109 protein-coding genes and 3 tRNA genes (1 of these 112 cut by a window edge) are annotated in these 112,078 nt (G+C 63.3%); 56 read left to right on the forward strand and 56 right to left on the reverse strand.

From position 1 onward, the window contains the following. Positions 1–224 precede the first annotated feature (224 nt). A complete protein-coding gene (gene recA / locus EOD29_RS26300) occupies positions 225–1,325 on the reverse strand; it encodes a recombinase RecA (protein WP_127248391.1) in 1,101 nt (366 codons plus the stop codon). Between the two features lie 280 nt (positions 1,326–1,605). Here recA and EOD29_RS26305 point away from each other — a divergent pair, with 280 nt between their 5' ends. Further along, a complete protein-coding gene (locus EOD29_RS26305) occupies positions 1,606–2,544 on the forward strand; it encodes a carbohydrate kinase family protein (RefSeq protein ID WP_127248392.1) in 939 nt (312 codons plus the stop codon). Positions 2,545–2,593: 49 nt separating this feature from the next. Beyond that, positions 2,594–3,511, forward strand: coding sequence for a pseudouridine-5'-phosphate glycosidase (locus tag EOD29_RS26310; protein ID WP_127248393.1), 918 nt, complete (start codon positions 2,594–2,596; stop codon positions 3,509–3,511). Between the two features lie 3 nt (positions 3,512–3,514). Here EOD29_RS26310 and EOD29_RS26315 read toward each other — a convergent pair whose 3' ends face one another. Next, positions 3,515–3,838 (reverse strand): TfoX/Sxy family protein, encoded by a 324-nt coding sequence (locus EOD29_RS26315; RefSeq protein WP_127248394.1) that lies wholly within the window; start codon positions 3,836–3,838, stop codon positions 3,515–3,517. A gap of 89 nt (positions 3,839–3,927) precedes the next feature. Between EOD29_RS26315 and EOD29_RS26320 the strand changes: the two genes are divergently transcribed. Next, the gene (locus tag EOD29_RS26320; protein WP_095800892.1) at positions 3,928–4,425 is read left to right on the forward strand and encodes a GFA family protein; all 498 of its coding nucleotides are present in this window, start codon (positions 3,928–3,930) and stop codon (positions 4,423–4,425) included. Positions 4,426–4,433: 8 nt separating this feature from the next. On the opposite strand, the gene EOD29_RS26325 is transcribed toward EOD29_RS26320, so the two are convergent. The 9 genes from EOD29_RS26325 to EOD29_RS26365 all read right to left on the reverse strand — a co-directional run bounded on the left by EOD29_RS26325 (position 4,434) and on the right by EOD29_RS26365 (position 12,449). Then, entirely contained in the window at positions 4,434–4,952 is a 519-nt protein-coding gene (locus EOD29_RS26325) for a DUF2199 domain-containing protein (RefSeq protein ID WP_127248395.1), read from the reverse strand. Next, a complete protein-coding gene (gene sufA, locus EOD29_RS26330) occupies positions 4,953–5,339 on the reverse strand; it encodes a Fe-S cluster assembly scaffold SufA (protein ID WP_127248396.1) in 387 nt (128 codons plus the stop codon). A 108-nt stretch (positions 5,340–5,447) separates the two neighbouring features. Then, on the reverse strand, positions 5,448–5,840 hold the full coding sequence (locus EOD29_RS26335; RefSeq protein ID WP_127248397.1) for an SUF system Fe-S cluster assembly protein: 393 nt from the start codon (positions 5,838–5,840) through the stop codon (positions 5,448–5,450). A 5-nt stretch (positions 5,841–5,845) separates the two neighbouring features. Then, a complete protein-coding gene (locus EOD29_RS26340; RefSeq protein WP_127248398.1) occupies positions 5,846–7,087 on the reverse strand; it encodes a cysteine desulfurase in 1,242 nt (413 codons plus the stop codon). 103 nt (positions 7,088–7,190) lie between these two features. After that, the gene (gene sufD / locus EOD29_RS26345) at positions 7,191–8,465 is read right to left on the reverse strand and encodes a Fe-S cluster assembly protein SufD (protein WP_127248399.1); all 1,275 of its coding nucleotides are present in this window, start codon (positions 8,463–8,465) and stop codon (positions 7,191–7,193) included. Positions 8,466–8,490: 25 nt separating this feature from the next. Next, positions 8,491–9,246 (reverse strand): Fe-S cluster assembly ATPase SufC, encoded by a 756-nt coding sequence (gene sufC / locus EOD29_RS26350; RefSeq protein WP_066995090.1) that lies wholly within the window; start codon positions 9,244–9,246, stop codon positions 8,491–8,493. Beyond that, on the reverse strand, positions 9,239–9,529 hold the full coding sequence (locus tag EOD29_RS26355) for a hypothetical protein (protein ID WP_095829960.1): 291 nt from the start codon (positions 9,527–9,529) through the stop codon (positions 9,239–9,241). The genes sufC and EOD29_RS26355 overlap by 8 nt, the downstream gene beginning before the upstream one ends. 4 nt (positions 9,530–9,533) lie before the next feature. Beyond that, on the reverse strand, positions 9,534–11,051 hold the full coding sequence (sufB, locus tag EOD29_RS26360; protein ID WP_067328280.1) for a Fe-S cluster assembly protein SufB: 1,518 nt from the start codon (positions 11,049–11,051) through the stop codon (positions 9,534–9,536). Between the two features lie 237 nt (positions 11,052–11,288). Then, the gene (locus EOD29_RS26365) at positions 11,289–12,449 is read right to left on the reverse strand and encodes a cysteine desulfurase family protein (RefSeq protein WP_127248400.1); all 1,161 of its coding nucleotides are present in this window, start codon (positions 12,447–12,449) and stop codon (positions 11,289–11,291) included. Between the two features lie 247 nt (positions 12,450–12,696). On the opposite strand from EOD29_RS26365, the gene EOD29_RS26370 reads away from it, so the two are divergent. Further along, positions 12,697–13,371 (forward strand): alpha/beta hydrolase, encoded by a 675-nt coding sequence (locus tag EOD29_RS26370; protein ID WP_066995082.1) that lies wholly within the window; start codon positions 12,697–12,699, stop codon positions 13,369–13,371. Positions 13,372–13,400: 29 nt separating this feature from the next. Here the strand turns inward: EOD29_RS26370 and EOD29_RS26375 are convergent, their stop codons facing one another. Both EOD29_RS26375 and EOD29_RS26380 read right to left on the reverse strand, forming a co-directional pair. Further along, a complete protein-coding gene (locus EOD29_RS26375) occupies positions 13,401–14,282 on the reverse strand; it encodes a phosphatase PAP2 family protein (protein WP_206520502.1) in 882 nt (293 codons plus the stop codon). A 6-nt stretch (positions 14,283–14,288) separates the two neighbouring features. Then, entirely contained in the window at positions 14,289–15,932 is a 1,644-nt protein-coding gene (locus EOD29_RS26380; RefSeq protein WP_127248401.1) for a glycosyltransferase family 39 protein, read from the reverse strand. Positions 15,933–16,270: 338 nt separating this feature from the next. Here EOD29_RS26380 and tyrS point away from each other — a divergent pair, with 338 nt between their 5' ends. Next, a complete protein-coding gene (tyrS, locus tag EOD29_RS26385; protein WP_095800895.1) occupies positions 16,271–17,524 on the forward strand; it encodes a tyrosine--tRNA ligase in 1,254 nt (417 codons plus the stop codon). A 9-nt stretch (positions 17,525–17,533) separates the two neighbouring features. Here the strand turns inward: tyrS and EOD29_RS26390 are convergent, their stop codons facing one another. After that, positions 17,534–20,944: a DUF3971 domain-containing protein gene (locus EOD29_RS26390; protein ID WP_127248402.1), complete on the reverse strand. Its 3,411-nt coding sequence runs from the start codon at positions 20,942–20,944 to the stop codon at positions 17,534–17,536. Positions 20,945–21,041: 97 nt separating this feature from the next. Between EOD29_RS26390 and EOD29_RS26395 the strand changes: the two genes are divergently transcribed. From EOD29_RS26395 to EOD29_RS26455, 13 genes are all read left to right on the forward strand, one after another. Next, the gene (locus tag EOD29_RS26395; RefSeq protein ID WP_095779635.1) at positions 21,042–21,509 is read left to right on the forward strand and encodes a peroxiredoxin; all 468 of its coding nucleotides are present in this window, start codon (positions 21,042–21,044) and stop codon (positions 21,507–21,509) included. A gap of 165 nt (positions 21,510–21,674) precedes the next feature. After that, a complete protein-coding gene (locus EOD29_RS26400) occupies positions 21,675–22,958 on the forward strand; it encodes a M23 family metallopeptidase (protein ID WP_127248403.1) in 1,284 nt (427 codons plus the stop codon). 134 nt (positions 22,959–23,092) lie between these two features. Next, positions 23,093–24,475, forward strand: coding sequence for an FAD-binding oxidoreductase (locus EOD29_RS26405; protein WP_245475446.1), 1,383 nt, complete (start codon positions 23,093–23,095; stop codon positions 24,473–24,475). A 48-nt stretch (positions 24,476–24,523) separates the two neighbouring features. Continuing rightward, complete coding sequence (locus EOD29_RS26410; RefSeq protein WP_127248404.1) at positions 24,524–25,258, forward strand: FadR/GntR family transcriptional regulator; 735 nt, start codon at positions 24,524–24,526, stop codon at positions 25,256–25,258. Positions 25,259–25,260: 2 nt separating this feature from the next. Continuing rightward, the gene (locus tag EOD29_RS26415; RefSeq protein ID WP_206520503.1) at positions 25,261–25,695 is read left to right on the forward strand and encodes a VOC family protein; all 435 of its coding nucleotides are present in this window, start codon (positions 25,261–25,263) and stop codon (positions 25,693–25,695) included. A 65-nt stretch (positions 25,696–25,760) separates the two neighbouring features. Continuing rightward, positions 25,761–26,813: an ABC transporter substrate-binding protein gene (locus tag EOD29_RS26420; RefSeq protein ID WP_206520504.1), complete on the forward strand. Its 1,053-nt coding sequence runs from the start codon at positions 25,761–25,763 to the stop codon at positions 26,811–26,813. After that, the gene (locus EOD29_RS26425) at positions 26,813–27,586 is read left to right on the forward strand and encodes an ATP-binding cassette domain-containing protein (protein WP_095780639.1); all 774 of its coding nucleotides are present in this window, start codon (positions 26,813–26,815) and stop codon (positions 27,584–27,586) included. Before EOD29_RS26420 ends, EOD29_RS26425 begins: the two co-directional genes overlap by 1 nt. Beyond that, complete coding sequence (locus tag EOD29_RS26430; protein WP_067328257.1) at positions 27,583–28,338, forward strand: ABC transporter permease; 756 nt, start codon at positions 27,583–27,585, stop codon at positions 28,336–28,338. The genes EOD29_RS26425 and EOD29_RS26430 overlap by 4 nt, the downstream gene beginning before the upstream one ends. 141 nt (positions 28,339–28,479) lie before the next feature. Next, complete coding sequence (locus EOD29_RS26435; protein ID WP_127248406.1) at positions 28,480–29,646, forward strand: ROK family transcriptional regulator; 1,167 nt, start codon at positions 28,480–28,482, stop codon at positions 29,644–29,646. Then, a complete protein-coding gene (locus EOD29_RS26440) occupies positions 29,643–30,407 on the forward strand; it encodes an ATP-binding cassette domain-containing protein (protein WP_127248407.1) in 765 nt (254 codons plus the stop codon). The genes EOD29_RS26435 and EOD29_RS26440 overlap by 4 nt, the downstream gene beginning before the upstream one ends. Before the next feature lie 40 nt (positions 30,408–30,447). Continuing rightward, positions 30,448–31,488, forward strand: a complete 1,041-nt coding sequence (locus EOD29_RS26445) for a sugar ABC transporter substrate-binding protein (RefSeq protein WP_066995049.1) — start codon at positions 30,448–30,450, stop codon at positions 31,486–31,488. A 97-nt stretch (positions 31,489–31,585) separates the two neighbouring features. Then, positions 31,586–32,581, forward strand: a complete 996-nt coding sequence (locus EOD29_RS26450) for an ABC transporter permease (RefSeq protein ID WP_127248408.1) — start codon at positions 31,586–31,588, stop codon at positions 32,579–32,581. Between the two features lie 13 nt (positions 32,582–32,594). Further along, a complete protein-coding gene (locus EOD29_RS26455; protein ID WP_067328246.1) occupies positions 32,595–33,365 on the forward strand; it encodes an SDR family oxidoreductase in 771 nt (256 codons plus the stop codon). A gap of 22 nt (positions 33,366–33,387) precedes the next feature. Here EOD29_RS26455 and EOD29_RS26460 read toward each other — a convergent pair. Beyond that, positions 33,388–33,463, reverse strand: a tRNA-Val gene (locus EOD29_RS26460). A gap of 219 nt (positions 33,464–33,682) precedes the next feature. Between EOD29_RS26460 and EOD29_RS26465 the strand changes: the two genes are divergently transcribed. Both EOD29_RS26465 and EOD29_RS26470 read left to right on the forward strand, forming a co-directional pair. After that, positions 33,683–33,759: transfer RNA gene (locus EOD29_RS26465), tRNA-Asp, on the forward strand. Positions 33,760–33,988: 229 nt separating this feature from the next. Then, positions 33,989–35,335 carry an FAD-binding oxidoreductase gene (locus EOD29_RS26470; protein WP_127248409.1) on the forward strand — a complete coding sequence of 449 codons (1,347 nt, stop codon included), beginning with the start codon at positions 33,989–33,991 and terminating at the stop codon, positions 35,333–35,335. Positions 35,336–35,786: 451 nt separating this feature from the next. Here EOD29_RS26470 and EOD29_RS26475 read toward each other — a convergent pair whose 3' ends face one another. The 4 genes from EOD29_RS26475 to ugpC form a co-directional block, all read right to left on the reverse strand. Beyond that, complete coding sequence (locus tag EOD29_RS26475; RefSeq protein WP_245322422.1) at positions 35,787–36,038, reverse strand: hypothetical protein; 252 nt, start codon at positions 36,036–36,038, stop codon at positions 35,787–35,789. A 294-nt stretch (positions 36,039–36,332) separates the two neighbouring features. Beyond that, positions 36,333–37,262: a ribokinase gene (gene rbsK, locus EOD29_RS26480; protein ID WP_127248410.1), complete on the reverse strand. Its 930-nt coding sequence runs from the start codon at positions 37,260–37,262 to the stop codon at positions 36,333–36,335. 4 nt (positions 37,263–37,266) lie between these two features. Beyond that, on the reverse strand, positions 37,267–37,719 hold the full coding sequence (locus EOD29_RS26485) for an RbsD/FucU family protein (protein ID WP_066998829.1): 453 nt from the start codon (positions 37,717–37,719) through the stop codon (positions 37,267–37,269). A gap of 24 nt (positions 37,720–37,743) precedes the next feature. Continuing rightward, positions 37,744–38,802, reverse strand: a complete 1,059-nt coding sequence (gene ugpC / locus EOD29_RS26490; protein ID WP_067328236.1) for a sn-glycerol-3-phosphate ABC transporter ATP-binding protein UgpC — start codon at positions 38,800–38,802, stop codon at positions 37,744–37,746. A 278-nt stretch (positions 38,803–39,080) separates the two neighbouring features. Here ugpC and EOD29_RS26495 point away from each other — a divergent pair, with 278 nt between their 5' ends. The 3 genes from EOD29_RS26495 to EOD29_RS26505 all read left to right on the forward strand — a co-directional run bounded on the left by EOD29_RS26495 (position 39,081) and on the right by EOD29_RS26505 (position 42,946). Next, positions 39,081–40,745, forward strand: coding sequence for a sugar ABC transporter substrate-binding protein (locus tag EOD29_RS26495; protein ID WP_067328234.1), 1,665 nt, complete (start codon positions 39,081–39,083; stop codon positions 40,743–40,745). A 153-nt stretch (positions 40,746–40,898) separates the two neighbouring features. Further along, the gene (locus EOD29_RS26500; protein WP_095779633.1) at positions 40,899–42,020 is read left to right on the forward strand and encodes a sugar ABC transporter permease; all 1,122 of its coding nucleotides are present in this window, start codon (positions 40,899–40,901) and stop codon (positions 42,018–42,020) included. Positions 42,021–42,028: 8 nt separating this feature from the next. Beyond that, positions 42,029–42,946, forward strand: a complete 918-nt coding sequence (locus EOD29_RS26505; RefSeq protein ID WP_067328232.1) for a carbohydrate ABC transporter permease — start codon at positions 42,029–42,031, stop codon at positions 42,944–42,946. Positions 42,947–42,985: 39 nt separating this feature from the next. On the opposite strand, the gene EOD29_RS26510 is transcribed toward EOD29_RS26505, so the two are convergent. Both EOD29_RS26510 and hxlB read right to left on the reverse strand, forming a co-directional pair. Next, on the reverse strand, positions 42,986–43,729 hold the full coding sequence (locus tag EOD29_RS26510; protein WP_127248411.1) for a creatininase family protein: 744 nt from the start codon (positions 43,727–43,729) through the stop codon (positions 42,986–42,988). A 4-nt stretch (positions 43,730–43,733) separates the two neighbouring features. Then, entirely contained in the window at positions 43,734–44,300 is a 567-nt protein-coding gene (gene hxlB / locus EOD29_RS26515; protein ID WP_127248412.1) for a 6-phospho-3-hexuloisomerase, read from the reverse strand. A 188-nt stretch (positions 44,301–44,488) separates the two neighbouring features. On the opposite strand from hxlB, the gene EOD29_RS26520 reads away from it, so the two are divergent. Continuing rightward, positions 44,489–45,511 (forward strand): aldo/keto reductase, encoded by a 1,023-nt coding sequence (locus EOD29_RS26520; RefSeq protein WP_127248413.1) that lies wholly within the window; start codon positions 44,489–44,491, stop codon positions 45,509–45,511. Positions 45,512–45,594: 83 nt separating this feature from the next. On the opposite strand, the gene hupB is transcribed toward EOD29_RS26520, so the two are convergent. The 4 genes from hupB to clpP all read right to left on the reverse strand — a co-directional run bounded on the left by hupB (position 45,595) and on the right by clpP (position 50,948). Further along, positions 45,595–45,867: a DNA-binding protein HupB gene (hupB, locus tag EOD29_RS26525; RefSeq protein ID WP_027166452.1), complete on the reverse strand. Its 273-nt coding sequence runs from the start codon at positions 45,865–45,867 to the stop codon at positions 45,595–45,597. Positions 45,868–46,062: 195 nt separating this feature from the next. Further along, a complete protein-coding gene (lon, locus tag EOD29_RS26530; protein WP_066998851.1) occupies positions 46,063–48,474 on the reverse strand; it encodes an endopeptidase La in 2,412 nt (803 codons plus the stop codon). A gap of 273 nt (positions 48,475–48,747) precedes the next feature. Then, positions 48,748–50,022 (reverse strand): ATP-dependent Clp protease ATP-binding subunit ClpX, encoded by a 1,275-nt coding sequence (gene clpX, locus EOD29_RS26535; RefSeq protein WP_059185169.1) that lies wholly within the window; start codon positions 50,020–50,022, stop codon positions 48,748–48,750. A gap of 296 nt (positions 50,023–50,318) precedes the next feature. After that, positions 50,319–50,948 (reverse strand): ATP-dependent Clp endopeptidase proteolytic subunit ClpP, encoded by a 630-nt coding sequence (gene clpP / locus EOD29_RS26540; protein ID WP_066998854.1) that lies wholly within the window; start codon positions 50,946–50,948, stop codon positions 50,319–50,321. Positions 50,949–51,381: 433 nt separating this feature from the next. On the opposite strand from clpP, the gene EOD29_RS26545 reads away from it, so the two are divergent. Next, positions 51,382–51,930, forward strand: a complete 549-nt coding sequence (locus EOD29_RS26545) for a hypothetical protein (RefSeq protein ID WP_127248414.1) — start codon at positions 51,382–51,384, stop codon at positions 51,928–51,930. Positions 51,931–51,994: 64 nt separating this feature from the next. On the opposite strand, the gene EOD29_RS26550 is transcribed toward EOD29_RS26545, so the two are convergent. Together EOD29_RS26550 and cysE are read right to left on the reverse strand one after the other, a co-directional pair. Then, positions 51,995–52,198, reverse strand: coding sequence for a DUF3126 family protein (locus EOD29_RS26550; RefSeq protein ID WP_040969488.1), 204 nt, complete (start codon positions 52,196–52,198; stop codon positions 51,995–51,997). A gap of 138 nt (positions 52,199–52,336) precedes the next feature. Then, positions 52,337–53,185 (reverse strand): serine O-acetyltransferase, encoded by an 849-nt coding sequence (cysE, locus tag EOD29_RS26555; protein WP_127248415.1) that lies wholly within the window; start codon positions 53,183–53,185, stop codon positions 52,337–52,339. Positions 53,186–53,306: 121 nt separating this feature from the next. On the opposite strand from cysE, the gene EOD29_RS26560 reads away from it, so the two are divergent. Further along, positions 53,307–53,921, forward strand: coding sequence for a hypothetical protein (locus tag EOD29_RS26560; RefSeq protein ID WP_127248416.1), 615 nt, complete (start codon positions 53,307–53,309; stop codon positions 53,919–53,921). A 41-nt stretch (positions 53,922–53,962) separates the two neighbouring features. Then, positions 53,963–54,928: an agmatinase gene (speB, locus tag EOD29_RS26565; RefSeq protein WP_127248417.1), complete on the forward strand. Its 966-nt coding sequence runs from the start codon at positions 53,963–53,965 to the stop codon at positions 54,926–54,928. A 116-nt stretch (positions 54,929–55,044) separates the two neighbouring features. Here speB and EOD29_RS26570 read toward each other — a convergent pair whose 3' ends face one another. From EOD29_RS26570 to EOD29_RS26580, 3 genes are all read right to left on the reverse strand, one after another. Beyond that, the gene (locus EOD29_RS26570; protein WP_127248418.1) at positions 55,045–55,812 is read right to left on the reverse strand and encodes an alpha/beta fold hydrolase; all 768 of its coding nucleotides are present in this window, start codon (positions 55,810–55,812) and stop codon (positions 55,045–55,047) included. Between the two features lie 15 nt (positions 55,813–55,827). Then, on the reverse strand, positions 55,828–56,340 hold the full coding sequence (locus tag EOD29_RS26575) for a DUF192 domain-containing protein (RefSeq protein WP_067328216.1): 513 nt from the start codon (positions 56,338–56,340) through the stop codon (positions 55,828–55,830). A 195-nt stretch (positions 56,341–56,535) separates the two neighbouring features. Next, positions 56,536–57,129: a cold-shock protein gene (locus EOD29_RS26580; RefSeq protein ID WP_066998870.1), complete on the reverse strand. Its 594-nt coding sequence runs from the start codon at positions 57,127–57,129 to the stop codon at positions 56,536–56,538. 259 nt (positions 57,130–57,388) lie between these two features. Here EOD29_RS26580 and gloA point away from each other — a divergent pair, with 259 nt between their 5' ends. Together gloA and EOD29_RS26590 are read left to right on the forward strand one after the other, a co-directional pair. Beyond that, positions 57,389–57,829 (forward strand): lactoylglutathione lyase, encoded by a 441-nt coding sequence (gene gloA, locus EOD29_RS26585; RefSeq protein ID WP_066998873.1) that lies wholly within the window; start codon positions 57,389–57,391, stop codon positions 57,827–57,829. Positions 57,830–57,953: 124 nt separating this feature from the next. Further along, positions 57,954–58,241 (forward strand): DUF2218 domain-containing protein, encoded by a 288-nt coding sequence (locus EOD29_RS26590; RefSeq protein WP_067328442.1) that lies wholly within the window; start codon positions 57,954–57,956, stop codon positions 58,239–58,241. Between the two features lie 12 nt (positions 58,242–58,253). Here the strand turns inward: EOD29_RS26590 and EOD29_RS26595 are convergent, their stop codons facing one another. Together EOD29_RS26595 and ilvA are read right to left on the reverse strand one after the other, a co-directional pair. Beyond that, positions 58,254–58,826, reverse strand: a complete 573-nt coding sequence (locus tag EOD29_RS26595; RefSeq protein ID WP_127248419.1) for a DUF1697 domain-containing protein — start codon at positions 58,824–58,826, stop codon at positions 58,254–58,256. Beyond that, positions 58,823–60,079 (reverse strand): threonine ammonia-lyase IlvA, encoded by a 1,257-nt coding sequence (gene ilvA / locus EOD29_RS26600; protein ID WP_127248420.1) that lies wholly within the window; start codon positions 60,077–60,079, stop codon positions 58,823–58,825. Before ilvA ends, EOD29_RS26595 begins: the two co-directional genes overlap by 4 nt. Positions 60,080–60,294: 215 nt before the next feature. Here ilvA and EOD29_RS26605 point away from each other — a divergent pair, with 215 nt between their 5' ends. After that, positions 60,295–61,404 (forward strand): alpha/beta hydrolase, encoded by a 1,110-nt coding sequence (locus EOD29_RS26605; RefSeq protein WP_164763849.1) that lies wholly within the window; start codon positions 60,295–60,297, stop codon positions 61,402–61,404. Positions 61,405–61,510: 106 nt separating this feature from the next. Then, positions 61,511–62,674 (forward strand): alpha/beta hydrolase, encoded by a 1,164-nt coding sequence (locus EOD29_RS26610; protein WP_127248421.1) that lies wholly within the window; start codon positions 61,511–61,513, stop codon positions 62,672–62,674. Positions 62,675–62,734: 60 nt separating this feature from the next. On the opposite strand, the gene ade is transcribed toward EOD29_RS26610, so the two are convergent. Continuing rightward, a complete protein-coding gene (gene ade, locus EOD29_RS26615; protein ID WP_127248422.1) occupies positions 62,735–64,546 on the reverse strand; it encodes an adenine deaminase in 1,812 nt (603 codons plus the stop codon). Positions 64,547–64,708: 162 nt separating this feature from the next. Between ade and EOD29_RS26620 the strand changes: the two genes are divergently transcribed. Together EOD29_RS26620 and EOD29_RS26625 are read left to right on the forward strand one after the other, a co-directional pair. After that, entirely contained in the window at positions 64,709–64,921 is a 213-nt protein-coding gene (locus EOD29_RS26620; protein ID WP_095802230.1) for a hypothetical protein, read from the forward strand. 90 nt (positions 64,922–65,011) lie between these two features. Next, positions 65,012–65,680 carry an outer membrane protein gene (locus EOD29_RS26625; RefSeq protein ID WP_127248423.1) on the forward strand — a complete coding sequence of 223 codons (669 nt, stop codon included), beginning with the start codon at positions 65,012–65,014 and terminating at the stop codon, positions 65,678–65,680. 644 nt (positions 65,681–66,324) lie between these two features. Here the strand turns inward: EOD29_RS26625 and EOD29_RS26635 are convergent. The 5 genes from EOD29_RS26635 to EOD29_RS26655 form a co-directional block, all read right to left on the reverse strand. Next, positions 66,325–66,681 (reverse strand): hypothetical protein, encoded by a 357-nt coding sequence (locus EOD29_RS26635; protein WP_127248424.1) that lies wholly within the window; start codon positions 66,679–66,681, stop codon positions 66,325–66,327. A 47-nt stretch (positions 66,682–66,728) separates the two neighbouring features. Next, complete coding sequence (locus EOD29_RS26640; protein WP_127248425.1) at positions 66,729–67,172, reverse strand: hypothetical protein; 444 nt, start codon at positions 67,170–67,172, stop codon at positions 66,729–66,731. A gap of 77 nt (positions 67,173–67,249) precedes the next feature. Beyond that, complete coding sequence (locus EOD29_RS26645) at positions 67,250–67,519, reverse strand: hypothetical protein (protein WP_164763850.1); 270 nt, start codon at positions 67,517–67,519, stop codon at positions 67,250–67,252. Positions 67,520–67,729: 210 nt separating this feature from the next. Next, positions 67,730–67,814: transfer RNA gene (locus tag EOD29_RS26650), tRNA-Leu, on the reverse strand. A gap of 269 nt (positions 67,815–68,083) precedes the next feature. Then, entirely contained in the window at positions 68,084–68,662 is a 579-nt protein-coding gene (locus EOD29_RS26655; RefSeq protein WP_095802227.1) for an NUDIX domain-containing protein, read from the reverse strand. Between the two features lie 153 nt (positions 68,663–68,815). Here EOD29_RS26655 and EOD29_RS26660 point away from each other — a divergent pair, with 153 nt between their 5' ends. The 3 genes from EOD29_RS26660 (at position 68,816) to EOD29_RS26670 (ending at position 70,560) form a co-directional block, all read left to right on the forward strand. Then, complete coding sequence (locus EOD29_RS26660) at positions 68,816–69,919, forward strand: NADH:flavin oxidoreductase/NADH oxidase (protein ID WP_127248426.1); 1,104 nt, start codon at positions 68,816–68,818, stop codon at positions 69,917–69,919. A gap of 90 nt (positions 69,920–70,009) precedes the next feature. Beyond that, positions 70,010–70,288 (forward strand): DUF982 domain-containing protein, encoded by a 279-nt coding sequence (locus EOD29_RS26665; protein ID WP_066998903.1) that lies wholly within the window; start codon positions 70,010–70,012, stop codon positions 70,286–70,288. A gap of 32 nt (positions 70,289–70,320) precedes the next feature. After that, on the forward strand, positions 70,321–70,560 hold the full coding sequence (locus EOD29_RS26670; protein ID WP_067328195.1) for a DUF2188 domain-containing protein: 240 nt from the start codon (positions 70,321–70,323) through the stop codon (positions 70,558–70,560). A gap of 70 nt (positions 70,561–70,630) precedes the next feature. Here the strand turns inward: EOD29_RS26670 and EOD29_RS26675 are convergent, their stop codons facing one another. Further along, on the reverse strand, positions 70,631–70,912 hold the full coding sequence (locus tag EOD29_RS26675; RefSeq protein WP_095802225.1) for a hypothetical protein: 282 nt from the start codon (positions 70,910–70,912) through the stop codon (positions 70,631–70,633). Positions 70,913–71,105: 193 nt separating this feature from the next. Then, positions 71,106–72,074, reverse strand: coding sequence for an alpha/beta fold hydrolase (locus tag EOD29_RS26680; RefSeq protein WP_127248427.1), 969 nt, complete (start codon positions 72,072–72,074; stop codon positions 71,106–71,108). Positions 72,075–72,201: 127 nt separating this feature from the next. Here EOD29_RS26680 and EOD29_RS26685 point away from each other — a divergent pair, with 127 nt between their 5' ends. From EOD29_RS26685 to EOD29_RS26705, 5 genes are all read left to right on the forward strand, one after another. Next, on the forward strand, positions 72,202–72,942 hold the full coding sequence (locus EOD29_RS26685; protein WP_127248428.1) for a competence/damage-inducible protein A: 741 nt from the start codon (positions 72,202–72,204) through the stop codon (positions 72,940–72,942). A 103-nt stretch (positions 72,943–73,045) separates the two neighbouring features. Continuing rightward, the gene (locus EOD29_RS26690) at positions 73,046–73,879 is read left to right on the forward strand and encodes a universal stress protein (RefSeq protein ID WP_067328185.1); all 834 of its coding nucleotides are present in this window, start codon (positions 73,046–73,048) and stop codon (positions 73,877–73,879) included. Between the two features lie 211 nt (positions 73,880–74,090). Then, positions 74,091–74,591, forward strand: coding sequence for a xanthine phosphoribosyltransferase (gpt, locus tag EOD29_RS26695; protein WP_066998919.1), 501 nt, complete (start codon positions 74,091–74,093; stop codon positions 74,589–74,591). Between the two features lie 220 nt (positions 74,592–74,811). Further along, positions 74,812–75,300, forward strand: coding sequence for an NUDIX hydrolase (locus tag EOD29_RS26700; protein ID WP_127248429.1), 489 nt, complete (start codon positions 74,812–74,814; stop codon positions 75,298–75,300). 115 nt (positions 75,301–75,415) lie between these two features. Continuing rightward, positions 75,416–75,727 carry a PilZ domain-containing protein gene (locus EOD29_RS26705; protein ID WP_066998925.1) on the forward strand — a complete coding sequence of 104 codons (312 nt, stop codon included), beginning with the start codon at positions 75,416–75,418 and terminating at the stop codon, positions 75,725–75,727. Positions 75,728–75,778: 51 nt separating this feature from the next. On the opposite strand, the gene EOD29_RS26710 is transcribed toward EOD29_RS26705, so the two are convergent. From EOD29_RS26710 to EOD29_RS26720, 3 genes are all read right to left on the reverse strand, one after another. Then, positions 75,779–77,584: an ABC transporter ATP-binding protein gene (locus EOD29_RS26710; protein ID WP_127248430.1), complete on the reverse strand. Its 1,806-nt coding sequence runs from the start codon at positions 77,582–77,584 to the stop codon at positions 75,779–75,781. A 404-nt stretch (positions 77,585–77,988) separates the two neighbouring features. After that, positions 77,989–79,668 (reverse strand): NAD+ synthase, encoded by a 1,680-nt coding sequence (locus tag EOD29_RS26715; protein WP_127248431.1) that lies wholly within the window; start codon positions 79,666–79,668, stop codon positions 77,989–77,991. A gap of 104 nt (positions 79,669–79,772) precedes the next feature. Further along, entirely contained in the window at positions 79,773–80,492 is a 720-nt protein-coding gene (locus EOD29_RS26720; protein WP_127248432.1) for a DNA-3-methyladenine glycosylase I, read from the reverse strand. 197 nt (positions 80,493–80,689) lie between these two features. Here EOD29_RS26720 and EOD29_RS26725 point away from each other — a divergent pair, with 197 nt between their 5' ends. Together EOD29_RS26725 and EOD29_RS26730 are read left to right on the forward strand one after the other, a co-directional pair. After that, positions 80,690–81,250: a DUF1003 domain-containing protein gene (locus EOD29_RS26725; protein WP_066998934.1), complete on the forward strand. Its 561-nt coding sequence runs from the start codon at positions 80,690–80,692 to the stop codon at positions 81,248–81,250. Continuing rightward, positions 81,250–81,858: a DedA family protein gene (locus EOD29_RS26730; RefSeq protein ID WP_067328172.1), complete on the forward strand. Its 609-nt coding sequence runs from the start codon at positions 81,250–81,252 to the stop codon at positions 81,856–81,858. Before EOD29_RS26725 ends, EOD29_RS26730 begins: the two co-directional genes overlap by 1 nt. A gap of 23 nt (positions 81,859–81,881) precedes the next feature. Here EOD29_RS26730 and EOD29_RS26735 read toward each other — a convergent pair whose 3' ends face one another. Together EOD29_RS26735 and EOD29_RS26740 are read right to left on the reverse strand one after the other, a co-directional pair. After that, a complete protein-coding gene (locus EOD29_RS26735; RefSeq protein WP_067328170.1) occupies positions 81,882–82,241 on the reverse strand; it encodes a diacylglycerol kinase in 360 nt (119 codons plus the stop codon). A gap of 77 nt (positions 82,242–82,318) precedes the next feature. Continuing rightward, positions 82,319–82,738, reverse strand: a complete 420-nt coding sequence (locus EOD29_RS26740) for a GFA family protein (protein ID WP_067328168.1) — start codon at positions 82,736–82,738, stop codon at positions 82,319–82,321. 323 nt (positions 82,739–83,061) lie between these two features. Here EOD29_RS26740 and EOD29_RS26745 point away from each other — a divergent pair, with 323 nt between their 5' ends. The 3 genes from EOD29_RS26745 (at position 83,062) to EOD29_RS26755 (ending at position 85,309) form a co-directional block, all read left to right on the forward strand. Beyond that, positions 83,062–84,132, forward strand: a complete 1,071-nt coding sequence (locus tag EOD29_RS26745; protein ID WP_067328165.1) for a diguanylate cyclase — start codon at positions 83,062–83,064, stop codon at positions 84,130–84,132. 72 nt (positions 84,133–84,204) lie between these two features. Continuing rightward, entirely contained in the window at positions 84,205–84,582 is a 378-nt protein-coding gene (locus EOD29_RS26750; RefSeq protein ID WP_066998964.1) for an antitoxin Xre/MbcA/ParS toxin-binding domain-containing protein, read from the forward strand. Continuing rightward, positions 84,542–85,309, forward strand: coding sequence for an RES family NAD+ phosphorylase (locus tag EOD29_RS26755; RefSeq protein ID WP_066998946.1), 768 nt, complete (start codon positions 84,542–84,544; stop codon positions 85,307–85,309). Before EOD29_RS26750 ends, EOD29_RS26755 begins: the two co-directional genes overlap by 41 nt. On the opposite strand, the gene EOD29_RS26760 is transcribed toward EOD29_RS26755, so the two are convergent. The 4 genes from EOD29_RS26760 to EOD29_RS26775 all read right to left on the reverse strand — a co-directional run bounded on the left by EOD29_RS26760 (position 85,310) and on the right by EOD29_RS26775 (position 91,581). Then, entirely contained in the window at positions 85,310–86,014 is a 705-nt protein-coding gene (locus EOD29_RS26760) for a hypothetical protein (protein WP_095825335.1), read from the reverse strand. A gap of 189 nt (positions 86,015–86,203) precedes the next feature. Continuing rightward, entirely contained in the window at positions 86,204–87,577 is a 1,374-nt protein-coding gene (locus EOD29_RS26765) for a 3-deoxy-7-phosphoheptulonate synthase class II (protein ID WP_127248433.1), read from the reverse strand. A gap of 211 nt (positions 87,578–87,788) precedes the next feature. Next, positions 87,789–91,286, reverse strand: a complete 3,498-nt coding sequence (gene mfd / locus EOD29_RS26770; protein ID WP_127248434.1) for a transcription-repair coupling factor — start codon at positions 91,284–91,286, stop codon at positions 87,789–87,791. A gap of 7 nt (positions 91,287–91,293) precedes the next feature. Beyond that, on the reverse strand, positions 91,294–91,581 hold the full coding sequence (locus EOD29_RS26775; protein WP_127248435.1) for a succinate dehydrogenase assembly factor 2: 288 nt from the start codon (positions 91,579–91,581) through the stop codon (positions 91,294–91,296). Positions 91,582–91,674: 93 nt separating this feature from the next. On the opposite strand from EOD29_RS26775, the gene recG reads away from it, so the two are divergent. Next, positions 91,675–93,783: an ATP-dependent DNA helicase RecG gene (gene recG, locus EOD29_RS26780; RefSeq protein ID WP_127248436.1), complete on the forward strand. Its 2,109-nt coding sequence runs from the start codon at positions 91,675–91,677 to the stop codon at positions 93,781–93,783. Here the strand turns inward: recG and EOD29_RS26785 are convergent. The 4 genes from EOD29_RS26785 to EOD29_RS26800 form a co-directional block, all read right to left on the reverse strand. After that, the gene (locus EOD29_RS26785; protein ID WP_067000327.1) at positions 93,735–94,490 is read right to left on the reverse strand and encodes a DUF502 domain-containing protein; all 756 of its coding nucleotides are present in this window, start codon (positions 94,488–94,490) and stop codon (positions 93,735–93,737) included. The two genes, recG and EOD29_RS26785, sit on opposite strands and share 49 nt — an antisense overlap. A 292-nt stretch (positions 94,491–94,782) precedes the next feature. Next, a complete protein-coding gene (gene glmS, locus EOD29_RS26790) occupies positions 94,783–96,606 on the reverse strand; it encodes a glutamine--fructose-6-phosphate transaminase (isomerizing) (protein WP_127248437.1) in 1,824 nt (607 codons plus the stop codon). Positions 96,607–96,838: 232 nt separating this feature from the next. Next, positions 96,839–98,206 (reverse strand): bifunctional UDP-N-acetylglucosamine diphosphorylase/glucosamine-1-phosphate N-acetyltransferase GlmU, encoded by a 1,368-nt coding sequence (gene glmU / locus EOD29_RS26795; protein WP_127248438.1) that lies wholly within the window; start codon positions 98,204–98,206, stop codon positions 96,839–96,841. Positions 98,207–98,352: 146 nt separating this feature from the next. Then, positions 98,353–99,099: a cytochrome c biogenesis CcdA family protein gene (locus tag EOD29_RS26800; RefSeq protein WP_067000319.1), complete on the reverse strand. Its 747-nt coding sequence runs from the start codon at positions 99,097–99,099 to the stop codon at positions 98,353–98,355. A gap of 406 nt (positions 99,100–99,505) precedes the next feature. Here EOD29_RS26800 and topA point away from each other — a divergent pair, with 406 nt between their 5' ends. The 7 genes from topA to rpmG all read left to right on the forward strand — a co-directional run bounded on the left by topA (position 99,506) and on the right by rpmG (position 107,821). Next, a complete protein-coding gene (gene topA, locus EOD29_RS26805; protein ID WP_127248439.1) occupies positions 99,506–102,073 on the forward strand; it encodes a type I DNA topoisomerase in 2,568 nt (855 codons plus the stop codon). Positions 102,074–102,079: 6 nt separating this feature from the next. Beyond that, entirely contained in the window at positions 102,080–104,389 is a 2,310-nt protein-coding gene (gene rnr, locus EOD29_RS26810; RefSeq protein ID WP_127248440.1) for a ribonuclease R, read from the forward strand. Then, a complete protein-coding gene (locus tag EOD29_RS26815) occupies positions 104,389–104,829 on the forward strand; it encodes a DUF983 domain-containing protein (protein WP_127248441.1) in 441 nt (146 codons plus the stop codon). The genes rnr and EOD29_RS26815 overlap by 1 nt, the downstream gene beginning before the upstream one ends. 184 nt (positions 104,830–105,013) lie before the next feature. Further along, a complete protein-coding gene (locus tag EOD29_RS26820; protein ID WP_127248442.1) occupies positions 105,014–105,754 on the forward strand; it encodes an NUDIX domain-containing protein in 741 nt (246 codons plus the stop codon). A 19-nt stretch (positions 105,755–105,773) separates the two neighbouring features. Then, positions 105,774–106,949 (forward strand): MFS transporter, encoded by a 1,176-nt coding sequence (locus EOD29_RS26825; RefSeq protein WP_095825214.1) that lies wholly within the window; start codon positions 105,774–105,776, stop codon positions 106,947–106,949. Positions 106,950–107,047: 98 nt separating this feature from the next. Continuing rightward, a complete protein-coding gene (locus EOD29_RS26830) occupies positions 107,048–107,506 on the forward strand; it encodes a hypothetical protein (protein ID WP_067328140.1) in 459 nt (152 codons plus the stop codon). Between the two features lie 147 nt (positions 107,507–107,653). Continuing rightward, on the forward strand, positions 107,654–107,821 hold the full coding sequence (gene rpmG, locus EOD29_RS26835) for a 50S ribosomal protein L33 (RefSeq protein ID WP_040995604.1): 168 nt from the start codon (positions 107,654–107,656) through the stop codon (positions 107,819–107,821). A 509-nt stretch (positions 107,822–108,330) separates the two neighbouring features. Here the strand turns inward: rpmG and EOD29_RS26845 are convergent. Both EOD29_RS26845 and EOD29_RS26850 read right to left on the reverse strand, forming a co-directional pair. Further along, positions 108,331–109,704 (reverse strand): PleD family two-component system response regulator, encoded by a 1,374-nt coding sequence (locus EOD29_RS26845; RefSeq protein ID WP_095826084.1) that lies wholly within the window; start codon positions 109,702–109,704, stop codon positions 108,331–108,333. A 15-nt stretch (positions 109,705–109,719) separates the two neighbouring features. Continuing rightward, positions 109,720–110,091, reverse strand: a complete 372-nt coding sequence (locus EOD29_RS26850) for a response regulator (protein WP_027166515.1) — start codon at positions 110,089–110,091, stop codon at positions 109,720–109,722. Between the two features lie 238 nt (positions 110,092–110,329). Here EOD29_RS26850 and EOD29_RS26855 point away from each other — a divergent pair, with 238 nt between their 5' ends. Both EOD29_RS26855 and EOD29_RS26860 read left to right on the forward strand, forming a co-directional pair. Next, entirely contained in the window at positions 110,330–110,629 is a 300-nt protein-coding gene (locus EOD29_RS26855; RefSeq protein WP_127248455.1) for a DUF3572 domain-containing protein, read from the forward strand. Beyond that, positions 110,626–111,279 carry a hypothetical protein gene (locus tag EOD29_RS26860; protein ID WP_095802203.1) on the forward strand — a complete coding sequence of 218 codons (654 nt, stop codon included), beginning with the start codon at positions 110,626–110,628 and terminating at the stop codon, positions 111,277–111,279. The genes EOD29_RS26855 and EOD29_RS26860 overlap by 4 nt, the downstream gene beginning before the upstream one ends. A gap of 9 nt (positions 111,280–111,288) precedes the next feature. Here the strand turns inward: EOD29_RS26860 and EOD29_RS26865 are convergent, their stop codons facing one another. Beyond that, positions 111,289–112,078, reverse strand: the end of a protein-coding gene (locus EOD29_RS26865) for a hypothetical protein (RefSeq protein WP_095802202.1). 794 nt of this gene lie beyond the right edge of the window; only the last 790 of its 1,584 coding nucleotides appear in the window; its start codon lies off the right edge, out of view — the gene reads right to left on this strand; its stop codon occupies positions 111,289–111,291.

The following is a 112,078-nucleotide window of genomic DNA, read 5'->3' on the forward strand; positions in this document are numbered from 1 at the left end:
CGGATCACCCGCCTTACCCGGCAACAGCGCAGCGATGCGCGCCCACTGGACGTTCGTCAGTTCGTACCGTTTGGCCATCCGTCGCGCTCCGAATCAGAACCCTCGGAACGCAATGAATCAACGCCAAACCGCGTTGAGAATCCTGAATGTAGATTGGACCTAGGGAACTCGATTACATCAGCTTTAGATAATGGATCCGGATTATGGCCGAACTCCGGCAGTGCCTACATCGCGCCAGCCTCGTCCTCGAAGCTGTCGTCACCACCGCCTTCGGAGCCGCCGTTCTCGAGGAATTTTTCGGCGATCAGCCCGGCATTCTGCCTCAGCGCCAGCTCGATCTCGCGCGCCGTGTCCGGATTGTCGCGCAGGAAAAGCTTGGCGTTCTCACGGCCCTGACCGAGACGCTGCGAATTGTAGGAGAACCAGGCGCCCGACTTCTCGACCACGCCGGCCTTGACCCCGAGATCGACGAGCTCGCCGGTCTTCGACACGCCCTCGCCATACATGATGTCGAACTCGACCACCTTGAAGGGCGGAGCCAGCTTGTTCTTCACCACCTTGACGCGGGTCTGGTTGCCGACCACTTCGTCGCGATCCTTGACCGAGCCGATGCGGCGGATGTCGAGGCGCACCGAGGCATAGAATTTCAGCGCGTTGCCTCCGGTCGTGGTTTCCGGCGAGCCGAACATGACGCCGATCTTCATACGGATCTGGTTGATGAAGATGACCATGGTGTTGGAGCGCGAGATCGATGCGGTCAGCTTGCGCAGCGCCTGGCTCATCAGACGGGCCTGCAGGCCGGGCAGCGCATCGCCCATCTCGCCCTCGATTTCGGCGCGCGGCGTCAGTGCCGCCACCGAATCGACCACCAGAACGTCGATGGCGCCGGAGCGCACCAGCGTGTCGCAGATCTCCAGCGCCTGCTCACCCGTGTCGGGCTGCGAGATCAGGAGGTTTTCGAGGTCTACGCCGAGCTTGCGGGCATAGACCGGATCGAGCGCGTGCTCGGCATCGACGAAGGCGCAGATACCGCCCTTCTTCTGGGCTTCCGCAACCGTGTGCAGCGCCAGCGTCGTCTTGCCCGAGCTTTCCGGCCCGTAGATTTCGATGATGCGGCCGCGCGGCAACCCGCCGACGCCGAGCGCGATGTCGAGCCCGAGCGATCCCGTCGGCACGGTTTCGATCTCGACCACCTGCTCATTGGCGCCGAGCCGCATGATCGAGCCCTTGCCGAAAGCGCGCTCGATTTGCGACAGCGCCGCATCCAGAGCCTTTGATTTGTCCACTGCCTTATCCTCTACAAGCCGCAAAGTATTCTGAGCCATGATACATCACCCCTTGGTCGTCAATGAAGGCCGGACAATCCGTGATCCCTGCCAGTTTGTACCTTTTTTGTTCTCATCTGGCAAGAGGCAGCAAATGGCTGGAAAACAAATAATATCTGGATTTGTTCTATTTTTGTCTCACTAGAGATGGCGTGAGCCAGTGCTGCTGATCCAAGCGAGATCTCGTTATCCGGGCGGCCCGAATCGAGACCCGATTGCGGGGCGATGCGCGGAAACCTAGTGTGCCCACGCAAACAATCAACGAGGTCACCCCCGCGGCATGCCGACATCCCCAAATATCCTGGCGCTGGGCGGCGCCCATATCGACCGGCGCGGCCAGGTCTCGGGCCCTTACGTGCCCGCCGCATCCAATCCCGGCATCATGCGCGAGGATGTCGGCGGCGGCGTCTTCAACGCGCTGCGCAGCATTGTGAAGCGCGGCGTCTCGGCCTCGCTGCTTTCGGTGCGCGGCGGCGATGCGGCGGGTGAGACCGTCGCATCGGCGATCGACGAGGCCGGCATCGCCGACCTTTCGGCGGTGTTCCTCGACCGCACGACGCCGAGCTACACTGCGCTGATCGACAGCGAGGGGGAGCTGATCGTCGGCTTTGCCGATATGGGCCTTTACGACCTCGCCTTCCCCAAGCAGATCCGCCGCGCCAAGGTGCGCGAGGCGATCGCCGAGGCAGACGCGATCCTCTGCGACGCGAACCTGCCAACGGCGGCCCTCGAGCGTCTGGTTGCGCAAGCCGGCGACAGGCCGATTTTCGCCATCGCCATCTCGCCGGCCAAGGTGGTGCGGCTAGCGCCGCTGCTCGGCAATCTTTCGCTGCTGTTCATGAACCGCCGAGAGGCGGCGGCGCTGGCTGGTGCGGATATTTCCGGCCGCGATCTTGTCGGGGAACTCAGGCGGCTGAGCTTGACGGCAGGCGTGATCACGGCCGGCAGTGCTCCGGTGCTCGGCTTCGACCAATCGGGCGTCTTCGCCATCGACCCACCCGCCCCGCGACGAGTTGCCGACGTAACCGGCGCCGGCGACGCCCTGACCGGAGCAACGGTTGCCGCGCTGCTGCGCGGGCTGCCTTTGCGGAAGGCACTGCGCGAAGGTGTTGCCGCGGCGATGCTCGCCATCGAGAGCGCCGAGGCGGTACCGTCTTTCACCGCCGGCAGTTTTGGCCAGGCGCTTGCCCTTGTGCCCGAGGCACGGGTGGTGGCATAGGGCCACAAACTATCTTGCCGGAGTGTTTTCTCCGGAGTGGAGAACGGACATGACGCCCGAAACCGCCCGCCCCTTCATCGACATTCATCCGCCAGTGGCGGAGGCGCTTGCCGCCGGGCGGCCTGTGGTGGCGCTGGAAAGCACCATCATTACCCACGGTATGCCATACCCCGACAATGGCGCGATGGCCGCCAAGGTCGAGCAGATCATCGCCGAGAGCGGCGCCGTGCCGGCGACGATCGCCGTGGTCGATGGAGGCATCAAGATTGGCCTTTCCGATGGCGAGCGCGAATCGCTTGCCATGACCGGCGACGCCATGAAGCTGTCGCGTGCCGATATCGGCTTTGCCGTCGCCCAAAAGCGCACCGGCGGCACCACCGTGGCCGCCACCATGATCGCCGCGCACATGGCCGGCATAAAGGTCTTCGCCACCGGCGGCATCGGCGGCGTCCACAAGGGCGCCGAAAAGAGTTTTGACATCTCGGCCGATCTCGACGAGTTGGCGCGCACGCCGGTCATCGTCGTGTCGGCCGGCGCCAAGGCGATCCTCGACATCGAAAAGACGCTGGAAGTGCTGGAGACGCGCGGCGTGCCGGTCATCGGCCATGGCTGCGAGACCATGCCGGCGTTCTGGTCCAGGCAATCGCCCTTCCGCGCGCCGCTGACGTTGCATGCGCCTGAAGATATCGCGCATTTCTACCGCACGCGGCAGGCGCTGGGCTTGGGCGGCGGCATACTGGTCGCCAACCCGGTGCCGCAGAACGACGAGATCCCGGCAGCCGAGATGGACGGCTACATCCAGGCCGCGCAGAAGGCGGCCGAAGCGCAGAACATCACCGGCAAAGCCGTGACGCCGTTCCTCCTGTCGAAGATTTTGGAGCTCACCGGCGGCCGCAGCCTCAAGACCAACATCGCGCTGGTCGAGAACAATGCGCGGCTGGCGGCGGAGATCGCGAAGGCGCTATAGGCCTTATCTGCCCGCGCGCCGCCCCGCCTCATAAGCGCGCCGCGCCCAGATCGCCATTTCGTCGGGATCTTCGAAGGCACTGTCGGGAACGCTCCAATAAGGCATCGCCACCTCCTTGCCGTGCCGCGAGCCGGTATAGGTCCATTGGCTACAGCCGGCGGCCTCGAATTCGGGGATCGTCTCCTCGTCGGCCTTCAGCATCAGTTCGCCGCGCACGACCACCGCGACGATGACGCCGTCGCAATAGATGCCCTTGCCGCCGAACAGTTTTCGGATGCTGATCGGCCCCAGGCTCTCGAACAATTCTTCGAGGCGGTCATTGTCCATGCCGCAATCATCTCATCCGGCATGGGCCTTGTCATCGCAGCAACCAACAGCATGCTGACAGGTTGAGACATGAAATGGAGTTTCGCGCCATGCCTGTCCTGCTCAAAGGCTCCTGCCGCTGCGGCGCCGTCCGCTTCGAGGTGGAAAGTCACACGCCCGTGCCGTTCATGCTCTGCTACTGCTCGATCTGCCGCAAGCAGCAGGGCGGCGGCGGTTTTGCCATCAATCTCGGCGCCGACAACGAAACGCTCAAGGTCACCGGCAAGCCCAATCTCGGCGTCTACCGCGCTGAGATCGAGGACGACGAGCATCCGCACTGCGAGGTCTCGACCGGCGAGCGCAATTTCTGCAAGACATGCGGCGCCGCGCTCTGGCTCTACGACCCGACTTGGCCGGACCTCGTCCATCCCTTCGCATCGGCGATCGACAGCGACCTGCCGAAGCCGCCGGAAAAGGTGCACCTGATGCTGAAATACAAGGCGAGTTGGGTCGAGCCGGCGATCGGCGAGAACGACAAGGTGTTCGAGGTCTATCCCGAAGAATCGATCGCCGACTGGCACAAGCGCACCGGCTTGTGGATGGACTAAGCCTGAATCTAAGAGCGATGGGTTAGCGCAACCCAGCGCTCGATCTGCCTCACATCTACCCCTTCGCGCTGCGCGGCGACCAAGGGGCGGTCTGCATCATGCAGAAAAACCCTGGGACGCAGATTGCCGGGCTGAAACACAACATTGGCATGCAGGCGCATCGAGCTCGGATACTCAGGAATGTCGTGCATCAAATACCCGAAGCAGAGCTCGTCCTCATATTGGCCGCTATCATACATGGCTCGATAGACATTCCAGCTTCTTTCCGAGACCGACATCCAAACACCGAAACAGAACTCTTCGGACAACTGAGGTACCGGCAAGGGCAGCAGGCAACGAATGAAGCGGTCTGTTTGCCCCGTGGCGTAACTCACCACGCAAAAATCGTCGTTCTTGCGGAAAGTCGACCGAGCTACCTCGTCAAGCGCGTCTGGATTCCCCGGTGCGCCAAAGGCTATATCGGTGGGAAGTCCGGTGAACTCCTGGTCACAGCAGGCACATCGCCAGCGATATGCCTCGGCGCTCACCTAAGCAGCGCTTGAAGCGCGCACCTCCGCCAGCGCCTTGAGATCGGCCGGCTTCAGCTCGACGGATTCGCCGCAGCCGCAGGCCGAGCTCTGGTTCGGGTTCCTGAAGGTGAAGCCGGTTCGCAGCGTCGTCTGCTCGAAATCCATCTCGGTTCCGAGCAGGAAAAGCGCCGCTTCCGGCGCGACATAGACGTGCGCGCCGTCGCGCTCGATATGATCGTCCTTGGGGTTCGGCTCGGTGACCAGATCGACCGTGTATTCCATCCCGGCGCAGCCGCCCTTCTTGATGCCAAGACGGATCCCATGCGCGTTGTCGCGCGTAGCGACGATCTCACGCACGCGGTCCGCGGCCTTGACGGTCATCGTGATGACGGCGAAGCGTCCCATGTCATTCTCCACGTTCGCGCGGGTTCAAGGCCCGCGGAATGAGTCTGCCTTTAAGATGGTGAAGTTTCACCTTTGCTGCAAGCCAGCCAACCTTAGTAGGGACGCTGGCTAGTACCACCCGACCGCGACCTGCGCCTCTTCCGACATTCGGTCGGGTGTCCACGGCGGGTCGAACACCATGTTGACCTCGACGCCAGAAATTCCCTCCACGGCGCCGACGGCGTTCTCGACCCAGCCCGGCATCTCGCCGGCCACCGGGCAGCCCGGCGCGGTCAGCGTCATGTCGATCTTGACCGTCCGGTCGTCCTCGATGTCGATCCTGTAGACGAGGCCGAGCTCGTAGATGTCCGCCGGGATTTCCGGATCGTAGACCGTCTTCAGCGCCGAGACGATATCGTCGGTCAGCCTCGCCAGCTCGTCGGCGGGGATCGCCGAGGCTGAGACGAGCCCGTTACCGGCCGTTTCCGGCGCGGTCTCTGCGGTGGTGGTCACATCGTCCATCATCGTCATCCGAAGAACTTTCGCGCCTTTTCCAGCGCATCGGCCAAAGCGTCGACTTCGGCCCTGGTGTTATACATGCCGAACGATGCCCTGCATGTGGAGGTCACGCCGAAGCGTTTCAACAGCGGCTGGGCGCAATGCGTGCCGGCGCGGACCGCGACGCCTTGCCTGTCGATAAGCATCGACACGTCATGGGCGTGGATGCCCTGCAATTCGAACGAGATGATGGCGCCCTTGCCGGGCGCGTCGCCGAAGATGCGCAGCGAATTGATGGCGCGCAGCCGCTCGTGCGCGTAATTCTTGAGGTCCGCCTCATGCGCCGCGATGCGCTCGCGGCCGACCTTTTCCATATATTCGAGCGCGGCGCCCAGCCCGATCGCCTGCACGATCGGCGGCGTGCCGGCCTCGAAACGGTGCGGCGGCTCGTTGTAGGTGACGATGTCTTCCGTCACCTCCTCGATCATTTCGCCGCCACCCATGAAGGGCCGCATCGCTTCCAGCATGTACTTCTTGCCGAAGAGCACGCCGATGCCGGACGGACCGTAAACCTTGTGGCCGGTGAAGACGAAGAAGTCGCAATCGAGGTCCTGCACGTCGATCGGCATATGCACGGCGCTCTGGCTGCCGTCGACGAGCACGGGAATGCCACGCGAATGCGCGATGCGCACGATCTCCTTGATCGGCGTCACCGTGCCCAGCGCGTTCGACATATGGGTGATGGCGACGAGTTTTGTGCGGTTCGTCAGCCGCTTCTCGAATTCCTCGATATGGAAGGCGCCGAGATCGTCGACCGGCACCCAGACAAGCTTCGCGCCCTGCCGCTCGCGGATGAAATGCCAGGGCACGATGTTGGAGTGGTGCTCCATGATCGAGAGCACGATCTCGTCGCCCTCGCCGATCCTCGGCATGCCGTAGCCATAGGCGACCGTGTTGATCGCCGAGGTGGTGTTGGAGGTGAAGACGACGTTGTCGGTGCTCGGCGCATTGAGGAAGCGGCGTACCGTCTCGCGTGCTTTCTCATAAGCATCGGTCGCGGCATTCGACAGAAAATGCAGGCCGCGATGGACATTGGCGTAGTCCTGGGAATAGGCGTGCTGGATCGTGTCGAGCACCACCTGCGGCTTCTGCGCCGAGGCGCCGTTGTCGAGATAGACCAGCGGCCTACCGTAGACCTGCCGCGACAGGATCGGGAAGTCGCGGCGGATCGCCTCGACGTCGTAGGGAGCGGTTTCGATCTTCTGGTCCATCACAAGGTCTTTCGAGGCTTCGCCTCACTCCGTCCAGCACCCCTCATCCGTCTTGGCGCTCCGCGCCAATTCACCTTCTCCCAAGTAGGAGAAGGTGAAAGCGCTATCCGTGCGTCGAAAACCAGGCGTCGAGCCGCGCTTCGAGCGCATCGACTAGCTCCTCGTCGTCCAGTTCCTCGATCACTTCGGCGACGAAAGCCTTCACCAGAAGGCCGCGAGCCGCTTTCTCGTCAATGCCGCGCGCCATCAAATAGAACAGATGGTTGTGGTCGATCTCGGTGACCGTCGCGCCGTGACCGCAGACGACGTCGTCGGCGAAGATTTCCAGTTCCGGCTTGGTCGAGAACTCACCCTCGTCCGACAGGAGCAGCGTGTTGCACGCCATCTTAGCGTTGGTCTTCTGCGCGTATTGGTGGACGTTGATGCGACCCTGGAAGACACCCCGCGCCTTGCCGGTCACAACGTTGCGGATCACTTCGGTCGAAGCGGTGTGCGGCACGGCATGGTCGAGCACCATGGTGGTGTCGGTATGCGTGTCGCCGGCCAGAAGGTTGATGCCGCGCAGCTTGAAATCGGCGCCCTCACCAGTCGTCCTGACCACGACTTCCTGGCGCACCAGCTTGCCGCCGGCGTTCATCACGAACAGCGTCAGCTTCGCGTCCTTCCCAATATGCGCCTTGAACTGAGCAAGGTGCGTCGCCGTGTCCGGCTGCTCCTGCACGATCAGCCAGGTCACCTCGGCACCGTCGCCGACCACGAGCTGGCTGACCGAACTGACGAGCGCGGCTTCGCCGCCCTCGCCCGTCTGGCGCTCGACGATGATTGCCTTGGCGCCGGCACCGACACGTGCCAGGAGCCGCACATGCGTCTGGCCGCCGCCCTGCAGGTTCTGCAGCTCGATCGGCTTTTCCAGCTCGGTGCCGTCGGCGATGTCGACGAAATAGCCGTCGGCGACGAAGGCCGTGTTCAGCGCGCCGATTGCGTCATCGGCGCCATAGCGATCGAGCCCCGGCGCGACACTGCCGTCGGTGAGCTTCTCCGACAGGCGCTGCACCGTGACGCCTTCGATCGCAGGCGCCTTGGCGCTCGAAACACCGTTCAGCATGGGCAGAGCGGCCGAACCATCGAGGACCGGATCGAGCGCCTTTGCATTGCCGTTGGCCTCGAAGGCCGGCACCGAGGTCAGCAGCCGGCGCAGGTCCGTATAGTGCCAGGATTCGACGCGGCGCGTCGGCAGGCCGTGCTTGATCGCCTCGATCGCGTCGTCGCGCTTGACCATCACTGCGCCGTCGCCGGGCAGCAGCGACAGCCGCTCGCCGAAGGCGTCGATCAGCGCCGTTTCGGCCAACGTCCGCTGGGGCTGTGCGTGCATGTTCATTGCTCTTGCCTCACTTGGCCCCATCTCACGCGGCTTGCCCGATCACGCCGGCATAGCCGTTGGTTTCGAGATCGAGCGCCAGCGACTTGTCGCCAGACTTGATGACCTGGCCCTTGTAGAGCACGTGCACGCTGTCCGGCACGATGTGCTCGAGCAGGCGCTGGTAGTGGGTGATGACGACGATCGCGCGCTCCGGCGAGCGTAGCGCGTTGACGCCGTCGGCGACGATCTTGAGGGCGTCGATGTCGAGGCCTGAATCGGTCTCGTCGAGCACGCAGAGCTTCGGCTCGAGCAGTTTCATCTGCAGGATTTCGGCGCGCTTCTTCTCGCCGCCGGAGAAGCCGACATTGAGCGGCCGCTTCAGCATGTTCATGTCCATGTTGAGCGAAGCGGCGGCGTCCTTCACGCGCTTCAGGAATTCCGGAACCTTCAGGGGCTCCTCGCCGCGCGCTTTGCGCTGCTCGTTCATCGCGACTTTCAGGAATTCCATGGTCGCGACGCCCGGTATCTCCATCGGATACTGGAAGGCGAGGAAGATGCCGGCGGTGGCACGTTCGGCCGGATCCATTTCGAGGATCGACTGGCCGTTGTAGAGGATGTCGCCTTCGGTGACCTCGTAGTCCTCGCGGCCGGCAAGGATGTAGGACAGCGTCGACTTGCCCGAACCGTTCGGGCCCATGATGGCGGCGACCTCGCCGGCTTTGACCGTCAGGTTCAGGCCGCGGATGATCTCCGTGCCGTCCTCGACGATGCGGGCATGCAAATTCTTGATCTCAAGCATTATCTTCTACTTTCGTGTTCTTGTTGTCCTCGACGCCGGGTCCTTGACGAGATTTCCCCAGAAGAGCGCCCGCAAGATCGCCAGTAACGATCATCCAGCCAAAAAAACCTACCGCGCCTAGGGTCGCAATCGAACCACCAACATTCCTTACCGAACTCAAGCCAAATATCGCGCCTATTAAAGCCACCACGGCACCTCCAATAGCCAGCGTCAACAAGAGCATCAGAACGATGACTATCAAACTCTGGATACGCTCGAAGAATTTCCAGGAGCGCCGTTCCATTTAGTCAGCCCACGCTGCCTTCCAGCGAGATCCCGATCAGCTTCTGCGCCTCTACGGCGAACTCCATCGGCAGCTGTTGGATGACGTCCTTGACGAAGCCGTTGACGATCAGTGCGATCGCCTCTTCCTCGGGAATCCCGCGCTGCATCACGTAGAACTTCTGGTCCTCGGATATCTTCGACGTCGTCGCCTCGTGCTCGAACTTCGCCGTCGCGTTCTTGGCTTCCATGTAGGGCACGGTGTGCGCGCCGCACTGGTCGCCGATCAGCAGCGAATCGCAGTTGGTGAAGTTGCGGGCGTTGGTCGCCTTGCGGTGCGCCGAGACTTGGCCGCGATAGGTGTTCTGCGAGAAGCCGGCGGCAATACCCTTGGAGATGATGCGGCTCGACGTGTTCTTGCCGAGATGGATCATCTTGGTGCCGCTGTCGACCTGCTGATAGCCGTTCGACACCGCGATCGAATAGAACTCGCCGCTGGAATCGTCGCCGCGAAGGATGCAGCTCGGATATTTCCAGGTGATCGCCGAGCCGGTCTCGACCTGCGTCCACGAAATCTTCGAACGATGGCCGCGGCAATCGCCGCGCTTGGTGACGAAATTATAGATGCCGCCCTTGCCCTCGGCGTCGCCCGGATACCAGTTCTGCACCGTCGAATATTTGATCTCGGCATCGTCGAGCGCAATCAGCTCGACCACCGCGGCATGCAGCTGGTTCTCGTCGCGCTGCGGCGCCGTGCAGCCTTCGAGATAGGACACATAGGCCCCCTCCTCGGCGATGATCAGCGTGCGCTCGAACTGGCCGGTATTCTTCTCGTTGATGCGGAAATAGGTCGACAGCTCCATCGGGCAGCGCACGCCCTTCGGCACGAAGACGAAGGAGCCGTCGGTGAACACGGCCGAGTTCAGCGTGGCGTAGAAATTGTCGGAAGTGGGCACGACCGAGCCCAGGTATTTCTGCACCAGCTCAGGGTGCTCGCGGATCGCTTCCGAGATCGAGCAGAAGATAACGCCGGCCTGAGCCAGCTCCTTCTTGAAGGTGGTGACGACCGACACGGAATCGAACACGGCGTCGACCGCGACGCGGCCGGACTTGTAGACGTTGTCGTTGGCCTCCTCCAGCTCCGAAGCGTCGGTCTTCTGCACGCCGGCGAGGATCTCCTGCTCCTTCAAAGGAATGCCAAGCTTCTCGTAGACCTTGAGCAATTCGGGATCGACCTCGTCCAGCGACTTCGGTCCCGGCGTGCTCTTCGGCGCCGCGTAATAGTGGATGTCCTGGAAGTCGATCTTCGGATAGTGGACGCGCGCCCAGGTCGGCTCTTCCAGCGTCAGCCAGCGCCTATAGGCGCCCAGACGCCATTCCAGCATCCAGTCCGGCTCGCCCTTCTTCTCGGAGATCAAGCGAATGATGTCTTCGCTCAGGCCCTTGGGGGCCTTGTCCATCTCGATCTCTGTCTGGAATCCGTATTTATACTGGTCGACGTCGATCTTTCGGACTCGATCGATCGTCTCCTGCACAGCAGGCATAAGCGTTCTCCATCCACGCCGGGGTCAAGGCCCGGCAGTTTTCAAACTATGGCACCGCACAAACGCGCCCCAGGAAGGACTCGGCTGCGGAGTAAGCTCCATATAGTGCGTTCCGGCCGGAAATTCACCCGTCCAAACGAAACGCACGGCTTTACCAGGCCGGATGGCCTGAATTCGTCTTTCGAGCACCGGATTTCAAGAGCCGCCCGGGATCTCTTGTCCGATGCCCTGCCGCCGTCAGGCAGCCTTTTCTTTTCCAGCCCGACGCGCGGCTATGCCCGCCAGAGCCGCCCGGAACGCCTCGATTTCCTCGGCGCCGGTGGCGCGGCCAATCGAGACGCGCAATGCGCCAAGGCTCTCGCCGTGGCCCATCGCCTTCAGCACATGGCTTGGCCCGACTTTCCCCGACGAGCAGGCGGAACCGGCCGACAGCGCAACACCGGCGAGATCGAAGGCGATCTGCGCCGTCTCGGCCTTGACGCCGGGAATAGCGAAGAATGTCGTATTGGCAAGCCTTGGCGCTGCCGCTCCAAAGATTTCCGTATCAGGGACGAGCTCCCGGACGATGGCTTCGACCTTGTCGCGACGGCGCGCGACCGCTTCCATGTCTTCCAGGCCGGCGAGTGCTGCCCGCGCCGCGGCACCAAAACCGGCAATGCCGGGAAGATTCTCCGTGCCGGCGCGATGGCCCTTTTCCTGGCCGCCGCCTTTGATCAGCGGCTTCGGCATCATCAGATCGGCCCGGGCGACGATGGCGCCGACGCCCTTCGGGCCGCCGATCTTGTGCGAGGAAAGGATCAGATAATCGGCATAACCGGCTGACATGTCGATCGGAATCCGTCCTGCCGCCTGCACGGCATCGACGACCAGCACGCCGCCCGCTTCCTTGACGATCTCGGCGATGCGTCCGATCGGCTGGATCACCCCCGTCTCGTTGTTGGCGGCATGGATCGCCACCAGCGGCAGGCCGGCAGCCTTGTCATGCGCGGAGAGCGCCGTAGTCAGCGCCTCGAGATCGGCAATGCCGTCTCGATCGACGCCGATCCTCGTCACCTGCGGCGCCGAGAACCGCCCGCCATTCAGAATGCAGGGATGATCGGCGGCCGAGACATAGAGGTGGCTGATGCGGACAGAGCCGCGCCCCATCTGCCAGTCGGGAGCAAGCAGCGTCGATGCGGCCTCCGTCGCGCCGGAGGTGAACACGACGTGCTCGGGCCTGGCATTGACCAGCCCTGCCACGTCACGCCTGGCATCCTCGATCAGCCGCCGCGCCGCGCGGCCCTCGCTGTGAACCGACGACGGATTGGCGGCATCGAGCGCCGCGACCGCCGCCGACCGCGCCTCTGCCATGAGAGGTGCGCTGGCGTTGTAGTCGAGATAGGCGCGAGTTGCGGCCATTTTCCTTCAGTCGATCCTGTCAGCAGCCATTCCGCGAGGACAGCGCGTTATTTCCTTGAAATTGCAAGGCGAGCCGTCCTATTTACCCGGCTTGCGGCGCGGGCGGCCGAGAAAATGCGTTCTCGGCACCCAGTTTTGAACAATTCTAAACTAGCTTCTAGGAAGACGCTTGCCCGGCGTCAAGGCCACAGAATGGGCCAAAGGAAGAGTCCGGGCTCGCGCCTTCGTATGCCACGTGGAGTATTTTATGCCTGAGGTCATTTTCGCCGGTCCGGCTGGTCGCCTGGAGGGCCGTTACCAGCCTTCCAAGGAAAAGAGCGCGCCGATCGCCATTGTGCTGCATCCGCACCCGCAATTCGGCGGCACGATGAACAACAAGATCGTCTACGACCTCTTCTACATGTTCCAGAAGCGCGATTTCACCACGCTTCGCTTCAATTTCCGCGGCATCGGCCGCAGCCAGGGCGAGTTCGACCACGGTACCGGCGAATTGTCGGACGCGGCCGCTGCGCTCGACTGGGTGCAGTCGCTGCATCCGGATTCCAAGAGCTGCTGGGTCGCGGGCTATTCCTTCGGCTCATGGATCGGCATGCAGCTGCTCATGCGCCGGCCCGAGATCGAGGGCTTCATCTCGGTCGCCCCGCAGCCCAACACCTACGATTTTTCGTTCCTGGCACCCTGCCCGTCGTCCGGCCTCATCATCCATGGCGATGCCGATAAGGTGGCGCCGCCCAAGGACGTGCAGACGCTGGTCGACAAGCTGCACACGCAAAAGGGCATAACCATCACCCAGAAGACTATCTCCGGCGCCAACCATTTCTTCGCCAACCACGCCGAACTGCTGATCGACGAATGCGCCGATTACCTCGACCGGCGTCTGGCCGGCGAGCTCGCCGATCCACGGCCGAAGCGGCTGAGGTAGATTTCGGGCTAACCTGAGACCAAATAGCTCTACGGGCGGTCAGCCGACAATTGCTCGCGGCTCCGCCTCGCCAACGATGTTTTACCCTTGGATCCACTGGAAGACAGCAGCCGGAACGTGCGCTTGGGCACGGGTCTGGTCGACGACGGCCGCCGGAAGATGAAACCGAGCCGCGCGAAGACCAACCCTGCGGCGATCGCAAAGGCTAGGCCGAGCCCAAAGCCGGCCACTGTGTCGCTCGGATAATGCGCGCCGACGAAGACGCGCGTCGAAGCGATCAAGGCCGTGAGCGCAAGCGCAATGTGCCAGCGCCTTGGAAACAGCAGCAAGAGGACGCCGAACACCGCCCCCATCGTCGTGGCATGGCCGGACGGAAAGCCGGCGAAGCGCGCATCCATGGCGAAGGGATGCAGCGACAGCACCCCGTAATCGTTGAAATAGAGCGGCCGGGCCCGGCCGATGCCGTATTTCAGTAAGTTGACGGCCAACCCGGAAAGACCAACCGCGCAAAGCACCAGGAAAGCGAAGCAGGTCCAATTGTAGACGAGCAGACGCGACGACCTGGAAAGCCGTCGCCAGTCCGTCAGGTTGGCTGCGACGAGGCAGAGAGCGGCGGGGATGAGATACCAGCCGCCCAGGCCGAAATCCGTTAAGAAGTCGGTGAAACGGACGAAGCCTGGCGTCCACCCGCCGCGCATCCTGCCGGCTGCGCTGTCCAGGGTGAGGCCAATGGCTATGGCCAGCAGAAGCCATGCAGAGACCCAGACGAGCCAGGGAATCTCGGGATAGCGCGCGGGACGCACTGCAAAACGCCGCTGCACGATGCGCGTCGTGACGAGGAAGTTGCCGAGCGAACGGCGGTAAAAAGAAACGGCGGACATGGCTCTATAGGGAACTTCGAGCTCCGACATTATTCCTCACTGGGCCACTCGATAAAGGCCGAGCGCCAGCTTGTCTCCTGACGAATAGTTGAGCCCGTCGATCTCGGTCAGTCGCTTCGCCGACTTGCCCTGCCCGGCAACCAGCTCGTTGAGCTTTTGCTCCTCCTTGACCGGCGCCAGTCCCAGCGCACAGGTCGGATCGGCCAGCAGGTGCTTTGCCACGCCATCGACGTCGGTCAGCACGGTCTTGGTCCCGACCAGGAACACCAGGCTCGGCTCGTGATAGGGGGACGAGGCGAGCACCGTGGTGTCGCAAGGACGGTTGGCATCGACGGCTGCCTTGATGGCCGGGCTCAGCCAGATCGGCTTCAGCGACGGCGCAATCACGCCGAACAGCAGGCTGAACGTTACGCCCGCGCCGATCGCGATCGCCGCGATGCGTTCGAGCGGCACCTGCAATTGGCGCGGGAAAGCCAGATAGCCGGTCACGAGCGCGGCGATTGCCGCCGGAATGCTCCACCAGGAAAAGGCTTTTGCGAGATAGAGCGGCGCGCCTATGCATACTGCGGCTAGCCCGATCGACACGACGACGACGCCGAAGGCGGTCGACCACCACAGCCAGTTCTGCCAGCGCTTGAGCGGCGCATTGGCCTTGTCTTCCGGCAAGGTGAGCAGCCAGCCGATCAGCAGCGCCATGCCGGGATAGGCCGGCAGCACATAATGCGGCAGCTTGGTCGGGATCGCCTCGAACACCAGCCAGAAGGGGATGTACCAGGCGAGACAGAAGCGCAGGCGGGGGTCGTCCCAGAAGCGGTTGATGGCCTGCAGCCCGGCGCCGACCGCGATCAGGCCGAAAGGCCACATGAACAGCGAATAGGTGAGCATATAGAAGCCCGGCGGCAGGCCATGCGATTCCTCGCCTTGCGCCACCTTGTTCAGCATGTCCTTGCCGACCGCCTCCTGGAAGAAGGCGCCGCCGCTCTTCCAGCTGATGAGGATGATCCAGGGCAGCACGATGACGAGCACGATTGCGACGCCGCGCACCAGCTTCAGCTTCAAAAGCCAGCGCCAGTCGCGTTCGAAGGCGAACAGCGCGCCGGCCGTCAGCAGCGACAACAGCGGAGCGACCGGACCCTTGATCAGAATTCCCAGTCCCTGCGCGATCCAGAAGATCCATGGGAGGTGGCCGGCAATCGGCTCCTTGCGGCGGGCGGCCAGATAGACCTGCGCCAACGCGCCTTGCGCGGCCACGCAGCAGGCGAGCAACATGGCGTCGGTCTTGGCGTCGCGGCCTTCGAAGGCGGTGGCGAAGATGGCGGCTATCATCAGGCCGGCGGCAAGGCCGGCATTGGCGCCGAAGAGTTTTGTGCCCGTCCAGCCGATGCCCACGACGGCGAGCGCAATGCCGAGCATCGAAACCAGCCGATAGACCCAGATCGGCGCTTCGGCCCCCTCACCGCTCAATACGACGGCCGCCGATTGCAGCCAATAGATGCCGATCGGTTTCTTGTAGCGCGTCACATCCTGCAGGCGGATGTCGATGTAGTCGCCGGTCTCGACCATCTGCTTGGTCGACTGGACGAAGCGGGATTCGTCGCGGTCGATCGGCGGCAGGCTTGCCAGCCCGCTGACGGTCATCAGGATGCTGAACAGAAAGAGGAGGAGATAGTTCCTGTTCATCGCGGGAGCTTGTCCGATCTGATCTGCGGGATAGCCCCGTCGCGGCGCGTCGGGGCGTGCTGCCCTTGCGCGGGCGCCTCATTACGCCAGCAAAAGAGGCGAAGCAAGGATGCGGCGATAGCACGCAAAGTCCCAAGCCACTTTTGCTGATCGCCCATTTGCCCGTTGAAGCGCGATCCCACGCAAACCGGAAACCACTTTTGCTGATCACCTGTTTGCCTCTTGAAGCGCGATCCTACGCAAAACCGGAAACCACTTTTGCTGATCGCGCTTGGATGCTAAACGCGCCCCTTCACGTCAAGCTCGGCCAAATGCCGTGCGATCTCCGGGAAGATAAGATGTCCGCCTTCAAGTCCGATTTCCTGCGCATCATGAGCGAGCGCGGCTTCATCCACCAGATTTCGGATGAAACCGGCCTCGACCAGCTTTTCGCCAAGGAAACGGTGAGCGCTTATATCGGCTTCGATGCGACGGCGAAGAGCCTGCATGCCGGATCGCTGATCCAGATCATGATGCTTCACTGGCTGCAGCATACCGGCCACCGGCCGATCGCGCTGATGGGCGGCGGCACCTCGATGATCGGCGATCCTTCTTTCAAGGACGAGGCGCGCAAGCTGCTGACGCCTGGGGACATTGAGAGCAATCTCGTCGGCATCCGCCGCAATTTCGCGCCTTATCTCAAATTCGGCAGCGGCGCGGGCGACGCGGTGATGGTCAACAATGCCGATTGGCTGATGGAGATCAACTACGTCAGTTTCCTGCGCGATGTCGGCCGGCATTTCTCCGTAAACCGCATGCTGGCCTTCGATTCCGTGAAGCTCAGGCTCGACCGCGAGCAGTCGCTGTCGTTCCTCGAATTCAACTACATGATCCTGCAGGCTTACGACTTCGTCGAGCTCTACAAGCGCGTCGGCTGCCGGCTGCAGATGGGCGGCTCCGACCAGTGGGGCAACATCGTCAACGGCATCGATCTCGGTCATCGCATGGAAGGCGTGCAGCTGTTTGCGATGACCACGCCGCTGCTCACCACTTCCTCCGGCGCCAAGATGGGCAAGTCGGCCTCCGGCGCTGTCTGGCTCGATGGCGACATGCTGTCCCCTTACGAATTCTGGCAGTACTGGCGCAACACAGAGGACGCGGATGTCGGGCGCTTCCTGAAGCTCTACACGACGCTGCCGCTGGATGAGGTCGCGCGCCTCGAAAAGCTCGGCGGCTCGGAGATCAACGAGGCGAAGAAGATTCTCGCCACCGAGATCACCGCCATGCTGCATGGCCGCGAGGCGGCCGAAACGGCTGCAGAGACCGCGCGCAAGACTTTCGAGGAAGGCGCGCTCGCCGACACGCTGCCCAGCATCGACGTCGCCAAGGCTGATCTCGAGGCCGGCATCGGCATCCTGTCGCTGTTCGTCACCGCCGGGCTCGCCGGCTCCAATGGCGAAGCGCGCCGGCATGTCCAGGGCGGTGCCGTGCGCCTCAACGACCAGGTGGTGACCGACGACCGGCGCGTGGTGACGCTTGAGGACCTGGGCGCGGAAGGTGTGGTGAAGCTCTCGTTCGGCAGGAAGAAGCACGTTCTGGTGCGGCCGATTTAGTCGGGCTGATCACCGATATTCGAAGATTGAGCGAAAAATTCCCGGCGCCACCACCGACAGCGGATTGATGTTGAGCGTCGGCTTGTTGGCGTTGCCGCGCAGCCGGTAGGTGACGCCGATCAGGCCGCGGTCGCGGCCGTTGCCGAGCAGCGGGCCGAACAGCGGCAGTTCGCCGAAGATGCGGTTGAGCCCATAGACCGGCATGAAGGTGCCGGTCATGTCCATATTGTTGTCTTGGTCGTAGAGCGTGCCCTGGAAAGTCGTGCCGATGCGCGGACCGCGCAACAGACCGTTTGCCAGTCTGAGATAGCCGGAGCCCTTGTCGATCTCGGCATAGCCGCGCTCGAACTGCACCCTTGAGGTGTCGATGTTGGCCTTGACCGCCTGGTTGAGGCTGCGCGTATCGCCGGCCGGCCTGGTCGACACGATCGACGCAAGCTTCGGCTCGTTGACGACATAGAAATTGCTGGCGTCGACCTGGCCCTTCATTGGTCCGTCGGAGTCGCCCGCCAGCGACAGCGTGATGGCCCCGCCCTCCATATGCTCGTAAATGTTGAGGAAGCGCAGGATAGCGCCGGCATCGGCCGATTTCATCGTGAGGGACCGGCCGCCGTCGCCGGTGGTGTTTCGGACGGCAATGGCGGCACCCGAACTCGCCGTCGCGCTGACATCGAGACCATTCACCCGGGAGCCGGCAGCGCTGTAATTAAGCTTGAGGTTCGACAGCACCTCGTCGTGAAAGCCGGTCAGCGACTTCACGTCGGCGCTGACCGAGATCGCGTCGGCGCCGGCGCCTTTTGTGGCTGTATCGACGTCTGAGGTGAACTGTTTGATCAGCGAGCGGGCGTCGAGAGAGTCGCCGCTGACATTGACCGCATAGCTTTTGCCCGACCGTTTGACCGAGACCGCGACGTCGTCTCCTCTGTTGAGCGCGACCTTGCTGAACCGGGCCGAGGACAGCGCCCCGTTGACCAGTGTCACATCGCCGTCGATCGAAAAGCTCTTCCCATCGAGATCGAAGTCGGACAGCGTGGTCGTGCTGCCGGACTTTGCCATCGTGAAGGTGACCTTGGCCGGAATGCCGGCACCCTTGCTCCATCCTGCCCAGGGGATGTCGAGCCTTGCGTTGGTCAGGTCGGCCGACACGTTCTGGACGCCCTCGCCGCTCTTGTCGATCGCCACCTTGATGGTTCCGGAAAGCAGCGGCGACAGGCCCGGCATTGCTGCAGCGCGCGTCTTGTCGTCGATCACCAGCGCGACCTTACGGCTACGCGGCGGGCCGCTGTCCTCGAGCGGCTCGACCAGGTCGAGCTCGGCTGGAATGCCGTTCAGCTTCGCCTTCGCCGATATCACCGCACGGTCGGGGCTCACGGTGATCGACCCGTCGGCCTCGGTCACCATCTGGTCCTCGAACGGCTTGGCTAAGGAAAGATCCTGGTAGTCCAGCGCCACCAGCCAGTCGAGCCTCGAGGTATCGACGCCGGAAGTCAGCGGAATGTCGGCCCGCACATGCCCGGTGACGGTGCCGCTCAAATCCTCAGGCGCAAGCCCGACATGGCGCATGGCGTTGATCGGCTCAAAGGAGGCGAGTTCGGCGATCGCCGTGGCTTCGCCAGCGACATCGATGTCGAGAGAGCCGATCACGGGCGAAACATTCGCCTGCTTGATCGTCAGTGTGCCCCCGCTTGCCGCCACGGTGCGGCCGCTCGGCATAAAAACGCTGCCCGAGGACAGCGTGATATCGACATCGTTGCCGTGGAAGGCAACGACACCGACCGCATCGCGGATCGGCGGAATGCGCCCCGCGGTATCGAAGCGCGAGCCCTCGACCTGGAAGCGGCCGAACACCTCGTCGCCGGAAAGCGGAACGCCGTTGCCGAGCCGCCCAGGAACGACCTGGAACTGCAGGTTGGCGTCGACCACACGGCCGCCGAACAGGTTGTCTAGCACCCAAAGCCGCGCGTTGCGGGCGGAGAACCAGGGCCACAATTGCTTCACATGCGAAACCGGCATGTCGTGTACATTGAGCGACAGCGACACACCCGGCGGGCCATTGTCGATGAAGGCGAGCGACGCCGTGCCCAGCACGTCGCTCGAACCCCCGGAGCGGACGCCGATCTGCTCGGCGACGAGCTTGCGGCTCTTGGTCTGGTAGACGCCGGCGACCCGGGCAAGAAACTGAAGCGCCGGCTCCGGCGATTCCGAAGGCGCGAGCGTCGAGCCGTCGCTGACAAGGTCATAGCGGTAGGACGGCTCCTCGCCCGCGGCTGCCGGTTTCGGCCCGACCGAGCCTGAGAAATCGAATGTCGAGCGGCCGGTCCTGATCAGCAATTTGTCGACCGAGACCTTGTTTGATCCCGCGACCAATGTGGCCCTGGCATCGACGTCGGCCGGCAGCAGCCCGCGCGAGCCGAGATCGAGCACCGAGCCGCCGAGCGACAGCGACGCCGTCAGCCGCGACGGCGTGTCGCCGGACGCCTCGACGCCCGAAAGCTTCAGCGCAACAGAACCAAGCTTGCCGCCCTGGGCGGCGAAGTTCCCGCCGCTGGAGCTTCCCTGAGCGGGCGTTACGCCGACGTCCGCTATCGCGACGGCGGCGTCCAGCGATGCGATCCGCCTGGCGCTCGGATCGCGCGCCGCGGAGGCGCTCAGGCTTACATGTCGGCCGTCGACATCGGCTTTTGAAGACAGTTCCATGCTGCCTGTGCCCGTCTGCCCAACCGTGGCCTCGGCGACGGTCAGACGCCTGACCGATCCGCCCGGCGGCAATTCGAACTCGACGTTGCGGAGGTCGATCTGGCGCATCGATTCCGCGCTCACCGCATCCAGCGCCGCGTTGACGCCGCCAAACACCGCCGCCGATACTTTCTCCGGATCGACCAGGCCATCCTCGTTGCGCAAAGCCGCAGTCCAATCACCGCTCCCGGACGGCATGGCGGCGACCATGATGCGAGCATCGGAGAACCGGGCGCTGGTGAGCTTGACCTCGCCGGATAGCAGCGGCAGCAGGCGCATGCCGAAGCGGACGCGCCCGACATCGGCCATCGGCTTGCCGTCGGCCGTCTTCAAGCTGACGTCGCTGACCTGCAGAGCGACGAAGCTCGACCCATCGAGCGTCAACCGCGCCGGCCCAACGGTGACGTTGAGATCGACGCCAGCGAGCTTCTCGATGGCCGTCTCGGCTTCGGCGCGAAGTCGTTCCGTGCCGATGCCTGACGTGCCAAGCACATAGACGCCAATTGCCGCCAGAAGCACCAGCGCGCAGAGTCCGGCGAACACCCGGCCGAGGATGCGGAAGCGCCGGCGCACCGAAGCACGGCCGAGCGGCGGCACGCTGCACGCGGACGGAAAGGCCGCCAGGTCGGTGATCTCGTCACGCCTGAACCTGATCTTCTCGTGCTGCGGTTGCTCCTGATCCAAGCAATATTCCGTTGTAAACGTACTCGTCGTGGACGAATCCCCGCCTCACGTTATATCGATGCTCGATCCGCGCGTAACCGCAAACAAGGGCATCGACATGGCTGAACTCGACGTGGGCGACGTTGCGCCGCAATTCGATCTTCCGCGCGACGGCGGCGGCTCCCTCAGCCTCGCCGCGATCCGGGGAAAACCTGTCGTACTCTACTTTTATCCACAGGACGACACCACAAGCTGCACCAACGAAGCGATCGGCTTCTCGCAGCTGAAGCCGGAATTCGAGAAGGCCGGCGCCGTGGTCATCGGGCTGTCCCCCGATAGCGTCAAGAAACACGACAAATTCAAGGCGAAATACGATCTCACCCTCGATCTCGTCGCAGACGAGGAGCGCAAGGCGATCGAGGCCTATCATCTGTGGGTCGAGAAGACGATGTACGGCCGCAAGTACATGGGTGTCGAGCGCGCCACCTTCCTGATCGGCCAGGACGGACGCATCGCCCGCATCTGGCGCAAGGTGCGCGTCAAGGGCCATGCCGAAGAGGTGCTGGAGGCGGTGCGCGCGCTCTGAAGCGGGGCAGACCCAAAGCTTCCGCGATTTGCTGGCCTCCTTCCCTGCAACCTGCCACCCGCGCTGCGGGAATTGGTTAAGCCGACATCGCGGCCAGCAAAGCTTTGTTAACCCTAATAATGTGTAATCGAGCTGTCGTTGGAGTCGTAACGAAAGCTTGGTCCCGTGAATCCAAACGGTCAGTCAGCGGTCTTCGGCAGGCGCAAGGAGCCCCATACGGTCATTATCGCGCGGGGGAACGAGATCCGGCATTTCACCATCCGTCCGTGGCTTGCCGCCTTCGTCGGGTCGGCGCTGGCGGCGATCGCCATCGGCTATCTGCTCGCCACCTCCTACCTGGTGCTGCGCGATGACCTGATCGGCGCCACCACGGCCAGGCAGGTGCGCATGCAGCAGGCCTATGAGGATCGCATCTCCGCGCTTCGCGCCCAGGTCGATCGCATCACCAGCCGCCAGCTTCTCGACCAGCAGCTCATGGAGACCAAGGTCAGCGAGTTGCTGGCCAGGCAGACCCAGCTCAGCCAGCGCCACGGCCGGCTCGGGCCGATCCTCGAACGCGCCGAGAGCGAGGTCGGCGATGTGCCCGCCGCAGCCAATGCCGCAGCGACGAAACCCGACGAGCACGCCGAGATCACCGGCGGCCTTTCGCAGGTCCCGACCTACTCCGTCGCGTCGTTGGGCGCCGGCGACACGAAGCCATTCTCCCTGTGGTCGACACGCTCGGACCCGCTCGACAACGAAACGTCAGCGGATCGCGCCGACAAGCTCTTCGTGTCGATCAACGCTTCGCTCAAGGCCATCGAGAACCAGCAGCTCACCCGCATCACCACGCTTGCGGACAACGCTTATCGCAACGCGGACGCGATCTCGCAGGCACTGCAAGCCGCCGGGCTGCCGGTCGACACGGAGCTCGACAAGAACGATGTCGGCGGGCCGCTGGTGCCGCTCGATTCCTCAATGATCTTCGACAGCAAAGTCAAAGAGCTGGATGAAGCGCTTGATGCGCTGGATCAAGTCAAGAAAGAGGCGCGCAAGCTGCCGCTCAGCAATCCCGCGCCGGGTCATACTGTGACCAGCCCGTTCGGAGTGCGCACCGACCCGATCCTCGGCACGGCCGCCCTGCATACGGGAATGGATTTCAGGGCGCCGATCGGCATGCCGGCGAAGGTCACCGCTGCCGGCGTCGTCACCAAGGCCGGCTGGAACGGCGGCTACGGCCGCATGGTCGAGGTCGACCACGGCAACGGCTTTGCGACGCGCTATGGCCACCTCAGCGAGATCGACGTGACTGTCGGCCAGAAGCTCGCCGCCGGCGACGTGATCGGCAAGACCGGCAGCAGCGGCCGCTCGACCGGTCCGCATCTCCACTACGAGGTGCGCCACAACGGCGAGGCGGTCGACCCGCTGCGCTTCCTCGCCGTCGGCAAGAAGGTCGCGCAGTACCTTTAGCGCACGCCTCGCGGCCGACCCGAGGTCCCTCCAGGTTTATCCACCGTTTTGCCTGGCAGCGCTCGCTTTGGATTGACTCAATCCAGTTGTAGGATGATATACATCACCCTATCGCCTCACCGATTGCGCCGCTGATGACCATTCGCAGCCTCTCACTGGATATCCTCAGCGTCCTCGAAGACGCAGTGGGGCCGAGCGGTCTCACTGCCGACACTGCTGGAATGGCGAAGTATCTCGGCGATTGGGCCGGCGACTATCGAGGCAGCGCGCTGGCCGTACTGCGCCCCGCGTCGGTTGCGGAGGTGCAGGCGCTGATGCGTCTGTGCAGCGAGTTGGGACTCGGCGTCATTCCGCAGGGCGGCAACACCGGCTTGGTTTCGGGCGCCATCGATGGCACCACCACCGGCGGTGTAGTCGTCAGCCTGGAGCGGCTGAACGCCATCCGCCGGATCGATCGCGCGAACTTCACACTTCAGGCGGACGCAGGCTGCGTGCTGGAGGCGATCAAAGAGGCAAGCGAGGCCGAAGATTGCCTGTTCCCACTGGCGCTCGGCGCACAAGGCAGTTGCGAGATCGGCGGCAATGCCGCGACCAATGCCGGCGGCGTCAACGTGCTGCGCTACGGCATGGCGCGCGACCTGATCCTGGGGCTGGAGGTTGTTCTGGCCGATGGGGAGCTGTGGAACGGCCTTTCCGGGCTGCGCAAGAACAACAGCGGTTATGACCTGAAGCAGCTGTTCATCGGCTCCGAGGGCACGCTCGGCATCATTACCGGTGTGGAGGTCAAGCTGTTCCCGAAGCCGGCCCGTGTCGAGACCGCCTATCTCGGCCTCGTCTCGTTCGAAGCGGCCATCGGCCTGTTCAACCGAGCGCGCCGCGCCTGCTCCGATCTGATTTCCGCCTTCGAGATCATCGGCTCGGAATGCATCGATTTGGCCCGGCTGGTCGATCCTGGAATGACGGCGCCTGTCGCAGGACCCGTCCATGCGCTGATCGAATTGTCCTCCGGACCGACCATCGACCTCAACGGCGTGCTCGCCAGTTTTCTAACCGATGCAATCGAAGGCGGCTTGGTGGCCGACGCAGTCCTCGCGACCAGCAACGCGCAGGCTAAGGCCTTCTGGGCGATCCGCGAGGGACTGGTCGAGGGCCAGGCGAAGCGCGGCTACCACGTGCGCACCGATCTCTCGGTGCGCATTTCCGATATCCCTGCCCTTGTCGAGCGCGCCCGCCGCTTCGTCGCCACCGAATATCCGGGCTGGATTGCACTGGCCTATGGCCATGCCGGCGACGGCAACATCCATTTCAATGTGCTGCCGCCGCTCGATCTCGCTGATGGCGAAGCGCGGGTGCGCGGCGAAGAAATCACGGCCGGACTCTACGACATCGCCGTCGGCCTCGGCGGCTCGATCAGCGCCGAGCACGGCATCGGCCGCAGCCGTGCCCGAGAATTCTGGGCCGGGCTTTCGCCGGCGCATCGCCGCATGGTTACCGCTGAAGACTGCGCTCGACCCTAAAGGGGTGATGAACCCCGGCTGCCTGCTGCCCTCGACGGAGCGTTTTTTATGAAGCAGAGACTGGCCGCCATCGGCACCGTCGAAACCCTGCCGCACCGGGTCGCGGCCTTCCTCAGCCGCGAGATCGAATCCGGCGAGTTGAATCCCGGCGCGCGGCTGCCGACCGAGCAGGAGCTTTCCGAGAAGTTCGGCGTCAGCCGCAATGTGGTGCGCGAGGCGATCGCCCAGTTGAGGGCGGACGGCATGATCGAAGCGCGGCAAGGTATCGGAGCCTTCGTGCTGGCGCCCGAGCAAAGGGCCGCCATCCGCATCGACCGCGAGGCGCTCAAGGATACCCACAATATGGAGCGGCTGTTCGAGCTGCGTTGCATCCTCGAGGCCGAGTCGGCGGCGCTCGCCGCGGCGCGGCGCAATCAGGAGCATCTCGATTCGATCAAGGCGGCGCTCGACCGCATGGGCGGCGAGGAGCGCTGGGAAGAAGGCAGCATCGACGCCGACCTGCTCTTCCACCGCGAGATCGCGCGGGCGACCGGCAACAGCTACATCCACACCTTCATCTCTTTTGTCTGTGAGCAGATCCGCCAGTCGATCCACTATGCCCGCATGACAAACCCGCTGCACGATCTCGTCGAGATCAATGTCGGCGAGCATGTGCGCATTTACGAGGCGCTGGTGGCGGGCGATCCGGCGGCAGCGGAAGCAGCAATGCGTACGCACATCATCGGCGCCGCCAACCGCGTCGGCGTGAAGCTGCCACTCTCCAAGACCGGCGGGACGAAATAGCCATGCCGACGAATCTCACCCGCATCTCCGACGTCTGCCTGCTGGTGGAAAATATCGAGCGTACGGTCGACTTCTATGTCGGGAAACTCGGCTTCCGGCTGCGTCGGCGTGCCGAAGGCTTTGCCGATTTCCATGGCGAGGGCGTGACGCTCGCCGCCTGGGAGCTCGACCACATCAACCGGCACACCGGCGTCTCGAACCAGAGATCGCCGCGCCAAGCGCACAAGGTTTGCGTCGCCGTCCAGCTCGGATCACCGGCCGAGATCGACAGGCTGCACGGCGAATTGAGCGCCAAGGACGTGCCCTTCTATGGACCGCCCGAAAACTACGTCTGGAACGCGCGCTGCGCCTATTTCACCGACCCGGACGACACGCTTTGGGAGCTTTACGCCTGGCTCGACGGCGGCCCTGGCGACTACCACGACCAACAGCCGTAGCGACGCCGCGCCGAGGGAGCGGCGCTTCGAAAGAAGAGACAAGAAGTCTGCAACAGGAGCGAAAAATGAGTGGGAACCGAGACTACGAATTGAACCGCCGCGCTTTCGTGAAGGGCGGCCTCGCAGCGGTCGCAGCTGCGTCAGCCGGTATGCAATTGGTGTTGACGCCGGGCGCCAGGGCCGCCGGCAAGGTCGTCATCCAGTATGACTGGCTGATGTCCAATGGCCAGATCGGCGACATCGCGGCCCTCGCCAACGGCTATTTCAAGGATGCCGGGCTCGAGGTGGAGTTCAGCCCTGGCGGCCCCAATGCCTCGACCGTGCCGCCGGTGATCTCCGGCGCCGCGCAGCTCGGCCAGTTCTCGGAAACGCCGCAGCTTTATGCGGCGCGCGCCAGCGGCGTGCCGATCAGAATCATCGCCTGCGGCTTCCGCACCGGCCCCTATGCGCTGACCTCGAAACCGGGAAAGCCAATCCGCAATGTTGCCGACCTCAAGGGCAAGAAGATCGGCATCCAGCCGACCGCGCGCTTCGTCATCGACGAGATCCTGGCCAAGAACGGTATCGACCCCTCGGAAGTCACCATCGTCAATGTCGGCTTCGACAAGGCGCCTCTGGTGCGCGGTGACGTCGACGCCATCGGCGGCTGGATCACCAACACCCAGGCGCTGAGCGTGGTCGGCGAGGACCGCATCGATCTCCTGGTGCGCGACCTCGGCCTCGCTTCCTACGCCGACGTCTATTTCGCGACCGACGCGGCGATCGAGAAGGACCCCGACACACTGGCGAAGTTCGTCGGCGCGGTCGGCAAGGGCTGGGGCTGGGTGCACGCCAACCCCCAGGAAGCGGTGAAGAAGATGGTCGCCGCGTATCCGGAGATGGATCTCGGCTGGGAAGAGAAGACCGTCAACCTGGTGCTGAAACTCTCCTTCGACGGCGCGACCGCCAAAGATGGCTGGGGCACGTTCGACCCTGCCTCCATCGAGGAGCAATTGACGCTGCTCGACAAGGTCGGCCAGTACCCGAACGGACGCCCGGCCGCCAAAGATGTCTACACCACGAAGATCCTGGAGCTTTCGGCCGCGGACCGGCCCAAGCTCGACGCGCCCGCGGCCTGATGCCGAACGCCATCGAAGCGCAGAAGCTCGATGTCGGCTATGGCGGCCGGCAGAAGGTCGTCAAAGTGCTGTCCGGCCTCGACCTCACGGTCGCAGCCGGCTCCTTCCTGTCGATCCTCGGCCCGTCGGGCTGCGGCAAGTCGACCTTACTTCGCGTGGTGGCGGACCTGCTCGACCCGCTGGACGGCACGATCAGCGTGCTTGGGGCCACACCGCACGCGGTGCGCTCGCGCCGCGACGTCGGCTTCGTCTTCCAGGATTCCACCCTGCTGCCCTGGCGCACGGTGCGCGACAATGTGCGCCTGCCGCTCGGCGTCGGCCAGCGCAGCCTCACACGCAAGATCGATGACCGCAGCAGCGAACTGCTGGAGCTGATGGGGCTTGGCGGACTCGGTGAACGCCTGCCGCATCAGCTTTCGGGGGGCCAGCGCCAGCGCGTCGCCATCGCGCGCGCCCTGCTTGGCGAGCCCAGGCTGCTTCTGATGGACGAGCCGTTCGGCGCGCTGGACGAGATCACGCGCGATCGCCTCAACGACGAATTGCTGACGCTCTGGCGGCGCACCGGCACAACGATCCTTTTCGTCACCCATTCGATCGCCGAAGCCGCCTATCTCGGCGAGCGCGTCATTGTGCTGGCTGCCAATCCGGGACGGGTGGTGAAGGACCTCGACCTGCGGCCCTTCAAGCAGGAAGGCAACCGCTGCAAGCGCGAGGATGCCGCGATCGTCGGCGCCATGGCCGAGTTGCGTGCAGCGCTGGAGCGCGCATCGTGAGACCGGCGCCGCTTGCCCCGCAAATGGCGATTGCGCTTCCGGTTCTGGGCGCGGCGTCGATCCTGATTGCCTGGCAGTATCTCCTGCCGCTGCTCGGCGTGCCGGCCTATATCGTGCCGACGCCGACGGCGATCTTCGGCGTCTTCCAGAAGAATTTCGCCCTGCTCATCGACAACCTCAGACCGACGCTGATCGAGGCGCTGGCGGGCTTCGTCATCGGCAATCTCGCCGCCGTGCTGCTTGCCGTGGTCTTCGTGCACAGCCGCATCCTGCAGGCCGCCTATTTCCCGATCGTCCTGTTCTTCAACACCATTCCGATCCTGGCGCTGTCGCCGATCATCATCCTGATCTTCGGCCTCGGCATGACGCCAAAGATCGTCATCGCCGCGGTGATCTGCTTCTTCCCGACCCTGGTGAACATGATCCGGGGCCTGGATTCGGCTAGCGACAACGAGCACGAGCTGTTCCGCGTGCTGTCGGCGACACGCTCGGAGATCTTCTGGGCTCTGCGCCTGCCCCGCGCCCTGCCGATGCTGTTCTCCTCGCTGCGCATCGCCTCGGCCACTGCGGTGATCGGCGCCATCGTCGGCGAATGGATCGGCTCGGACAAAGGCCTCGGCGCGCTGATCATCCAGGCGACGTTCAACTATCAATCCGACCGGCTCTACGCCGCGATCGTGCTGTCGTCGTCGCTGTCGATCGCGCTTTTCTGCATCGTCGTGCTGATCGAGCGTCGCGTCATCAGATACTAGCTTTCCGCACATTGTCCGGGTGGCAAGCGCGGGGGCCGCAGGGAAAGTTGCTCTCCTCGGGAGCCGGGCAAATTATTTTTGAATTCCATTTGACTGAATAAATCTTCTCTGCGAACCTTGTGTCCGTCAGGAGCGCAAGCCATGGCGTTGCGGGGAACCAATCAGGAGTTCGGGCGGCCATACAACCGGCGCATCGTGCTCGAATCCATCCGCCGCTTCGGTCCGATCGCCCGCGGCGACATCGCGCAGCACGTCGGGCTCACCGTTCAGACGGTCTCGACCATCGTGCGCGAGTTGGAGGAACAGGCTTACATACTGTCGGTCCGCGAGGAACCGAAGGGCCGCGGCCAGCCGCCGGCCACGCTGCGCATCAACCCGGAAGGCGGCTATGCCGTCGGCATCCACCTCACCCCGCTGGGGATAGACGCCGCACTCATCAACCTGAGCGGCGACGTGATCGAGAGCGTCCATCGCGAAGCGCCGAGCCCGACACCCGATCTCGCCTTCGAGGCGATCGGCGCCATGGTTGCCGATCTGACCGGGCGCCGCGCCGGAGGACGGGTCATCGGCGTCGGCATGGCGCTTCCCGGCCCGTTCGGCGTCGAGTCCATGAGCTTCGTCGGACCGACCACAATGGCGGGCTGGAAAGGCGTGCCGCTGCGCGAGCGCCTTGCCGCCGCGACCGGCCTGCCCGCCTTCTTCGAGACCGATATGGCGGCGGCGGCCATGGGGGAACGCCTCTACGGCCTCGGCCTCCAGCGTTCCGACTACTACTATCTCTATTTCAGCGTCGGGCTTGGCGGCGCCATGGTGCATGACGGCGGCGTGCTGCGCGGGGCCTGGGGCAATGCCGGCGAGATCGGACACATCCCCGTCGTTCCGGAAGGCGAGCTTTGCCCCTGCGGCAACCGGGGCTGCCTCGAACGCTATCTGTCGCTCGAGGCGCGCGGCCGCTGGAACGGCAACGACGCCGGATGGGTGGCCGAAGTCGCTCCGATCTTCCGCAACGCCGTCGCAGTCATCGAGAACCTTTTCGACCCCGAGACGATCGTGCTTGGGGGCCTCGCCTCGCCTCAGTTGCTCGAACGCCTGGCTGCATTGGCGGAGCCGCTGCACAATTCGGTTTCGGCTCGCAAGGATCGCGCCGCGCCGCGCATCCTCGTGGCGCAGGGCGGGCAGCATGCCGTGTTGCGCGGCGCCGCGGCACTTGCCGTTTCCGGCGTGCTTTCGCCGCGCTTCGGCCAGATCTTCACCGCCAAGCGGCAGCGCGAAGGCGACCTTCTGAACGGCGGAGACATCGCGGCATGAGCGAACCCCTGCTGGTCCTCGACAACGTCACCAAGAATTACGGCGCCATCCGGGCGCTGAGGGGCATCAGCTTCTCGATCGCGCGCGGCGAGGTGGTGGCGCTGCTCGGCGACAACGGCGCCGGCAAGTCGACGCTGGTCAAGATCATCGCCGGCGGACTCGAGCCGACCTCGGGTCGCATGCTGTTCGAAGGCAAGGAGTTCCTCGCCAGAACCCCCGCCGAGGCCAAGGCCGCCGGCATCGAGACCGTCTACCAGGACCTCTCGCTCTGCACCAATGTCGACGTGGTGGCCAACTTCTTCATGGGCCGCGAGATCACCCGCAGGGTGCTGGGCGTTCCGGTGCTCGACGAGCGCGCGATGGAGTCAGTAGTGGCGAAGGCGCTGGCCAATGCCGGCACTCGCATTCCCTCGCTGCGCACCAAGGTCGAGCATCTCTCGGGCGGCCAGCGGCAGGCGATCGAGCTCAACCGTTTCGTTCATTGGGGCGGCAAGCTGGTGCTGCTCGACGAGCCCTTCGCCGCGCTCGGCGTCGAGCAGACGCGCCGCGGCCTCGACATGATCCGCAAGGTGGCGAGCCAAGGCATCGGCGTCGTCATCATCACCCACATCATGCAGCAGGCCTTCCAGGTCGCCGACCGGATCGTGGTGATCCGCCAGGGCGTCGTGGCGGGCGACGTTGCCCGCAACAAGACAAGTCCCGATGCGGTGATCAACATGATCACCGGGGAAACGCTCGCCGGTGCCGGACCGGCGGGCTGAGGGACAAATGAGGGGTCCGGCGAAAAGAGGAGCGAACGACATGAAGCGAATGCTACTTTCTGTCTTCGGTATCCTGGCCCTGGCCATTGCCACGCTCACGCCGGCATTCGCCCAGTCCAAGGGTACCGTCTACTACCTGGTGCCGACCTTGCTCGACGAATTCCAGACCGGCTCGGTGAGCGCGCTGGAACTGTTTCTGAAACAGGTCGGCTACGAGATGAAGACGCTGAACGCCGACAACAAGACCGACGCTCAGCAATCGCAGATGAACGACGTGATTGCGCTTAAGCCGAAGGCGATCATCCTCGCCGCGGTCGATTTCAATGCGTTGAAGCCATCCGTTGAAGCCGCCCGCGCGGCCGGCATCCCTGTGGTCGAGTTCGACCGCCAAATCACCGCCACGCCGTCCGACTTCACATCGGTCGCCGGCACGGTCGAGATCGGCCACATTGCGGCGGAGCAGGCCGAAGCGCTGCTGAAGGCCAAGCATGGCTCGGTCAAGGGCAAGATCCTGCAGGTGCTCGGCGATCCCGGCGATCCCTACACGCTCGACATCCAGAAGGGTTTCGAGGAGAAGATGAAGGCGTTTCCGGACGTCAAGATCATCTCGCTGCCCGCCATGCAGTGGGAGGCGAGCAACGCCGGCACCATCGTCGCCGACCAGATCTTGGCCAATCCCGACATCGACCTGATCTTCAGCCACGCTGCGCATCTTTCGGTCGCGGGCGTTGCCTCGCTGGAGGCCGCCGGTAAGAAGCCGGGCGATGTGATGATGATGAGCTCGAACGGCGCGCCGGTCGGCCTCGACCTGATCCGCAAGGGTTGGCTCAACGTCGAAGTCGAACAGCCGCTCTACGCCCAGGCCGCGGCCGTCGCCATGTTCATGGACAAGGTCGTCAACAAGCAGGAGATCAAGCCCGGCGAGTACGACGTGCTCGGCCTGAAGTCGGTGGTGACCAAAGAAGCCTGGGGCCCGAACATCAAGATCCCAGGCGCGGCGATCACCAAGGAGAATGTCGACAACCCCGCTTTCTGGGGCAACCTGAAGCCGCCGACGGATACCGTTAAGCCCGTCGAGTAGGCCTTTTCCATCGAGCTCCGGGCCTCCCGGCCCGGAGCCTCGCGGGCCCGCCCCGCGGCAGCCGCATATTCAAATTCGACGCTAACCGGATCGGCCGATGAGCCCACGCACCCGCCACAGTCTCGAGCTTGTGCTCGACAATCTCGTCTGGTTCATGCTGGTCTTCGTGCTGGCCGTGTTCTCGACCCTCATTCCGAACTTCTTCCAGCTCGGCATCTTCGCCAACATCGTCGAGGCATCGAGCGTGCTGGGCGTGATGTCGATCGGCCTGGCGCTGGTCATCATTGCCGGTCACATGGACCTGTCGGTTGAATCGGTCGCGGCGCTCAGCGCCATGGCAGTCGGCATCATGTTCTGCTCGTCAGGCATCGGCCTCGGCCTGCAGTTGCATCCGGACTGGCTGATGGTGCCGGTCTCGCTCGCCGTAGCCCTGGCGGTGGGAGCCCTTATCGGCGTCATCAACGGTTTCCTCATCGTCAGACTGCAGATGAGCGCCTTCATCATCACGCTTGCCTCCTATATCTGGGTGCGCGGCCTCGTGCTTGTCGTTTCCGGCGGACGCTCGGCGCAGGATTTGGCGCCGGCCATCCGCTGGTTCGGTATCCAGCGGCTCGCCGGCCTGCCGCTCACCGCCTGGATCGCTGTCGGCTGCTTCGTCGTCTTCTCGCTGATTCTCGCCAAGACGCCGTTCGGCCGGCATCTGGTGATGATCGGTGGCAACGAGACCGCGACCTTCCGTGCCGGCATCCGCGTCAATCGCAACCTGATCATCGCCTTCGTCCTTGCCGGCGCCATCGCCGGCCTCGCCGGCTGGCTGCTCGCCATCCGCACCTCCGGCGCCACCGCCAATCTCGGCGTCGGCCTGCTCTTCAACGCCTTCGCCGCCGTCGTCATTGGCGGCGTCAGCCTGAAAGGCGGCGTCGGCACCCTGCCCGGCGTCTATGCCGGCGTGCTGCTTCTGTCGGCCATCAACACCGCCATCAACCTCATGGCCCTGCCGGCCAACTTCACCCAGGTCATCCACGGCTTGCTGGTGCTGGCGGCCGTGCTTCTCGACGCTTTCAAGCAAACCATTCGCCAAAGACTCGCATGACAGGACGGCTGGCATGACCGGAAGCATCGAAGGCAAGGTGGCGGTGATCGTCGGGGCCGCGCGTGGCATCGGCAGGGGCATAGCCCAGCGCTTCACCGAGGAAGGCGCCAGCCTTGTGCTGGCCGACAGTGAAGCCGAAGCCGGCAGAGCGAGCGCCGACGAACTTGGTGCCGCCTTCATCCGCACCGATATTTCCAAGATGGCCGACGCCGAAGCGGTGGTGGCATTGGCGCTGCAGCGTCACGGCCGCCTCGACATCATCGTCCAGAACGCCGGCATCTATCCCTGGCAACTGATCGAGAACACCAGCCCGGAAGATTGGGACCGGGTCATGGCGGTCAATCTGCGCGGCAGCTTCAACGCCGCCCGGGCAGCGCTTCCACCGATGAAGGCTCAGGGCAGCGGTCGCATGCTCTTCACCTCTTCCATTACCGGCCCGCAGGTGAGCAGCCCCGGCCACGGCCATTATTCGGCAAGCAAGGCCGGGATCAACGGCTTCATCCGCTCGGCGGCGCTGGAGTTTTCCGGCTATGGCATCACCGTTAACGGCGTCGAGCCTGGCAACATCCTGACCGAGGGCATGAAGCTTCACCGCGATGCCGCCTTCATCAAGAGCATGGAGGACGCCGTGCCGCTCGGACGTCTCGGCACGCCGCGCGACGTCGCCAACGCCTTCCTGTTCCTGGCCTCCGATGACGCCAGCTACATCACCGGCACGACGATCGTCGTTGATGGCGGCCAGCTCCTGCCCGAAGGCCAGGATTTCCGCCTGACGCCGCCGTGAGTTCTTGATTGTGCCGGGAAACTGGTGGGCGATGACGGGCTCGAACCGCCGACATCTTCGGTGTAAACGAAGCGCTCTACCAACTGAGCTAATCGCCCGCTCCGGGCCGGACCTTTAAGCAGTTAGAGCTCTATTCGCAAGGCCCAATGAACAGCCGGCGCACCCGCTATCGGACGGGATTTCGCCAATGCCGGCGCACTTGTCAAAAAACCTTCTGCTGATTGCTGTTATGCTCACATGCCGCGCTTGACACCCGCAAACGAACCCCTTATCCAGCGCCCCAACGACGAACACGCCTGACACGTGCTCGTCAGTGCGCGGGTGTAGCTCAGTCGGTTAGAGTGCCGGCCTGTCACGCCGGAGGTCGCGGGTTCGAGCCCCGTCACTCGCGCCAGTCTTTTCAAGGGTTTAGGCCCTGCTCTTCAAAAGCTTGAACTTTCATTTTCCGGAGAGTTTCAACTTTTTGTATTCGCTGCGGCCAACATTCGCGATCCACCGCGTCTGAATTGGCGACTACGGGAGCCGCTCGTCAGGCGCCTGTGCTCCACCTTCCCCAGAACTGCCTCAAGAAAGGTTGGCTGCCGGTGGGCCATAGCTGACGCAGCGTTTTCAGGATTCTCCCCTTGCCTACTTTCCCGTTCTCCGAAGCAGATCCGATTCAATTTCCCGGCCCCCCACCTAAAAGCGCTGACGTGGTGATTATCGGTGGCGGCGTTATCGGCGTCACGACAGCGCTTTTTCTTGCGCGGCGCAACATCTCGGTGACGCTGTTGGAAAAGGGACGCATCGCTGCCGAACAGTCCTCCCGCAATTGGGGATGGATCCGCAAACAGGGACGCGATGCGGACGAACTGCCGATCGTGATCGAGGCGTCGCGTCATTGGCGGCAGCTGGCCGAGGAATGCGGCGAAGACATCGGCTTGAAGCAGACCGGCGTGACTTACCTGGCAAGCTCCGACCGCGAAATGGCCCGCTTCGAAAAATTCATGACGATCGCTGCCGTCCATGAAATCGACACGCGCCTGCTGAACGCACGCGAAACCACCGGTCTCATCAAAGGCATGTCGCGCAGTTTCAAGGGCGCGATGACAACGCCTTCCGACATGCGAGCGGAGCCTTGGCTGGCCGTGCCGGCACTCGCCCGGCTTGCCGCCCGCAAGGGAATCAAGCTTGTGGAGAATTGCGCGGCGCGAGCCCTGGAAATCTCGGCCGGGAGGATCAGGGGAGTGTGGACAGAGGCGGGTCACATCGAGACGTCGAGCGTTCTGCTCGCCGGCGGTGCGTGGTCTTCCCTGTTCCTGAGAAGACATGGCGTTTCCATTCCCCAGCTCAGTGTAAGGTCGACCGTCGCGGCAACCGAGGCGATGCCTGAAGTCTATGCAGGAGCCGCGGCAGGAGAGCATATCGCTTTCAGACGCCGACAGGATGGCGGATACACGCTCGCTGCCGGAGGCAGTCATTTGCTTCACCTTGGCCCGGACGCATTCCGGCATGCAAAGAAATACCTTCCCGCGCTTATGGCCAATCCTTTCGGCTCACGCTATTCGCCGGCCGCGCCGGCGGGCTACCCGGATGGCTGGTCGACGCCGCGTCACTGGGCGCCGGATTCGCAAAGTCCTTTCGAAAGAATGCGGGTGCTAAATCCGGCTCCCGAACGTTCTGGTCTGGGTTCCATCGAGCGCAATTTCAGGCGCCTGTTCCCACAGCTCGACGCGGTGCGCCTAAAGGCAAGCTGGGCTGGCATGATCGACGCGATGCCGGACGTCGTTCCCATTGTGGACAAAGTGCAGGCGATCGTTGGCCTCGTTGTCGCGACGGGCATGAGCGGCCACGGCTTCGGTATCGGACCGGGAATCGGCCGCGTCGTCGCCGACATGATCCAGGGAAACCAGATCGGGCACGATCTCACCCGCTTTCGCCTGTCGCGCTTTTCTGACGGAAGCGCCATTCGGCCGGGCCCGGCCCTCTAGAGCAATACCGACCGGCCAGCCTGCAGTGAGCAGCAAAATTCTTCAGCTGCGCTTCGGCGCCCCTGTTCACTCGCCCAATATCACACCGGAGGCGACAATCTGCGCGGTTCGGGCGGTGAGCTTCTCGCGCTTTACAAGCGTGGGCTTTTTATAGGGGTTTTTCATCTCACCGTTCCGGGAAACCAGGCTGCCTGTGCTGGTCAAGACGGTGAACGCGCTGGCACTGCTTGCGTTCCGCAGGGCGCGTTTGGCGGGTTGAGCCAGCCTTGGCCGGCCCCGGTCATCAAGCCATGGCACGTAATCGCAACGGCTTTACGTTTCCGAAAACCCAGGTCTTGAAAGCCTTGTCGGCTCGAACTGCTGCCCGGTCGCGCAGTTCCACGAGAAGGGCGGGACGGTTTGGTCGTCGCCAAGGGTTTACGGTCTGCACTCGCTCGGGAGGGTGAGCCCTCTAGTGTGGACGCGCTCGCTGCACCGGTGGCGCCGCATTTGCCGATATAAAGTCAGCTCCAGTGCCTTGCGATCCCCGCTTGTAGATGAGCCGCATGACCAGTCCGGCATATCCAATCTGGAGAATGATCATTGCAAGCATAGCGCAGCCGAGCGCCTTCCAGGCGGAGCCGGTTTGCAACCCGACCCAGATTGCGACGGTGAACGACGTCGCGAACATGCCCACCAGAAATTGCGGAAAATACATCGCCATTACCCTCGACCCTTAAAGCGCCGCCGCTCCATCGCGGAGCGGCGGGCCCCCCAAAATAGCCCCCCGGCTACCGAGGCACGGTCCACCCCGGCATTGCTGACAGTGCAATTGCGATGCCAGACACGGTGGCCCATTACGGGACACCTATGCCGTTGATGCAAGGCGTTGGCGCCGATTAATATTAACCGTGGCTAATATGCAACCCTGGGGGCCGTGAGAGACCAACTTCTGTGAGTTGTGTTCAAGCCGATGGCCGGCTAGCGCCGCCGAAACGCCACGCGAGATTTGGCGGCTTCAACCGCGCGCCAGCAGCGCCTCGACTTCCTGGAGCGTCGGCATCGAAGGCGCGGTACCCGGCCGGGTCACCGAAATGCCTGCGACGGCACAGGCGAAGCGCACCGCCTCCAGCGGCTCGACGCCCTTGGCAAGCGCTGCCGCCAGTCCGCCATTGAAGGCGTCGCCCGCCCCCGTGGTTTCGATTACAGGGCCGGCAGTGACGGCGCCGACGTGATCGGATCGCTCCCTGGTGTGCAGCAGCGCGCCCTTCTCGCCAAGCGTCACGATAACGGCGCCGACGCCCTTTGCCAGCAGGCTGTCGGCGGCGCGGCGGGCATCGTCGACCGAAGAGACGGCGATGCCGGTCAGCCCCTCGGCCTCGGACTCGTTGGGTGTGACGTAGTCGCAAAGCGCGTAGATGCTGTCCGGCAGGGTGGCGGCCGGCGCCGGGTTAAGAATGGTAGTCACCCCTGCCCCGAGCGCGATTTGCAAAGCTTTCAGCGCCGCGTCAATCGGCTGCTCGAGCTGGGTGACAAAGACGCCCGCCGAGCGGATCAGGTCAGCATGCGCCTCGATGTCAGCGGACGAGATCAGCATCGCAGCACCCGGGCTGACGATGATGGCGTTGTTGCCGCTGCCCTCCTCGACAAAGATATAAGCCGCCCCGGTGTAGCTGTCCGGCGTGTCGATGACCGCGCTCTTGACGCCCGCATCCTTCCACGTCTGCTTGGCCATGTCGGCGAAGGCATCGATGCCGAGCCGGGTCAGGAAGGTGATGTCGGCGCCGAGTTTGCCGGCCGCGACCGCCTGGTTCGAGCCCTTGCCGCCGGGTCCGAGCTTGAACGAATTGCCGAGGATCGTCTCGCCCATGCGCGGCTGGCGGTCGGCGCGATAGGCGGTGTCGGCGACGAAGACACCCAGGATGACGACTGGCTTGCTGGCGGACATCTCCTTACTCCGCATCCGGCGGAATGACGCCCTTGCGGAAGGCAAAGCAGCCATAGAAGCGGCGCTCACCGGTCTGGATGACGCAATACGCCTTCTTCGCCCGCTCGTAGAAGGCGTAGCGCTCGATCGAGATCATCGGCCAGGGTTTGCCCTCGGCCGCGTCGATTTCCTGCTGCACCTCCTTCTGCACCGGCGGGATCTCGTTCGGCTTGCCGACGATCTCCATGCGCGCGGCCGCGTCGTTGACGAAGCTGTCCAGCGGATAGAGCGACAGCACCGCCTTCACCACTTCGGCCGCCGGCGCATCGATGCGCAGCAGCTTGCCGAGCACCGTCTGCTTGGCGACGGAGTCGGATGGGAAATTGGTGTCGGCGATGATCAGGTCGTCGCCGTGCCCCATCGCCCGCAGTGCCTGGAGCACGTCGGCGTTGAGCAGCGGATTGATCCCTTTGAGCATGGTTTCCTCGATGTGTGTTTGCGGTCAGAGACGCTTGCCGGTCCCTGCGTCGAAGAGATGGACATGGTCGAGCCGCGGCCTGAGCTTCAGCGTATCGCCAGGCTTGAAGTCGTGACGCTCGCGGAACAGCGCCACCATCTCGCCCTCGCCGAAGCGCACGAACACCAGCGTTTCCGAGCCGGTCGGCTCGACCACCGAAATCGTGGACGCCACACCGTCGGGATGGATCTCCAGATGCTCGGGACGGACGCCATAGACGACGGCCTGGCCGTCCGCCGCGGCGATGCTGGCAGGCATCGGAAAGGCCGAGCCTGCTATGTCGACCTCGGACCTTTCACCCTTCTTCACCGTGCCCTTGAGCAGGTTCATCGCCGGCGAGCCGATGAAGCCCGCGACGAACAGGTTGGCCGGCCGGTCGAACAGTTGCAGCGGCGCGCCGATCTGCTCGATGCGGCCGTCGCGCATCACCACGATCTTGTCGGCCATGGTCATGGCCTCGATCTGGTCGTGTGTGACGTAGATGGTGGTGGTCTTCAGCCGCTGATGCAGTTCCTTGATCTCGGTGCGCATCTGCACGCGCAGCTTGGCATCGAGGTTTGAGAGCGGCTCGTCGAACAGAAACACCTGCGGGTTGCGCACGATCGCGCGGCCCATGGCGACGCGCTGGCGCTGGCCGCCGGAAAGCTGGCGCGGATAGCGCTTGAGATAGGGATTGAGGTCGAGGATGTCGGCCGCACGCTTCACCCGCTCGGCGACGATGGCCGGATCGGTGCCGCGCAGCTTCAGCGCGAAAGCCATGTTCTGCTCCACCGTCTTGTGCGGATAGAGCGCGTAGTTCTGGAACACCATGGCGATGTCGCGCTTGGCCGGCGGCAGGTTGTTGACGATGCGGTCGCCGATCGAAATCGTTCCGCCGGAAACCGTTTCCAGCCCCGCCACCATCCGCAGCAGCGTGGACTTGCCGCAGCCCGAAGGGCCGACCAGGACGACGAATTGACCGTCGGCGATATCGACGCTGACCTCATGTAGAACCTTGACGGTTCCGAAAGCCTTGGCCACATTGGCGATCGCGACTTGAGCCATTGTCTCCCCTATCTTTTTCGGTGAAGCTAGCCATTGCCAACGGCAAGGGCAAGTCGGTATCTTATAGATAAAAAGCCAATCTTGTTGACAAGGTAATCGATTACGCGAATAGTGACGAGTGCCAATCCGAATGCCGGTCCTTGTCCCGAAAATCGGATCTCCAGGCGACGCAGGGTGGGGTCCCACGCTGCCCTATGGTATAGGAGAACCGCAGACGTTTCGACGTCGAGAGATTGGCAGAATCAATTCACGACTGAAGTTCTGGGAGGAACCTTGAGATGAGAGTCGATCTTTACGAAAAACTGGTGCGTGCCGGGGCGACCCGCCGCGATTTGCTGAAGGGCGCGGCCAGCATGGCGGCGCTCGCAGCGGCGTCCGGCACGGGGCTTGGCGCGCTGACCAGGCCGGCGGCTGCCGCCGACGACCTGCGCGCGAAAATCCTGCAGATACCCGGCGTCGGCAAAGGCCAGCCGACGGACGCCGACTTCCAGAAAGTCGGTGAGCTCTGCCTGGAAGCGACCAAGGCCAACGTCAAGCAAGGCGAGTTCGCCGGTGTCGAGCTCACCTTCATGGGCCTCAACAACCAGAACCTGCACAACGTGCTGTTCCGTGGCTTCCTGAAGCCGTGGGAGGCCTATACCGGCGCCAAGATCAGCTGGATCGACCTCGCCCAGGCCGACTACAACGCCCGTCTGCAGCAGTCGATCGCGACCAAAACCGTCGACTTCGACATCATCGAGATGGGTGCGCCCTTCGAGGGCGACGTCTGCGGCAAGGGCCTCACCTCGGAGATGCCCGACTGGGTCAAGAAGCAGATCGACATGGACGATCTCGTCAACTACCTCAAGCCGCCGGTCGGCACCTGGGACGGCAAGCAGTATCGCGTGACCATCGACGGCGATACGCACAACTTCAACTACCGCACCGACGTATTCTCCGATCCCGACCTCGCCAAGGCCTGGAAGGAGAGCGGCGCGACGACCGAATGGGGCGTGCCCAAGACTTGGCAGGAAGTGCAGGCCGTCACCAAGTTCCTCAAGGGCAAGCAGTTCAAGGGCCAGGACGTCTATGGCTATCTCGACGCGCCCAAGCCCTGGGGCGGCTTCGGTTTCTACTTCCTCGGCAGCCGCGCCTCTGCCTATGCCAAGCACCCCGACGACAAGGCCTGGCTGTTCGATCCGGATACGATGAAGCCGCGCATCAACAACCCGGCTTGGGTGCGGGCCATCCAGGACGTCATCGACGCCCTGCCCTCGGAGCCGCCGGATCAGATCAACGCCGATCCGAACACCACCGGCTTCCAGCAGTTCCTGGCCGGCACTGGCTCGATGATCCCGTGGTGGGGCGATATCGGCTCCAACGTCAAGACCAACGACTCTTCGGTCATCGGCGACGTCACCGGCTTCTCGATCCTGCCGGGCTCGGACGACGTCTACAATTCGAAGACCGGCAAGTGGGACAAGCTGGCCAGCGGCCCGAACTATGCGCCGAACTGCGCCTATCTCGGCTGGGGCGTCTATGTCATGGCCCGCGTCGACAGCGACGAGAAGAAGAAGAAGGCGGCGTGGTCGGCGGCGGCCCATCTCGGCGGCAAGGATCTGTCGCTGTGGTGCGCGGCCTATCCTTCCGGCTTCCAGCCCTACCGCAACTCCCATTTCAACATTCCGGAATGGGTGGCGGCCGGCTATGACGAGGCCTTCATCACCTCCTATCTGAAGTCGGAGGGCGACTCCTACAACCATCCGAACGCCGCGATCGAGCCGCGCATCCCCGGCATCTTCCAGTATTACAGCGCCGCCGAGGACATCCTGGCCAACACCTTCGCCGGCAAGATGAAGGCGCAGGAAGGTGCGGATGCCATCGCCGCCGCCTGGGAGAAGCTGACCGACCAGATCGGCCGCGAGAACCAAATCAAGCTCTACAAAGCCTCGCTCGGCATGTAGGCTGTCTCATGAGAAGTCGCGGCCCGGCGACCTCGTCGCCGGGCCGCATGTTGACCGGCAATGGCCGGTCATTTGACTTCCAGCAATTCCAGGAAAAGGGTGAAGCGGTTTTCCTCCGGAATTGCATCAGAACAAAAGGTAGAGGCGAGAGGCGTGGCTGAGCAGACTTCGACCGCCAATGCATGGCCGGCTAACTCCGCAGCGATCGATCTGATCCCGCCCGGCCGCAAGCGCCTCGGCTGGGCCCTGATGATCGCCGCGACGCTCGTGCTGCTGGCGACGATCGTGATGCAGATCCTTTACAAGACTGAGGTCGACACGATCGGCTTCTATACCTGGCGTCCGGTGGTCTACGCCTATGTGCTGTGGGGCGTGGCGCTCGGCGCCTGGCAAGTGCTGACGCGCGGCGAAGACGGCCAGCGCGCGCTGTTCCTGCTGCCGGCGCTGCTCTTCACCGTCGCCATGGTGATCTTCCCGACGCTGTTCGGCTTCTATATCGCGCTGACCGATTGGAATCTCAGCTCCTTCGCTGGCCGCAGGTTCAACGGTCTCGACAATTTCTGGCAGATGCTGGCCGATCCCTACTACCGCAACGCGCTCTTCAACATGGTCCTCTATGTGCTGGCGGTACTGGTCGAATATGTCATCGCCTTCGGACTGGCGCTGCTGCTCAACGCGCAGATCCGCGCCAGAAAATTCTTCCGTGTGGTCTTCCTGCTGCCGCTCATGCTGTCGCCGGTGGCGGTCTCCTGGATGGTTGGCAAGTCGCTGATGGAATACCGGTTCGGACCGGCATCGACGCTGGCGCGCCATCTCGGCTGGGACAATCCCGCCTTCTTCTCCGACCCGATCATCGCGCGCATCTCGATCATGGTGCTCGACGCCTGGACCTTCATTCCGTTCATGATGATCATGCTGCTCGCCGGCCTGCAGGCAATGTCGCGCGAGGTGATCGAGGCGGCGCGCGTCGACGGCGCGACGACATGGCAGACCTTCTGGCAGGTTACCTTCCCGCTGATGCTGCCCGTGTCCGTGACGGCGGTGATCCTGCGCATCATCTTCAAGCTGAAGCTCGCCGACATCATCATTACGGTGACGTCCGGCGGGCCCGGCGGCGCCACCGATTCCGTTTCGAGCTTCATCTACCGCGAATATCGCGACCGTTCGAATGTCGGCTACGGCACCATGCTCGCCATGGTCTATCTGATCATCATCGTCGTGTTTGTCACCTGGCTGCTGAAGCTCGCCAGTCGCTTCGTGCGCAACGTCAACTGAGCGTCCATATGAGCGTCCAGACCACCGAATATACCGTTTCCGAAATCCGCTCCCCGGCGGCCTTCCTCGCCAGCCGCGTCTTCATCTATGGCGCCCTGGTGTTCTGGTCCTTCGTCTGCCTGTTCCCGATCTATTGGACGATCACCACTTCGTTCAAGTCGGCGGTCGATGTCACGCAGGGGCACCTCATCCCCTTCGTCGACTTCCAGCCAGACTGGAAGGGCTGGCGCTCACTCGGCCTGTCGCCGGATTCGATCGTCCAGACCTCGACGGTGCGCGACGAGTTCCTGAAACGCTTCATGAACTCGGTCATTACCTCTGTCGGCGCGTCGAGCCTCGCCATCATTATCGGCAGCCTGGCCGCCTATGGCCTGACGCGTTACCGCTACAAGTTCGCCTGGTTCAAGAACGAGGACATCTCCTTCTTCTTCCTCTCGCAGCTGATCCTGCCGCCCGTGGTGCTGGCGCTGCCCTTCCTGGTGCTTTACCGCGAAGTGGCCCTGCTCGACACCCGCATCGGCCTTGTGCTCCTCTACACGCTGATGGTGCTGCCGATCGTCATCTGGATCATGCGCGACCAGTTCAACTCCATTCCCGTCGAGCTCGAGGAGGCGGCACTCGTCGACGGCCTGTCGATCTGGGGCGCCTTCTTCCGCATTGTCATGCCGATCGCGCTCCCCGGCATGGTCGCCGCCTTCATCCTGGCGATGGTGCTCTGCTGGAACGAATATTTCTTCGCCGCCCTTCTGACGTCGACGGATGCCAAGACCATCCCCGTGATGGTGGCGAGCCAGACCGGCTCGCAAGGTATCAACTGGTGGTCGATGGCAGCCCTGGCGACGGCAGCCATCACGCCGCTGGCGATCATCGGCATCGCGCTCGAACGCTATCTGATCATGGGCATGACGGCCGGTTCGGTGAAGTAGGCGCCGTGCCCTTCCCCCTTCTTGTGGGGAGAAGTTGAGCTAGACCCGCAATATCGCCCGCAAATGCTCGAGGATCATCGCCACACCCTTCCGGCCCAGCTCGGCCGACGCATCTGATGCGCCTTTTGTGTACCAGCCGGTATTGTCCGCGAAATGACCGGCATCCACCGCTTCGGGACATAGCGCCTGCATCAGCGATGTCTCGCCGATGCCGGCATGGTCGAACGGATATTTGCCGGTCATTGTGGCCGGCATCAGCGGGTGCACCTGCACCCAGTTGAAAACGTTCTCGCCCTGGGCATGGCCGGCATAGTAGTCGACCATCGTGTCCGAGCCCCACCAGCCCTCGCCGCGTTCCTTCTCCAGGAAGCGGAAAATCGCCTGCCGGCCGGCGGTCTTGAAGGCGAGATCGGTCGGCATGCCGGCAACGAAATTCTCGGTCTGGTGATGGATGATGGCGTGGATGTTGCGGAAGCCGATGCGCAGCAGGCCGTAGAACAGTTCCTCCGCAAAGGGCGCCAGCACCGGACCGCCGACCTGCACCGAGCCGCTGCCTTCCGGCGGCGCCACGGCATAACTTGCCGCGCCATAATAGAAGGGCGGCAGGATGACGATGTCCCGCTCCTTCTCGATAAGCTCGAGCGTCTTGATGACGGCCAGCGTGTCCATGCCGACCGCCATGTGCTCGCCATGGTATTCGAGCACGCCGAGCGGCAGCGCGACCGGCCAGTTCTCCTCGATCGCGTTGCGGATCTGGTGCGGCAGCATCAGTTCGTAGCGCATGCCCCTACTCCATGTTGGTGTGCCGGGCGCGCATCGTCTCCGGCGTTGCGCCGGTGAGCGCCTCGAGTTTCAGCACCATCACCTCGAACAACAGGAAAAGCGCTGCCTCGAACAGCGAGCCCATCGGCAGCACCGAGCTTCTGGCGGCGCCTTGGTCGCTCGCCATGGTCTGGGCCGGAACGAGCAGCGTGAAGTCCGCAAGCTTTGCCGCGCTGCCCGCCGGTTCGGCCGTGAGCAACACCACCTTGGCGCCGGCCTCCCGGGCCACGCGCATCAAGGTGAGAACGGTGGCGGTCTCGCCCGGTCCGGAACTCGCCAGGAATACATCGCCCTGGCCGAGTGGCGGCGTGGTCATATCGCCGACCACCGAAACCGGCAGGCCGAGATGGAAGAGCCGCATTGCGAAGCCCTTGACCTGCAGCGCTTCGCGGCCGCAGCCATAGACGACGATCTTGCCAGCGCCGGCGAGCATTTCGCAGGCGGCGTCAACCCGACCGTCATCGATGCGCCCCAACACGGCGCCGAGCTCGCCCAGCGCTGTCGCAAACAACTCCGATCCGGCTTGCGTCATGGCTGCCTAATCCTGTCTGCCGATGTCTTGATAGGCATGCGGCTTTGCGGTCGCGTTCGGCGCGAAACGCTTGTTTTCGTTCATGCTATCACCGCGAAAATTCGTGTCCAACGAGCCTCGGCGCTTTTGCTGTGCCACCGGCGTGATAGTGTCATGTCAGACAAATCAATCCAGGACATCGTGCGGATATGAAGACACGGCATTTCGACCGCATCGGCAATGGCGGCATCACCTTCACCGAGCTTGGTTTCGGCACCGCGCCGCTCGGCAATCTCTACCGCGCCGTCTCGGACGAGGATGCCAATGCCACGCTGGAGGCGGCATGGAAAACCGGCTGCCGCTATTTCGACACCGCTCCGCTCTATGGCCTTGGCCTTTCCGAAACCCGGCTCAACCCCTTCCTGCGCGGCAAGAAACGCGAGGACTTTGTGCTGTCGAGCAAGGTCGGCCGCCTCATGCGCGTCTCTGCGCCCGACCAGCGAACCGGCATCGGCAAGTTCTTCGAGACGCCCTCGCGCCGGGAAGTCTACGATTACAGTTACGACGGCGTGATGCGTTCCTTCGAAGCCTCGCTGGAGCGTCTCGGCGTCGACCGCATCGACATCCTTTATGTGCACGATGTCGACATCTTCACCCATGGCAGCAAGGAGGCTTCCGACCGGCGCATCGAGGAGTTCATGTCTTCGGGCTATTACGCGCTGCTCGCGCTGCGTGACCAGGGCGTGATCAAGGCCTTCGGAGGCGGTATCAACGAGTGGCAGGTTTGCCAGACGCTCGCCGAGCGCGGCGATTTCGACCTCTTTCTGCTCGCCGGCCGCTACACGCTGCTCGAGCAGGATGCGCTTGCGAGCTTCCTGCCGCTCTGCGAGAAGCGCGGCATCGGCATCGTTCTTGGCGGGCCCTACAATTCCGGCATCCTGGCGACAGGGCCGAAGCCCGGCGCCTTCTACAACTACACAGAGGCGCCAAAAGACGTGCTCGATCGCGTGGCACGCATCGAGGCGGTCTGCAAGCGCCATGGCGTGCGTCTGATCGAGGCGGCGTTGCAGTTCCCGCTGCGGCACCTTTCCGTCATGTCGGTAATACCCGGCGGCCAACGGCCGGCCGAAGTCGAAAGCAACCGTGCGCTGCTCGACGTCAAGATCCCGGCAGCCTTGTGGGCGGATCTCAAGCAAGAAGGCCTGATGCGCGCCGACGCGCCTACCGGCTGATGCCACACATGTGCCCCTGCCGCGGGTCACAAAAAGGAAGAGCCGGGCAAGCCCGGCTCATCTGATCTTAAAAAGAAAAGGTCTTAGTTGACCGCGTCCTTGAGGCCCTTGCCGGCCGAGAACTTCGGCACGGTGCGCGCCGGAATCTTCACTTCCGCGCCGGTCTGCGGGTTGCGGCCGGTCGAAGCAGCACGTTTTGACACGGTGAAATTTCCGAAGCCGACAAGCCGGACATCGCCGCCCTTCTTCAGTTCGCCAGTGATCACAGAGAACACCGCATCGACGGCGGACTGCGCATCAGCCTTCGAAATGCTTGCGGAGTCGGCGACGGCGGACACCAGTTCGTTCTTGTTCATAAAAATTCCCTTCCATGAGAAAACCGGAACTACGACTCATCCGGCAGGAAACGGACTTTAGAAAGAAGCGTTCCGGAACCCAAGCCGAAAACCGCAGAATTCCGGGCTTTTTTCCACTTTTTCGGAGATTTTTCACATGAAAAAGCCGGGCTGAAAGCCCGGCTCTCTCTTTGTGCATTGCAACCTTAGAAGAAACTAATGCGCAAGCGACTTGCCGGCGTCGTCGCCGGCGTCCGCGCCGGCCGGCGGATTGACCGGCTCGACCCATTCGATCGGCTCCGGCATCCTGACCAGCGCGTGCCTCAGCACCTCGCCGACCCGCGACACCGGAATGATCTCCATGTTGTTCTTCACGTTGTCCGGGATCTCCGCCAGGTCCTTGGCATTGTCTTCCGGGATCAGCACCTTCTTGATGCCGCCGCGCAGCGCGGCAAGCAGCTTCTCCTTCAGGCCGCCGATCGGCAGCACCCTGCCCCGCAGCGTCACCTCGCCGGTCATTGCCACATCGGCGCGGACCGGAATACCCGTGAGCACGGACACGATCGCCGTCACCATCGCCACACCCGCCGACGGGCCGTCCTTGGGGGTCGCGCCCTCCGGCACGTGGACGTGGATGTCGCGCTTGTCGAACAGCGGCGGCTCGATGCCGAAATCGATGGCCCGCGAGCGGACGTAAGAGGCCGCTGCAGAGATCGATTCCTTCATCACGTCGCGCAGGTTGCCGGTCACCGTCATGCGTCCCTTGCCGGGCATCATGACGCCCTCGACCGTCAGCAGCTCGCCGCCGACTTCCGTCCAGGCAAGACCCGTGACGACGCCGACCTGATCGTCGGCCTCGACCTGACCGAAGCGGAAGCGCGGCACGCCGAGATAATCGGCGAGGTTGTCGGCCGTGATCTTCACCGTCTTCTTCTTCGTCTTCAGGATCTCGGTCACCGCCTTGCGCCCGAGCTTCATCAGCTCGCGCTCGAGGCTTCTGACGCCCGCTTCACGGGTGTAGGTCTGGATGATGCCGCGGATCGCGTCCTCGCCGACCGAGAACTCGTTCGGCTGCAGCGCGTGATCGCGGATCACCTTCGGCATCAGGTGCCGCTTGGCGATCTCGATCTTCTCGTCCTCGGTGTAGCCGGCGATGCGGATGATCTCCATGCGGTCCATCAGGGGCGCTGGGATGTTCAGCGTGTTCGCCGTCGTCACGAACATCACGCTCGACAGGTCGTATTCGACTTCGAGGTAATGGTCCATGAACGTCGAGTTCTGCTCCGGATCGAGCACCTCGAGCAGGGCTGACGACGGATCGCCGCGGAAGTCCTGGCCCATCTTGTCGATTTCGTCGAGCAGGAAGAGGGGGTTGGACTTCTTGGCCTTCTTCATCGACTGGATGACCTTGCCGGGCATCGAGCCGATATAGGTCCGTCTGTGACCGCGGATCTCGGCCTCGTCGCGCACGCCGCCGAGCGCCATTCGGATGAACTCACGCCCCGTGGCCTTGGCAATCGACTTGCCGAGCGAGGTTTTGCCGACGCCGGGCGGGCCGACGAGGCACAGGATCGGACCCTTGATCTTCTTCTGACGGCTCTGCACGGCGAGATACTCGACGATGCGCTCCTTGACCTTGTCGAGGCCGAAGTGATCGGCGTCGAGCACGTCCTGGGCGTAGCCGAGATCCTGCTTGACCTTGGAGTTCTTGCCCCACGGGATCGACAGCAGCCAGTCGAGATAGTTGCGCACGACCGTCGATTCAGCCGACATCGGCGACATCGACCGCAGCTTCTTCAACTCGGCTTCCGCCTTCTCGCGGGCTTCCTTGGAAAGCTTGGTCTTCTTGATGCGCGCCTCGATCTCGGCAGCCTCGTCGCGGCCGTCCTCGCCCTCGCCGAGCTCCTTCTGGATCGCCTTCATCTGCTCGTTGAGGTAGTACTCGCGCTGCGTCTTCTCCATCTGGCGCTTGACTCTGCTGCGGATGCGCTTCTCCACTTGCAGCACGGAAATCTCGGCTTCCATGAAGCCCATCGCCTTCTCAAGACGCTCCTTGACGGAGAGCGTGGCGAGCATCTCCTGCTTCTCGGGGATCTTGATGGCCAGGTGCGAGGCAACGGTGTCGGCGAGCTTGGAATAGTCGTCGATCTGACTGGCGGCACCTACCACTTCGGGCGAAATCTTCTTGTTCAGCTTGACGTAGTTTTCGAAGTCGGTGACGACCGAGCGGGCCAGCGCCTCGATTTCGACCTCTTCCTCCTCCGGCTCGACCAACGCGGTCGCGCGGGCCTCGTGGAAGTCGGCACGATCGGTGAACGAGACGATCTTGGCGCGCGAGGCGCCCTCGACCAGCACCTTCACAGTGCCATCGGGAAGCTTCAGGAGCTGCAGCACATTGGCGAGCGTGCCGATGTCGAAAATCGCATCGGGTTCAGGATCATCGTCGGCTGCGTTCATCTGGGTGGCAAGCAGGATCTGCTTTTCCTGACCCATCACTTCTTCCAGCGCCTTGATCGACTTTTCACGCCCGACAAAGAGCGGGACGATCATGTGCGGGAACACGACGATGTCGCGCAGTGGGAGGACTGCAAACACGCCGTCGCCGGAAGCCCTGGATATTTTGGCCATTGTCCAACCTTTCATGTCGCGGCCGCTAATTGAGCCAACCGCGAATCTTATATTAACGACCGAGCGTCGTTCCGCCTACCACCGTTTGTGACGGGAATTTTACAGCACAGAATTCGGGCCCTCGGCCTTCCGCTGTTAGGTGGATGCGGGCGGTGCAAAGATCAAGGGTTAGCATGCTTTGATCAGCCACTCCATCACTTACAGGTAAGCCCCTCACAGCAAACGGCGCCACAGGGGCGCCGTTCCATGAAAATTTGCCGGATCAGTGCCATTTCAGGCGCTGACATTGCCCTTCTTTTCCTTCTGCTCGGAATAGATATAAAGCGGCCGGGCGTTACCCGAGACCACCTCTTCCGAGATCACCACCTCGCGCACGCCTTCCAGCGCCGGAAGCTCGAACATCGTATCGAGCAGGATCGCTTCCATGATGGAACGCAGGCCGCGCGCGCCGGTCTTGCGCTCGATGGCGCGCTTGGCGATCGCCGACAGCGCGTTCTCGTGGAAGGTGAGATCCACATTCTCCATCTCGAACAGCCGCTGATACTGCTTGACCAGCGCGTTTTTCGGTTCCGTCAGGATCTGGATCAGCGCCGGCTCGTCGAGGTCCTCGAGCGTCGCCAGAACCGGCAGACGGCCGACGAATTCCGGGATCAGGCCGAATTTCAAAAGGTCCTCCGGCTCGACTTGGCGGAACAGGTCGCCGGTGCGGCGATCCTCGGGCGACGCCACGGTTGCGCCGAAGCCGATCGAGGTCTTGCGGCCGCGATCCGAGATGATCTTGTCCAGTCCGGCAAAGGCGCCGCCGCAGATGAACAGGATGTTGGCGGTGTCGACCTGCAGGAATTCCTGCTGCGGGTGCTTGCGGCCGCCCTGCGGCGGCACGGAGGCCACCGTGCCTTCCATGATCTTCAACAGCGCCTGCTGCACGCCCTCGCCCGAGACGTCGCGGGTGATCGACGGGTTGTCCGACTTGCGCGAGATCTTGTCGATCTCATCGATATAGACGATGCCGCGCTGCGCACGTTCGACATTGTAGTCGGCCGACTGCAAGAGCTTCAGGATGATGTTCTCGACGTCCTCGCCGACGTAACCGGCTTCGGTCAGCGTCGTGGCGTCGGCCATGGTGAAAGGCACGTCGATGATGCGGGCGAGCGTCTGGGCGAGCAGCGTCTTGCCGCAGCCGGTCGGCCCGATCAGCAGGATGTTCGACTTTGCCAATTCGACGTCGTTGTTCTTGCCGGCATGCGCGAGGCGCTTGTAGTGGTTGTGGACCGCCACCGACAGCACCCGCTTGGCGTAGGGCTGGCCGATGACATAGTCGTCGAGAACCTTGAGGATCTCTTGCGGGGTCGGCACGCCCTCGCGCGACTTCACCATCGAGGTCTTGTTCTCCTCGCGGATGATGTCCATGCAGAGTTCGACGCACTCGTCGCAGATGAAGACGGTCGGACCGGCGATCAGCTTGCGCACTTCGTGCTGGCTTTTGCCGCAAAACGAGCAATAGAGCGTGTTCTTTGAATCGCCGCCGTTGTTGCTAACTTTGCTCATTTTTCTGTCCTTTCACCGCCCTGCCAGCCGATGGTCTGGTCGCATTGGCGTCTCACCAATCTATCGCAGGAATCCGCCGGCGCCAGTGCCCCGGCTCACACAGCGCATTCCGTCCGAAACACAATCAGAAAACGCGACAATGATTCGCAGCAACCCCATGCAAAGCTAAGCCGTCGAAAATCAACATAGCCTTAACGTAGGCAATCCCGAACCTTGAGGGAACAGGCAATTGTGGCCGAAATGCCGCAAGCCGCGCCAAAAGCGCGTTATCCCGCCATTCAGCCCCCAATCAGAGCCTATGCGGCGGGGGTTTCGCCAAGTTCGCGCGTCGTGATGACCTTGTCGATCAGACCAAACTCCTTGGCCTCGTCGGCGGTCATGAAATGGTCGCGGTCGAGCGTCCGCTCGATCTCGTCATAGCTCTTGCCGGTGTGCTTGACATAGACCTCGTTCAAGCGGCGCTTCAGCTTGATGATGTCCTGCGCATGACGTTCGATGTCCGACGCCTGGCCCTGGAAGCCACCGGACGGCTGATGGACCATGACACGGGCGTTCGGCGTGGCAAACCGCATATCCTTGTGGCCGGCGCAAAGCAGCAACGAGCCCATCGAGGCTGCCTGGCCGATGCAGAGCGTCGATACCGCCGGCTTGATGAACTGCATGGTGTCGTAGATCGCCATGCCCGATGTCACCACACCGCCCGGCGAGTTGATGTACAGGTTGATTTCCTTCTTGGGGTTCTCCGCCTCGAGGAACAAAAGCTGTGCACAAACCAGCGTCGCCATCCCGTCCTCGACCGGGCCGGTGATGAAGATGATGCGTTCCTTCAACAGGCGGGAGAAGATGTCGTAGGCACGCTCGCCGCGATTGGTCTGCTCGACCACCATCGGAACGAGGTTCATGTAGGTTTCGACGGGGTTCTTCATGGACTACCCTTGTTGGATGGATTCCGGCGCCGTAGACCTGAGCAATCGGGCGGAATCGGTTCTGGATCGTTGAATCCTAAATAGGATGCCGGCTCACCCTAGCGCAAGGCCGCCCCTCCTAGCCATCTGGTTAAGTCGAAGCAAGCGGCTCGGCCCAAGGAAATGCTGCGGGTTGCGCCGGAGATGGCCCTTTGCCCGAAATGCGAGGGCGCTACCCGGCCGCCACGGTAGCAGTTTCTTAACCGCGCTGCTTAACGACAAGCCGTGAAATCCCCGTCCATGGCGGACCTTCCGATACGCTCCCGCGTTGAACCGGCGTCCTTTTTTCAACGGGTGAACGTCGTGTTTAGCCAGAGTTCCTTTTTGCACGAGTTCCTTTTGCAAGAGCTCCCTTCGCAAGGGTGCCGCATCGCTCGCCTCGACCAGCCTCGCAATGCTTGCGGCCGTGTCGCAGGCCGCGGCCGGCGGCCGCACGCTCGAATGCTACGAGCCGGTGCATCGGCCGGCGATCTACGACACGGTCTATGAAGACGTGGTGGTGAGCCCCGGCGGCCAGCTCGTCCACTATGACCCGCCGATCTACGGCACGACCGAGAGCATCGAACAGATCGCCACGCCTCGCATCAGCTATGAAGTCGTACCGGCCGTGACGCGCACCGTCTATGACACGGCCAAGGTGGATAACGGCGGCTATGCCTGGGAATGGCGGGTCATCCACGGCCGCAAGGTGCTGTGCAAGGTGTGGCGTAAGGCGCGCTACGCGCGGGTTGCCACAACGGTCATCGTCGAGCCGGAGCGCGTCCGGCGCGTCGTCTTTCCGGCCGAATACGAAGGCGTCGCCCGCGAGGTGCTGGTGCGGCCAGGAGAGCGGCGCATCACGGAAATCGCGCCCTCATACCGTAGGGTGGCGCGGCGGGTGGTGGTGCGGGAAGGCTCGACCGACTGGCGGCGGGTGCATATCCCGCGGCACTGCGTGGACTAGCCGGAAAATCACGCAGGGGTGTTTCCGACCGGGGCGGCATGGCGAGCCCGGCCGGAATGCCGGCTTAGGCCAGGTCGACGTCGAGGATCGCCATCGAGAAATTATAGTCGCCGTCGTCCTCGTCCTTGAAGACGATGCCGAGGAATTCGTCGCCGACATAGACCTCGGCAGAGTCTTCCTTGCGCGGGCGCGCCTTCACCTGAAGCTTGGGATTCTGGAAGACGCGCTTGAAGTAGGCGTCCAGCTTTCTGATTTCGTCTGGCTTCAAAGGTCTTCTCCGAATGCGGCTGTTCGTTGGAACGCGCTTCTGACACGCCGACGATGGCGATGTAAAGGCAAGCCGGCAGCATAACAACCGACGCCTGGAGTGGCGACCGGACTCCGGCCGCTGGCGATGACCGCAGAATCAGATGTCGAAGCTGACGACGTGGTCCATCGTCTGCGAGGGCAGGAGCTGGTCCATCTGTCGCGAAGGCTGGTCGCAGCCGGTCTCTCCGACGACACGCGCCGGCACGCCGGCGACCGTCTTGTTGTGCGGCACGGGCGACAGCACCACCGAACCGGCCGCGATCTTCGAGCAATGGCCGATCTCTATGTTGCCGAGGATCTTGGCGCCGGCACCGATCAGCACACCGCGGCGGATCTTCGGATGGCGGTCGCCGCTGGCCTTGCCGGTGCCGCCCAGCGTCACGCCGTGCAGGATCGAGACGTCGTCCTCAATGACGGCGGTCTGGCCGACCACCAGGCCGGTGGCGTGATCGAGAAAAATGCCCTTGCCGATGCGGGCGGCCGGGTTGATATCGGTCTGGAACACCGAGGACGAGCGGCTCTGCAGGTAGAGCGCGAAGTCCCTGCGGCTCTGGTTCCACAGCCAATGCGCCAAACGGTGCGTCTGGATGGCATGAAAGCCCTTGAAATAAAGCACCGGCATGATGAAGCGGTCGCAGGCAGGGTCGCGATCGTAATAGGCTTGGATGTCGACGCGGACCGTCGTGCTCCACTCCGGATCGTCGGCAAGCATGGCCTTGAAGGTCTGCCGGATGAGATCGGAGCCGATATCCTGATGCGCCAGGCGCTCGGCCAGGCGGTGAATGACCGCTTCTTCCAGGCTCTCCTGATTGAGGATGGTGGAATAGAGGAAAGCAGCCAGCAACGGATCGCGGTTTACCGCTTCCATCGCCTCATCCCTGATCGCGCGCCAGATCGGGTCGACCGGCTGCACCATGCTGGGGCGGGCTATCGTAACGCTGTTCATCGGCGGTCTCCGGCCTGCTCATTCATCCGGCGGCACATATAGGCCAGATCATAACACGGTTGAACTCAATTTTCCTTAGTGCTTTGTCAAATGAACTTGGTTCACCGAGATTCAAGCGGCGATGGAAAACGAACCCTTGATCGACGATGCGCTGAAAAGCGAGCTTACAACGCTCTATCAGGCAGCGGATCGCCACTATCACGGCTTGCCTCACATCGAAGCGATGCTGGCGTTGGCAGCCGAACACCGGCACCTTCTTGATGATCCAGAAGGAGTCGAAGCGGCGATCTGGTTCCATGACGCAGTCTATGACAGCCGCGCCAAGGACAACGAGGCAAAGAGCGCGGTGCTCGCAGCAAGGAAACTCTCCGGCCGCACCGACCCGGCCCGGCTTGCCCGGATTCTGGCCATGATCAGCGCCACCACCACGCACCAGTTGCCGCCGCTCGAAGATGAGGGTGCCGCGAGCGATGCCGCCCTTTTCCTCGACTTGGACCTCGCGATCCTCGGCGCCGACCCGAACCGCTTCGACGCTTACGAGAAGGCGGTCCGGCGCGAATATGGCTGGGTCGAGGAACCGATGTGGCGCGCCGGCCGCGCGGCTGTCCTGACGAGCTTCCTGGCCCGTCCGCATATTTTCTACACACAACCGTTTCGCGATCGGTTCGAGGCGCGGGCCAGGGAAAATCTGGTCCGATCGCTGCAGGTCCTGCAACACCAGTCTCAACAGACCTGATCGCCACGCCAAACGTGAACGCCTCTGGGATGACCGACACCATGGAAAACAACTTCTTCCAACCCATCGACGCCGCCCAGGTGCCGCGATTTGCCGGGCTTTCCACCTTCATGCGGCTGCCGGCGGTGCCGAACGCGAAGGGGCTCGATATTGCCCTTGTCGGGATTCCTTGGGATGGTGGCACGACCAATCGGGCCGGCGCCCGCCACGGTCCACGCGAAATCAGGAACCAGTCGAGCCTGATGCGCCGCGTCCACCACGTGTCGGGAACCGAGCCGTTCAGCATTGCCAATGTCGCCGATGTGGGAGACCTCTCGGTCAATCCCATCAACTTGCTCGACGGATTGAAGCGCATCGAGGACGGCATTGCCGCCATCGTTGCTGACGGCGCTCTTCCTTTGGCCGCCGGCGGCGATCATCTGACGACCTTGCCGGTGCTGCGCGCCATCGCCCGCAAGGGCCCCGTCGGCATGATCCACTTCGACGCGCATTCCGACACCAACGACCGCTACTTCGGCGACAATCCCTATACACACGGAACGCCCTTTCGCCGCGCGATCGAGGAAGGGCTGCTCGACCCGAAGCGGGTTATTCAGATCGGAATTCGAGGCTCGATCTATGAGCCGGGCGAACACGACTGGGCGACCGCTCAGGGCGTGCGCATCGTCTATATGGAAGAGTTCGTCAAACGCGGCGCCGCTTCCGTCATGCAGGAAGCACGCGATCTTGTCGGCGACAGCCTCACCTACGTGACCTTCGACATCGACTGCATCGATCCATCGATGGCCCCCGGCACCGGCACGCCGGAGCTCGGCGGCTTCACCACCCGCGAGGTGCAGGAGCTGGTTCGATTGCTCGACGGATTGAATTTCGCCGGAGCCGACGTCGTCGAGGTCGCGCCTCCTTTTGATATTGGCGGCATGACGGCGCTTGCCGGCGCGACCATGATGTTCGAGCTGCTTTGCGTCATGGCGAAATCCATCGCCGACAGGAGAACGCGCGGCTAAAGCATTCTCCCCGAAGTGCTTCCAGTTTCGGGAAAAGGACATCGCAAGGTCAAAAGCAGGTCGCGTTTCGCGCAACCTGCTTTAGACGCGTCGTCGCCCGCAGCGGACGGTATGGGTCAGAGCGGATTTTCGGCGTAGAACTCCAGCACGCGCTGCTTGAAGCTCTTGTCGCCGACGGCGAGCATGTGGTCGCGGCCCTCGATGCGAAAAGCCTCTGCGTGGGGCATCAGCGCGGCAAGCTGGTCGGGCGAGCCGGCGATGTCGTCCTTGGTCCCGACGGCAATCAGGGTCGGCTGGGCGATCCGCGCGACATCGTCCTCGCTCATTGACGCGCGTGAGCCGACGATGCAGACGGCCAGCGCCCGGCGGTCGCTGCGCGTCTGGTCGGCGAAGGCGCGAAACGAGCGGCCGCGCGCATGGCTGATCGTACCAGCATCCTCGGCCAGAAGCGCATCGGCGATTGGATCCCAGTCGCCGACGCCGTCGACAAGACCGATGCCGAGGCCGCCGAACACCAGCGTCGCCACCTTGTCCGGATTGGACAACGCCATGAAGGCGGATACCCGCGCGCCCATCGAATAGCCCATGACATGGGCGTGCTCGATGCCGAGGTGATCGAGCAGCGCGGCCGCGTCCGCGGCCATCTTGGCCGGCGTGTAGTCGGCTTCCTGGTAGCTCTTCGTCGAAGAACCGTGGCCGCGATTGTCGAGAGCGATGGCGCGGTACCCCGCGTCGTTCAGCGTCTTGAACCAGCCCGGCGAGACCCAATTGACGTAGTGGCTGGAGGCGAAGCCGTGGATCATCAGCACCGGATCGCCCTGACCGGACGCCGGCGGGCGGTCGAGGTAAGCGAGTTCGAAGCCGTCATGGGAAAAATATTGCATCTGGCGCAGCCGCGGTCAGTTGGAGCCGGCGCCCGAGGCCTTATCGATCGCTGGGTGACGCAGGAGATCGCCGTCCTTCAGACCGTCCTTGGCGGCCGTTCCCGCCTTCAGCTCAAGCACGAAGCTTACCGGCTGTCCGGGCGAGATGATCGCCTCCGATTCCGGTTCGCCACGCTTGACGGCCTTGATCCTGCCGTCCTGACCGATAAAGACCAGGTCGAGCGGCATCGGCGTATTCTTCATCCAGAAATTCACCTCAGCGGGCCGCTCGAACACGAACAGCATGCCGTGATCGTCGGCCATGTCCTTGCGGAACATCAGCCCGGCCTCGCGTTCTTCCGAGCTGTCGGCGATCTCGATGGAGAAGGAATGCTTGCCGGAGCCGGTGATCGCGACGAGCGGCGTCGGATCGGCAGGCAGCATCATCGCCTGACCGTCCGCCGAACTCGGTTTCAAGGCGCTGAAAATGGCGGCCAGAGCGATGGCGGCGCAAAGCGCTCCTGCGGTCAGCCAGTTGCGATGAGCCATGTGATACCTCGTCCAGGCCCTGTCCTAGACCAGGATCCGAGCGAGTGGAACCGGTTTTTTTTGGACAGGAACGGCCTTGCACCTGGCAGGGCATCCTGATCGTATTCTGAGAGCCCTATGCACGTCGCCCAAAACTGCGAAGCGGTTTTGGCGGACATGCATCAAGCAAAAAATTAAGGCGCGTCGGGCCGCGCTTTAATGCGAGACCGGCAAGGTGCCCATATCGGGGTGTATTTCGGCGGCCATAAGGCCTTTGTCGCCGCGTCCGAAGCGAACCAGTACGACCTGGCCGGGCCTCAGCTCGGTGATGCCGTAGCGGCGCAGCGTCTCCATATGGACGAAGATGTCCTCGGTGCCCTCGCCCCGGGTCAGGAAGCCGAAGCCTTTGGTGCGGTTGAACCACTTCACCAGCGCCCGCTCGAGCCCGCTCTCGGCAGTCACGGTGACATGCGTGCGTTGCTCCTGCTCGGCCGGATGCACCGCTGTCGAGGCGTCCATGGAAAGAACCCGGAACGCCTGCAGGCCACGCTCGCCCTGCTTGACCAGACAGACGACGCGCGCGCCTTCCAGCGCGGTCTGAAAGCCATCTCTTCGAAGACATGTCACATGGAGGAGAATATCACCCGAGACGCCGTCGTCCGGAAGAATGAAGCCGTAGCCCTTGGCCACGTCGAACCATTTGATAGCGCCGGCGATTTCGACAAGCCCGGCGGAGTCGCCGCCACTGTCTCGCGTCAAGGCGTCGTCAAGGCTTCCGTCCCGCCTCGTAAAAGAGGCTTTTTCCCCCATAAGAACGCCCCCTTTTCCAACTGCAACCGCTAGTGATTCTTGCCATCAGATTAACACTGCGGCTTCCGGGGTGTGCAAGACCTGACGTGCCTTTTTTCACCGTTGAGCACCGGAAAGCCTCAATTGTTGTTTACCGGCGCGGCCTGAAGCGCAAAGGCGCGGCTGAAATCGATCACCTTATCGGTTTTGTCGGACGATTGCCCTTTGGCGGAGCGGCTCCTATGGTGCGCCGCAAACGTAACGCCGCGAGGAATCCGATATGCGCTATCTTCACACAATGGTCCGCGTCGCCGACATCGATCAATCGCTCGATTTCTACTGCAACAAGCTCGGCCTCAAGGAAGTGCGTCGCTACGAGAACGAGCAGGGACGCTACACGCTGATCTTCCTCGCCGCGCCCGATGACGAGCAAAGCGGCATTGCAGAGAAGGCGCCGCTGGTCGAGCTGACCTACAATTGGGATCCGGAGGAGTACAAAGGCGGCCGCAACTTCGGCCACCTCGCCTATGAGGTCGACGACATCTACGCCACCTGCCAGAAGCTGATGGACAATGGCGTGACCATCAACCGGCCGCCGCGCGACGGCAACATGGCCTTCATCCGCTCGCCGGACGGCATCTCCATCGAGCTGCTGCAGAAAGGCCCGGCCAAGGCAAAGGCGGAGCCATGGGCCTCGATGTCGAATACGGGAAGCTGGTAGGGCCTGCCCCTCCCGGGGATTTGACCGGCCGGTCTATGGCGTTTTGCCGGATCGCGCCTATCTAAGCGCTTGTGGCGCCAGCCAGATCAGGCTGGCGCTTTTCTTGATCCGCCGGGAGAATTTCATGCCGACCAGCCGCGCCGACGTCGCCACTGAAAACGCCAGCCGCTATCTGCAGCAGCTCTGCAAGCACTGGGCGCACAAGTTCCCGGTCGAATTCGACCCGCATCACGGCGCCATCCAGCTCTCGCTCGGCCGCACCGTGATGGATGCAGACGACAAGGCTCTCCACATCGCGGTCGCCGCTGACGACGCCGCCTCGCTCGAGCGGCTGGAAACCGTGGTCGCCGACCACATCAAGCGCTTCGCCTTCCGCGAGGAGCTGACCTTCGACTGGCAGAAGGCTGCCTGAAAGAATTGAGCGTCAGCCGGCGGCCTTGCTGGCCATTTCGAGCAGCGCAAGCACGCTGCGCCAGTTGCGCGCCGTGCCCGGCACCTTGAGCGTTCGCCCAATAAGATTGGCAAACACCGATTTGCCAAGCCCTTCCGGCGCATGCAGGTAAAGCACGTCGCCTTTGATCTCGAAGCGCTCCGGGCCGGCACACTTTTCCGCCAGCCGCTTCGCCTCTTCCGCGGTCGGCTCTCGCTCCAGCGCATAGGCATGCAGCTTGGTAGGCTCGCCCGCAACTTCCGGATAGGGATTGTCCTTCACCAGGCGCTCGAACCAGCCGGCATTGCGCACCATGATGCGGGAATTGAACCCCCATTTCTTCTCGAACGCCGCTTCGAGTGCTTTGGTCAGCGCCGCAGCGTCGCTGTTGTTGGCACGAAACACGACGTTGCCGCTTTGCACGTAGGTCGATACGTCTGTGAAGCCGAGGCCTTCGAAGAACGACCTCAGCTCCGCCATCTTGACGATGCGGTTGCCACCGACATTGATGCCGGAAAACAGGGCTACGAGCACCGTTCCTTTGTCGCCCGTTTTTGGCCCGCTCATATGATGAACCCCGCGAGCGTCTCGTTGTCGGTGATGTCCTGATACTGCACGCCCTCGGCGTCGAAATTGGCCTTCAGCAGATCGAAATTGCGCCGGTCCTTGGTCTCTATGCCGATCAGCACAGAGCCGAAATTGCGCGCCGACTTCTTGAGATACTCGAAGCGCGTGATGTCGTCGTCCGGGCCGAGCATTTCGAGGAAATCGCGCAATGCGCCCGGCCGCTGCGGGAAGCGGATGATGAAGTACTTCTTCAGCCCTTCGAAACGCAGCGCCCGTTCCTTGACGTCCGGCAGGCGCTCGAAATCGAAATTGCCGCCCGAGACGATCGCGACGATGGTCTTGCCCCTGATCTCCTTGCGGGAAAAATCCTTGAGCGCGTCGATCGCCAATGCGCCGGCTGGCTCCAGCACCACGCCCTCGACATTGAGCATCTCGATCATCGTCGCGCACAGCCGGTTTTCCGGGACAAGGCGCACCGCGTCGGCGGTGAATTCCTTGAGATGGCGCAGCGGCTCGCGGCCGATTTCAGCCACCGCCGCGCCATCGACGAAGTTGTCGACCTTGGCGAGCCTGACCCGCTTGCCGCCGGCGAGACTCTCGCTAAGGCTAGGCGCGCCCGCCGGCTCGCAGAATACGAAGCGCAATTCACGGTGCTGGTCGGCGAAATAGTGGGTGACGCCGGCAGCCAGGCCGCCTCCGCCCACTGGCAGCATGACGATGTCGGGCATGCGCCCGCCCGGCATCTGGGCTGCGATCTCATAGGCGACGGTCGCCTGCCCCTCGATGATGTCCTTGTGGTCGAAGGGCGGCACCATATGCGCGCCGGCGGCTTCGGTGAATTCGAAGGCGGCGCGATAGCAATCGTCGAAGAAGTCGCCGACCAGCCTGATCTCGACGAAATCGCCGCCGAAAAGCCGCGTCTTGTCGATCTTCTGCTGCGGCGTCGTCACGGGCATGAACACCACGCCCTTTTTGCGGAAATGACGGCAGACGAAGGCAAAGCCCTGCGCGTGGTTGCCGGCCGAGGCGCAGACGAACAGCTCGGCATTGTTGCCGGCGGCGAGCGCCTTGCGGAAGAAGTTGAAGGCGCCCCTGATCTTGTAGGAGCGGACCGGCGTCAGGTCCTCGCGCTTCAGGAGGACGCGGGCGCCGGTCTTTTTCGACAGATAGTCGTTCTCCTGCAGCGGCGTTTCCGGAAAGATCCCGCGGATCGCCTCCGCGGCGCCTGCGACGCGGGAAGAAAAACTGTTCATGAGGCAACCGGCTCCGAGACCATGTGGTTCGCAGCCCAAGCCTATTGCATAGTTTGGTTTTCGCGGCCACCGATGCAGCCGCTCGCCGGCCTGCTGCCGCCACTTTGGTTTTCGCGCAACAGTGCCAAGGCGGTTGGCACCCGCCGATCAAATTTCCGCTGGACACGACTTACTTCCGCCGCACTTCCCCTGTCCGGGAGATTTCGCGGAGGCAGATGGCCAATTGCGGCCGGAATGGAAATTTCGACGTGCATTTGAAGACGATTTGCATCATTGCCCTGGCCTTGCTGGTTGTAGGCTGCGCGGGACGACCGTCACAGGAAATCCTGGGCAGCGTCGTGGTGCCGACGACGGCGACCGAGATCGCCGGCAACCATTCGATCTTCATCGCCACCACCCGCAAGCGCTCCGACGACCCGAACAAGGTTTTCGACGGCGAGCGCTCGGCGACGCTCAATTACGCCCGCGTCAACGTCACCGTCCCGCCGGTTCATGAGACTGGTCAGATCGAGCGCCGCTCGCGCGGGACGTCGAACGATCCGACCAAATATTTCATGGCTTCCGAGGTCGTCGGCTACGACACGCAGCCGAAATTCTCCAGCGCGCTCAATGCCGACATCGACGCCCGCGGCGGCCGCGTCATGGTCTTCGTCCACGGCTACAACACCGGCTTCGACGATGCCGTCTACCGTCTGACCCAGATCGTTCACGATTCCGGCTATCCCGGCACGCCGGTGCTTTTTTCATGGGCTTCGGGCGCCAAGACCACCGACTATGTCTATGACAAGGAAAGTGCCGCCGCCGCCCGCGACCAGTTGGAAGTGACGCTGAGAATGCTGGCGCAGACCGGTGCGCGCCGCATCGACATCGTCGCCCATTCGATGGGGACGTGGGTGACGATGGAAACACTGCGACAGCTCGCCATCACCGGTGACCGCGACCTCGGCGGCAAGCTCGGCGATGTTCTCCTGGCCTCGCCCGACATCGACGTTGATGTCTTCAAGAGCCAGATGCGCCGCTACGGCAAGCCCGACAAGCCGTTCATCCTGCTCCTGTCGGACGACGACCGCGCTCTCCGGCTCTCCGGCCTGATTGCCGGTGCACGGCCGCGCGTCGGCGACTACAGAGACGCGGCCGACCTCGCCTCCTACGGCGTCACGGTGGTCGACCTCTCCAAGGTGAAGGGCAACGACAGCTTCAACCACACCAAATTCGCCGACAACCCGATGCTGGTGAAGATGATCGGCCAGCGGCTGCGCCAGGACGACGGCTTTGCCAGCGACCGCGACGTCACCGACCGGATCAGCCAGCTCGCCACTCAATAACCGTGTTCACGCGGTTGCCGCCCTGCACGGACTTTGAACTGGACCAGACCGCTCGCTGGCTTTATCGAAGGAGCCCGAGAGGTTTGCCGCCCTTGGGGGATCCCGGGTGATCGTGCGTTGGAAGATCGTCCTTGGCCTTGCCATCACGCTCGCCCTGACGGGCTGCGCCGGGCAGAACGCGCATGACCTGCTCAATCGGAAGGCCGTTACCGCGCCTGCATCCGAAATTGCGGCCAAGCACGAGATCTTCGTCGCCACGACCCGGCAGCAGGCGACCAAGGACCCGCGGCAGGTTTTCGACGGCGACCGTTCGCTGACCACCAGCTACGCGCGCGTCGATGTCACGGTTCCAAAGACCCACCAGGTTGGCGCGATCGAGCGCGCCAAGGGTTCGGCCGACAGCATTCCGGCCAGGCAGTTCACCGCAACCGATGTCGTCCACTATGGGAACGCTTCGCAATTCGCGAAGGCGGTCGGCACCGATATTGCCATACGCGGCGACCGCGCCCTGGTCTTCGTGCACGGCTTCAACAACGGCTTCGACGATGGCGTTTACCGCCTGACGCAGATCGCGCACGACACGAATTATCCGGGCACACCGGTGCTGTTCTCGTGGGCGTCGAGCGGCAAGACAACCGGCTACATTTATGACAAGGACAGCTCCACCGCCGCGCGCGACGACCTGGAAGCGACACTGAGGATGCTTGCCAAGTCACGCGCCAAAAGCATTGACATCATTGCCCATTCGATGGGGACCTGGCTGACGATGGAAGCTTTGCGCCAGCTCGCCATCACCGGCGACCGCGATCTCAACGGCAAGCTCGGCTACGTCATCCTCGCCTCGCCTGACATCGACGTCGATGTCTTCAAGAAGCAGATGATCCGCTACGGCAAGCCCGACAAGCCTTTCGCCATCCTGCTCTCGGGCGACGACCGGGCGCTGAAGCTGTCCAGCTTCATTTCCGGCGAAAAGCCGCGCGTTGGCGATTACGACAACGCGGCTGATCTCGCCAACTACGGCGTGACGGTTGTCGATCTGACCCGAACCAAGGGCGGAGACCGGTTGAACCATGCCAAATTCGCCGACAATCCGATCCTGGTACAGTTGCTCGGCAATCGGCTGCGCACGCCTGCCGGTCTTGCCTCCGACGAGCCGGATCCAACGCAGCTCAACAATATCGGTCAGGGTCTCGGCAAGGCGGTCGGCTCGGTCGCCGAGGTGGTCATCACCACGCCGTTCAGGGTGCTGACGATCGCCACCGGCGGCTGAGCACCGGTTAAGGCGTGTCGAGGTTCGGTCAGGCTGACCTCACCCGAACATCGGCACATGCTAGACGAACAGATTGACCTTCTGGAACGACGTCACATCGACAAGTCCGACATCGGAAATCCTGAGCTCCGGGATAACGACCAGCGCCAGCAGCGAATGCTGCATGTAGGCGTTGTTGAGCGAACAGCCGACCTTGCGCATCGCTTCCGTCAACTGCTCGGCTTTGGCCGCGACGATCTCGGCGCGCTCGTCCGACATCAGCCCAGCGATCGGCATTTCCACCAGCGCCAGTTCCTTGCCCTTGGAGTAAAGCACGACGCCGCCGCCGACCTCGCTCAGCCGGTTGACGGCTAAAGCCATGTCCTCCTTGTTGGTTCCGACGGCGATGATGTGGTGCGCATCATGCGCCACGCTCGAGGCCATCGCGCAGTCTTCCACATAGCCGAAGCCCGACACGAAGGCGTTGGTGACGCCGCCCGTGCCCCTGTGGCGTTCGACCAGGGCGATCTGGCAAATGTCGTTGCGGCGATCCATGGCGACCAGCCCGTCCTCGACGGGCAGGTCGGCCTCGAGCGCTCTGGTCGGCGCCTGGTTCTCGATCACGCCGATCACCCGCGCCCGCACCTCGTTGGCACCCTGTGGCGCGGCGATGTCAAAGTCAGACGCCTTGAGCCTTTTGCCGAGCTTGACCGTGTTTTTCGCCGTCCCGGGATAATCATAGGCCGGAATGTCGATCTCGAGCTTGCCGGCTTTCGCCAGCCTGACGCCGCGGCCATAGACCTCGTCTATCGTCATCTGGGCAAGATCGGAGACGATCAAAAGATCCGCCAGCCGCCCCGGCGCGATCGAACCGACCTCGCGTTCCAGCCTGAAATGCTGGGCGGTGTTGAGCGTCGCCATCTGGATCGCCGTCACCGGCTTCAGGCCCTGGCTGATGGCGTGCCGCACCACCCGATCAATATGACCCTCATGCACCAGCGTGCCGGAATGGCTGTCGTCGGTGCACAGGATGAAGTTGCGCGGGTCGATGCCGCCTTCGGTGACCGCCTTGATCTGCGCAGCGACGTCGTACCAGGCGGACCCCAGCCTCAGCATCGCCTTCATGCCCTGGCGCACGCGGGCGATCGCATCCTCGGCGCGCGTGCCCTCATGGTCATCCTCGGCGCCGCCGGCGGCATAGCCGTGGAATGGCAACCCGAGATCGCGCGAGGCATAGTGGCCGCCGACGGTTTTCCCGGCCTTCACCGTCTCGGCGATCTCGCCCGACATCACCGGATCGTTGGCGGCGACTCCCGGGAAATTCATCACTTCGCCAAGGCCGATGATATTCTCCCAGGTCATCGCCTCGGCGACGTCTGCGACCGTAAGCTCCGCGCCGGCATGCTCCAGGCCGGGCGCCGAAGGCACGCAGGACGGCATTTGCACATGGACGTTGATCGGCATCGCGACCGCCTCGTCATGCATCAGCCGAACGCCCGGCAGGCCCAGAACGTTGGCGATCTCGTGCGGATCGATGAACATCGAGGTGGTGCCGTGCGGGATCACCGCGCGGCAGAATTCCGTCACCGTGACCATGCCGCTTTCGACATGCATGTGCGCATCGCAGAGGCCGGGCACCAGATAGCGGCCACCCGCATCGACCACCTTGGTCCCCTGCCCGATCGTGTGGCCGGCATTCGGCCCGCAATAGGCGAAGCGTCCGGCGACGACGGCGATGTCGGTGCCCGGAATGATCTCGCCCGAATGGACATTCACCCAGCGTCCGTTGCGGATCACGAGATCGGCAGCCCGGCGCCCCATCGCGACGTCGACCAGTTGCGTCGCCACTTCGGTCCAGGGCTTGGGTTTCGTCGGATTGGTGCGGCTCGCCATGAAGAAACTCCTGTTTGCCCGACTGTGCCAAGCTGGCGCGGTTTTGACCAGTTGGCAAAACTGCTTTGTTTTTAAGGCAGGACCGGTTCCCGACAGATCTCTCCTGCGGCAGGGCGAAATCTCGCCTAGACTGGATCTCCGGCTATTTGGGTTGCAGAAGAGATGGCAAAAACGATCCGGTTCGCAATTTTCATGCTGTCGGCATGTAGCGCCGGCCTGGCCTTCTTCACCTTGCATTCATTCTGGGCATGGGCCGCGCCGATCGCCATCTTCATCGCCGGTTCGTTACTAGCCGAATATGCTTTCACGCGGCTGGCCACTCCCGAGGAGAAACAGCGCGACCTGGAGGATCGCGTGCGCAACCCGCCGAAGTAAACCACTGTTGCAGGAATACAATTCCGTTTTCGGGCGAATAACGCTAGGTTGCACCGAGAAGTTTTCGAAACCGCCATTTCGGAGCGCTCGATGGGTCGCCTGACACTTGCCAGTGCCGGCTTTTTCGCCTTGCTGTCCGGGCCGGCCTTGGCCGCGGACGCGATCGCCGACCTGCCCATGACTGCGCCGGGCTTCGATTGGACAGGCTACTATGCCGGCCTGCAGGCCGGCTATGGCTGGGGCTCATCTGACATCTCCGGCACGGAAGGCGAGCCGTTCGCCGCTTCTCCCGATGTCGACGGCGGCTTCGTCGGCGGCCATGTCGCCGGCCTCTGGCAGTTCAATCAGGCGGTGATCGGCGCGCGCGCTGAGCTCAATTATGCCTTGATCGACGGTTCGGCCTTGCTCGACCCTGGCAATGCCGTCGGCACCGAGGTCAAATGGCTGGGATCGATCAATGCCGAAGCCGGCTTGGCGGTCGATCGCTGGTTGATCTATGGCGTCGGGGGCGTCGCCTTCGCCGGTATCGAGACCTCGCAAGATGTCGGCGGCAGCGGCTTCGCCAGGACACGCACCGGCATCGGCTGGACGATCGGTGCCGGGGTCGACTATGCCCTGAGCAGCAACATCGTCGTCGGCGCCCAGTACCGTTACTACGATTTCGGCAAAGAGCATTTCGACGTCCCGGACGACTTCTCCGATCGTGATCAGGACCTGAAGCTCCATACCCTAGGCGTAAACTTCAGCTACAAATTCTGATTTGCGGAGCAGCACGAAACGAAGGTGGCCGGCGCGCCGCGGGATCAAAACAGAGTCGACTTACCGGGTCATTTTTGATGTCCGCCCTATAAGCAGCTCTCGAAGCGGCCGGCGCCGACTTCATTCCCGAGAACGGCGGCGGTGCCGGGGTGAGAACTGCGGAAGCCATGAAGCGGATAGCTGCTCCCCTTGGCAAGCCAGCTTGCGTGCGCCTCCTTTGCCTTTCACGGCCAATCCCGGTCCAGTTGCGATGAGAACCCATGCGGAAGAGCAATATTCGGTGGCAATACGGTGCCATCCCGCCCACAAGACTGGACTCGTGTCGGCCCAAGTGCTTGAAATCGCGGCGCGCGGACGTGGCGGAATTGGTAGACCCAAGGGACATAAAATATCCCTTGCGTCTACAGCAATGTTTACAATGGTTTACCTCGCCCCCGCACGCTCCTGAGTTGCGACGGTTTTCAACCTCTGATTTTGTCGTGCCAACTTATTGAAATCTCGACGCTATGTTTCCTCCATTGGAGCGATCTTCCCACTCCCGATACTGATGCCCATGAAAAGAGAAAATGTGGGAAATCTTGTGGGAACGCGCTTAGCGTGAGCAATGGGGTCGGGAGCGGACCTGGCACCTGTGGGACGTCGGGCTAGCTGTCAAGAACCGATGACACCCAGACTTTTTCGAACCGTTCGTTGAGTTTTCCAAAGTCCTGCTTGGTAACATGCAATCCGTCCAACCATACTGTTTTCAAAGACGGGATTTCGTATAGCGCTGCCGGAGTTCCCGCAGCGGTAAAGGTTGTTTGGCCTTCGTGACCGCCAATGGACAAGTATTCGAGGTTCGGGAGCTGTAACAGAATCTTAAGATCGTCCTCAACGATACCCGTTGACCATATGTCGAGCCCACGGAGCTGCGACATCGTGCAGATCGCCTGCAGGCCAACTGCCGTGATGTCTGTGGCGCCAAGCTCCAAAGCCGTGATTGCCTTCGAATGCGAGACCATCCGCGCAAAATCGTCGGAGAACCTTGACTCCTCAAAGTCCAGTTCGGTCAGCGACGGATTGCCGAGGAGCGCTGCAAGCGATTCTTCCGTAATGCGCGCCCCATGCGCGGTGAGTTTTCTGACAGTTGGAAGCTGTGCAATTCGACCAGATCACTACTACTTACGCCCCACTGGCAGCTAAACTCCTCAAGAGCTTCGGCCGTTCTAAACCCGTCCAAGCGACCGGCCCGAGAAATACCCAGCAAATGAAGTGCCCTGAGGTTAGGAAGTTGCACGATAGAATTGACCGCCGCGCGCGTGATGTTGCACCAAATCTGGATGCGATATACAGACCGGATCACTTTCAATTTACCGGCATCAGCTTTCGCAAAAAGCTTGTTCCATCGAATGTAGACCTCATCGTAGTGAGGATTGGCCACAAGCTGAGCCGTGTGATCGTCTGTCAGGGACTCGACACTTCCTGTCTCAAGCGTGTCTAAGCTGAACTTCATCAGGATACGCCTCAGTGAAGGTGCTGCCAACGTCCGCAAGGGGTCGGGATCGGACGCTAATTTATGAATTCACGACCTTAGTCAGTACTGATGCTCTCGGCCGCTTCATTTTCGATGGCCACGCGCTGAACCACCTCGGGGGACACATGCATGATGGTAATTTCGAAAGCCCGATAAGCCTCATCTGGCGTAATGTCGCGTTCGATTTCCACCTTCGTCATGCCGTCCTTCAGTTGATCGTTGCGCAGTTTGGTCAGGATTGTTCCAAGCCCATGGTGATGGCCGAAACTCGGCGCGATGTATTCGCCTGAGGGCGTCCAGCCGCCGAAGTGCATCGCAATATGCACATCCTGGAGTTCCTCCGGATCAGACGCGCTAATCCTGACCAGCTCTTGATGAGATCCTCAATTGCAGCTTTGGTCATGTATGCGGTTACGCCCATGACATCCAATCGCAGCGCCAAGCTGTGCGGTCCGGCCGACATCTTTTTCGCTGTTTTTGCCTAGCCATGCTTAAATTGCCTCCGTGCCGTGATGCGTTCGATCCTATGGGAAGCATGGTGCGGGCGGCGGGACTTGAACCCGCATGGCCGAGGCCTCCGGATTTTAAGTCCGGTGTGTATACCAATTTCACCACGCCCGCAGTGCCCGCACATGTACGCGTGGTGTGGGATTTTGCAAAGAGCAAGGGAGCAGGCTCGCACACTTGATGTGTGGGAAATATCGTGGGGATTTCCCACACATGTGGGAGAAACCGGGCTTCACCATCAGCTCGAAGTCCCGGTTTTCCAGAATGTTGAGCGGGAAGCACCGCAGAAAAAAGGGACTTAAAATCCCTCGATCTCTGATCGTACGGGTTCGATTCCCGTCGTCCGCACCACCCTTCGCTCCTCGCTCCGGGTGGCAGGCCACTCAACCCTTGATCGGATTGAGCTTCAGGTGCTGGATCAAAATGATGGTCTTGGCGTCGACGATACGGCCGTCGGCGATGCCGGCCAGCGCCTCGTCGAGCGGCATTTCCAGCACCTCGATGTCTTCGCCCTCTTCCGGAGCTCCGCCGCCGTCGGAAATACGGTCGGCCGGCGAATAGCGCGCGGTAAAGAACCAGAGCCGTTCCGTCACGCTCCCGGGGCTCATATAGGGCGCGAACAGCCGCTCAACGTTCTTCAAATGATAGCCGAGCTCCTCTTCCGCTTCCTTGCGGATGCAGGTTTCCGGATCGTTTTCGTCGAGCAGACCGGCACAGGCCTCGATCAGCGGCTCGCGATGACCGGTGACATAGGCCGGATAGCGGAACTGCCGCACCAGCAGCACCGTCGAGCGCTGCGGATCGAAAGGCAGGATCACCGCGCCGTCGCCGCGATCGTAGGTTTGGCGGATCTGCGTCTCCCAGCGCCCATCACGGCGGCGATAGTCGAGCACCGTCTTCTTGAGCACCGCCCAATCGTCGGACAGGACTTCTTCAGACTGGATGCGGACGCGATCTTCCATGATTGGCTCCGTGCTGTCGGCAAGCGTTATCGGCGAACAGGCGCGGGCGCAATCCTGGAAAGCGACTGGTCCAGCGAGACTTTCACCAGCTGTTGTCTGGCGCGAAGTGCCGCGGCTGCCTAGATAGCGATATCTCTCCCAGGAGCCGTTTCCATGACATCATCGCTTTTCCAGCCGATCACCCTCGGCGGCCTGACCTTTCCAAACCGTATTGCGGTAGCGCCGATGTGCCAGTATTCGGCCGAGGACGGTTCCGCCAGCGACTGGCATCTGCACCACTGGATGAACCTGGCCATGTCCGGCGCCGGCATGGTGACCGTCGAGATGACCGACGTCGAGCGGCGCGGCCGCATCTCGCATGGCTGCCTTGGCCTCTACTCCGACGACAACGAGGCGGCGGCCAAGCGCACGCTCGATGCGGCCAGGCGCGTCGCTGCGCCCGGCACCAAATTCGGCGTCCAGCTCGCCCATGCCGGCCGCAAGGCATCCAACAGAAGGCCTTGGGAAGGCGGCGGCCCCCTGCAAGCGGGCGAGGATCCCTGGCAGACCGTTTCGGCTTCGGCCATCGCCTATGACACAGGGTGGAATATACCGCACGCATTGGGCGAGGAAGAGATCCGGCAAGTCATCCAACATTTCGCCGATGCGGCCAAGCGGGCCGAGCGCGCCGGCTTCGACTTCATCGAGCTGCACGCCGCTCACGGCTATCTGATCTTCCAGTTCCTGTCGCCACTTTCCAACCAGCGCACCGACCGCTGGGGTGGCTCGCTGGAAAACCGCATGCGCTTCGCCGTGGAGATCGCCAGGGCGGTGAAGAAGGCAGCGCCGGGCCTGATGCTGGGGGCCCGCCTTTCGGTGAAGGAATGGGTCGACGGCGGCTTCGAGATCGAGGAGGCAATCCAAGTGGCCAAGGCGCTGAAGGCGGAAGGCGTCGCCTATCTGTGCTGTTCCAGCGGCGGCAATTCGCCGTTGCAGAAGCTGCCCAGCGGCCCCGGCTACCAGGTGCATCTGGCCGAAGCTGTGCGCAAGGGCGCCGGCATTCCGACGCGCGCCGTCGGCCTGATCGACGATCCAGAGCAGGCCGAGGCGATCGTGGCCGACGGCCGCGCCGACATGGTGGCTCTGGCGCGCGCCTTCCTTGCCGATCCGCGCTGGGGCTGGCGCGCGGCGGCGACGTTCGGCGAGGAAATCCGTCCGGCGCCGCAGCTGGCACGCTCGGTCACGACGATGCAGCACTGGATGAAGGCCGCGGGCTGAACGGCTTGCACAGGTGACGATTGGCTGAGACCTTTGGGCGCAGCCTTCCGCCACCATTGCAACCAAATTGGCCGTTTTACGTTGGCGGCCATGACAGACAGCAAGCCATTTGAGAAGCCGGTGGTGGTCGAACTCGGCCATGTCGGCAAATATCGCCAAATAAGCAGCACCCGCGAAGCGGCCGAGTGCCTGATGACCGTATGGCCGCTCAATCGCGGCCAGCGGCATCGTGATGCTCTCGATACTTGCCTGAAAGCGCTGGAGGGGTATCGTTCGACGGCGGACGCGCGCCGCGCGCTGATCGAGGCAGCCGAGGAATCTGAAGTGCTGGTTCCCGAAGAAAGGCTGTCCGACGGAAAGCTGCATTGAGCAGGCAAAGGGCTTCTCGACCGGAGGATTCCATGGCGAAACTGACCTACAAGATCGTCGAGCATGACGGCGGCTGGGCCTACATGGTCGGCTCGACTTTTTCAGAAACATTTCCCACCCGCCAGGACGCGCTGCGCGCGGCTGAAATTGCTTCGGCCGAGCAGCAGGTCGCCGGCACCACGGATGGCATCCAGTATGAGGATTCCGAGGGTGTCTGGCATGACGAACTGGCCGATGGCCGCGACCGGCCGCAGACCGAAGTCTCAGATTAATTTCCGTCGCTCGACCTTGCTGCGACCGACGCTGTAAAAGCTTCACGTCGGTCGCTCGCTGGCGAACGGACTACTTGCCGCAATACTGGTCGTTGACGTTCGGGCCGGCATTCGCGTCGGGGCCGGCCGTATCCGAGGCGCATGGGCCGACGGCACCGTTGCCGAAGCTGTTTAGCGCGCTGGCGTCGCGATCGGAGTAAATGCTGCCCGTGGTGTAGGGATCAACCGGCACTTGCTTGCTATGGACCGGGCGATCACGATGCCACCACCACCAAGCGTCCGACGATTGTGCCATAGCCGAGGTGCCCATGGCCAGGACAAGCGCCGAGGCTGCAAAAATCTTCGTAAGCATGATTGGTCTCCATCTGGTGATTTGCCGCATTCTTGCTGGCCGGAAATTCGCCAGCCCGACACGGATTAGAACCGAGGGTTGGAGCCGAAGTTCCCGTTTAAAGTGTAGGTGAGGCAGAATGTCCGACACTTTTGTGTGACGGTTCGTGAACGGACGCGATCCCCTCTCGGCCTTTGACCCGAACGGGATCAATTCACGCTGGGAATGCGCGCGCGGCGATGCGCTCGATGAAGGCTACGACGCGTTCCGGTTCCACGAATTGCGGCATGTGCCCGAGCCCTTGGACGCGTTCGAAATCGAGCTCCCTGATCCTGCCCGGCATCGGTTCGCCATGAGCCGCGATGCCGATCACCCGGTCATCCGCGCCGAACAGAATGCCGGCCGGCATCAGGATCTCGCCATAGCGCTGTTCGAGGCGGCCGAGATCCTCTTCCACCGCCACGATATCGGTGGAGGTCGCCTGGAAATGGGCGGGCCGCAACCCGAGCCAACCACCTCCGGCGATCATGTAGTCCCCCGGCACGGCTTGCGGCGCAAAGATGAACTTCATCGTCGGCTCCGCATATTTCAGGCTGTACGGTATCGCTAAAGTATGGGCCAAGATCCAGCGCTTCAGGCGCGAGGGAACATAGAGCAGGTCGAATTTCTGGCGCACCCTCGCCTCCAGATGCGTCAGCGGCGCGATGAGCGCGATGCCGGAAATCGACGTCGGATGCTCGATCGCAAGTGCAAGCGCGATGGCGCCGCCCAGCGAATGACCGACGATCAAAGGCCGTTCGAGCCCAAGCTCCTCGATTAAGCGCCGCACCACTTCCGCCTGTTCGGGCAGACGGCCGCTCGCCCCGCCCGCCCGCACCGAGTATCCCGAGCCCGGCCGGTCGAGAGCGATCAGCCGGTAGCCGGCGCCGAAGCGGCCGAACAGCGTGTGCCGGAAATGGTGGAGTTGCGCGCCGAGCCCGTGCAGGAACACGATCGGCCTGCCCTCGCCTGCTTCGACATAGTGGATGCGGCTGCCGCCGATCTCGATGAACTTGCCGCACGCCGGTACCAGCCTCTCGGCCTTGGTCGCAATCCACCATGTTGCGAGCATGAAGCCGAGCACGACCGCGGCGGCCGCAACGAGCAGGCCACCGATCAGCCACGGCAAAATCGATATCAGCATCTTGCATCCGAGCCCTACCGACGCACCTTACTCGCAACCGTGTCTGCCACAAGAGCCCCGCCTCGCGTGCGCATTGCGGCCGGCTATCCGCCGCGTTATTTCAGGCCACCTGCAGCCGGAGTGAGCCATGCCCGAAATCGTCACAGCCGCCATGCTCGTCATCGGCGACGAGATCCTCTCCGGCAGGACCAAGGACAAGAATATCGGCCATCTCGCCGATATCATGACCGCGATCGGCATCGACCTGAAGGAAGTGCGCATCGTTCCCGACGAGGAGGACGAGATTGTCGCCGCCGCCAACGCGCTGCGCGCCCGCTACACTTATGTCTTCACCACCGGCGGCATCGGCCCCACGCATGACGACATCACCGCCGATTCGATAGCCAAGGCCTTCAGCGTGTCTTGCGAATACGATGCCAGGGCTTACGCCATGTTGGAGGCAAGCTATGCCGAGCGCGGTATCGAATTCACCGAGGCGCGCAAGCGCATGGCGCGCATGCCGCGCGGCGCCGACCACATCGATAATCCGGTGTCGATCGCGCCAGGCTTCCGTATCGGCAACGTTCACGTGATGGCCGGTGTGCCGTCGATCTTCCAGGCGATGCTCGACAATGTCGTGCCGACGCTGAAGACCGGCACCAGGATGCTGTCGGCCACCGTGCACTGCCCCTTCGGCGAAGGCCTGATCGGCGGACCGCTCGCCGACATCCAGAAGGCGCATCCCGACACCATTATCGGCTCCTACCCGAAATATGGCGACGGCAAATTCTGGACCGAGCTCGTGGTACGTGCCCGCGACGAAGCGGCTCTCGAGGCCGCGCGCCAGGACGTTGCGGCCATGGTGGCGGGCCTGTCGGCTGCGAGCTGACCCCGGAACCAGAAGGCGCGCGCCGACGTTTCTGGCACGGCACTTTCGTTGCGGCTATTGATGCCGGTGGCGATCTTGCGCCGATAAATTTGAGGGATCTGCCATGCGCTTCAAGACGATCGTCGCCATTCTGCAGAACGAACAGGACGCCGAGCGCGTGCTCGATTGCGCCATCCCGCTTGCCGAGCGGTTCGAAAGCCACCTCGTCGGCATCCACGCCGAAGCGCTTCCGGTCCCCTATACGTCGGCAACCGGTTTCCCCGACACCGAATTCCTGCAGGTCTCGGCCGAGATGAACAAGGAGCGCGCCGAGAAGCTGCAGGCGGTCTTTCTCAGGCGCGTTGAGGATTCCGACCTGTCCTTCGAGTGGCGGAGCCTCGAAAGCTTCTCCGGCGACAGCGCGCTGACCGGCATTTCGAGCGTGCGGGCGGCTGACCTGATTATCGCCGCGCAGCGCGACACCGGGGGCGATCCGGGCGCCGATGTCGATACGCTGGTCTACGATGCCGGCCGGCCGGTGCTTGTCGTTCCGCATGCCGGGCCGCTCGTCACCACCTTCAGGCGTGTACTGCTGGCCTGGAACGGCAGTAAGGAGGCGGCTCGTGCAGCATTCGATGCCTTGCCCTTCATCAGCGAGGCGGACAAGACCGACATTCTCGTCATCGATCCGCCGGAAACGCTCGACGAGGCTCCCGAGGCGGCGGGCGCCGAGATCGCGGCTGCCTTGTCACGCCACGGCGCCAATGTCAGCGTTTCCGTGCAGAAATCGGGGGCAAGCTCGGTCGACGACATCATCCAGGAGAGGATCGCCGAATCCGGCGCCGATCTGCTGGTGCTCGGCGCCTACAGCCACTCCTGGCTGCGACAGCTCCTGTTCGGCGGCGTCACCCGCACCGTGCTGCGCACGGCAAACGTGGCAGCCTTCCTGTCGAGATAAGCCTGTCTCCGCGAAGTGGGAATCGGGTTCGGGGGACAAGGACATGTATCAAACAGGGAACTTGCACCGCGTCGCCTGAACAGCGCGACGCGGCATAAGTACACAGCCATCCCTGGCTGCCACCTTGCCAAGGCTGGCGCTTTCCGGCTAATTCCGGCTGCATTCCATCGTATCTGCGCGCTGCGGCGCGCGCTTGCGGAGTGCACGAACCATGTCCCTTCCCGAAAAAGCCTTTCCGGTCTCCTGGGACCAGTTCCACCGCGATGCCCGCGCGCTCGCCTGGCGGCTTTCCGGCACCAACAAAGGCCAGTGGAAGGCGATCGTCTGCATCACCCGAGGAGGCCTGGTGCCCGCCGCGATCATTTCGCGCGAGCTTGGCATCCGCGTCATCGAAACGGTCTGCGTCGCCTCCTATCACGACTACACGAGCCAAGGTCAGTTGCAGGTGCTGAAGGAGATCTCGCCTTCGCTTCTTGCCGATGACGGCGCCGGTGTGCTCATCATCGACGACCTCACCGATACCGGCAAGACGGCCGGCATCGTGCGCGCCATGATGCCGAAGGCGCATTTCGCCACCGTCTATGCCAAGCCGAAGGGAAGGCCTCTGGTCGATACATTCGTCACCGAGGTCAGCCAGGACACCTGGATCTACTTCCCGTGGGACATGGGCTTCACCTATCAGAAGCCGATTGCCGACGATCACGCCGGCTGATCGTTGGAAGCTGCTGTTTCCGTCCAGCGCCCGCCCAAATCACTGTTTGCTGCATAGAGAAGGCTCTCGGGGAGAAGGCTCTCGGCGGCGATGATTTCGCAATGGCCTGCCCTGTCCGGGTTAACCAACCCGAGTGAAGTTTTTTACTTTTATCGTCCACAATACGTCGTAAGATTCGTTTGATGGCAAATGATTCTAGAGGCTCGGGGCAGCTTCTACGATGTTGATGAGGCCAACGACGCACAACCAGATGGCCGAAAGAGTCCGACGACTCTTCGGCTCAGTGCCTTGCCGCCTGCAGGTTGCAGCCCTGCCTTGGCGTGAGAACGAAAACGGCGTCGAGATCATGCTGATCACCAGCCGCGATACCGGGCGCTGGGTGCTGCCGAAAGGCTGGCCGAAAGCCAGGGAGCCGCTTTGCGTAGCTGCCGCCCGCGAAGCGGGCGAGGAAGCGGGGTTGCACGGCACGGTCTCGCATCTCGAAGCCGGCCGCTATTTCTACGGCAAGGTCCTGGCATCCGGCGAGGAAGTGCCTTGCGAGGTCCTGGTGTTCCCGCTCAAGGTCGACCGCGTCGCGGACCGCTGGAAGGAAAAGCGGGCCCGCACCCGCAGATGGGTCGGCTCCGCCGAGGCCGCCGGCATGGTCAACGAGCCCGATCTTTGCCAGATCATCGCCTATTTCTGCGCCGATCCGCATAGATTCGCCTGAGTCATCGCTCACATAACGCATATGTGACCCGACGAGCATGCCGCACGTTGCGGTGCGCGAACATCGGTGCTTTGTGTGGTTAATGCAGTGCCGATTCGGCTAATGGCGTCGATCGATGACGAACTCCGCGCAACCACTTGAAGAAAACTCCGGCGAACACCGGCGCGAGCACCGCCAGCGCGTGCTCAAGGGCGGGACGATCATCACCGGTATCCAGAATTCCGAGGTCAGTTGCACGTTGCGCAATCAGAATGCCGGTGGCGCCGAGCTGAAAGTCGCACCGGAATCACGCGTTCCCGATCGTTTCCTGCTCTACGTCCCGCTCGATGGCGTGGCTTATCGCGCGGAAGTCCGCTGGCGCCGCAACGACCGCGTGGGCGTCAAGTTCACCGGTACCGAGGCCAAGCCCAAGTTGCACTACGGCTGACGGTCGGTCCGCAAGGCGGGAAGGCACCCGGCCGAAGCCGGATGCCTTTCCTCAGGCGACCAGGCCTTTGGTGAGTTCGAGCGCCTGGCGCTCGAACAGCCGACGGTAGATACCACCGTTCAGCCGGATAAGCTCGTCATGCGAGCCTTCCTCGATGATGCGGCCGCGGTCGAAAACCAGCAGCCGGTCGAGTGCCCGCACGGTCGAAAGCCGGTGTGCGATGACCAATGTCGTGCGCCCGACCATCAGCCGCTCCATCGCCTTCTGGATGAGCACCTCCGATTCGGAATCCAGGCTCGATGTCGCCTCGTCCAGGATCAGGATGCGCGCATCGGCCAGGAAGGCGCGCGCGATCGCCACGCGCTGGCGCTCGCCGCCCGACAGTTTCACGCCGCGCTCGCCGACCAGGGTTCCGTAACCCTTGGGCAGATCGGCAATGAAGTCGTGCGCGCTGGCGAGCTTCGCGGCATGCTCGATCTCGGCCTGCGTTGCGCCCGGCCTGGCATAGGCGATGTTCTCGGCCAGCGACCGGTGAAACAGGATCGGCTCCTGCTGCACGATGGCGATCTGGCTGCGCAACGATGATTGCGCAACCTTCGAGATGTCCTGGCCGTCGATCAGGATCCGGCCCCCGTTCACGTCATAGAGACGCTGGATCAGCTTGACGAAAGTTGTCTTGCCCGATCCCGAATGCCCGACCAGCCCGACGCGTTCACCCGCGGCGATCTCGACCGAGAAGTCGCGATAGAGCGGCAGCCGGTGATTGCCGTAATGGAACGTCACCTTGTCGAACGCAATGCTGCCGTCGGTGATCCGGATCGGAGCGGCACCGGGCCGGTCCTCGATGCCGAGCGGTTCGGACTGGAAGTCGACCAATTCCTCCATGTCGTTGATCGAGCGCTGCAGGTTGCGGATATGCGTGCCGATATCGCGCAGATAGCCCTGCAGGACAAAGAACGACGTCAAAACAAAAGCGATGTCGCCGGCACTCGCCTCGCCCCAGGCCCAAAGCATGAGCGCAAGGCCGATCACGGCCGCCCTCATCAAGAGCAGCATCGTGCCTTGCGCGGTGCCGTTGAACGTGCCGCGCACCCAGGTACGGCCCGTGCGCAGACGCCATTTGGCGACCACGCGGGCAAGCCGCGCTTCCTCGCGCGCCTCGGCGCCAAAACCCTTGACCACGGCATTGCAGCTCACTGCGTCGGCCAGCGCGCCGCCGAGGCGTGTATCCCAGCTGTTGGCGAGGCGTGCCGCCGGCGCGACGTAGCCAAGCGACAGCATGGCTGTGACAGCGATGAACAGCACCGAGCCGATCGCGATCACCAACCCCATCATCGGCCAGAACCAGCCGAGCAGCAGCGTCGAACCGACCAGCATGACGAACGACGGCAGCAGCGCGATCAGGATCGTGTCGTTGAGCAGGTCGAGCGCCCACATGCCACGCGTTATCTTGCGCACCGTCGAGCCGGCGAAGCTGTTGGCGTGCCAGTCCGTCGAGAAGCGCTGGACGCGATGGAACGCGTCGGCGGCGATATCCGACATCATCTTCAACGTCAGTTCGACGATCCCCATGAAGGCGGCGTTGCGCAGCACCACGGCCGCCAATGCCAGCGCCATTAGGATGGCGAACGCCGCCATTGCGGCGTGCCACGCAACCTCGTCGGCGCCGGCGCTGCTGGCGACCGCGTCGACCAGCCGGCCGGAATAGAGCGGCGTCAGCACGTCGGCCAGCGTCGAGAGCAGGAATGCGCCCATGATGAGCGACAGGCGCCACGGCTGGCGGCGCCAGTGGCCAAGCGTGAAGCCGAGCACGCTGCGAAAGGCGCTGGCGCGCAGATCTATTCTGAAACGAGCCATGATGTCATCCGGGCGCAGAGAGGCCCGGTCCCGCTAAAATCAAATTGGAAAACCCGCGCCGGCGCCCTATGGCGTCCTTAAAACGGGGAGGTTCAGTATGGCTGGTCGCGCGCCCTCGGTGGCGACCGGCAGAGCCAGATGCCTGCGGATGGCCTTCCGAACGGAGTTCGGACGGCCGGGGCAGATCTAGGCTTCGCGGCCTCGCATAACGATGTCAAATCCTGCCATACGGTCCTCCCGAAAGGGAATCGCGGAAGCGCTCTTATAGAGGCGGCTCACCATCTCGCCAAGGCAGGGCGGCGTCAGGAGGGCGTCTTGTCCGGCCACTGAGACGATTTTGCAACAATGGTGGGTTGCGCTGCCAACAGCGCCGGTTCAGGCGAACAGCTTTGCGTTTCAGCGGACTAGCTGCGATCCCGGAACCGATTGGTGATCGGGTAGCGGCGGTCGCGGCCAAAATTCTTCTTCGTGATCTTCACGCCTGGGGCCGCCTGCCGGCGCTTGTACTCAGCAATGTAGAGCAGATGCTCGACGCGCGTCACCGTCGCCCGGTCGTGGCCGCGCGCGACGATGTCGTCGACGCCCATCTCGTGCTCGACCAGGCATTCGAGAATGTCGTCCAGCACCGGGTAAGGCGGCAGCGAATCCTGGTCGGTCTGGTTTTCGCGCAGCTCCGCCGACGGCGCCTTATCGATGATGTTCTTCGGAATGACCTCGCCCGATGGGCCGAGCGCCGCCGGCGGCACATGCGCGTTGCGCCAGCGCGCCAGCGCATAGACCTGCATCTTGTAGAGGTCCTTGATCGGGTTGAAGCCGCCATTCATGTCGCCATAGAGGGTGGCGTAGCCGACCGACATCTCACTCTTGTTGCCGGTGGTGACGACCATCGAACCGAACTTGTTCGAGATCGCCATCAGGATCGTGCCGCGCGCACGGCTCTGCAGGTTTTCCTCGGTGATACCTTCCTGAGTGCCCTCGAAGAGCTGGGTCAGCGCATGCCGGAAACCTTCGACCGGCTCGGAGATCGGCACGATGTCGTAACGGCAGCCGAGCGCGCGGGCGCAATCCTCGGCGTCCTTCAGCGAGTCCTTCGAGGTATAGCGATAGGGCATCATGACGGTGCGCAGCCGCTCCTCGCCAAGCGCGTCGACCGCCAGTGCAGCGCAGATCGCGGAGTCGATGCCGCCGGAGAGGCCGAGCACCACGTTCTTGAAGCCGTTCTTGTTCACGTAGTCGCGCAGGCCCAGCATGCAGGCCCGGTAGTCGGCCTCCTCCCGCTCCGGAATCTTCGACATTGGGCCTTCGGAACAGACCCAGATGCCATCCCTTCGCTTCCAGGTGGTGACGTCGACCGCTTCCTCGAACTGGCTCATCTGGAAGGCAAGCGTCTTGTCCGCGCCGATGGCGAAGGAGGCGCCGTCGAAGATGAGTTCGTCCTGGCCACCAAGCTGATTGGCGTAGATCATCGGCAATCCGCATTCGATGACCTGACGGATCACCACCTGGTGGCGGACGTCGATCTTGGCGCGGTAGTAGGGCGAGCCGTTCGGCACAAGCAGGATCTCGGCGCCGCTCTCGGCCAGCGTCTCGCAGACGGCGATGTCGCCCCAGATGTCCTCGCAGATCGGGACACCGATGCGCACCCCGCGGAAATTCACCGGCCCTTGCAGCTCCGGCCCGGCCTGGAAAACGCGCTTCTCGTCGAACTCGCCATAGTTCGGCAGGTCGAGCTTGTAGCGCTCGGCGATGATCTTGCCGCGATCGGCGAAGACGATGGAGTTATGCGTGCCGGTCCGGCGCTTCAGCGGCGTGCCGATGATGACGCCAGGACCGCCATCGGCGGTGTCGGCGGCGAAATCCTGCGCCGCCTTTTCGCAAGCCTGCAGGAAGGCCGGCTTCAGCACCAGGTCTTCCGGCGGATAGCCGGCGAGGAAGAGCTCCGTGTAGAGCACCAGATCGGCGCCCTGGCGGGTCGCATCCGCCCTTGCCTCGCGCGCCTTGGCGAGATTGCCGGCGACATCGCCGACGGTCGGGTTGAGCTGGGCGACGGCAATGCGCAGTAGGTCGGGAGCGGTCTGGGTCATGAATTGGATTTAGCGTGGCGGCAATCGCGGGGCAATGGCGATTGCTTGTGCCACCCAGGACTGGCCGGCGAATGCCGGTCATGTCCCGCCTCAGCCGGAGGCGATCAGGCCTGCTCGCCCATGTATTCGCGCAGCGTCTCCGGCGAATGGTTCTCGCCGATCGACATCGCCAGAATGCGCGAGATGTGCCGGCGCGGCAGCCCGGTCGCGGCGGACCATCGGTTGATCTGCGCCTGGATCTTGTCGAGATCCCGCTTCGAAGTCGGGCTTTCGGCGATGTCGAGACCGGCGTCGCGCAGCGCCGCCGCCATGTCGGCGGAAACAATGAAGGTGTCCCACTCCAGCCAGCGCAGAAAATACTGGCCGGTGTTGCCGCCGAGCCGGCTGCCATGCTTGCCGAGATAGGCGGTCAGCCCGACCTGGTCGTCGGCCGGCCAGTCGGCCAGGAACTTGCCGAAGCCGCCATGTTCCTTCGAGACGCGGTCGACGAAAGCCGCGTTGTCGCGCACGGATTTGATCTTTTGCGGGTTGCGCACGATGCGCTTGTCGGACGCCAGCTCGTGCCAGAAGTCGTCCGGCTGGAACAGGAGCCGCTTCGGCTGGAAGCCAAGGAACGCCTCCTCGAAACCAGGCCATTTCTGCTCGATCACACGCCAGACGAAACCGGCGGCAAAGATGCGCTCGGCCATCGTGGAGAGGATGCGGTCATCATGAACTTTCGCCACGGCAGCGTTGTCGGGCATAGGTCCGAGCAGCGACGCCAGCGCCTCTTCACCGCCCTTGCGTTTTGCCGCCCGGGCACGAATTCGCTGGAAATCGGCCATTTCCGCCCTCGCCTGTGCCGACCAATCTATCACTTCCCGTCAGGCTCGGTAGCCTCTACCTCTATACGCAATTCCAGGAAAAGTGCGAAGCGGTTTTCCGTCCGGAATTGAGTGAGCTAAGTAAGCAATCTCAGGAAAAAGTGCGCAGCGGTTTCCATCCGGATTCTTGGAACCCGGGCCTGACGACGGAGAGGACGATGAACAAGACGGTCGAGGATCTGTCGAACCGCTGGCTGAAGCGAAAGCCGGACGGTCTCTCTCCTCTCGAGAGCCGCGTGCTGAAGTCGACGCTGGAACGCACCACCATCACCAGGGACACCAACAAGGCAGTCGCCTTTCATCAGAGCTATGGCGATCGCGTTGCCGACACGATCGCCCGTATCGGCGGCTCATGGTCCTTCATTCTGGGCTTCATCGCCTTTCTGGTGCTGTGGACCTTTGGCAATGTCTGGCTCTTGTCGCGGAACGCCTTCGATCCCTATCCCTTCATCTTCCTCAACCTCGTGCTCTCGATGGTCGCCGCCTTGCAAGCACCGGTGATCATGATGTCGCAGAACCGCCAGACCGAGCGTGACCGCATCGACGCCGCCCATGACTATGAGGTCAACCTGAAGGCCGAGATCGAGATCATGGCGCTGCATGAGAAGCTCGACGAACTGCGCCACAGTGAGCTCATTGGCATGCGCGACGAGATCCTGCGCATGGCCGAGCAGATCAGGCGGATCGACGAGAAGCTGTCGGCGCGGTCGGCGGGCTGATGACCGAGGCCATCCATCGTCTCATCGAGCAATACGGGCTGATCGCGGTCTTCCTTGGCTGCGTCGCCGAGGGCGAAAGCGCTGCCATCCTCGGCGGCTTCTTCGCCCATCAGCACATATTCGTGCTCTGGCAGGCTTTCCTGGCCGCGTTTCTCGGCGCCTTCGCCGGCGACACGGCTTTCTTCACCCTCGGCCGCAGCTTTGCCGATCATCCCTATGTCGTCAGGCTGCGCAGGCGGCCGGGTTTCCGCCGCGCCTACCGGCTGCTCAACACCCATCCCAACATCTTCGTGCTGACGAACCGCTACATCTACGGAATGCGGCTTGTCGGCGGCATCGCCGCCGGGCTGTCGACCGTGTCGGTGCCGCGCTTCGTCATTCTGAACGCCATCTCGTCGGCAGTCTGGGCAGCCCTCTTCGGCACGGTCGGCTATGTCTTCGGGCTGGGGGCGGAGCGCATGGTCGGCCAGGCATTTGCCCGCCATGAGCGCGTGCTCGTAGCCCTCGCCGTCGGCATCGCTGTGGCCGTCCTGGCCGGACTGGTTGCCCGCCATTTTGCCGGAAGGGAGCGCGCAAAGGACGCAAAAGAGGATCAGGCCGAATCCTAAGCTGTCGGACCGATGCCTCCCGGTCAGATCGGCGCGCCGATGATGCGCTCGATGATGGCAATGCCCCAGACGCCCCCCGCGATCACGATCGAAATCAGCACCGCCAGCGAGCCGCAGTCCTTGGCGAGCTGGATGTCGATGTGGAACTCGCGGGAGATCGCGTCGCACGCAGCCTCGATGCCTGTGTTGAGCACCTCGACCAGAATCATCAGCAGAACCGCGCCGATCAGCAAGGCGTAGCCGCGCCAGGATACCGAGATGAACCAGCCGGCCGGCAGAGCGAGCGCAAGCAGCATCAACTCCTGCTGGAACGCCTTTTCGTGAGCAGCCAGCTTGCGGAAAGCCCGCACCGAGTTGATGAAAGCGTCGATCAGCCGCTGCATGCCCAGCCCCGTTTCGAATCACCGTGAGGGGATATCGCAACAGCCGGGTCAAGGGAATAAGGCAGGCGGCCCAAAAGTCACTCGTCCGCGACCTTTATCGACGGCGTCGACTTGTCGAACTGCGGCAGGCCGTCGTCGATTGCATAATAGTCGCCCTTGTCGCCGACGAAGATGTGGCTTTCGGCCGAAAGCCCGGTCGGCTTGTCGAACGAGCCGGCCATGATGGAGATCGTGTCGAGCTCGTTGTGCTTCCAGAACAGCACCGAGCCGCAGCTGCGGCAAAAACCGCGTTTCGCTATGTCGGACGCGCCGTACCAAGCAAGCGCGTCGGCCCCCTCGATGTCGATGTCGGCGTCCCTCGAAGAAGTCGCTGCAACGAAATGGCCTGTTTGCTTGCGGCACTGCGAGCAGTGGCAATAGACCACCCCGCGCAACGCTCCTCTCGTCGTGAAGCGCACCGCTCCGCACAGGCACGATCCCGTGTGATTTTCGCCCATCCCCGGCCTCCTTCAACGCCATACGCCTCGATCGCGCCACACAAGATTCCAGTTTTGCGCTCTTCCGGCGCAGGCAAATGCGACACCGAAGCGGCGCGTTTCAAAAGCTGCGCCTGCACTGCAGTGCAACCTGAAGCAGCAAAAACGGTCTGGAAACGCCCGCCATTAAGGAAACTTTAGCGCAGCTGCATTTATGGTTCCTGCAGGCGATGGTCGTGTTGGGGACGCGGCCTAGCATCGCAATTCTGATTCGATCCCCGCATTGGCGGCTCCCGGCGGTGGCAGGTCTCCGGTCGCGCACTGAAGGGGGTAGTGAACAGACTATGCAGCCGGCAGCCGTCCCGAGCGACAGAAATGGCGACATCGCCAGCACCGTTGTGGCGACCATGCGCCAGCTCGGCCTGCTCGGCCTGCCGCGCAACTACGAAATCTTCTATGAAGCGCTGAGCGGCAGCAATCACGAGCTCAGCCTCGCTGTCGTCTCGTTGAGCAACCGCCCGACGCAAGAGGATCTCGATCGCATCGGACGCACCTTCTTCCCGCAGCACCACGGGCCTGCGATCGTCGAACACGCCCGCGAGGTGGTCGCCAAGGAGCTTGAGGACGTCGCCGCGCTGCTGCGCAGCGAGCGCAGCCATATCGAAAAGTACGGCCGCATCCTCGACGAGACGTCGAGCGGCCTGAGCAATCGCAGCCTGCTTTCCCAGGATCTGCTGCAAAAGATCGCCGGCGCGATGTCTGCCGCCACCAGCTCGACGCTGGATCACAACCGCCAGATCGCGAGCACGCTCAGCGAAAAGACGGCCGAGCTCGAGAGCGTCAAATCGAAGTTGGAGGAATACAAGCGGCTCGCCAATACCGATCCGCTGACGCAGATCTGGAATCGCCGCGCCTTCGACAAGGAAATCACGCGCATCTACAACAGCAACCGCGGTATCCTCTTCAACGCGCTCATCCTTGCCGACATCGATCGCTTCAAGGATATCAACGACCGTTACGGCCATCCGGTCGGCGACAGGATCATCCAGATCATCGCCGACATCTTCCAGTCCAGCATCCGCGCCGACATGTTCGTGGCGCGCACCGGCGGCGAGGAGTTCGCGCTGATCGTCGAAGGCGCCAGCGAGGACACCACCTATGAAATCGCCGAGCGCATCCGCGTGCTGATCGAACAGACGCCGTTCACAAGCAGCCAGACCGGGATGAACTATGGCACGGTGACTGTCTCGATGGGCATTTGCATGGCTTCCGAGGCCGACACCCCCGAAGACCTCTACACCAAGGCCGACCGCGCGCTCTACCGCTCCAAGATCGGCGGCCGCAACCGCGTCACCAGGCATTCCACAATGGCCGGCCGTGCCGGCAAGGGCTGGCTGCTCTACAAGAAGGACTGAGGGCACATTGGATACCCTTTCCAAATGAATTTCTGTGGACTATATTTTCCACGGAAATGAAAGGGTGCGCTCATGCCACGTCCAGTCGCTGCCGCGACGGCGGCAGAAAATGCCGTCATCACCAAGGCCACGCTGCGCGCGGCCGACCTGCTCGAGATCACGGCGCGAACGCTTGCTCTGGTCATCGGCGTCTCTGAGGCGACGGTCTCGCGCATGCGCAAGCAGGAGTTCCTGCTCGAGCGCGGCACCAAGCCGTTCGAGCTTGCGGTGCTGTTCGTGCGGCTGTTCCGCTCGCTCGACGCCATCGTCGGCGGCGACGAGACGGTCGCCCGGGCATGGCTGAAGAACCCGAACACGGCGCTCGACGGCACGCCGCTCGAAAAAATCCTGACCATTGCCGGACTTGTCGATGTCATTGCCTACCTGGATTCCCGACGCGCTCTCGTCTGAGGCCGTCAGGCTCGAAGGCAAATATTGGCGGATGGTCGAGGCGCAGCATCGCGTCTCGACCCTGAAGCTGGTCGACAGGCTCGACGAGCAGGGCCTGCTCGAAGACCTCATCGAGGAAAGCAAGCCGCGGATCCCGCTGGAATGCCGCCACCTTCACTATCTTCTGGCGACGCCATTCCGCTACGGCTCGATTTATCCGTACGGCTCGCGCTTCCGCCGCGCCGGCAAGACCAAGGGCGTCTATTACGCCGCCGAGACGGTGCTGACGGCAGTGGCGGAAATGGCCTTCTACCGCTTGCTGTTCTTTGCGGAATCGCCGCAAACGCAATGGCCGAACGACGCGGCCGAATATACCGCCTTTGCCGCGGCCATCAGATGCGAGAAGGCCGTCGACCTCACGCGGCCGCCGCTCGACCGCGACGAGAAGGCGTGGACGGATCCGACTGACTATGCCGCCTGCCAGGCCATCGCCGACGTGGCGCGCGAGGCGGGGATGCAGGCCATCCGCTACCGCTCGGCGCGCGATCCGAAGGGCGCCAACATCGCGCTCTTGACGTGCAGCGGTTTTGCCAAGGCCAAGCCGCTGGAGCCTCATACCTGGCGCATCCGCATCGGCTCGTTCGGGGTCCAGGCAATCTGCGAATTTCCAGACAGGCGGCTGGAATTCTCAAGGACGAGCTTTGTCGATCCGAGGCTGGCGAATATGCGCTGGGAGCGCGGGCGCTAGTTAAGCCAGAATGTTGACCGCACGCGCGGCGACCAGCGCGATCGTCAGCAGCGAGATCATTGCCTCGGCCATCATCAGGAGCTTGGCGCGCTGAGTGAGCGGCAATGTGTCGGTCGGCGAGAACGCCGTCGCATTGGTGAAGGCCAGGAACACGTAATCGACAAAGCCGGGCAGCCAGTCGCGGATCTCGCGATCGGCCAGCGTCATCTGCGGGAACAGGAAATCGGCATGCGCGCGCTTGACCAGGCCGCAGGTCGGCGGGCCGCCGCGGTCGGTGCTCCAGAACCACAGCGCGAAGACGATGACGTTGGTGACCCAGATGTTGAGCGCGTCGACAAGCAGCGTCGTGCCGGCGCCGGCATGGCCTGCCAGCAGCTTCTGGACCAGAAAGACCAGCGAGCCGCAATTCATGATGCTGATGACGCCGGTCATGACCAAGGCGGTACGGCGGATGAAGACGCGAAACCGGCCGATCGCATACCAATGCTCGTGATCGACGGCCTTCTGAGTCGCCATTTGCGTCCAGGCCGTTGCGATCGACAAAGGCACGAGCAGCGCCGCCTCGATCGCGGGCGCGAGCCAGCGCGGACCGAAGGACAGGTCGTTGATGACCAGAAGCTGCAGGCAGATGACGACAAGCACCGCCGCCCGCGCCGACCAGAAGTCGATCGCGCGGTGATGAACGATGGCATGCTCGTGGCGCATGGGGGGACCTGTGTCGTGTGCGCGGTTTTCGACCGCGGGCGACACCTCCACCTCAATCTTGGTCTTGCGATGGTCGCGTAACTATAAATTTTCGTAAGGTTTCGGCGGCCGGCGCCTCGCAGGATCGGCCCAAACGAAAAGGGCGTCGGACTTTGTCCGACGCCCCGGGTTCGATCGCTGGCAAGCGGCTTAGGCGTTGGCGGCTTGCTTGTGCTGGATCGTATGGCTTTTCTTGAGCAGATCCGAGACCAGGAAGGCCAGTTCGATCGCCTGGTCGGCATTGAGGCGCGGATCGCAATGGGTGTGATAGCGGTCCTGCAGGTCTTCCGCCGTGATGGCCCGGGCGCCGCCGGTGCACTCGGTGACGTTCTTGCCGGTCATCTCGACATGGATGCCGCCCGGATGCGTGCCTTCGGCGCGGTGCACCTCGAAGAAGGTCTGCACTTCCTTCAGGATACGGTCGAACGGCCGCGTCTTGTAGCCGGCCGCCTCGATCGTGTTGCCATGCATCGGGTCGGAAGACCACACCACGTTGCGGCCCTCCTTCTTCACCGCCCGCACCAGCTTCGGCAGATGCTCGGCGACCTTGTCGGAGCCGAACCGCGCGATGAGCGTCAGCCGTCCGGGCTCATTCTCGGGGTTGAGCAGGTCGATAAGCTCCAGCAGGCCGTCCGGCGTCAGCGACGGACCGCATTTCAGGCCGAGCGGATTCTCGATGCCGCGGCAATATTCGACATGCGCATGGTCGGGCTGGCGGGTGCGGTCGCCGATCCAGATCATATGGCCCGAAGTCGCGTACCAATCGCCGGAAGTCGAATCGACGCGGGTCAGCGCCTCCTCGTAGCCGAGCAGCAGCGCCTCGTGGCTGGTGTAGAAATCGGTCTCGCGCAGCGCGAAATTGGTTTCCGACGTGATGCCCACCGCGCGCATGAAATCCATCGTCTCGGTGATGCGGTTGGCGAGCGATTCGTATTTCTCGCCCTGCGGGCTGTCGGCAACGAAGCCCAGCATCCAGCGATGCACGTTCTCCAGGCTGGCATAGCCGCCTTGCGCGAAGGCGCGCAGGAGATTGAGGGTCGCCGCCGACTGGCGATACGCCATCTCCTGCCTTGCGGGATCCGGGATGCGCGACGCGGCGTCGAACTCGATGCCGTTGATGATGTCGCCGCGATAGCTCGGCAGCGTCACGCCGGCCTTGGTCTCGCTGTCGGAGGAGCGCGGCTTGGCGAACTGGCCGGCGACGCGGCCGACCTTCACCACCGGCTGCGCGCCGGCGAAGGTGAGCACCACCGACATCTGCAGGAAGACGCGAAAGAAGTCGCGGATGTTGTCGGCGCCATGCTCGGCAAAGCTCTCGGCGCAGTCGCCGCCCTGGAGCAGGAAGGCCTCGCCGGCGGCGACCGCCGCCAGTTGCTTCTTCAGCTTGCGCGCTTCACCGGCAAACACCAGCGGCGGATAGGTGGTGAGCCGGGCTTCCGTGGCCTCCAGCGCCGCAAGGTCCGGATAGACCGGAACCTGCTTGATCGGCTTTGCTCTCCACGAATTCGGCGACCATTTTGTCATCGCTGCACCCAAAACTCTTCAGAGCAATTCCAGGAAAACTGTGAACGGTTTAGTCCGGAATTGCGTCAAAACAAACTGGCGAGCGGTCTCGCCCGCCATTCCCGCCCCAATCAGAGGTCGCGGCTCCTTACACGAAGCCGATTTTCTATTCTAGCCGGGAATTTCAGCAGCGGCGAATGCCTTGAACTGCTCGGATGCCAGTGTGAAGCCGTCAGGCAGCTTTGTCGACCAGCCGCGCCAATTGAGTCATGACAACAGCCGAGCCGGCCAGCCGCTTCTCCGCATTCGGCCAATCACGCATGAAGACGACGCTGTGGTCGGCCCTGATCTTGGCCAGCGAGCCCTGCTCGCCGATGAATTTGACCAGTCCGACCGGATTGGGGAATTCGCGCTTGCGGAAGTGGATGACGACGCCCTTGGGGCCGGCATCGAGCTTCTCGACATTGGCCTTGCGGCAAAGCGCCTTGATGAAGACGATCTTCAACAGATGCGTCACTTCTTCCGGCAGCGGCCCGAAGCGGTCGATCAGCTCGGCGCCGAAGCCGTCGATCTCCTCGGTGGTCTCCAAGTCGCCAAGGCGGCGGTAGAGCGCCATCCTGAGCTGCAGGTCCGGCACATAGCTCTCCGGGATCATCACCGCGGTGCCCACCGCGATCTGCGGCGACCAGCCGCCATCCAGCACTTCGCCGGAATCCTTCACTTCGGCCACCGCTTCCTCCAGCATCTGCTGGTAGAGCTCGAAACCGACCTCCTTGATGTGGCCGGATTGTTCCTCGCCGAGGAGATTGCCTGCGCCGCGGATATCGAGGTCGTGGCTGGCAAGTTGGAAACCAGCGCCGAGCGTATCGAGCGACTGCAGCACCTTGAGCCTGCGCTCGGCCGTATCGGTGAGCTTGCGGTTGGCCGGCAGCGTGAACAGCGCATAGGCTCGCACCTTCGAGCGGCCGACGCGGCCGCGCAACTGATAGAGTTGGGCCAGACCGAACATATCGGCTCGGTGGATGATCAGCGTGTTGGCGGTCGGAATGTCGAGGCCGGATTCGACGATGGTCGTCGACAGAAGCACGTCGTACTGACCGTCATAGAAGGCATTCATGATGTCGTCGAGTTCACCGGCCGGCATCTGGCCGTGGGCGACCGCTACTTTCAGCTCCGGCACGGATTCTCTCAGGAAATCATGGATTTCGGCAAGATCGCTGATACGCGGCACGACATAGAAGGAATGGCCGCCGCGGTAGCGCTCGCGCAGCAGCGTCTCGCGGATGACCAGCGGATCGAAGGGCGAGATGAAAGTACGCACCGCCATGCGGTCGACCGGAGGGGTGGCGATCAGCGACAGCTCGCGAACACCGGTCAGCGCCAACTGCAGCGTGCGCGGAATCGGCGTCGCCGAAAGTGTCAGCACATGCACGTCGTTCTTGAGCTCCTTCAGCCGCTCCTTGTGCTTGACGCCGAAATGCTGCTCCTCGTCGATGATCAGCAGGCCGAGATTTTTGAAGGAGATCGAGCTACCGAGCAGCGCGTGCGTGCCGACGACGATGTCGACCGTGCCGTCGGCGACGCCCTTCTTGGTCTCGGCCACTTCCTTGGAGCCGACCAGGCGCGATGCCTGCGCGACGCGGATCGGCAGGCCGGAAAAGCGTTGCGAGAAGGTCTTGAAATGCTGCCGCGACAGCAGCGTCGTCGGCACCACGACGGCGACCTGGAACCCTTCCATCGCCGCGATGAAGGCGGCGCGCAGCGCCACTTCCGTCTTGCCGAAGCCGACGTCGCCGCAAACCAGCCGATCCATCGGCTTGCCGGCGCCGAGATCGTCCATGACGGAATCGATTGCCGTCTGCTGGTCGTCGGTTTCTTCATAGGGAAAGCGCGCCGCGAACTCGCCATAAAGACCGTCGGCCGGAATCATGGCGGGTGCTGCGCGCATCTGCCGCTCGGCGGCGATGCGGATCAATTGCCCGGCCATGTCGAGCAGCCGCTTCTTCAGCCGCGCTTTGCGCGCCTGCCAGGCGCCGCCGCCGAGCTTGTCGAGTGGCGCTTCCGCCGAATCCGAACCGTAGCGTGAGAGGAGCTCGATGTTTTCGACCGGCAGGAACAGCCGGTCGTCGCCGGCATAGTGGATTTCGAGACAGTCATGCGGTGCGCCGACCGCTTCGATGGTGCGCAGACCAATGAATCGGCCGATGCCGTGGTCCGCGTGAACGACGATGTCGCCGGATGACAGCGACGATGCTTCGGCAATGAAGTCGGAGGCACGCTTTTTGCGCTTGGAGCGGCGGATCAGCCTGTCGCCTAGAATGTCCTGTTCGGCGACGACGACCATCCCGTCGGTCTCGAAGCCGGATTCGAGCGGCAGCACGGCAAGACCGGCCTGCCCCGGCTCGAGCTTTTCGACCTCGGAAAGAGTCGCCACCGGTTTCAGGTTGCCGAGATGATGCTCGGCGAGGATCTGGCCGAGGCGGTCGAGCGAGCCCTCGGTCCAGCCGGCGACGATGACGCGGCGGCGCGCGGCGCGCTCGTCGGCAATATGCTTCACCACCACGTCGAAGACATTGCTGTTCGGGTCGGCGCGCTCCTCGGCGAAGCTGCGGCCTTGCCGCGAGCCCGCATGGAAGACCTTCTTGCCGCCGACATCGGGTGCGTCGAAGACGGTGAAATCAATGTCCTCGCGCGGTCCGAGCGAGGCTTTGAGATTTTCCGGCGAGAGATAGAGCAGATCCGGCGCCACCGGCTTATAGGGCACGGCATCTTTCAGCGCGCCGTCAGCCTGCTTCCGCCGCGCCTCATAGTGATCGAGGATCAGCGTATGGCGCTCGGCCAGCGCCTCATGCGCGAGATGATCGAAGATGACAGGCGCGTCCGGCAGATAGTCGAACACCGTCTCCAGTTGCTCGTAGAAGAAAGGCAGCCAGTGCTCCATGCCGGCAAAGCGCCGTCCTTCGCTGACGGCTGCATAGAGCGCATCGTCGCGCGACGGCGCGCCGAAGGCTTCGATATAGGAGCGGCGGAAGCGGCTGATCGTTTCCGGCGTCAGCGCCACCTCGCTCATCGCCTGCAGCGCCATCGACTTGCGCTGGCCGGTCGTGCGCTGGGTCGCCACGTCGAAGACGCGGATCGATTCCAGCGTGTCGCCGAAGAAGTCGAGCCTCAGCGCCTCGCTCCAGCCGGGCGCGAAGAGGTCGAGAATGCCGCCGCGCACCGCGAACTCGCCGACGTCGCGCACGGTCGGCACGCGCTCGAAACCGGAATTCTCCAGCCGCGCGATCAGCACGTTCATGTCGATCTGGTTGCCGGGCTTGGCGTGGAAGGTCTGCGCCTCGATCAGTTCGGCCGGCGGAATGCGCTGCAAGAGCGCATTGGCCGTCGTGAGGATAACGGCGCGGTGCGGCTTTTTCGCCAGCGCAACGATGGCGGAGAGCGCGTCGAGGCGCCGCGCGGCGGCATCCGCGCCCGGCGAGACACGATCGTAAGGCAGGCAGTCCCAGGCAGGCAGTTCCAGAACCGGCAGGCCGGGAGCGGCAAAGGCGAGCGCATCGATGATCGCCGGCAGCCGCTGGCCGTCGCGCGCGACGAACAGCACCGGCTTGTCGGGCGCGATCTCCTGCGCCGTCCGCGCCAGCGCGAAAGCTTCGTAACCGTCAGCGACGCCATCGACGATGAACTGGCCGGCGCGGCCCTTCGGCAGGCCAATGGAGGGAATGAGACTCATGCTTCTTTCAAAATGTCATGGTCCGGCGCGACGCCAGGATCTTCTGCAGCACCGCGCAATCGATATCGGGCGGAACCGGGCGCTCGCCGGTGATCATCGGCAGGAATTCGGTGTCGGGGATTTCGAGGAGCTTTTCATATTGGTCGATTTCGTCGCCGGTCAAGGCGCCGATCTCGGCATCGGCGAAGCATCCCAGGATGAGATCCATCTCGCGCATGCCGCGATGCCAGGAGCGGAACAGCAGCTTGCGGCGGCGGACGTCCAGTCCCTCGCTTGATCGCTGTGTTCCGGTCATCGCGCTGCATCCCTGTTCGAAGCGGCGCATATAGCGTGGATAGCGATTGGTGTCAGCCTTTGCGCTGCGGCCTCCGCGACATAAGCTGACGAGATGCGTCCTTCCATCCTCGATCCCCTGTTCGTCCCGATCACCTCGCTCGCCGGCGTGGGTCAGAAGGTCGGGACCATGATCGAACGTGTCGTGCCGGCCGATCTCGGCGACCGCGCCGCGCGCGCCGCCGATCTTCTGTTCGTGCTGCCCAACACGGTTATCGACCGGCGCAACCGGCCTGGGATCGCGCTGTCGGCCGAAGGCCAGATCGTAACACTCGAGGTACGGGTCGACCGCCACCAGCCGCCGCCGCGCGGCAACAGGTCCGTGCCCTACCGGATCTACGCCCATGACGACACCGGTGAGATCGCCTTGACCTTCTTCCATGCCCATGCCGCCTATCTGCAGAAGATGCTGCCTGAGGGCGAGCGCGTCGTAATCTCCGGCCGCATGGAATGGTTCAACGGCCGCCCGACCATGGTTCATCCCGACCATATCGCGCCGCTCGACGAGGCCGAGGGCCTGCCGCTGGTCGAGCCCGTCTATCCGCTAACCGCCGGCCTGTCCGCAAAAGTGCTGCGCCGCGCCATCGGACAGGCGCTCGGCCGCTTGCCGGAACTGCCGGAATGGCAGGACGACGCCTTCATGCGCCGCCACACCTTTCCGTCCTTCGGCGATGCGCTCACCCGCATCCACTATCCCAAGGACCCGATCGACGTTGCCGTCGAGGGTGCGGCCTGGCAGCGCCTGGCCTATGACGAGCTCCTGGCAGGGCAGGTGTCGCTGGCGCTGGTGCGCGCCAGAATCCGCCGCCTTTCGGGCCGGCCGCTGGTCGGCGACGGGCGCGTTGTCGAGAAACTGCGCGCTGCCCTGCCCTACAAGCTCACCCCCAGCCAGGAATTCGCGCTCGGCGAAATCAATGCCGACCTGGCCGACCCCGAACGCATGCTGCGTCTGCTGCAGGGCGATGTCGGCTCCGGCAAGACGGTGGTCGCGCTGCTTGCCATGGGGCGCGCGGTCGAGGCAGGCGGCCAGGCTGCGCTGATGGCGCCGACCGAAATCCTGGCGCGGCAGCATCTGGCGACCATCGCCCCGCTGGCGGAAAAAGCCGGCCTCAGCGTCGCCGTCCTTACCGGCCGCGAGAAGGGCCGCGAACGCGCCGAAACACTGGAAGGCCTCGCCAGCGGTGCGATCGACATCGTCGTCGGCACGCACGCGCTGTTCCAGGAGACGGTGACCTTCCACGACCTCGTGCTTGCCGTCGTCGACGAGCAGCACCGCTTCGGTGTCCACCAGCGTCTCGCCATCACCGCCAAAGGCGACGCGCCCGATATGCTGGTGATGACGGCGACGCCCATTCCGCGCACGCTGGTGCTGACCGCCTTCGGCGACATGGATGTCTCGAAGCTCACCGAAAAGCCGGCGGGCCGCCAGCCGATACGCACCGTCACTTTGCCAATGGAGCGGCTGGACGAGTTGGTCGGGCGCATGGTCGACGCCGTCGCCGAGGGTCAGAAGATCTACTGGATCTGTCCGCTGGTCGAGGAATCCGAAGAGATCAAGCTGATGTCGGCGGAAGACCGCTTCGCTTCGCTGAAGCCGCTCTTCGGCGAACAGATCGGCCTCGTCCATGGCCGCATGAAAGGGGCAGAGAAGGACGATGCGATGCGCGCCTTCAAGCAGGGCGAAACGCGCATATTGATCGCCACCACCGTCATCGAGGTCGGCGTCGACGTGCCGGACGCCACGATCATCGTCATCGAGCATGCCGAGCGCTTCGGCCTTGCCCAGTTGCACCAGTTGCGCGGCCGGGTCGGGCGCGGCGACAAGCCCTCGTCCTGCGTGCTGCTCTACAAGGATCCGCTCGGTGAGACGGCGAAGCGCCGGCTGTCAGTGATGCGCGAGACGGAGGACGGCTTCCGCATAGCCGAGGAGGATCTGAAGCTGCGCGGCGAAGGCGAACTGCTGGGCACCCGCCAGTCCGGCACGCCAGGTTTCCAGGTCGCGCGCATCGAGTTCCATGCCGACCTGCTGGAAGCCGCCCGCGACGACGCAAGGCTGATCCTGTCGCGCGACCCCGAATTGCAGTCTGGGCGCGGCGAGGCGCTGCGGCTGTTGCTCTACCTGTTCGGGCGCGACGAGGCGGTGCGGCTGCTGCGCGCCGGCTGAGCCGCGCCCAGCGCCGGATTGGCAAGCGGCCCTTCGATCGGCTCGCCGTTCAGCGTCACCAGCTTGGCCTTGACCTCCGGCGCCACCATGCCGGCCGAAACGATCAGCTTGGCGCCGTCCTCGATCGTCATGTCGAGCAGCACGATCTCGGATTTATAAACATACATCAGGAAGCCTGTGGTCGGGTTCGGCGTGCAGGGCATGAACACCGCGATCAACGGATCGCCTTCCTGGTCGAGCTTCTGGTTGATCTCGGTTTCCTTCTCGCTGGCGACGAAGACCAGCGACCAGACTCCCTTGCGCGGATATTCGACCAGCCCGACCTGGCGGAACATGTCGCCCTTGTTCGACAGCACCGTCTCGAAAATCTGCTTCAGGGAGCGGTAGATGCCGCGCACCAGCGGCATGCGGCCAAGCAGCCGCTCGCCGAAATTGACGATTGCGCGGCCGACGATGTTGGCCGTCATGAAACCGATGAACGTGATCAGCACCAGCGCCACGATCAGCCCGAAACCGGGGACCGGAAACGGCAGATAGGTGTCGGGGTTGTAGCGGGCGGGAATGTAGGGCTTCACCCAGGAATCGACCCAGCCGATGAGCGACCAGGCGATATAGGCGGTGATCGCCAGCGGCGCGCAGACGATGAAGCCCGTCAGGAAATAATTCCTGAGCCGGGTCATGCCAGAGGTCTTCAGGGCGTCGGACATAGGATCACCGCGGCGCAGATTGCGGTTGAACTTTAGTGAACCGCAATTCGGTTTGGAACTGCGAAGTTTTTAAAGAGCGCTCTCTATGAAGCGGCTTTCAGCGTTCCAAATGGAAGCTCCTGCGTTCGCGACTGGCTGCAACACCCCTCCCTTCGTCATCCACGCGCGGAGCAAGGAGCGAAGCGACGCGGCGTAGACCCGAGGATCCATTCCGCGACGCCCCTCGAGGAGTGAAAGGGCCATCGGCAAGCCATACTTCGAACTACGGTGCCCAAAAGAAGCAGTGACAGTGCTATTCCACCGTGACCGATTTCGCCAGATTGCGCGGCTGGTCGACATCGGTGCCCATGAACACCGCGGTGAAATAGGCGAGCATCTGGATCGGCAGCGCGTAGATGATCGGCGCGATGATCTCAGGTACTTCGGGCAGGATGATCGTCTCCATCGACTTGATGCCGGCCTGGGCCGCGCCCTTGGCGTCGGTGATCAGGATGATCTTGCCGCCGCGCGCCGCGACTTCCTGCATGTTGGAAACCGTCTTTTCGAAGATGCGGTCATGCGGCGCGATCACGATAACCGGCATGTTCTCGTCGATCAGCGCGATCGGTCCGTGCTTCAGCTCGCCGCCGGCATAGCCTTCGGCGTGGATGTAGGAGATTTCCTTGAGCTTCAGCGCCCCTTCCATGGCTAGTGGAAAATTGGTGTCGCGGCCGAGATAGAGCACATCCTTGTAGCGGGACAGCTCACGCGAGATGCGTTCGATCTGCTCGTCGAGCTTCAGCACCTGTGTGGCAAAGCGCGGCGCCTCGGAAAGCTCGCGCACCAGCCGCTTCTCCTCGTCGCGCGAGATCGTCCCGCGCGCCACGCCGGCCCGCACTGCGAGCGAGGCCAGCACGGAGAGCTGGCAGGTGAAGGCCTTGGTCGAGGCGACGCCGATCTCCGGCCCGGCAAGCGTCGGCAGCACGACGTCGGATTCGCGCGCCATGGTCGATTCGCGCACATTGACGACCGCGCCGATCTTCATGCCGGCCTGGCGGCAGTAGCGCAGGGAAGCCAGCGTGTCGGCGGTCTCGCCCGACTGCGAGATGAAGAAGGCCGCGTCATTCGCTGACAACGGCATCTCGCGGTAACGGAATTCCGAGGCGACGTCGATGTCGACCGGCAGCCGCGCATAGCGCTCGAACCAGTACTTGCTGATCAGCCCGGCCAGATAGGCGGTGCCGCAGGCCGAGAGCGCCAACCGGCCGATCTTGGCAAAGTCGAAGGGCAGATCGAGCGGCCTCGACACGCCGGAGACGAAATCGACATAATGCGCCAGCGTGTGCGAGATCACCTCCGGCTGCTCATGGATTTCCTTTTCCATGAAATGGCGGCGGTTGCCCTTGTCGACCATGAAGCTGGTCGAGAGCGACTGCTGGCGCTTGCGGTCGACCTTGTTGCCGTCGGCGTCATAGATGGTGACGCTGTTGCGACGCACTTCCGCCCAGTCGCCATCTTCGAGATAGGTGACTGCGTTGGTGAAAGGCGCCAGCGCGATCGCGTCCGAGCCCAAAAACATCTCGCCGTCGCCATGGCCGACGGCAAGCGGCGGACCGTTGCGGGCGCCGACGATCAGATCCTCGTCGCCCTTGAACATGATCGCCAGCGCAAACGCGCCCGAGAGCCGCTTCAGCGCCTGGTGCGCTGCCTGGACCGGCTTCAGCCCCTTGGCGAGCTCCCGCGCGACCAGATGCGCGACGACCTCGGTGTCCGTCTGAGAGGCGAATTTGTAGCCATCGCGGGAGAGCTCGTCGCGCAGCTCGGCGAAGTTCTCGATGATGCCGTTGTGGACAATCGCGACGCCTTCGGAAAAATGCGGATGCGCATTGGTCTCGTTCGGCACGCCATGGGTCGCCCAGCGGGTATGGCCGATGCCGATCGTGCCTTCCAGCGGATCTTCTTTCAGCCGGCGTTCGAGATTGATGAGCTTGCCTTCGGCGCGGCGGCGGCCGAGCGTGCCATTCTCGATGGTGGCGACGCCGGCCGAGTCATAGCCGCGATATTCGAGCCGCTTCAGCGCATCGACGATCAGCGGCGCGACCTGTGAATGGCCGACAATTCCAACGATACCGCACATACGCTGCCCCCGATTCCCCGCGAAAACCCAGCGCTATTTACGGATGGCCGGCCTGCCGCGAAAGTCACTTTGCGTTTCGTTCGGTGTCACCCGGAACGGTTTTACGACTGATGCACCATGACACGCCGCGCTTGCAATCCGGTTACTGCAAATGGTTGGTTTTTCGCGGCGCGGTGCTCGATCATTTATGGTTGGCGCCAGCGGCGCCGGCCCAGCAAACGTCCTTTGACGATCATTCCGCGGCTCTTTTCTTCGCCGCGGCCGCCGACGCGAAGCGCTCGCGCAATTCCTTGCCTTTTCTGGGCAGCGTCTTTTGGCGGGCGCGGCCGAAGGCCAGCGCATCGTCGGGCACGCTCTCGGTGATCACGCTGCCCGAAGCGATGTAGCCACCCTTGCCTATCGTGACCGGCGCCACCAGCGCGGAGTTGGAGCCGACGAACGCGCCCTCGCCGATATCGGTGAAGAATTTGGAAAAGCCGTCATAGTTGCAGGTGATGGTGCCAGCGCCGATATTCGCCCCGGCACCGACCCGCGCGTCGCCGATATAGGTCAGGTGGTTGACCTTGGCGCCTTCCTCGATCGTTGCCTGCTTGACCTCGCAGAAATTGCCGACCTTGGCCTTTTGCCGCAGATCGGCGCCCGGCCGCAGCCGCGCGAACGGCCCGACATCGCAATTGGAAGCGATCGTGGCGCCTTCGATATGGCTGAAGGCGTGGATTTTCGCCCCTGAAGCGATCTTGACGCCCGGGCCGAACCAGACATGCGGCTCGACAATCGTATCGGCACCGATCTCGGTGTCGTGCGAGAAGTAGACGGTTTCAGGCGCGATCAGCGTCACGCCGGCAAGCATCGCCTCGCGCCGCTGGCGCGCCTGCCAGATAGCTTCCGCCTCGGCGAGCTCGGCCCGGTTGTTGATGCCGAGCGCGCTTTCGAAGCTCGCCTCCGTGGCCACCACATCGAGCCCGTCCGCGCCGGCGAGCTCGACGATGTCGGTGAGATAGAACTCGCCCTTGGCATTGTTGTTGCCGACCTTGTCGAGCAGCCGAAGCGCCTGGTTGCCGGCCACCGCCATCATCCCGGCATTGCAGAAGCCGAGCTTTTTTTCCGCCTCGGAGCAGTCCTTCTCCTCCCTGATGGCGACGAGACGCCCGCCCTTCTCGATCAGCCGGCCGTATCCCGTCGGATTGGGCGGGCGGAAGCCGATCACCGCAACGGCAGCACCCTCCGCCAGCTTCTGCCGCGCGGCAGCCAGCGCTGCCGCATCGATCAGCGGCGTGTCGCCGAACATGACGAGGATGTCGTCGTAGCCCTTCGCTATCGCTTCGCGCGCGGCAAGCACCGCATGGGCCGTGCCGAGCCGGTTCTCCTGCACGAAGGTCTCGGCTTTCGGCGCGAATTTCTGCACCGCCTTCCGCATCTCGTCGGCGCCGTGGCCGATCACCAGCGCCAGACCCGTTGCCCCGGCGGCCTCAGCGGCCTTCACCACATGAGCCACCATCGGCAGGCCGGCAATGGCGTGCAGCACCTTGGGCATCGCGCTCTTCATGCGCGTACCTTCGCCGGCGGCGAGGATGACGGACAGGCAGGATCTCTGGCTCATAGGGCAACCGTATGAAGGATTCAAATCATCGCATGCTAGCAGCGGCGTGATGCTGCACCAATGCGGTTAAATTCCGGTGAGACAGCGGATCACCTGGACTCTTGATCGGCGGGTCCACAATTCGATCCTGTGCACGAAGTGGCAGATCACCCGAGCCGCCCGAGCGCCGGGAAGTTTTCCAGCAGCCAGTAGGATGCGCTCTGCACGCCACCGGTGAGAAAAAACACGCCGGCGACGACGAGCAGCGCGCCGATCGCTTTTTCCACGCGACCGAGATGGACGCGGAATTTTCCCAGGAAGCGCATGAAGGCGCCGGAAAACAGCGCCGCGATCAGAAAGGGGATGCCGAGCCCGAGCGAATAGGCGGCGAGCAGCAGCGCGCCCTCGCCCACCGTCTCGCGGCCGCCGGCTAAAGTCAGGATCGGCCCCAGCACCGGGCCGATGCAGGGCGTCCAGCCGAAGGCAAAGGCCAGCCCCATGACATAGGCGGCGATCATGCTGGCCGGCTTGCCCTGCGACTGGAAGCGCGCCTCGCGCGACAAGAGCGGGATGCGCACGATGCCGAGGAAATTCAGGCCCATGATGATGATCAGCGCGCCGGCCACCATCGCCAGCGGTTCCTGCCAGACGCGCAGCAGCCGGCCGATCGTCGAGGCGCCGGCGCCAAGCGCGACGAAGACGGTCGAGAAGCCGAGCACGAAGGCAACAGAGGCATAGAGCAGCGCGCCACGTGCGCCTTCGCGCGCCGTCGCGCCGGCGTTGCCGCGGAAATCGTCGACCGAAACGCCGGCCATGTAGCAAAGATAAGGCGGCACCAGCGGCAGCACGCACGGCGACAGGAACGAGATCGCCCCTGCTCCGACCGCGCTGACATAGCCGATGTCCAATGCCATTTCACGATGCCCCGGTTGTGCTGGCGCCGATATAGCGATGCCGGAGCCCTCGTGCCAATCACCATTGTGTGGCGCGTGGTCGCTCGCCGAGGAAGAAGCGGCGGCCGCTGCGCGTTCAATGGATGGCGCGCCAGTGCCGCGTGCCGTCCGCGTACCGCCGGGCCGATGCTGGTTCTGTCGGCGACTCCCCTCGGTAAAAGACCGAACCAAGACACGATCCGTCGGTGCGCCAAAAAATGTGTTCTCCGCCATACACTCTAAGAGTGTATCGCTGTCGGCCAGTTCGCAAATTGGGCCTGTCCCCTTGACCGATTGCAAAAGCACGGCCATGTGAGCGACGAAAAGAGTGGGATTTCGTCGTGCGCCGCGGAGCTCTTCCGCCGCCTCACAGCTGATAAGAGACCTCATGGACGTCGTCGTCGTCGAATCGCCGGCCAAGGCGAAGACAATCAACAAATATCTGGGCAAGAACTATAAGGTCCTGGCCTCGTTCGGCCATGTCCGCGATCTGCCGGCCAAGGACGGCTCGGTGCGCCCGGACGAGGACTTCGCCATGTCCTGGTCGGTAGACACCGCCTCCGGCAAGCGCCTCGCCGACATCGCCAAGGCGGTCAAGGACGCCGACGGGCTGATCCTCGCCACCGACCCGGATCGCGAGGGCGAGGCGATTTCCTGGCATGTGCTGGAAGTGCTGAGGCAGAAGCGCGCGCTGAAGGACAAGCCGGTCAGCCGCGTCGTCTTCAACGCCATAACAAAGACCTCGGTAATGGAGGCCATGGCCAATCCGCGCCAGATCGATGCGCCGCTGGTGGACGCCTATCTCGCGCGCCGCGCGCTCGACTATCTCGTCGGCTTCACCCTCTCGCCGGTGCTGTGGCGCAAGCTGCCGGGCGCCCGTTCCGCCGGGCGCGTGCAGTCGGTGGCGCTGCGGCTGGTCTGCGACCGCGAATCCGAGATCGAGCGCTTCGTCCGCGAGGAATACTGGCAGATCGCCGCCATCCTCAACACGCCGCGCAACGACAGTTTCGAGGCGCGGCTGACCGCCTATGCCGGCAAGAAGCTGCAGAAGCTCGACATCGCCAACAAGGCCCAGGCCGACGACATCAAGGCGATGCTCGAAGGTGCGACCTTCAAGGCGCTGTCGGTCGAAGCCAAGCCCACCAAGCGCAATCCGGGCCCGCCCTTCACCACCTCGACGCTGCAGCAGGCCGCCTCCTCGCGGCTCGGCTTCTCGGCCAACCGCACCATGCAGGTGGCGCAGAAGCTTTACGAAGGCATGGATGTCGGCGGCGAGACCGCCGGCCTCATCACCTATATGCGAACCGACGGCGTGCAGATGGCGCCGGAGGCGATCACCGCGGCGCGCGATGCCATCGCCAGCGAGTTCGGCGCGAAATACCTGCCCGAAAACCCACGCTATTATTCGGTCAAGGCCAAGAACGCCCAGGAAGCGCATGAGGCGATCCGCCCTACCGATTTCAAGCGCACGCCGGCATCGGTCAGGCAATATCTCGATGCCGATCAGGCGCGCCTCTATGAGCTGATCTGGAAGCGCGCGATCGCCAGCCAGATGCAGCCGGCCGAGATCGAGCGCACCACGGTCGAGATCGAGGCGGTCAACGGCGCCCGCACCGCCGAGCTTCGCGCGGTCGGCTCGGTCATCCGCTTCGACGGCTTCATCGCCGCCTACACCGACCAGAAGGACGAGGACGCGGAGGACGAGGAAAGCCGCCGCCTGCCCGAGATCCGCGCCGGCGAGCAGCTTGCCCGCGAGGCGATCAACGCCACCCAGCACACGACCGAGCCGCCGCCGCGCTATTCCGAGGCGTCGCTGATCAAGAAGCTGGAAGAGCTCGGCATTGGCCGGCCGTCGACCTACACGGCGATCCTGAAGACGCTCGAGGACCGCGACTACGTCGCCATCGACCGGCGCAAGCTGGTGCCGCAGGCCAAGGGCCGGCTGCTGTCGGCCTTCCTCGAAAGCTTCTTCGAGCGCTATGTCGAATATGACTTCACAGCCTCGCTCGAGGAAAAGCTCGACGAGATCTCCGACGGCAAGCTCGCCTGGAAGGACGTGCTGCGCGACTTCTGGAAGGATTTTTCGGGCGCCGTCGACGACATCAAGGAACTGCGCGTCTCAGACGTGCTCGATGCGCTCAACGACGAGCTGGCGCCGCTGGTGTTCCCCGCGCGCGAGGACGGCTCAAACCCGCGCGTCTGCCCGAAATGCGGCACCGGCAACCTGTCGCTGAAGCTCGGTAAGTTCGGCGCCTTTGTCGGCTGCTCGAATTATCCGGAATGCTCCTATACCCGCCAGCTTGGCGACGCCGCCAATCCCAACGGCGAGAACGGCAACGGCGACGACGGCGTCAAGCTACTCGGCAAGGATCCATACACCGCCGAGGAGATCACGCTCCGGAGCGGCCGCTTCGGCCCCTACATCCAGCGCGGCGAAGGCAAGGACGCTAAGCGCTCGAGCCTGCCCAAGGGCTGGACCGCCGAGTCGATCGACCATGAGAAGGCGCTGGCGCTGCTGGCATTGCCGCGCGATGTCGGTAAGCATCCGGAAACCGGCAAGATGATCTCGGCCGGTCTTGGGCGGTACGGACCCTTCGTGCTGCACGACGGCACCTACGCCAATCTCGAAAGCATCGAGGACGTGTTCTCGATCGGCCTGAACCGCGCCGTTTCGGTGATCGCCGAGAAGCAGCAGAAGGGCAAGGGCGGCCGCAACGGGAGCACGCCGGCTGCGTTGAAGGAACTGGGCGAGCATCCCGAAGGCGGCGGCAAGATCGTCGTGCGCGACGGCCGCTACGGACCCTACGTCAATTACGGCAAGGTCAATGCCACGCTGCCCAAGGGCAAGGATCCGCAATCGGTGACGATGGACGAGGCAATCGCCCTGATTGCTGAGAAGGAAGCCAAGGGCGGAGGCGGCAAGAAGCCGTTCCGCCGGGCGGCAAAGAAAGGATAGCACGACGTGGCGCGCAGGATCTCCGGAAGAAGTCACGGCGATCCGCGCAGCGCCGACACCAGGGCGAAGGTGGTCAAGGATGACTACCGGCCCTCGCGCGACGAAATCCTGCGCTACATCGCTGAGAACCCCGACCGCTCCGGAAAACGCGACATCGCCAAGGCGTTCGCGCTGCGCGGCGAGGACCGCATCTGGCTCAAGGATCTGCTGCGCGACCTGCAGGATGAGGGCCTGCTGACCAGGAACCGCAAGCGGCTCACCCGCGCCGGCTCCCTGCCCCATGTCGCCGTGCTCGACATTTTCGGCCGCGATAACGATGGTGTGCTTCTGGCGCATCCGAGCGAATACACCGGCCCGGGCTCGCCGCCCGTGATCGCCATCCGCATTTCGCGCGGCGCCAGCGGCCCGGTTCCGGGCATCGGCGCCCGCGTCCTCGCCAAGACCTTCCCGACCGAGGATCCCTCAGGCCCCGCCTATACCGGGCGGGTCATGAAGATTTTCGAGAAGCGCAGCGAAGCCGTGCTCGGCGTCTTCCGCGTGCTGAAGGACGGCACCTTTCGCATCGAGCCGGTGGAACGCCGCCAGCCCGAGCTGATCGTCGACAAGGAATTCCAGAACGGCGCCAAAAATGGCGATCTGGTCGAGGTCGAGCCGGCGCGCGCTTCGCGCTACGGCCTGCCGCGGGCCAAGGTGCTGGCGGTGCTGGGCTCGCTGACTAGCGAGAAGGCGGTCTCGATGATCGCCATCCACGCCCACGACATACCCCACGTCTTTCCGGCCCATGTGATCGCCGAAGCCGACGCCGTGAAGCCGGTTTCGCTTGCCGGGCGCGAGGACTGGCGCGATCTGCCGCTGGTTACCATCGATCCGGCCGACGCCAAGGACCATGACGACGCGGTGTTCGCCACGCCCGATACGGATAAGAAGAATCCCGGCGGCATCATCGTCACCGTGGCAATCGCCGATGTCGCGGCCTATGTCCGCTACGGCACGCCGCTCGACCGCGAGGCGCTGAAGCGTGGCAATTCGGTCTATTTCCCGGACCGCGTCGTGCCGATGCTGCCCGAGCGCATCTCCAACGACCTCTGCTCGCTGCGCGAAGCGGAGGACCGCCCGGCGATCGCCGTGCGCATGACCTTTTCGGCGGAAGGCCGCAAGCTCAGGCACTCGTTCCACCGCATCATGATGAAATCGGCGGCCAAGCTCGCCTACCCGCAGGCGCAGGCGGGGATCGATGGCGTGCCCGACGACAAGACGGGGCCGATCCTCGAAGGCGTTCTGAAGCCCCTCTGGGATGCCTATGCCGTGCTCAAGCGCGGCCGCGACAGCCGCCAGCCGCTCGAACTGGAGCTGCCGGAACGCAAGATCCTGCTCAAGCCCGACGGCACCGTCGACCGGGTCGTCGTGCCGGAGCGCCTCGACGCCCACAAGCTGATCGAGGAGTTCATGATCCAGGCCAATGTCGCGGCCGCGGAGACGCTTGAAGGCAAGAAAGAGCCGCTCGTCTACCGCATCCACGACGCGCCGTCGCTGGCGAAACAGGAATCGCTGCGCGAGTTCCTGCACACGCTTGGCCTGTCGCTGGCGCGCGGCGCGCAGATGCGGCCCGGGCAGTTCAACGGCATTCTGGAGCGGGTGCGCGGCGCCGACAACGAGGCGCTGGTCAATGAAGTGGTGCTGCGCTCGCAGAGCCAGGCCGAATACTCGCCGAAGAACATCGGCCATTTCGGTCTCAACCTGAGACGCTACGCGCATTTCACCTCGCCGATCCGGCGCTATGCGGATCTCATCGTGCATCGCGGACTGATTGCCGCGCTCGGCCTCGGTCCCGGCGGCCTGACGCAGCAGGAAGCGGATCGCCTGGAAGAGGTCGGCGCGCTGATCTCGGCCACCGAACGCCGCGCCATGGCGGCCGAACGCGACACGGTCGACCGGCTGATCGCGGCTTATCTCGCCGAGCGCATCAACGACACCTTCGACGCTCGCATCTCCGGCGTCGCCAAGGCGGGACTCTTTGTCCAATTGCCGCAGTATGGCGCCGATGGTTTCATCCCGGTGTCAAGTTTGGACGGCGATTACTATATCTTCGATGAAACCGCTCGATCGCTGTTCGGAGAGCGCACCGGCAAGGGCTACCAGCTAGCCGACCGCGTCGAGGTGCGGCTGCTCGAGGTTGCGCCGATGGCGGGCGCGATGCGTTTCGAAATGCTGAGCGACCCGAAGCCGCTGCCAGGCTCGCGACGGTCGTTCCACAAGACCAAGGGCCGCGCCCGCGCGTCGCAGTCGCGCATGGGTCCCCGCGGCAGGAGAAGATGATGTCGAAGGGCATGGAAGAACAGGTTTTCGGCGGCGAGCACCATTCGGGCCGCGTCGCGCGTCCGCTGTGGACGGCAATCAAGCGCGGCATGCTTGGCCGGTGCCCGCATTGCGGCCAAGGCAAGCTGTTCGGCGCCTTCACAAAGCCCGTCGACAAATGCGGCGTCTGCGGCGAGGAGCTTCATCACCATCGCGCCGACGACCTTCCCGCCTATCTGGTGATCGTCATCGTCGGCCACATTGTGGTTGGCGCCTTCATGACTGTGGAGGCCGCCACCACGCTTTCGACCTGGCAGCACGCGCTGATCTGGGTGCCGCTGACCATTATTCTGGCCGTCGCGCTGTTGCAGCCGGTCAAAGGCGCCGTCATCGGCCTGCAATGGGCGCTCTATATGCACGGCTTCGGCGGCGAGAAGGACGAGTTCGAGCCGCATCTCTAAGCCTGGAGCGGTTCTGTCCTTGATACAAACAACGACCATCTCCGAGCAGTGGAATTCCAGATCGAGAACCGCTGCGCGTTTTTTCCTGGAATTGCTCCGGCAGCGACGTTTGGTCCGGGCTGGTGCAAAGGCCCGAACACGTAAGCCACTTTCGCGTTCGAGAAGTTTCCGCTAGGTCGAGCGCATGGAAGGAATGACCAAGGCGGATGTCGACAAGCTCGATAAAGGCTTGGCCGTGCACGGCGGTCGGCCGCTTCGCCCGCGCGATGCCGCAACCTTGATCCTGCTCGACAGGAGAGCCAGCGACGTTCTGGTGCTGATGGGCCGGCGCCATGCCGGCCACGCCTTCATGCCGGGAAAATTCGTCTTCCCCGGGGGCCGCACCGATCCCGCCGACAGCCGCGTTCCGGTGGCTGCCCCGCTGCATCCTGAGGAAGAGGCGAGGCTTGTGAGCGGCCCCGGCCGCGCGAGCGCCGCACGGGCGCGCGCCATCGCCATGTCGGCAATTCGTGAGACTTACGAGGAAGCCGGCCTGCTGATCGGTCGTAAAGGCCCGTTCGCGACCGCCAAGCGCGATTGGCAGGGTTTCGTCGAACACGGCGTCGCACCGTCGCTGGACGCCCTGCGCTTCATTGCCCGCGCCATAACGCCGCCCAACCGCGTGCGCCGCTTCGATACCCGCTTCTTCAGCGCCTGGCGTGAGGATGTCGCCGTCGAATTGCCCGACGGTGGTCCAACCAACGAGTTGGAGGAGCTCGTCTGGCTGCCGCTTGGCGACGCCCGCAAGGCCGACACACCCGACATCACCCGCATGATCCTGGAAGAACTGGAGAGGCGGCTCGCCCACGATCCGTTGCTGCGTCCGGGCGGCGCAGTGCCGTTCTTCCGCCTCATCCGAAACCGCTTCGTTCGCGAAGTCCTTTAGAAGCAGAGCGTCCCCATCGATGACGGTCGATACCCAGCAACAGGGCGACGAACGCGTACACTGGCTGCCGATGACTGCGGCGATCTCCTCGATCAGCGTGGTCGGCATTGCCATCGGCCTCGGCATGCCGCTGCTCAGCGTCATCCTCGAATCGCGCGGCCACTCGGCCTCGATGATCGGGCTTAACACGGCGGTCGCCGGGCTCGCCTCGATCGCCGGCGCGCCGCTCGCCACGCCGCTGGCCATGCGCCTCGGCGTCGCCCAGACCATGCTTTTGATGATCGCCGTTGGCGCGCTCGCTTTTGTCGGCTTTCATTTCGCGCCGGCCTTCTGGATGTGGTTTCCGCTCCGCGTCGCGCTGCACATTTCGCTCACAGTGCTCTTCATTCTGTCGGAATTCTGGATCAGCACCTCGGCGCCCCCGCATCGTCGCGGCCTTGTGCTTGGCATCTACGCTACGGTGCTTTCTCTGGGCTTCGCCGCCGGGCCGTGGCTGTTCGCCCATGTCGGCTCCGATGGATTCCTGCCGTTCGGCGTCACCATTGCGTTGGTAACGCTTGCTGCCATCCCGGTGCTGGCGGCCCGTAACGAGAGCCCGGCGATCGTCGCCGACGGCGAAACCAGCCATTTCCTGCGCTATATCTGGATGGTGCCCACAGCAACCTTCGCCGTGCTGGTGTTCGGCGCCGTCGAGACCGGCGGCTTTTCGCTGTTCCCGGTCTATGGCAGCCGCATCGGCTACTCCGAGGCCGACGCTGCGCTGTTGCTGACCATGATCGGGCTCGGCAACGTGCTGCTGCAGATACCGATTGGCATGATCAGCGACCGAGTCTCGGACCGCCGCTACCTGCTTCTGGCCTGCGCCACGGTCGGCCTCATCGGAACCGTGTTCATGCCTTTCTTCGCCAAGGACTGGCACCTGATGGCGGCGCTTCTGTTCGTCTGGGGCGGTGTGGTCGCGGCCATGTACACGATCGGCCTTGCGCATCTGGGTTCTCAGCTTTCCGGCCATGAGCTCGCCTCTGCCAACGCCGCCTTCGTGCTCTGCTATGGGGTCGGCATGGTGATCGGCCCGCAGGCGATCGGCATCGGCATGGACGCCTTCGGCCCTTCGGGCTTCGGCTGGTCGCTGGCGCTGTTCTTTGCCGCGTACATGCTCTTGGTTCTCGTCAGGCTGGTGCGAAAGATCCTCTAGTGAAAATGTCGCCCAGCACCGGGGCATGCTGACATCACCGTGTCAGCAGGCCCCCTGCTATACCCTCGCTCCGATCCAGGAAGAGCGAGGATATAGCGATGATCGACAGCGGCTTTGAAACCAAGTCCCTCAGGATGGAACTGCTTCTGCTCGTCACCTTCCAGGCGCCGGCGGCCGATGTCGAGCGCATCATGGAGGCGGTGGTGGCGATCACGCCGCTGCGCATGGGCAAGTATGACGGCAATGCCTACCAGTCGGCGCAAGGAATAGAGCGCTACCGGACGCTCGAAGGCGCTGCCGCGGGCGCCGAGATTGAGTTGCGCAGGCGGCCGGGCACGGTCGAGGTGTCGTTCGAACTGCCCGACGATCAGGCGCTCGCCGCCCGTGTCGCCGAAGCGATATTCCAGGCCCATTCCTACCAGGAGCCTGTGATCCGCATTCAGCCGCTGCTGACCAGCCGTTCCAAGGGACTCGACGACCATACCAATCCGAACCGCTGGTGGAACACCACCGGCGACTGGAAGAAGGCCGATCTGCAGGTCAGGGAGAACGCCTGACGCGGCGAGTTCCGCCGCGGGGCAAGAAGGCGCTTGGACTTGACTTTCCGGGCGCGTTCTTTATGTGTCGCGCCAAGTTTCCCGCGTCCGGGTGTTTTCCCCGTGCTCCAGCGGCCAAAACTCCACGAACATTAACGGACGAACATCATGGCCAAAGCCGCAAACATCAAGATCAAGCTTCTGTCGACCGCCGACACCGGTTTCTTCTACGTGACCAGCAAGAACAGCCGCACCAAGACGGACAAGCTGTCGTTCCGTAAGTACGACCCGATTGCCAAGAAGCACGTCGAGTTCAAGGAAACCAAGATCAAGTGATCCGGTTTATCCTGAAATGCCGAACGCCGCCCCTTGGGGCGGCGTTTTTGTTTTCAGCGGGCGGACGCTCGAGCAAGAAAGCCCGCGGCTGCCTGACGCTGAATCATGCATGAGAAAAAGGGGGCCGGTCGGCGGTTGGCAGCGGTACGAGGAGGCCACTATGTGCCAGCGCCGGCCGGCCGACCCCACGGACCCAGGAGATGCGGCGGACCTGAGCATCATGGGGTATTTTTTGGATCGAGCCGGGCAGTCTACCCTCGTGCCGGCTTCGTCTTCGGTCTATGCCAAGCAGATTTGCGCAAGAACGTATGAAAATCAACCATTTCTTAACCACGGCTCCCGAATCGCTTGGATTAAGGTAAATTCCTAACCCTATCGGGTTGACGCGGAATTGGGGCTTCCGTGCGTAACCGCTTCACGGCGCAACGATTTCAGGCAACGCGCTTAAGTCTTCTGGTCTTGTCCATGTCGATGCGGCAAAACTGCTGCGCACCATTGGGTGGCATGGATTAGGCGGCCTTGGCGACAACCCGGTTGCGGCCGCCGCTCTTGGCCTCGTAGAGCGCAAGGTCGGCTCGCTTCATCAACGCCGCGACCGTATCGGCTCCCCTCAGCACCGATGACACGCCGACGCTGACCGTCACCTCGATCGTCTTGCCATCGCTGCCGATTGCGAAGGGCGCCTGCGCGATCTCGGCGCGGATACGCTCGGCCACCTTCTCGGCGATTGGCCCGTCGGTATCCGGCATGACCACGACGAACTCCTCGCCGCCGAAGCGGCAGGCGAGATCGATGCCGCGCACGTTCTTGCGCAGCCGCCTGGCGAATTCACGCAGAACGTCGTCGCCGCCGTCATGGCCATGGGCGTCATTGATGGATTTGAAACGGTCGAGGTCGGTGATCATCACCGAGAGCGGCCGCCGCCGCGCCACGGCGCGGTCGAACAGCGTCTCAAGATGGCTATCCAGGTAGCGGCGGTTGTGCAGGCCGGTCAGCGCGTCGGTCACCGCCATCTCGATGGTCTGGGTGACGCTGGCGCGCAGCTGATCGTTATAGCGCTTGCGCCGCACCTGCGTGCGCAGCCGGGCCGTCAGCTCGTGCTGATCGATCGGCCGCGTCAGATAGTCGTTGATGCCGAGTTCGAGGCCGCGGATGATGCGGCCCTCCTCGCCCTCATCGGCCAAGAGCATGATCGGCAGGAAGCGGGTGCGGTCGAGCGAGCGCAGTTGCGAGCAAAGCCGGAGCGCATCGAAATCGGCGAAGGCCGTCGAGATCAGCACGCATTCATAGGCGGTCTCGGCGGCCTGGAAGAATCCGGCATTCGGATCGGTGGCGACGTCGAGATCGGCGCTGCCGCGAAGCATCTTCTGGATACGCTCGATAGACGACTTGCGCTCGTCCACCAGAAGCACCTTGGGCTTGGTGTCTTCCGTCGCGAAGTTGCGGCTGAGCAGCTCTTCGATGCCGATGTTGCGCGTAGTCGAGGCGCGCAGCCGCAATTCGTCGGTCAGCGACTTCAGCCTGACCAGGCTCTTCACCCGCGTCATCAGTTGCAGATCATTGACCGGCTTGGTGAGGAAATCGTCGGCGCCCGCCTCAAGGCCGCGCACCCGGTCCGATACCTGGTCGAGCGCGGTGATCATGACAACCGGAATATGCGAGGTCGCCGGGTCGCTCTTCAGCCGCTTGCAGACCTCGAAGCCGTCCATGCCCGGCATCATCACGTCGAGCAGCACGACATCGACCTTGCCGTTTTCGCAGGTCTCGATCGCATCCGGGCCGTTGCCGGCCGTCAGCACCTCGAAATATTCGGCCAGCAGCCGAACCTCCAGCAGCCGCACATTGGCGGGGATGTCATCGACGACGAGGATCCGCGCGGTCATCTCAAAGGCTCCGGCTCAGGCATCGCCCAGATAGGATTTGATCGTTTCGATGAAGCGCGGCACCGAGATTGGTTTGGAAATATAGGCCTCACAGCCACCCTGGCGGATGCGCTCCTCGTCGCCCTTCATCGCGAAGGCGGTGACGGCGATGACCGGGATCGAGTGCAATTCGTCGTCTTCCTTCAGCCACTTGGTCACTTCCAGGCCAGAAACCTCGGGCAGTTGGATGTCCATCAGGATCAGGTCCGGCCGGTGCTGGCGCGCGAGATCCAGCGCCTCCAGGCCGTTGCGCGTCCGGACCGTTTCGTAACCGCTGGCTTCGATGAGGTCCCGAAAGAGCTTCATGTTGAGCTCATTGTCCTCGACGATCATGACCTTCTTAGCCATCAATTTCCCGTCCCGACGGTCCCCTGAGCCGAAGACCGCCGTCATGCGTCCTTGCCGGATCGCACCCAACCCGCCTGTACCCTACGTCAATATGATTGACGAAACGCAAACCTGCCGTTGGAAAAGCACACCCATTCCACTTGCGGCTGCAGGGCTGAAGCGGCTGAGACTTGCCGCAAGCGACGCTTGCCATTACTGCGGAAGAAAGACTCAACATGCACATCGGCAAAAGGTAATGATGACGAACGCAGCGTCAATGCGCGAGGAGGCGGAAACCCTTGCCGTCAGGGCGCTTGGCTTCGTCGCCGGCGATCCGAAGCTGTTGCCTCGCTTCCTGGCGATAACCGGCATCGAGGCGCGGTCGATCCGCCACGCTGCCGCGGAGCCGGGCTTCCTTGCCGGCGTGCTGCAGTTCATCCTCGCCCACGAGCCGACGCTTTTGCGCTTTGCCGAGGAAACGGGCACGCCACCGGCTGCCGTCGGCAAGGCTTTGCGGGCGCTGCCGCTCGGCAATGACGATCATGAGCGCTCGACATGAGCGACGATCCCGAGACCGCGCGCCAGATCGAGGAGTTGGCGGCCGACGACCGGCCGCTGCTGGTGCTCGATGTCGATGATGTCGTGCTCGAATTCATCCGGCCCTTCCCGCGCTACCTGAAGTCGCGCGGCTTCGGGCTGACTCTCGCCTCCTTCCGGCTCACCGGCAACATCGCCGAGATGGCGTCCGGCCGGCTGATCGAGCAGGCGGAAGTGACGGCGCTTCTCGACGATTTCTTCGATGCCCAGGCCGATTGGCAAAGCATCACCGACGGCGCCGCGGAGGCGCTGGCGTCGCTCGGACAGCGCGCCGAGATCGTGCTCCTGACCGCGATGCCGCACAAGCACCGCGCCGTGCGCCGGGCGCATCTCGACGTGCTGGGCCTGAACTACCCGCTGCTGACCACGGAAATGGCAAAGGGCCCAGCCATCGCCAAGCTGCGCGGCGCCAAGGGCCGGCCCGTCGCCTTCGTCGACGACCAGCCCTCCAACCTGCTGTCGGCGCGCAGCTCTGTCGTCGACGCGCACCTCTTCCACCTGATGGCCGACAATTCGCTGCGCGCTTTCCTGCCGCCGACGCCGGACGACATCATCTCGGTCGATAACTGGCGCGAGGCGGCGCCGAGGATTGCGGGCGCGCTCGGGCTATAATTCAGGCGCTCAGGGCTGCAGCTTCGCTCCAGCCCCGCCATTGTCGCCGCCGTCCGAATCGGCCCCGCCGGTTGAATTGTCCGTTCCGTTCGCGCCGTCATCGCCGCTCGAATTGTCGTCCTGCCCCGCGCTGTCGTCCTGGACTTTATCCGGGCCCTTCAGCATGGCGCCGTTGACGACGATGGACCCATCGGCCTTGGTGTTGATCACCCACTCCAGGCGACCGTCAGGCAGTGTCTTGCCAAAACCCTTGACGGCAAGCGCGAACGGGAAGGCCTGCACCATTTGCTCATCGCTCTTTGCCGCTTCCTTCAGGGCATCGACGATCCTGTCGTAGCCGGCGACGTCGATGGTCACGCTCCCATCGGCTTTCTTGCTATCCGGGAAATACACCTCGCCTTCCATGGCGACTTCGATACCGCCATTCTTCACTGTCGAGTGCCCGAACACGATCTTGGGCTTCTTGGCCTTGAAATCCTCGACCAAAGCCTTGCCGAATGCATCCGGCAGCGACGGATTCTTATTGAGATCAAAGGCTTCGATCGTCTTCCTTGCCATGGTATCGAGATCAATATTGGCGCCACCGAAGTTGAGGTCGATATCCGTCGGCAGCAACGCGACGCTCCAGGCGGGCAGCGCTTGCTGCGGGATCGTCAGGCCGGAGGCCTTGATCGAGTAATCGACTCTGCCGTTCGGTGAGATTCCGTCCATCGCGAACGCGGTGCTGAACTGCTTCGCCGCGAATTTGCCGACAGGGCTCTCCACCTCGAAATCCTTAAAGCTGTAGTTGCCGTCGATC

It is taken from the genome of Mesorhizobium sp. M1A.T.Ca.IN.004.03.1.1 (genome assembly GCF_003997555.1).
In the GTDB taxonomy this organism is placed as follows: domain Bacteria; phylum Pseudomonadota; class Alphaproteobacteria; order Rhizobiales; family Rhizobiaceae; genus Mesorhizobium.

Bases quoted from the DNA above. Each gene is read 5' to 3' on its own strand.
- EOD29_RS26395 (WP_095779635.1), top strand. From the start codon at position 21,042: ATGGCTGAACTCGACGTGGGCGACGTTGCGCCGCAATTCGATCTTCCG.
- recA (WP_127248391.1), bottom strand. From the start codon at position 1,325: ATGGCTCAGAATACTTTGCGGCTTGTAGAGGATAAGGCAGTGGACAAA.
- EOD29_RS26405 (WP_245475446.1), top strand. From the start codon at position 23,093: ATGACCATTCGCAGCCTCTCACTGGATATCCTCAGCGTCCTCGAAGAC.
- EOD29_RS26455 (WP_067328246.1), top strand. From the start codon at position 32,595: ATGACCGGAAGCATCGAAGGCAAGGTGGCGGTGATCGTCGGGGCCGCG.
- EOD29_RS26765 (WP_127248433.1), bottom strand. From the start codon at position 87,577: ATGACAAAATGGTCGCCGAATTCGTGGAGAGCAAAGCCGATCAAGCAG.
- EOD29_RS26580 (WP_066998870.1), bottom strand. From the start codon at position 57,129: ATGGGGGAAAAAGCCTCTTTTACGAGGCGGGACGGAAGCCTTGACGAC.
- recG (WP_127248436.1), top strand. From the start codon at position 91,675: ATGCGTCCTTCCATCCTCGATCCCCTGTTCGTCCCGATCACCTCGCTC.
- EOD29_RS26355 (WP_095829960.1), bottom strand. From the start codon at position 9,529: ATGGAACGGCGCTCCTGGAAATTCTTCGAGCGTATCCAGAGTTTGATA.
- EOD29_RS26710 (WP_127248430.1), bottom strand. From the start codon at position 77,584: ATGGCTCGTTTCAGAATAGATCTGCGCGCCAGCGCCTTTCGCAGCGTG.
- glmU (WP_127248438.1), bottom strand. From the start codon at position 98,206: ATGAGCCAGAGATCCTGCCTGTCCGTCATCCTCGCCGCCGGCGAAGGT.
- EOD29_RS26315 (WP_127248394.1), bottom strand. From the start codon at position 3,838: ATGGACAATGACCGCCTCGAAGAATTGTTCGAGAGCCTGGGGCCGATC.
- EOD29_RS26450 (WP_127248408.1), top strand. From the start codon at position 31,586: ATGAGCCCACGCACCCGCCACAGTCTCGAGCTTGTGCTCGACAATCTC.
- EOD29_RS26590 (WP_067328442.1), top strand. From the start codon at position 57,954: ATGCCGACCAGCCGCGCCGACGTCGCCACTGAAAACGCCAGCCGCTAT.
- EOD29_RS26305 (WP_127248392.1), top strand. From the start codon at position 1,606: ATGCCGACATCCCCAAATATCCTGGCGCTGGGCGGCGCCCATATCGAC.
- EOD29_RS26855 (WP_127248455.1), top strand. From the start codon at position 110,330: ATGACGAACGCAGCGTCAATGCGCGAGGAGGCGGAAACCCTTGCCGTC.
- EOD29_RS26475 (WP_245322422.1), bottom strand. From the start codon at position 36,038: ATGGCGATGTATTTTCCGCAATTTCTGGTGGGCATGTTCGCGACGTCG.
- EOD29_RS26445 (WP_066995049.1), top strand. From the start codon at position 30,448: ATGAAGCGAATGCTACTTTCTGTCTTCGGTATCCTGGCCCTGGCCATT.
- EOD29_RS26410 (WP_127248404.1), top strand. From the start codon at position 24,524: ATGAAGCAGAGACTGGCCGCCATCGGCACCGTCGAAACCCTGCCGCAC.
- ugpC (WP_067328236.1), bottom strand. From the start codon at position 38,802: ATGGCTCAAGTCGCGATCGCCAATGTGGCCAAGGCTTTCGGAACCGTC.
- EOD29_RS26740 (WP_067328168.1), bottom strand. From the start codon at position 82,738: ATGGGCGAAAATCACACGGGATCGTGCCTGTGCGGAGCGGTGCGCTTC.
- EOD29_RS26815 (WP_127248441.1), top strand. From the start codon at position 104,389: ATGTCGAAGGGCATGGAAGAACAGGTTTTCGGCGGCGAGCACCATTCG.
- EOD29_RS26625 (WP_127248423.1), top strand. From the start codon at position 65,012: ATGGGTCGCCTGACACTTGCCAGTGCCGGCTTTTTCGCCTTGCTGTCC.
- gloA (WP_066998873.1), top strand. From the start codon at position 57,389: ATGCGCTATCTTCACACAATGGTCCGCGTCGCCGACATCGATCAATCG.
- EOD29_RS26775 (WP_127248435.1), bottom strand. From the start codon at position 91,581: ATGACCGGAACACAGCGATCAAGCGAGGGACTGGACGTCCGCCGCCGC.
- EOD29_RS26735 (WP_067328170.1), bottom strand. From the start codon at position 82,241: ATGCAGCGGCTGATCGACGCTTTCATCAACTCGGTGCGGGCTTTCCGC.
- EOD29_RS26520 (WP_127248413.1), top strand. From the start codon at position 44,489: ATGAAGACACGGCATTTCGACCGCATCGGCAATGGCGGCATCACCTTC.
- EOD29_RS26785 (WP_067000327.1), bottom strand. From the start codon at position 94,490: ATGTCCGACGCCCTGAAGACCTCTGGCATGACCCGGCTCAGGAATTAT.
- gpt (WP_066998919.1), top strand. From the start codon at position 74,091: ATGTCCCTTCCCGAAAAAGCCTTTCCGGTCTCCTGGGACCAGTTCCAC.
- EOD29_RS26620 (WP_095802230.1), top strand. From the start codon at position 64,709: ATGGCAAAAACGATCCGGTTCGCAATTTTCATGCTGTCGGCATGTAGC.
- EOD29_RS26705 (WP_066998925.1), top strand. From the start codon at position 75,416: ATGACGAACTCCGCGCAACCACTTGAAGAAAACTCCGGCGAACACCGG.
- EOD29_RS26545 (WP_127248414.1), top strand. From the start codon at position 51,382: ATGCTTGCGGCCGTGTCGCAGGCCGCGGCCGGCGGCCGCACGCTCGAA.
- EOD29_RS26605 (WP_164763849.1), top strand. From the start codon at position 60,295: ATGGCCAATTGCGGCCGGAATGGAAATTTCGACGTGCATTTGAAGACG.
- EOD29_RS26825 (WP_095825214.1), top strand. From the start codon at position 105,774: ATGACGGTCGATACCCAGCAACAGGGCGACGAACGCGTACACTGGCTG.
- EOD29_RS26670 (WP_067328195.1), top strand. From the start codon at position 70,321: ATGGCGAAACTGACCTACAAGATCGTCGAGCATGACGGCGGCTGGGCC.
- EOD29_RS26640 (WP_127248425.1), bottom strand. From the start codon at position 67,172: ATGAAGTTCAGCTTAGACACGCTTGAGACAGGAAGTGTCGAGTCCCTG.
- EOD29_RS26830 (WP_067328140.1), top strand. From the start codon at position 107,048: ATGATCGACAGCGGCTTTGAAACCAAGTCCCTCAGGATGGAACTGCTT.
- mfd (WP_127248434.1), bottom strand. From the start codon at position 91,286: ATGAGTCTCATTCCCTCCATTGGCCTGCCGAAGGGCCGCGCCGGCCAG.
- EOD29_RS26675 (WP_095802225.1), bottom strand. From the start codon at position 70,912: ATGCTTACGAAGATTTTTGCAGCCTCGGCGCTTGTCCTGGCCATGGGC.
- sufD (WP_127248399.1), bottom strand. From the start codon at position 8,465: ATGAACATGCACGCACAGCCCCAGCGGACGTTGGCCGAAACGGCGCTG.
- EOD29_RS26800 (WP_067000319.1), bottom strand. From the start codon at position 99,099: ATGGCATTGGACATCGGCTATGTCAGCGCGGTCGGAGCAGGGGCGATC.
- EOD29_RS26750 (WP_066998964.1), top strand. From the start codon at position 84,205: ATGCCACGTCCAGTCGCTGCCGCGACGGCGGCAGAAAATGCCGTCATC.
- EOD29_RS26505 (WP_067328232.1), top strand. From the start codon at position 42,029: ATGAGCGTCCAGACCACCGAATATACCGTTTCCGAAATCCGCTCCCCG.
- ilvA (WP_127248420.1), bottom strand. From the start codon at position 60,079: ATGAACAGTTTTTCTTCCCGCGTCGCAGGCGCCGCGGAGGCGATCCGC.
- EOD29_RS26725 (WP_066998934.1), top strand. From the start codon at position 80,690: ATGAACAAGACGGTCGAGGATCTGTCGAACCGCTGGCTGAAGCGAAAG.
- topA (WP_127248439.1), top strand. From the start codon at position 99,506: ATGGACGTCGTCGTCGTCGAATCGCCGGCCAAGGCGAAGACAATCAAC.
- speB (WP_127248417.1), top strand. From the start codon at position 53,963: ATGGAAAACAACTTCTTCCAACCCATCGACGCCGCCCAGGTGCCGCGA.
- EOD29_RS26690 (WP_067328185.1), top strand. From the start codon at position 73,046: ATGCGCTTCAAGACGATCGTCGCCATTCTGCAGAACGAACAGGACGCC.
- EOD29_RS26485 (WP_066998829.1), bottom strand. From the start codon at position 37,719: ATGCTCAAAGGGATCAATCCGCTGCTCAACGCCGACGTGCTCCAGGCA.
- EOD29_RS26655 (WP_095802227.1), bottom strand. From the start codon at position 68,662: ATGGAAGATCGCGTCCGCATCCAGTCTGAAGAAGTCCTGTCCGACGAT.
- EOD29_RS26560 (WP_127248416.1), top strand. From the start codon at position 53,307: ATGGAAAACGAACCCTTGATCGACGATGCGCTGAAAAGCGAGCTTACA.
- EOD29_RS26375 (WP_206520502.1), bottom strand. From the start codon at position 14,282: ATGTCGGAGCTCGAAGTTCCCTATAGAGCCATGTCCGCCGTTTCTTTT.
- ade (WP_127248422.1), bottom strand. From the start codon at position 64,546: ATGGCGAGCCGCACCAATCCGACGAAACCCAAGCCCTGGACCGAAGTG.
- EOD29_RS26420 (WP_206520504.1), top strand. From the start codon at position 25,761: ATGAGTGGGAACCGAGACTACGAATTGAACCGCCGCGCTTTCGTGAAG.
- EOD29_RS26340 (WP_127248398.1), bottom strand. From the start codon at position 7,087: ATGGACCAGAAGATCGAAACCGCTCCCTACGACGTCGAGGCGATCCGC.
- hxlB (WP_127248412.1), bottom strand. From the start codon at position 44,300: ATGACGCAAGCCGGATCGGAGTTGTTTGCGACAGCGCTGGGCGAGCTC.
- EOD29_RS26335 (WP_127248397.1), bottom strand. From the start codon at position 5,840: ATGGACGATGTGACCACCACCGCAGAGACCGCGCCGGAAACGGCCGGT.
- hupB (WP_027166452.1), bottom strand. From the start codon at position 45,867: ATGAACAAGAACGAACTGGTGTCCGCCGTCGCCGACTCCGCAAGCATT.
- cysE (WP_127248415.1), bottom strand. From the start codon at position 53,185: ATGAACAGCGTTACGATAGCCCGCCCCAGCATGGTGCAGCCGGTCGAC.
- EOD29_RS26310 (WP_127248393.1), top strand. From the start codon at position 2,594: ATGACGCCCGAAACCGCCCGCCCCTTCATCGACATTCATCCGCCAGTG.
- EOD29_RS26860 (WP_095802203.1), top strand. From the start codon at position 110,626: ATGAGCGACGATCCCGAGACCGCGCGCCAGATCGAGGAGTTGGCGGCC.
- EOD29_RS26635 (WP_127248424.1), bottom strand. From the start codon at position 66,681: ATGGTCTCGCATTCGAAGGCAATCACGGCTTTGGAGCTTGGCGCCACA.
- EOD29_RS26570 (WP_127248418.1), bottom strand. From the start codon at position 55,812: ATGCAATATTTTTCCCATGACGGCTTCGAACTCGCTTACCTCGACCGC.
- EOD29_RS26415 (WP_206520503.1), top strand. From the start codon at position 25,261: ATGCCGACGAATCTCACCCGCATCTCCGACGTCTGCCTGCTGGTGGAA.
- EOD29_RS26365 (WP_127248400.1), bottom strand. From the start codon at position 12,449: ATGGCCGCAACTCGCGCCTATCTCGACTACAACGCCAGCGCACCTCTC.
- sufB (WP_067328280.1), bottom strand. From the start codon at position 11,051: ATGCCTGCTGTGCAGGAGACGATCGATCGAGTCCGAAAGATCGACGTC.
- glmS (WP_127248437.1), bottom strand. From the start codon at position 96,606: ATGTGCGGTATCGTTGGAATTGTCGGCCATTCACAGGTCGCGCCGCTG.
- tyrS (WP_095800895.1), top strand. From the start codon at position 16,271: ATGTCCGCCTTCAAGTCCGATTTCCTGCGCATCATGAGCGAGCGCGGC.
- EOD29_RS26720 (WP_127248432.1), bottom strand. From the start codon at position 80,492: ATGGCCGATTTCCAGCGAATTCGTGCCCGGGCGGCAAAACGCAAGGGC.
- EOD29_RS26665 (WP_066998903.1), top strand. From the start codon at position 70,010: ATGACAGACAGCAAGCCATTTGAGAAGCCGGTGGTGGTCGAACTCGGC.
- EOD29_RS26820 (WP_127248442.1), top strand. From the start codon at position 105,014: ATGGAAGGAATGACCAAGGCGGATGTCGACAAGCTCGATAAAGGCTTG.
- EOD29_RS26510 (WP_127248411.1), bottom strand. From the start codon at position 43,729: ATGCGCTACGAACTGATGCTGCCGCACCAGATCCGCAACGCGATCGAG.
- rpmG (WP_040995604.1), top strand. From the start codon at position 107,654: ATGGCCAAAGCCGCAAACATCAAGATCAAGCTTCTGTCGACCGCCGAC.
- rbsK (WP_127248410.1), bottom strand. From the start codon at position 37,262: ATGTCCGCCAGCAAGCCAGTCGTCATCCTGGGTGTCTTCGTCGCCGAC.
- clpP (WP_066998854.1), bottom strand. From the start codon at position 50,948: ATGAAGAACCCCGTCGAAACCTACATGAACCTCGTTCCGATGGTGGTC.
- EOD29_RS26660 (WP_127248426.1), top strand. From the start codon at position 68,816: ATGACATCATCGCTTTTCCAGCCGATCACCCTCGGCGGCCTGACCTTT.
- EOD29_RS26380 (WP_127248401.1), bottom strand. From the start codon at position 15,932: ATGAACAGGAACTATCTCCTCCTCTTTCTGTTCAGCATCCTGATGACC.
- EOD29_RS26425 (WP_095780639.1), top strand. From the start codon at position 26,813: ATGCCGAACGCCATCGAAGCGCAGAAGCTCGATGTCGGCTATGGCGGC.
- EOD29_RS26575 (WP_067328216.1), bottom strand. From the start codon at position 56,340: ATGGCTCATCGCAACTGGCTGACCGCAGGAGCGCTTTGCGCCGCCATC.
- EOD29_RS26730 (WP_067328172.1), top strand. From the start codon at position 81,250: ATGACCGAGGCCATCCATCGTCTCATCGAGCAATACGGGCTGATCGCG.
- sufA (WP_127248396.1), bottom strand. From the start codon at position 5,339: ATGGGACGCTTCGCCGTCATCACGATGACCGTCAAGGCCGCGGACCGC.
- EOD29_RS26845 (WP_095826084.1), bottom strand. From the start codon at position 109,704: ATGACCGCGCGGATCCTCGTCGTCGATGACATCCCCGCCAATGTGCGG.
- EOD29_RS26370 (WP_066995082.1), top strand. From the start codon at position 12,697: ATGCCTGAGGTCATTTTCGCCGGTCCGGCTGGTCGCCTGGAGGGCCGT.
- EOD29_RS26435 (WP_127248406.1), top strand. From the start codon at position 28,480: ATGGCGTTGCGGGGAACCAATCAGGAGTTCGGGCGGCCATACAACCGG.
- EOD29_RS26495 (WP_067328234.1), top strand. From the start codon at position 39,081: ATGAGAGTCGATCTTTACGAAAAACTGGTGCGTGCCGGGGCGACCCGC.
- EOD29_RS26685 (WP_127248428.1), top strand. From the start codon at position 72,202: ATGCCCGAAATCGTCACAGCCGCCATGCTCGTCATCGGCGACGAGATC.
- EOD29_RS26850 (WP_027166515.1), bottom strand. From the start codon at position 110,091: ATGGCTAAGAAGGTCATGATCGTCGAGGACAATGAGCTCAACATGAAG.
- EOD29_RS26715 (WP_127248431.1), bottom strand. From the start codon at position 79,668: ATGACCCAGACCGCTCCCGACCTACTGCGCATTGCCGTCGCCCAGCTC.
- EOD29_RS26595 (WP_127248419.1), bottom strand. From the start codon at position 58,826: ATGAGCGGGCCAAAAACGGGCGACAAAGGAACGGTGCTCGTAGCCCTG.
- EOD29_RS26760 (WP_095825335.1), bottom strand. From the start codon at position 86,014: ATGCGCCACGAGCATGCCATCGTTCATCACCGCGCGATCGACTTCTGG.
- EOD29_RS26745 (WP_067328165.1), top strand. From the start codon at position 83,062: ATGCAGCCGGCAGCCGTCCCGAGCGACAGAAATGGCGACATCGCCAGC.
- EOD29_RS26440 (WP_127248407.1), top strand. From the start codon at position 29,643: ATGAGCGAACCCCTGCTGGTCCTCGACAACGTCACCAAGAATTACGGC.
- sufC (WP_066995090.1), bottom strand. From the start codon at position 9,246: ATGCTTGAGATCAAGAATTTGCATGCCCGCATCGTCGAGGACGGCACG.
- EOD29_RS26320 (WP_095800892.1), top strand. From the start codon at position 3,928: ATGCCTGTCCTGCTCAAAGGCTCCTGCCGCTGCGGCGCCGTCCGCTTC.
- lon (WP_066998851.1), bottom strand. From the start codon at position 48,474: ATGGCCAAAATATCCAGGGCTTCCGGCGACGGCGTGTTTGCAGTCCTC.
- EOD29_RS26700 (WP_127248429.1), top strand. From the start codon at position 74,812: ATGTTGATGAGGCCAACGACGCACAACCAGATGGCCGAAAGAGTCCGA.
- clpX (WP_059185169.1), bottom strand. From the start codon at position 50,022: ATGAGCAAAGTTAGCAACAACGGCGGCGATTCAAAGAACACGCTCTAT.
- EOD29_RS26680 (WP_127248427.1), bottom strand. From the start codon at position 72,074: ATGCTGATATCGATTTTGCCGTGGCTGATCGGTGGCCTGCTCGTTGCG.
- EOD29_RS26755 (WP_066998946.1), top strand. From the start codon at position 84,542: ATGTCATTGCCTACCTGGATTCCCGACGCGCTCTCGTCTGAGGCCGTC.